Below are 112,630 nucleotides of genomic sequence, written 5' to 3'. Positions count from 1 at the left end.
CGCAGACCTCGAGCGCGGTGCCGAGTGCCCGGATCTCCGCGGAGCGCGAGAGGCGCCCGTGGGCGGCGCGGCGCGGGTCGGCGCCGGCGCTCACCCGGGCGGCGAGCTGGGAGAGGTCGCCGGGCGGCAGCGAGTCGGCGACGATCCTCCATGCGCCGCGCACGGGCGACCCGCTGCCGAGCACCACCGCGAGCCGCTCGACCATGCGGGCTACGTCCAGCGTGCTCGCGTGCTGCGGGCGGCGAGCGAGGCGCAGAGGTCGTCGGCCCGGTGCCGCGACGGCCGGTCCCCTGCTCCAGACCACGAGGAGGACGAGAGGAGCGGCGAGCAGAAGAGGGAGGATGCTCATCGGACCGCCTCCGGTCGCGCCGCCCCGCCGTCCGCGCGGGCGCTGTGGCGGCCTCTGGCGCGGTCCGCGCCTCCGGGTCCCGCCGTCGGCGGCACGTTCAGGCCGAGGCGGCGGGCGAGCCGGGCCCATCCGGGACCGGTGACGACCACGTCCTCGCGGAGGTCCAGCGCGGGCACCGCGCGCAGCGCGCCGTCGCCTCCGCGCTCGAGCACCGCGAGCTCGACGATCCGACGCCGCCCGTGCGGGCGGCCGAGGTGCACGACCACCTCGAGGGCGCTCGCGGCCTGTGCGGCGAGCGCCTGCCGGTCCAGCCCGCCCAGCGCGCCGAGCGCCTCCAGGCGGGCGGGGACGTCCAGGGCGGTGTTGGCATGCAGGGTCCCGCAGCCGCCCTCGTGCCCCGTGTTCAGCGCCTGGAGGAGCTCGCGCACCTCGGCGCCGCGGCATTCGCCCAGCACCAGGCGATCCGGACGCATGCGCAGGCTCTGGCGGACCAGGTCGGCCAGGTCCACCGCGCCCGTGCCCTCGCTGTTGGCGTGCCGCGACTGCAGGTGGACGGCATGGGAATGGTCGATGCGCAGCTCCTGCGCGTCCTCGATGACGACGATGCGCTCGCTCTCGGGGACGAGGGCGAGCAGCGCCCCGAGCAGGGTCGTCTTCCCCGTCCCGGTGCCTCCGGTGACAACGAACGCCGCGCGTGCGGCGACGAGCGCCCGCATCACCTCGGGCAGCGGGTCCGGAAGAGCACCTGCGGCCTCGAGATCCGCGAGGCTCATCGTGCGCCGGGAGGGCAGGCGCAGGGAGATCAGGGCGCCCGTGGGCGAGAGGGGCGAGAGCACCCCGTGGAAGCGGATGCCGCCGGGCAGTCGCGCGTCCGCGCAGGGCACGGCGTCGTCGAGGCGTCTGCCGCCCAGGGTCGCCAGGCGCACGGCGAGCGAGCGCGCCTGCTCGGGGGCGACGTGCACAGGGCTGCGGTGCAGTCCCTCGGCGCCGTCGACCCACACGCTGCCGTCGCCGTTGACGAGCACGTCAGTGACTCCCGGCCCCACGAGGTCCTGGAGCGGCCCGAGCCCGGAGACGTGGTCGCGCACCCGGCTCGTGATCTCGAGCATCGCAGCGGCGCCGAGCACACGGCCCTCCCGGCGCAGCGCCCGGGAGACCCGGGGGACGTCGACGGGGCCTGGCTCCGCGGCGAGGTCCTCGCGCACGCGGTCGATCACCGCGTCGAAAGCGCCCTCCGGGGCGTCGACGGCGCTCATCGACCGTCGTCCCAGCTCGCCGCGAGGCGACGGGCGAGGCCGTCCGCTCCTCGGCGGCGCACGTCCAGCAGCGGCACGGTCCCGCGCGAGGAGTCCGCGAAGCGCCCGGCGACGCCCAGGTGCAGCGCCTCCCGGACATCCGCGGAGGACACGGGTCCGCGACCGCGGAGCACGGCCTCGGCGCCCCCTGGCGGCAGGTGCCAGGCGGCGAGGCGCCGGGCGGTGGCGCGCAGGGCGTGGTCGGTCGCCGGCAGCACCACGTACAGGCGGTCGAGGTGCGCGATCGCCGGGCCCACCAGATCGGGGGCGAGGTCGACCACGACCTGCGCGGTGAGGGAGTTGAGCGCGGCCAGCACGTGGTCGAGCTGCATGCCGCTGGGAGCGGGATCCTCCCGTGCCACCAGCAGGCGCACGTCGTCGACCTCGGGGAGCCCTGCGACCAGCGCCTCGCCGTCGGCCGCATCGATCCCGGAGAGGTCCTCCCAGCAGGCGCCGCGCAGCTCCGGGGCCTCGACGAGGGCATCGAGGCCGCCGCCCATCGGGTCGGCGTCGATCAGCACGCTCGAGCGACCGGCACGGGCGGCCGCTCCCGCGAGCCGCGCCGCGAGGCTCGAGGCGCCCGCCCCGCCGCATCCGCCGACCACCCCGATGATGCGGGCGCTCTGGCGCGGTCGCAGCGCGTCCCCCAGCAGCGAGAGCAGGCGCGTCGAGTCCTCCGGGAGGCGCAGCACGGCCGCTGCCTCGAGTTCGAGCGCACGCCGCCACACGGGTTCGGAGACCGGGCGATCGGTGACCACGAGCAGCCTGGAGCGGGCGGTGCGCGGAGGATCGGCGAGCAGCGCGGCGGGCGTGCACAGGTGCAGCGCCTCGCGCGCCTCGGCCGCTCCCGCGGACCCGGCAGGACCGGCCGATCCGGCAGGTCCGGAAGGCCCCGGTGCGGCGAGCGCGCGAGCGTCCCGCAGCACAGCGCCGGCGGCACCGGCATGGTCCGCGACCAGCGCCCGCAGGCTCCCCGCGGCATCGTCCTCCGCGGCGACGTCGTGCCAGACGACGACGGTCGGCGCACCGCCCACGGTCCCGGACGCCGGCCCGCGCCCTCGAAGGACCGGCGTGCGCTCCCGCCGGCCCTCGGCGCTCGGTGGGGAGGAGGCGGCCGGGAATCGGGAGGGCGTGCGGAGGGCGGGGCGGTCCAGGAGGCTGGTCATGCCCCCAGCGTCGGCGCGAGCGGCCTCCCCGTCAGCCCCGAAACCCGGATGGGGGATAAACGGACATTGTGGAGGATCCGCGGAGCGGGGTCAGAGCTCCAGGTCGAGCACCACGGGCGCGTGGTCGGAGGCGCCCTTGCCCTTGCGCTCCTCGCGGTCGATGAAGGAGGCGCGGTAGGCGGTCTGCACGGCGGGGGAGCCGAGCGCGAAGTCGATGCGCATGCCCTCCTTCTTCGGGAAGCGCAGCTGCTGGTAGTCCCAGTACGTGTACACACCGGGGCCCGGGTGGTCGGGGCGCACCAGGTCCAGGTAGCCCTCGTCGACCACGGCCCGGAAGGCCGAGCGCTCGGGCTCGGTGACGTGCGTCTTCCCCTCGAAGAACTCCATCGACCAGACGTCGTCGTCCTCGGGGGCGACGTTGAAGTCGCCGGTCAGCAGCACACGGGCATCGGCGTCGGCCGCGAGCTCGCGGGCTCCCTCGGCGCGGAGCGCCTCGAGCCAGCGCAGCTTGTAGCCGTAGTGCGGGTGGTCGATCTCGCGGCCGTTGGGCACGTACAGGGACCACAGGCGCAGGCCGCCGGAGCCGTCCTCGGCGCCGCCGACGACGGCGCCGAGCGCGCGCGCCTCGACCACGCCGTCCTCGTCGTCGGGCCAGGCGGGGACCGCCGGCAGCTCGGTGCGCACATCGGCGAGGCCGACGCGCGAGGCGACCGCGACGCCGTTCCACTGGTTCAGGCCGTGCGCGGCGACCTCGTACCCGGCGGCCTCGAGACCGCTGAGGTCCAGCTGCTGGGGCTTCGCCTTGATCTCCTGCAGGGCGATCACGTCGATCTCCTGGCGCTCGAGCAGCGCGAGCAGCCGATCCATCCGGGCGCGCAGGGAGTTGATGTTCCAGGTGGCGATCCGCATGGGACGAGTCTATGCGGGCGGGCCGACGCGCCCGTCCCCTCGATCGGCACAGCCCCTCCGGCCCGCCGGACCCGCCGCGTCCGATCCCCCTGCACACCGGCCGACCGAGGATGCACAGTAGGGGCATGGACATCGCGATCGAGCAGAGCCTGACATCGATGGGGGACTGGCAGGAGGACCTCTACAAGGACGTCCACCGCCACCCCGAGCTGAGCATGCAGGAGGAGCGGACGGCCGGGAGGATCGAGAGCGAGCTCGCGCAGCTGGGCCTGGAGACGCGCCGGTTCGGCGGGACGGGCGTGGTCGCTGTGATCGAGAACGGGCAGGGGCCGACGGTCCTCGCCCGCGCCGACATCGACGCCCTGCCCGTCACCGAGGACGAGATCGTCGACTACCGCTCCGAGACCGAGGGGGTCATGCACGCCTGCGGCCACGACTTCCATCTTTCCGCGCTGCTGGGCGCGGTGCGCGCCCTGGTCGAGAACCGCGAGGACTGGAGTGGCACCTACGTCGCCGTGTTCCAGCCCGGCGAGGAGGAGGCCGACGGCGCCCTCTCGATGCTCCGCGACGGCTTCGCGGAGGCCGTGCCGCGGCCCGACGTGGCGCTCGGCCAGCACGTCATGCCCGGGATCGCCGGCCAGGTCGCGATCACCGACGGTCCCGTCCTCTCCCAGGGCGACTCCGTGCACGTCACCCTGCACGGCAGGGGCGCCCACGGCTCCATGCCGCATCTCGCCGTCGACCCTGTGGTCCTCGCCTCGAGCATCGTGCTGCGGCTGCAGCAGATCGTGTCCCGCGAGATCCCGCCGGGCGCGTTCTCCGTGGTGACCGTCGGCGCACTCAACGCCGGGACCAAGTCCAACGTCATCCCCGCGACGGCCGAGCTGCGCCTGAACCTGCGCCACTACGACCCGGACGTGCGCGACGAGGTGATCGCCGCCCTCGAGCGCATCGTGCGCGCCGAGTGCGCGGCCTCCGGCTGCACCCGGGAACCGGATGTCGAGTACTACGACCAGTACCCGCTGACCAGCAACGATCCGGAGCAGGAGCAGATCGTGCGGGCCGCCTTCGAGGAGGCGTTCGACGACGGCCAGGTGATCACGATGGCCCCGGCGACCGCGAGCGAGGACTTCTCGCATCTTCCCGACGCCTTCGGTGCCCCGTACGTGTACTGGACCGTCGGCGGCACCGATCCCGACCTGTACCGCCGTGCCCAGGCCGACGGCACGGTCGCGAGCGCGGTCCCCGCGAACCACCAGAGCGCCTTCGTGCCCGAGCTGCATCCGACCCTCGAGGCGATGACCCGCGCCCAGGTCGCCGCCGCCCTCGCGTACCTGGGCGACGCCGCCTCGGAGCATCCGGACTCCGGCACCCCGGAGCAGTCCTCCTCCGACACCTCGGACAGGGCCGCCGGCGCGGCCGCGCGCGACTAGCATCAGGACATGGCACGCGCATTGGTCACCGGCTCGACCGCCGGACTGGGCCTCGAGTTCGCCTGGCAGCTCGCCGGGACGGGGCACGACCTGCTGCTCGTCGCCCGGGACGAGGGGCGCCTGCGCGCGGTCGCCGAGCAGATCCGCCACGTGCACAAGGTCGAGGTGGACGTGCTCGCGGCCGACCTCTCCGTGCGCCGCGAGCTGGATCGTGTGGCCACCGCCGTCACCGATCCCGTCGCCCCGGTCTCGCTGCTCGTGAACAACGCGGGGTACGGGCTGCGCGGACGCTTCCTCGAGGTCGGCGTCGAGGAGCACGAGAAGCAGATGGACACGCTGATCCGGGCCGTCCTCGTCCTCTCCCACGCGGCAGCGCGGGTGATGGTCCAGCGTCGCTGCGGGGCGATCATCAACGTCAGCTCCCTGGCGGGGTACACCGCGGCCGGCCCCTATGCGGCCTCCAAGAGCTGGGTCACCGTGTTCACCGAGTCCCTGGCGACCGAGCTCGAGGGGACGGGCGTCACGGCGACCGCGCTGCTGCCCGGCTTCGTCGCCACGGAGTTCCACGAGCGCGCCTCGATCAGCGTCGAGGGCCTGCCGCGCGTGACCTGGCTGAAGGCCCCGTTCGTGGTGGAGCAGGCCCTGCGCGACGCCGCCAAGGGACAGGTGCTCTCGATCCCCTCGGTGAAGTACCGGGCCGCGGGCGAGGTCTCCCGCCTCGCGCCCCGTCGCCTGGTGCGCCTGCTCGCCTCCCCCCGCTGGGAGGCCGCGGCCGGACGACGGGCCCTCGGCCGCGCACGCCGCCGCGCGTCCCGGCGCCGGCTGAAGGCCCCCTGGCAGCGCGAGGACGGCTGAGCGAGGGCGCCGGGAGCCGGAGCTCCGCGCGCCGGCGGACTGAACGAGCGACGCGGCGGGACGCACGCTGCGTCTACCCTGGTGCCATGCCCGACATCTCGACCGCCGACGCGCGCGCCCGCCTGCTCCAGCTCATCGACGACCTCGCCGTGGTGCGCGGGAAGGTGACGCTCTCCTCCGGCGCCGAGGCCGACTACTACATCGACCTGCGCCGCATCACCCTGCACCACGAGGCGGCCCCGCTCGTGGGCCGCGTCATGCTCGACCTGCTCGCCTCCGAGGGCCTGCTCCACGGGTCCGACGCCGCGACCGCCGTGGGCGGCCTGACGCTCGGCGCGGATCCGGTCGCGACCTCGATCCTCCACACCGCCGCGCACGATGCCTCCGCCGCGGGCGCCCATCCCTGGTCGAACTTCGCGGCGGAGGAGGGCGCCTCCGCCCTGCCCTCGCCGCGCCTGGACGCGTTCGTCGTGCGCAAGGCGAACAAGGCCCACGGCCTGCAGCGCCGCATCGAGGGCCCCGATATCGCCGGCCGCGACGTGATCGCCGTCGAGGACACCTCCACCACCGGGGGCAGCGTGCTCACCGCGTGCGAGGCGATCGAGGAGGCCGGCGCGCGGATCCGGGCCGTCGCGGTGATCATGGACCGCGGCACCGGCGCCCGCGAGAAGATCGAGGCGGCCGGCTGCCGGTACCTCTCCGCGTACTCGGTCGACGAGCTCACCATCTGAGCGGACCCGTCACAGGTCCGAGGCGGAGAAGGTGTCGCAGGACGCCGGATCGCCGGACTCGTAGCCGGTGGAGAACCACTTCTGGCGCTGCGCGGACGAGCCGTGCGTCCAGGTCTCGGGGTTCACGTCGCCGCCCGAGACCTCGCCCTGGATGTGGTCGTCGCCCACGGCGCTCGCCGCCGAGAGCGCGTCGGAGATGTTCTCGTCGGTGAGCGGCTCGAGGAACGCCTGGCCCTCCTGGTCCTTCGAGGACGAGGCATGGTCCGCCCACACGCCCGCATAGCAGTCGGCCTGCAGCTCGAGGCGCACGCCGTCGCTCCTCGGGCCCGTCTGCGCATGGTCGATGCGGTCCATCGTGCCCTGCAGGTTCTGGATGTGGTGCCCGTACTCGTGGGCGACCACGTACTCCTTCGCGAAGGCGCCGGCGGAGGCCCCGTACGTCGAGCTGAGCTCGTCGTAGAAGCTCGTGTCGATGTAGATCGTACTGTCGGCCGGGCAGTAGAAGGGGCCGACGTCCCGTGAGGCGGCGCCGCAGCCCGTGTTCGTCTGCCCGGAGAACAGCTTCCCGCGCGGCTCGCTGAAGGAGACGCCCATCTGCGGGGCGAGGTCCCGCCAGGTGGCGTCGGCCGATTCGACGGTGCCCTGCACGAGGCAGTCGTCCGAGGCGTTCGCATCAGCGCCCGACGAGCATCCGGTGTCCCCGCCCGTGCCCTGGTCCTGGGACTGCGAACTGCCCGAGTCCGAGCCCTGCAGCAGATCCAGCGGGTTCCCGCCCATGATCGCGTAGACCACCACGATCACCAGCAGCAGGCACCCGCCGCCCCCGCCGCCGATGGCGATGCCGCGGCCGCGACCGCCTCCGCCGCCGCGGGAGACGTTGTCCGAGCGGATGTCGGCGTTCGGGTTGAAGGTCATGGGGCACACAGTAGAAGGTCAGGTCCGTGCCAGGAAGCTGATCGGCGCGACCTCTACGATGGAGCTGCCCGTCCACGAGCGAGAGGCCCCCATGACCTGCGCCCCCGCATCCGTCCCGCGAGCCGGGGCGTCCCGATGAACGTCGTCGACTGGGCCGTGGACACGATGGACGCCCTGGGCGGCCTCGGCGTCGCCCTCCTCATCTTCCTCGAGAACGTGTTCCCGCCGATCCCCTCCGAGGTGATCCTGCCGCTCGCGGGCGTGGCCGCCGCGAAGGAGGGCCACTCCTTCCTCGAGATGCTGCTGTTCTCGCTGGCCGGGTCGGTCGCCGGTGCCTGGGTCCTCTACGGACTGGGTCGGGCGCTCGGCCCCGCGCGGCTGCGCTCCCTGTTCCTGCGGCTGCCGCTGCTGCACGTCGAGGACTTCGACCGGACGGTCGACTGGATGCGCCGGCACGGCACCAAGGGCGTGTTCTTCGGACGCATGGTCCCCGGGATCAGGTCGCTCGTCTCCATCCCCGCGGGCCTGTTCGCGATGCCGTTCTGGCGCTTCACCCTGCTCACCCTCGCGGGCAGCGCGATCTGGAACGCCCTGTTCATCACCCTGGGCTTCACGCTCGGCGTGAACTGGCACGTCATCGAGCCGTTCACCGAGGTCATCTCGAACATCGTGTACGCGGTGATCGCGCTGCTCCTCGTGATCTGGGTGGTGCGGCTCGTGCGGCGCGAGCGGCGCCGCCGCGCCCAGGGCCTGCCGGACCCGGACCTCCGGGTCCGCGCGCAGGAGCACGACGACGACGGGATGGACCGGGACGACAGGACGACGAGCCATGACTGACCCGGGCGAGCCCACTGACCCCGTCGAGCCCATCGGCCCCGTCGAGCACTCCGGCCCCGAGCGGGAGATCGGCGTCGGCCCGCACCCCGAGCCATGGCCCGAGGATCCACGACTGGACCCCGATCTGCTCGCGGTCGGGGACCGCCGCAACGTCGTGGACCGCTACCGCTACTGGCGGCGCGAGGCGATCATCGCCGACCTCGACGCCCACCGCACCGAGCTGCACGTCGCGATCGAGAACCTCGAGCACGACGCGAACATCGGCTCGATCGTGCGCACCGCGAACGCCTTCGCCGTGGGCGCCTTCCACATCGTCGGCCGCCGACGCTGGAACCGCCGCGGCGCCATGGTCACCGACCGCTACCAGCACGAGATCCACCACCCCGACGCCGCGGACCTCGCCGCCTGGGCGCACGAGCGGGGCAGACCGCTGATCGCGATCGACATCCTCCCCGGCGCGAGGCCCCTCGAGCACGCCCGGCTGCCCGAGCGCGCGGTCCTCGTCTTCGGCCAGGAGGGACCGGGGATCAGCCCGGAGCTGCTGGCGGTCTGCGACGACGTCCTCGAGATCACCCAGCTCGGCTCGACCCGCTCGCTCAACGTCGCGGCGGCGGCAGCGATCGCCATGCACACCTGGATGCGCCAGCACGCGCTCGGCGGAGAGGGGAGCGGGAGTGCGGGCGCGATGTGATCGCGCCCCGACGCCCCCGGTCGGGACCCCGCACGGCAGCGCCGGCGGGCCCGTGTCCATGGGCGCGGACCGGAGGTTCCCTTCGGACGCGGGCGTGAGAGAATCAACAGCACTGCGCGCCTTCGCGGCGCGCGTTCCGATGCCGTTACTCGCACTCGCGTGAGGAGCACACATGCCCATCGCATCCCCTGACAAGTACGCCGAGATGATCGACCGCGCCAAGAAGGGCGCGTTCGCCTACCCCGCCGTGAACGTCTCGAGCTCGCAGACGGCCATCGCCGCCCTGCAGGGCTTCACCGAGGCGAACACCGACGGCATCATCCAGGTGTCCTTCGGCGGTGCGGAGTACCTGTCCGGCTCGACGGTCAAGGACCGCGTCGCCGGTTCGATCGCACTCGCGCAGTTCGTCCACGCCGTCGCGGACAACTACCCGATCAACGTCGCGCTCCACACCGACCACTGCGCCAAGGAGGTCCTGCCCACCTGGGTCGAGCCCCTCATCGAGTGGGACCTCGAGAACCGCGTGAAGAAGGGCCTCGACCCGCTGTTCCAGTCGCACATGTGGGACGGCTCCGCGGTCCCGGTCGACGAGAACCTCGAGATCGCCGAGCGTCTGCTCGCGAAGTCCGCCGAGGCCAAGAAGATCCTCGAGATCGAGGTCGGCGTGGTCGGCGGCGAGGAGGACGGCGTCCAGGCGGACGTCTCCAACGACAAGCTCTTCTCCACCCCGGAGGACGGCCTGAAGACCGCCAAGAAGCTGGGCCTGGGCGAGAACGGCCGCTACCTCACCGCGCTCACCTTCGGCAACGTGCACGGTGTCTACAAGCCGGGCAACGTCAAGCTGCGCCCCTCCGTCCTCAAGGACATCCAGGACGCGGTGGGCAAGGAGTACGGCCAGGACAAGCCGTTCGACCTGGTCATGCACGGCGGCTCCGGCTCCTCGCTCGAGGAGATCCAGGAGGCGGTGGACAACGGCGTCATCAAGATGAACATCGACACCGACACCCAGTACGCCTTCACGCGCCCGGCCGCCGGCCACATGTTCGACAACTACGAGGGCGTCCTCAAGGTCGACGGCGACGTCGGCAACAAGAAGGCCTACGACCCCCGCGCCTGGGGCAAGAAGGCCGAGGCCGGCATGGCCGCCCGCATCGTCGAGGCCTCGCAGAACCTGCGCAGCGCGGGCTCCCACGAGGCCTGATCCGATCGGTCGGGCCGACGGGCCCGACGTCAGCCAGGACGGGGCATCCACCTTCGCGGTGGGTGCCCCGTTCCGCGTCTCCGGGCACGCGGCGGGCGCCGGAGTCGCGGTCCGGGCCGAGGGCCGGGGGTCAGTACCTGTTGTTGCGCGAGCGCTCCATGACCGAGCGCAGGGCCGGCAGGACGTCGGCCAGGAAGACGCCGGAGATCACGATCCCGATCACCATCAGCAGCATCGAGGAGCCGCCGCGGCCCACCGGGTAGGGGAGGGAGAGGAAGCCGAGCAGCAGGGCGAGGCCCGTGAGCAGGCCCCAGAACAGCTTCGTGCGCTTGCCCGCCGCGGTGTAGGCGTCGGGGCGGAAGCGCAGAGCGTTGACCAGCGCCCAGATCTCGACGGCGAAGAGCACCACCGCGATCACGGCGAAGATCCAGTACTGGGCGACTGCGAGCCAGAGCATGCGGCCAGGATAACGGCACAGCTCGGGCGCGGGATGGGAGGCGCCCCGGGGCAGCGGGGCGCGGGCCGCGGGGCCGGCGTGCCGAGCGTCTATCCCCGCCGGCGGTCGGGGTCGGAGCGGTCGGTGATCAGCAGCTCGAGCGCCTCGGTGGTGGCGGGCGGCTCGACGGCCGACATCTCGCGGGTGAGGGGACGCGGCCCGATGGTGTCGCCGTCGGCCGCGATGAGCAGGCTGGGCAGGAAGCGCTGCGCGTCCCTGTGGTCCAGACCGGTGGCCTCGAGCAGGTCGATCGCGAGCGAGCGCAGCTGGATCACGAGCGCGACGCCCTCGAAGTGGTCGACCCGGCCCAGGCGCGTGCCGTCGTCGCTGCGCAGCATCGTCTCGGGCGTGAGGTAGGAGCAGAAGATGCGCAGCGCCCGGCGCGCATCGGTGAAGTCGCCGTCCGAGTCGACGGCCTCGCGCAGGGCGACGGCGGCGTCATGGGCGGCGAGCAGGGCGTCGGCCAGACGCGCGTGGGAGCTGCGGCCCTTGACCGACTCGAGGAAGGCGACCTCGTGCCGGGCGATCACCCGTACGTTGCGCACGGCGCGATCGGAGCCGATGAGCAGATGCTGCAGGCGCCCTACGTCATTCGCGCGGCGCAGGTGGGTGGGGGAGAAGGTGGCGATCTCCTCGGCCGCGTTGTTCGCGATGCGCCACTCGTCCACGAGCTCCTGGGAGGTGGTGCGGATCTGCGAGAGGGCGGCGCTCGCGATTTTCACGTCGCCCGTGCGGGCGGCGAGGGACATCTGCGTGAGCGCGTCCTCCAGGGCGCGGTACAGCGAGTGCGCGGCCGACTGCTGCCCTCGACGGGGATCGCCCGAGGTCAGCAGGTGGACGAGGATGCCCACGACCACGCCCGTGAGGGCGTCGAGGATGCGGCCGCCCGGACTCATCGACGGGGTGAGCGGCATGACCGTGACCAGCAGCGACTGGATCGACATCTGCATCGTGAAGACGATCCCGGAGTCGATGAGCCGCGCGAGCAGCCCGGCCGTGACCACGACGACCGCGATCTGCCACGTGCCCGAGCCGATCGTCGCGCGCGCGAGCTCGCCGAGCAGCACGCCGCACATCACACCCGTGGACATCTCGAGGACCTTGCGGACCTTCTTCTCCGTGCTGGAGACCCCGATGATCACGAAGGCGGCGATGGCCGCGAAGAAGGGGAACTGGTGACCCCACACGAAGTGGGCGAAGAGGTAGGCGACCGCGGTCGCGACGCCCGCACGGCCGATGCTGCCCAGGCCCTTGCGATCGCGTTCGAGGCCCTCGCCGATGCGGCTGGAGATCGCCGCGCGCACGCGGTCGCTGAGCGGCGGCTTGGGGGTGTCGATGCCCGTGGTGGTGGCCTTCGGCTCGGTCCCGCTCATGCGACCACCGGGTCCTTCACTCGCGTCTCGAGCAGCTCCCTGAGGTCGAAGGTCTCGCCGTCGCGCCCGCCGCGGCCCACGACCAGTGGGGCGTCGACGGGTTCGATCTCCGCGCCGCGCAGTCTCGTGAGCAGTCCGCCGTCGGCCCGCAGGATGAAATAGCGGGCCTCGGTGTCGATGCCGATCGTGCGGTCGTGCTTGAGGTACCAGCCGTGCAGCGGTGTGCGGATGGTCCCGGAGCCCTTGTAGGGGAGCGCCCGCAGCGGACGCGGGGCGATGCCCGCGGTCTCGAAGCGCTCGACGTACTCCCGCAGGATCGCGGTGGCCTTCTCGTGCTCGGTCCGACGGGCATGCTCGAGCGCCTGCTCCTGCGCGGCGATCACCTCTGCGCGCTGCTGCGACCAGGACAGCGACTCGCTCGGGGGTCCTCCCGGGTCCTCGCCCTGGGACACATCGTGCCGCTCACCCTGCGCGCTCATGCCCATGGCCCCATTGTGTCAGGCCCCGCGGCGCACGGCGCGCGGTCCGGGCAGGTGCGGGCGGGAACACGGCGGTGGCCCAGCACCCTGGGCCCGCGGCACCTCGGGGCCACGGAACTCCGGCGCCGCGCGCGGTATCCAGGGGATGCGGTACCCAGGAGCTGCGCAGGCCGGGGCCGTAACACTCAGGGGTCGCGCGGGCTGGGGGTCGCGCGGCCCGGTGGTGTCGCGGACGGGCGAATACGGGACCTCTCTGCCATATATGGCAGAGAGGTCCCGTACACGCCGTTCCATGACACGAAGCGGTCTCCGGAGGTGGGTGGATCGGGACGACCACCCGGATCTCAATCTCGGCCGCTCCGTGACTCGCCGGACGCGGGCGGGCGGGCGGGCGACGGCGGGCCCCGGCGCCTCAGAGTCGCGCGGTGCGGGGCCTCTCGCCGTGCTCGCGGGTGATCACGATGGGCTCCTGCGTCGCATCGAGCCAGGTGATCTCGACGTCCTCGGGCACCGTCTCGGAACCTTCGGACGCGTCGGCCCTGTCGGCCCCGTCGCCGTCTCCCCACGGGCCCGCGCTGATCCGGGATCCGATGACGAGCGGCGCATCGAGCGGGGCGGCGCGCTTGAGGACGGCCAGGGCGATCGGGCCGAGGTCCGCGTGGGTGGCGGTGGAGGTCACGGTCCCCACGAGCTTGCCCTCGCTCCCGCCCAGGCGCACGGGATCGCCGTGCCGGGGCATGACGTTCTGCGAGCCGTCGACCAGGAGCATCGTGAGCCGGCGCGGGGGCTGGCCCAGGTTCAGCACCTTGGCGACGGTCTCCTGGCCGCGGTAGCAGCCCTTGGCCGTGTGGACGGCGGTGCGCAGCAGGTCGAGCTCGTGGGGGATGCTGCGCTCGTCGACCTCGGTGACCTGGCGCGCGCGGTGGGAGGCGATGCGCAGGGCCTCGGCCGCCTCCCTGCCGGCGAGGTGCTCGACGCGCCAGGGGAGCGTTGCGAGGGCGTCGGCGTCGAAGGCGGTGAGCACCCAGTCGGTGCCGTCCTCGGGGTCGGGCCCGTAGGCGACGTGGCCGGGGGCGACCGCGGGGTGCGGGTCGGTCCACACGAAGGCGGGCTCGGGGAGGTCGAGGCCCGTCGCCCCGAGCGCCGCGGCGCCGAGGATGTTCCCGGCGGGCGCGAGGCCGCCCAGCAGGCGCAGATCGTCCCGGTCGGTGATCTCGACGCGCGCGGCGAAGCGCATCATCTCGAGGTAGCGGCGCAGACCTGCTCGGGCGCCGGGATCGGTGACCAGCAGGATCGTCTCCTCGCCGGTGACGGCGGCGGAGGCCAGGTGCTCGACGCGCCCCTGCGGGCTCAGCACCGCGAGGGAGCGCGAGGCGCCCACGGGGGCGTCGGTGAGCGCCTGCGAGGTGACCGTGGTGAGCCAGCTGCGGGCGTCGGCCCCGTGCAGCTCGAGGATCTCGTGGCCGCCGAGGTCGACGACGGCGCGGCGCGCGAGCAGACGGCGCTGCTCCCGCAGCGGGGCCCCGTAGTGGGCGGGCATGCCGCGGTCAGGACCGTCCTCGGCGAGCACGGCCCCGGATCCCGCCAGCAGGGGCGGGTGGATCGGCTGCGGCGGGGGAGCGGGCTGCTCGGTCATGTCGGCCATGTCAGCCACGGTCGAGCTCGACGGAGAGGTAGGGGGAGAGCTCGTGGGGTGCGGCGGGATCGGTCGCGCGCTCCCACAGCCACATGAGGCGGCCGCCGACGAGCCCGAACATGCGGGTCGCGGCGATCGAGCCGTCCGCCGCGCGGGCCGTGGGGGAGGTGCGCAGGCCCAGCTGGATGCGCGGTCCGCGCACCTCGCCGGCCCAGATCTCCTCGCCGTCCTCGCGGACGATCACGAGCTCGACGCCGTACGAGACGACGCCCGCGGGGTCGCCGGGCTTGGCGGCGCGGGCGGCCTCGATGTCCTGGCCGGGCAGAGGATCGCCGACGCGCCAGAAGCCCTTCTCGCGCACCAGCAGGCTGCGCTCGCCCGTGCCGGGATCCTGCTCGGGGGCCTTCTCCGGGTCGACGAACGCGCTCGTGGGCGGCAGCGGGGCAGGGGCGTCGACGAGGTCGGTCGACATCACCCAGGCCAGGGTGCCGTCCTCGTTCGCGGAGGTCACGAGCTTCTGCTCGATGCGGCGACCGATCAGCTCGCCGTCCTCGTCGGGGAGCTGGGCGGCGCCGTCACCGTTCCAGGAGCCGACGAGCCAGGCCAGCGGGAAGAGGCTCTCGGGGAGCGAGGGATCCAGGACGATCGGCATCGGATCAGCGGCCGAACAGGCGGGTGACCACGAGGACGGCGAATCCGGCGGTGCCGAGCCCGACGACGCCGACGAGAGCGGTGAACACGAGGGACAGAACTGACATGCCCTCACTGTACCGGCCGGGCCCCTCGAGCGGGCCGACGGGACGGCCGCGCCCCGGGCGGGTCCGTGCATGCCGGCGGGCATGAGGGCGGCCGTGGCGGCGGGCGACGTCCGGGGAGCCCGCGGTGCGCCTCTCAGCCCAGCAGGCGCTGGGTGAGCAGTGCCACGACGCCGATCGTGGCGACGGGCCCGGCGGCGACGGCGAGGGAGGGCAGGGGCTCGCGCGCGGCCAGCACCGAACCCAGCAGCAGGTGCACCCCGCTCGCGCCGATCGCGAGCACCGCGCCCACGAGCAGCGCGATCGGCCAGGCGATCGCGGACATCTCGTGCATCATCAGCGCAGTGGTGCCCGCGCCCAGCACGATCGCGAGGATCAGCCGGGGAGTGCGCGGCAGGCCGAGCGCCGTCACCAGCAGCGTCACGGCGAGACCCGCGCCGGAGGCGGCGAGCAGGCCCACCTCGGCCGGTGTCGCGGCGTCGGCCTGGGCGACCACCCAGGTCGCGGAGATCCCGGTGAGCATCACACCGCCCACGGTGCCGGTCAGGGAGGCGGAGAGCTCCTCGCGGCCGCGGCGCAGCATCTGGTGGACGAAGGCGCCGAAGATGCCGAGCGCGCAGGCGACCACGACGCTCCACAGCGGCTCCCCGGTCTCCGCGGTGCGCACGCTGAGCAGGGCGGCGAGCATGCCCGTGGCGACGATCACGATGCGCGAGCCGAGCGCGCTGGGCAGCTCGAGCAGGTCCGGCCAGCCGATGCCCACGAGCAGGGCGAGCACGCACAGCAGCGCCGCCATCAGCGGGACCGAGGCGCCGCCGGTGAGCGTCACCAGGCTCAGCAGGACCGCCAGGACGGCTCCCAGAGGGGCCCGTTCCGATGCGGTCATCCGCCCACCTCGCACTCGTCTCGCTGTCGTCGTCCGCGTAAGTCCTGCCCTGGTGCGGACCCGTGGTCCGAGGCCGGCTCGTCGCCGGTCGTCCGCGGGTCCGCGCGCCCTCCGGGACATCCGGTGCGACGCCCGTTCCCGCGCCGCGGGAGGGCGTCCCGGGACCGCTCGGGGGAACGCTACAGTGGCAGTCTACGAGCCGCCGACGGCGGAGCCCTGCCACGGACCATAAGGACACCCCCGCATGATCGTCACGGACGAGCTGCGCCCTGCGCAGCGCCCGGCGGTCGACCTCCTCCTCGAGCGGACCCGCGCCCACGACGGCGTCGCCGCACTGGACGAGGCCGCGCTGTTCGCCCTGCACGCCGAGCGTGCCGACGGGACGCTGCACCTGCTGCTCTCCGACCCCTCGTCGGACTCACCCGACTCACCGGGCTCACCCGACTCAGCGGGCCCATCGGACCCGTCGGCGCTGCCGCGCGTCCTCGCCTACGCCTCCGTGCTGCCGGACGGCACCGCCCAGGGCGCCGTCGAACCCGGGGCCCGGCGCCGCGGCCTGGGCTCGCAGCTGCTGGACGCGGTCCTCGAGCGTCGCCCGGACTCCGGGATCTGGGCACACGGGGCGCTCGACGCCTCGGTCGCCTTCCTGCGCGAGCGCGGTCTCGAGCCCGTGCGCGAGCTGCTCACGATGCGCCGCGTGCTGGAACAGGGGGCCGACGCCGCCGCGGAGATCCCGGCGCGCGAGCCCCGGGACGCGGCGATCGAGCTGGACGCCTTCGACCCGGCGCGCGACGCCGACGCCTGGGTGCGTGTGAACGCGCGCGCCTTCGCCGACCATCCCGAGCAGGGCCGCCTGACCCGTGCGGACCTCGACGAGCGCATGGCCCAGCCCTGGTTCCGGGCCGAGGACCTCCACGTGGCCCGCCGCGGCGACGAGCTGCTGGGCTTCGTGTGGGTCAAGCGCGAGGAGCCCGAGGACCCCCGGAGCGCGCCCGACGCCGAGATCTACGCCGTCGGCACCGACCCCGAGGCCGCCGGCCAGGGCGTGGCCGGAGCCCTGCTCAGCCGCGCCCTGCGCGCTCTCGCCGCCGACGGCGTCGGCGCCGCGACCCTCTACGTCGAAGGGGACAACACTCCTGCGCTCGGCCTCTACGAGCACCTGGGCTTCGACGTCTCCGGCCGTGATCTCCAGTTCCGCCGCGCCCGCGAGGTCGGCCCGTCGGGCCCGGCCGAGGCGTCGGACCCCGCGGCCCCGAGCTCCGCGCCGTCGGACGCGACGAACGCATGAGCACGATGGCGGTCCCCGGCGCCCAGCCCGCCGTGCTCGCGGCGGGCGCGCTGATCTGGCGCGAGAAGCACGGCACGGTGCAGGTGCTGCTCGTGCACCGCCCCCGCTACGACGACTGGTCGATCCCCAAGGGGAAGCTCGAGGCGAAGGAGACGTTCCCCGCCGCGGCCGTCCGCGAGGTGGGGGAGGAGACCGGGTACCGCGTGCGGCTGCACCGTCCGCTGCCCGCCTCCGTCTATCTGCTGCCCGACGGCCGCTCGAAGATCGTCCAGTACTGGACCGCGGCCGTGCGCTCGCGCATCGGACCCGGCCCGAAGAATCCCAAGGAGATCGACGAGACCCGCTGGGTGCAGATCTCCGAGGCCGAGCAGCTGCTCACCCGGCAGACCGACCGCGTGACCCTCACCGCGCTCTCCGAGCAGCTCGCCGAGGACACCGCGCGCACCCGGCCGATCATCATCCAGCGCCATGCCGCGGCCGTCTCCCGCTCGAAGTGGCGCGACGGCGAGAAGAGCCGACCCCTGAACTCGAAGGGGAAGAAGCAGGCCAAGGCCCTGCCGCCGATGATCGATGCCTTCGCGCCGGACTCCGTGGTCTCCAGCCCCTGGAAGCGCTGCCGGGCGACGGTCCAGCCGTACGCGCGGCTCTCCGGTCTGGACATCGCCACCAAGGAATCGCTCACCGAGGCCGGGCACGCCTCCGAGCCCTCGCGCACCGCCGCGGTCGTCGAGCGCGTGCTGCGCGAGGCGCGGCCGACGATCCTGTGCACCCACCGGCCCGTGCTCCCCACCGTCATCGCCACCGTGCGCGAGTTCGCGAGCCGCGAGGCCGCCCTCGAGCTGCCGCGCTCGGACCCGTATCTCTCGGCCGGCGAGGCGCTCATCGTGCACGCCGTCCCCGGAGGGCGCATCGTCGCCGTCGAGCGCCATCAGCCGCGCATCGAATGACCCGACGGCCGATGAGGCCGGGGGCGATGCTCAGGACGGCCCGCCCGGCGGATTCCCGCGAGGCGGACTCCCGACCGGCAGAATGACGCACGTGGGGCGGCGAGCCCCGACGAGACCATGCAGGAGAACACGATCCGATGAGTGACAACAGCGGCTACGGCGGCTTCAGCGCCCCCGGACCCCAGGACCTTCAGGGCTCCGCACCGTCGCCCTACAGCGCGGGCGAGTCCACCGGTGCCGGCGATTCCTACGACTCGAGCGACCCGTACGGCGCGCGTTCCCCCTATGGCTCGGCCAACTCCTACGGCTCGGCCAACTCGTACGGTTCGGGCGACTCGTACGGCTCCCACGATCCCTACGGATCGGGCAGCGGATACGGCCCGACGGATCCCTACGCCACCGGCTCCTCGGCCCCTTCGGGAGGGCCCTTCGGGTCGCCGGAGCAGGCGCCCCGGCCCGACGGGGCGCCGAGTCACCAGCCGTCCTACCAGCCCGCCTCCCAGCCGTCGTACCAGGCCTCGACGGCCTACCCCGGCGGGATGCACGGCGCCGGGTACGCGCCTCGGCCGACGTCGGGGATGGCGATCGCCGGCTTCGTCCTGGGCCTCGTGGGCCTCGTGGTGGCCTGCGGCGCCCTCTCGCCGCTCGGCGTCATCTTCTCCGTCATCGGCATGCAGGCGACGGGGGAGAACAGCACCCACGGCGGGCGCGGCTTCGCGATCGCGGGTCTGATCATCTCGATCGTCGGCACCCTCCTCCTGCTCCTCGTCGTCGGCGGGTTCGTGCTCGGCTCCCTGGCGGAGTCCACGTCCGGGACCTACTGACCCGGTCCCGGACCTGCCGACCCGATCCGCGGCCTCCTGAGCCGCTGCCGCGGCCCGAGCTGTGACCGGACCGTGACCTCGGTGTGATGCACCTGTATATGCACTCTGACCGGCACTTCCGATGACCCTGCGCGGGCGTGCGCCGCCCGTTCATCTGACGTTCACACGGCGGCGGGCGAGCGGACACCTCGGCTCCCTAGCGTCGCGCATGTCGCCCCCGCCGGGTATCCCGCCCGGTCACCCTGAGGCGCGCTCCTCGTACTCGTGGGCCCTGCCCCGGAAGGAATCGCAGTGATCGTTCGCAAGACCACGCTCGCCCCTCTCGCCGCGCTCGGACTCACCGCCGCGCTCGCCCTGTCCGCCTGTGGCGGCTCCGACGGCGGCACCCCCGCTTCGGACGGGGGCGGCGCGGCCGCATCCGGCAGCGTCTCCGGCAAGCTCGCCGGCGCCGGCGCCTCCTCGGCCGAGTCGGCCGAGAGCGCCTGGACCCAGAGCTTCCAGGCCGTGAACCCCGATGCTCAGGTGACCTACGACTCCGTCGGCTCCGGAGCGGGCCGCGAGCAGTTCCTGAACTCCGGCGTCCAGTTCGCCGGCACGGACGCCGCCCTCACGAAGGACGAGATCAAGCAGTCGGCCGACGCCTGCCAGGGCGGCAAGGCCTTCGACGTGCCGATCTACATCTCGCCGATCGCCGTCGTCTTCAACCTCAAGGGCGTCGACGACCTGCAGCTCTCCCCGGAGACCATCGCCGGGATCTTCGCCGGCGACATCACCACCTGGGACGACGACGCGATCAAGAAGGACAACCCGGACGTCGACCTGCCGTCGACCAAGATCACCCCGGTGCACCGCTCGGACTCCTCCGGCACCACCGAGAACTTCACCCAGTACCTCGAGAAGACCGCGCCCAAGGCGTGGAAGCACGGCGAGGTCGAGGACTGGCCCGTCAAGGGCGGCCAGTCCGGCGACGGCACCTCCGGCCTGATCTCCGTGGTCGAGGGCGGCGACGGCACCATCGGCTACGCCGACGCCTCGAAGGCCGGGAACCTCGGCATCGCCAAGATCAAGGTGGGCGACGAGTACGTCGAGTACTCGCCCGAGGCCGCCGCCAAGGCCGTCGAGGACTCCCCGCGCGAGAAGGACCGCGAGGACGGAGACATCGTCGTCCAGCTGGACCGCACCCTGGACGATCCCTCGACCTACCCGCTGGTCCTCGTCTCCTACATGGCCCTGTGCGACACCTACAAGGACCAGGAGACCGCGGACCTCGTGAAGTCCTACGCTTCCTACGTGGTCTCCTCGGACGGCCAGAAGGCCGCGGGCGAGGTCGCCGGCAACGCGCCGCTGTCCGACACGCTCTCCAAGGACGCCACCGCCTCGATCGAGAAGATCAAGGCGAAGGGCTGAGTCCCGACCGATCGATGAGCGCACGGCCGACGGGCGCTCGGGTGCGCCGCACGGGGAACGACTCCCGCGTGCGGCGCACCCGGCCGTCGGCCCCCTCACCGGCCCGCCCACAGGAAGGCGCCCCATGAGCACCCCCGCCGCCGCAGACCCCGCGTCCACGGCACCGGAGCAGGACCCCGCGCAGAGCCCCGAGCCCGGCGGATCCAAGGCCGTGGCCGGCCGCCGCTCCAAGCGCCGACCCGGCGACGTGATCTTCACCGGCCTGAGCGTCGGCTCCGGTCTGCTCATCTTCGTCACGCTCGCGCTGGTCGCGATCTTCCTGACGGTCCGCTCGATCCCCGCGATCCGCGACAGCAAAGAGCTGGGCGGCGGGCCCGACGCGATCTCGCTGTGGTCCTTCGCCGCGCCGCTCGTGTTCGGCACGGTCTTCGCCGCGCTGCTCGCACTCATCATGGCCGTGCCCGTCTCCATCGGGATCGCCCTGTTCATCTCCCACTTCGCGCCGCGTCGACTGGCCACCCCGCTGGGCTTCATGATCGACCTGCTGGCCGCCGTGCCCTCGGTCGTGTTCGGCCTCTGGGGCGGCGTGTGGCTGGTGCCGAAGATGCAGCCGCTCTACGAGCTGCTCAACAAGTACCTGGGCTGGTTCCCGCTGTTCGGCGGCGAGCCGAGCACCCCGATGCGCAACCTCGCGACCGCCTCGATCGTGCTCGCCGTGATGATCCTGCCGATCATCACCGCCGTCTCCCGCGAGGTCTTCCTGCAGACCCCGCGGCTGCAGGAGGAGGCGGCCCTCGCGCTCGGCGCGACCCGCTGGGAGACGATCCGCGCCGTCGTGCTGCCCTTCGGCCGCTCGGGCGTCGTCTCCGCCTCGATGCTGGGCCTCGGACGCGCGCTCGGCGAGACCATGGCCGTGCTCATGGTGCTCTCCCCGGGATCCACGTTCTCCCTGCACATCCTCGAGGTCGGCAAGCACAACACGATCGCCGCGAACATCGCCTCGCAGAGCGCCGAGGCCACGCCCGACGTCATGGCCCGGTTGATCTTCACCGGCCTGGTCCTGTTCATCATCACCTTCGTCATCAACGCCCTCGCCCGCGCGATCGTCGCGCGCTCGGCGAAGGCGTGAGGGGCCGGGAGGGAACACCATGAGCGCCACCCCCGCACGCACCGCATCCTCCGGGCTGATCACCGGCTCGGGAGCATCCGAGCGCCGCCTGCCCTGGTACCACCTGCTGCTCACCGCGGCGATCGCGATCGTGCTCGCCGCGATCGTGCTGGTGCTGTTCAACAGCTTCTCGATCGGCGGGCTCGTGGTGCTCGGCTACGTCCTGCACCTGATAATCGGGTACGGCTACTCGCGGATCCGCGAGGGCCGGCGCTGGGCGAACGACCGCTTCGCGACCCTGCTCGTCTTCGGCGCCTTCGCCGTCGCCATGATCCCGCTGGTCTCCCTGCTGTGGGAGGTCCTGCACCGCGGCCTCGGCAAGCTCATCAGCCCGTACCCCGGGTACTTCTGGAGCGCCGACATGGCGGGCGTCGTCGGCGGCATGGTCTCCGGCGGCATCGCCCACGCGATCGTCGGCACCCTGCTGATCACGCTCGGCGCGAGCATCATCTCGGTCCCCATCGGCCTGCTCACCGCGATCTTCCTGGTCGAGTACGCCCGCTACGGCGCCCTCCGGGTCCTGGGACGCGGCATCACCTTCCTGGTCGACGTGATGACGGGCATCCCCTCGATCGTCGCGGGCCTGTTCGGCCTGGCCCTGTTCATCACCATCACGAACGACCCCGGCATCCGCATCGGCCTGATGGGCTCGGTCGCGCTCAGCGTGCTCATGATCCCGACCGTGGTGCGCTCGAGCGAGGAGATGCTGCGCCTGGTGCCCCTCGAACTGCGCGAGGCCGCCTACGGACTCGGCGTACCCAAGTGGCTCACGATCATGAAGGTCGTGCTGCGCACCTCGATCGCGGGCCTCACCACGGGCGTCACCCTCGCCATCGCCCGCGTGATCGGCGAGACCGCGCCCCTGCTGCTGACCGTCGGCGCGCTGCCCATGATGAACGGCAACCTGTTCAGCGGACGCATGCAGACCCTGCCGACCTTCATCAACAGCCAGTACCGTTCGGGCAACGCCGTCTGCAACTCGGACGCCATCACCAACCCGATCACGCACATGCAGTACGCGTGCTCGACGACGATCAACTACGACCGCGCCTGGGCGGCCGCCCTCACACTCATCCTCATGGTGATGATCCTGAACATCGTCGCCCGCCTCGTCAGCCGCCTCTTCGCCCCCAAGCTCGGCCGCTGAGCCGGCGGCGCAGCCCCGCACCGAAAGGACACCCCATGGCCCAGGCCATCAACGTGGAGGACCTCAACATCTACTACGGCGACTTCCTCGCCGTGGAGGACGTGACCGTCACCCTCCAGCCCCGCTCGGTCACGGCCCTCATCGGCCCGTCGGGCTGCGGGAAGTCGACGTTCCTGCGCACGCTGAACCGGATGCACGAGGTCATCCCCGGCGCCTACGCGAAGGGCCGCGTCGAGATCGAGGGCTCGGACATCTACGGCCCGGGCGTCGATCCCGTGAACGTCCGCCGCCGCGTGGGCATGGTCTTCCAGAAGCCCAACCCGTTCCCCACCATGTCCATCAAGGACAACGTGCTGGCCGGGGTCAAGCTCAACAACAAGCGCATCTCCCGCTCCGCGTCCGAGGAGCTCGTGGAGACCTCGCTGAAGGGCGCGAACCTCTGGGAGGAGGTCAAGGACCGCCTCGACAAGCCGGGCCTGGGTCTCTCCGGCGGGCAGCAGCAGCGTCTGTGCATCGCCCGCGCGATCGCCGTGAAGCCCGAGGTGATCCTCATGGACGAGCCCTGCTCGGCGCTCGACCCGATCTCCACGCTCGCGATCGAGGACCTCATCCACGAGATGAAGCAGGACTTCACGATCGTCATCGTCACGCACAACATGCAGCAGGCCTCGCGCGTCTCCGACCGCACCGGCTTCTTCAACATCGCGGGGACCGGCAAGCCCGGGCACCTCATCGAGATCGACGAGACCGAGAAGATGTTCACCAACCCCTCCAACACGCAGACGGAGGACTACATCTCCGGTCGCTTCGGCTGAGCGCCGGAGTCAGACCACGGTCCGACATCGGCCCCGGGAATCCGTTCCCGGGGCCGATGCGCGTCCGGGGGCGCGCGGCGGAGGGTGGAGCCATGACCTCGACACCTCTGCCCTCACAGCCCGCACCCCAGTCCTCGCCCCAGCCCGCCGTCCCGGGCCCCTCCGGGCCCGCCCCGGTGCTCCAGGCCCGCGCCCTGCGCCACTCCTACGGGGAGAAGGCCGGTGCGACCCTCGCGCTGGACGGCGTGGACCTCGACATCCGCGCCGGGGAGTCGGTCGCGGTGATGGGCCCCTCCGGCTGCGGCAAGACGACCCTCCTGCACGTGCTCGCCGGCATCCTGCCGCCCACCTCCGGGAGCGTCGTCCACGCCGGCTCCTCACTGGACTCCCTCTCCGACGCCGCGCGCACCCGCCTGCGCCGCACGAGCTTCGGATTCGTCTTCCAGGACGGCCAGCTCCTTCCCGAGCTGACCGCCCTGGAGAACGTGGTGCTGCCGCGCATGCTCGGCGGCGCCTCCCGGCGCGCCGCGAGCGCCGAGGCGTCGGCCTGGCTCGATCGCCTGGGCCTCGCGGGCATGCACGAGCGGCGGCCGGGTCAGCTCTCCGGCGGCCAGGCCCAGCGCGTGGCGATCGCCCGCGCCCTCGCCGGCCGGCCGTCGGTGGTCTTCGCCGACGAGCCCACCGGCGCACTCGACCAGACCACCGGCCACAGCGTGCTCCAGGTGCTCGCCGAGGCCTGCCAGGACGCGGGCGCGGCGCTCGTGATGGTCACCCACGACCCCTCGGTCGCCGCGACCTGCGAGCGGACCATCGCCATGCGCGACGGCCGCATCGCCCAGCAGTTCCACCGCGAGGGAGGCGCGCGATGAGCCTCCTGCACACCGCCCCGCTCGTCCTGCGGCGCCGCGGCGGGATCGCCACCGCCCTCCCCATCATCGGCTTCACGGCCTCCACCGGCATTCTCGCGACCGTCCTCGGCGGGCTCGGCGCCTTCGCCTCCCGCGCCGCCGCCTCGCCCGTCGGCGACGGCCCGCCCACGGCCGAGGCCTCCAACGCCTCCTTCCTCATGACCTGCGCGATCGTCGCGACCGTCCTTCTCGTGCCCAGCGCCATGGGGCTGGGAAGCGCCGCCGCGAAGCTCAGCCTGTCCCGCCGCGAGCGGGACCTCGCCGCGGTGCGCCTGGTGGGCGGCACCACCGCCCAAGTCGGCGCGCTCGCCGTGGCCGACGTCCTCGCCCAGGCCCTCGTCGGCTCCCTGCTCGGCCTGCTCGCGCACCTCGCCGTCACCCCGGCGCTCACGGCCCTCGACTTCGGGATGACGCCCTTCACCTTCGGCGAGCTGCTGATGCCGCTCTGGGCATATCCGGTCCTGGTGATCGCGGCGACGCTGCTCGCGGGCATCTCCGCCGGGATCGGGCTCGCGGGCGTCGCGATCTCACCGCTCGGGGTCGCCCGGGACTCGCGGATCGTGCGCATGTCCGTCGTGCGACTGATCGTCTGGGCGGCGCTGATCGTGCTGTTCATCGCCGCCTTCCAGATCCTGCCGCAGGTCGTGGGCGGGATCCCGAACGGGATCGGCGTGCTGATCGCCGTGCTCGCGATCCTCATGGCGCTCGTGCTCGGCAGCGTGAACATCGTCGGCCCGTTCGTGGTGTGGGTGGTCGCGCGGATCATCGCCGCCATCGCGCCCGGACCCGCCCTGCTGGTGGGAGCGCGCCGCCTCGCGGCCGACCCCCGCGCCGGATGGCGTGCCGTCTCCGGCATCACCTTCGGCCTCGTCATCGCGGGATTCCTGACTCTGACCAGCATGTTCGGGAACATGGACGAGACTCCCGCCGAGCGGGCGCTCAGCACCGCGCTGCACACCGGCGGACTGCTCACCCTGGGCATCGCCGCCGTGCTCGCCGCCGTCTCGACCGGGGTCACGCAGACCGCCCGGGTGCTCGACCAGGCGCGCGTCTACCGCTCGCAGCACGTGGCGGGCGCGACCGTGAGCGCCCTCCAGCGCGCACGCATCGCCGAGATCGCGATCCCCCTCGCACTCGCCGCGATCGTCGCGGGCATGAGTGCCGCGGGGCTCCTCGCCCCCGTGATGAGCGGCGGCTTCGCCGTGGGCGCGGTCGTGCAGTACATCGGCTCCGCGCTCGGCGCGCTCGGCCTGGTCGCCCTCAGCGTCGTGGTCAGCGCGCCCCTCGTGGGACGGGTCGCCCGGTCCGACGCGTGAGCGGGACGCGTCGACCGATCCGACGCGCGAGCGGCACGGTCGGACCGGGGCGACGCGCGAGCAGCACGGGCCGGCCGTCGGCTCGTAGGCTGGGGGCCATGGACATCGAATCCGTGGCCCCCACCGAGATCCCCGAGGGCGCGCACCTCATCGACGTGCGCGAGGACGACGAATGGAAGGCCGGCCACGCCCCGCGCGCGCAGCACGTGCCGGCGAGCTCTTTCATGGAGCACCTGGGCGAGCTGCCCGAGGACGACGACACGCTCTTCATCGTGTGCCGCTCCGGCGGTCGCAGCTTCCAGGTCACCCAGTGGCTGAACCAGAACGGCTTCGAGGCGGTCAACGTCGCCGGAGGCATGGACATCTGGTTCGAGTCCTCGCTGCCGATGGTCAGCGAGACCGACGCCGAGCCCTACGTGCTCTGAGACGCCTCCGAACCCGACCCGCCGCTCGCGCTCGTGCTGCCGCACAACGCCCGCGAGAGGTGAGTTGATGCGGCATCACCCTCGCGAGAGGTGAGTTGATGTCGTCATTCGTGCGCTTAGGGGACCACAACTCACTTCTCGGCGAGGTGCCGCCGAGAGGGTCCCCGTCTCCGGGGCAGGCCAGCCCCGCCCAGCCCCAGCCCCGCTCAGCCCGCCAGCGCGGCTCAGCCCAGCAGCGCGCGCAGGTGGTCGTTGAGGAAAAGGCCGTGCGGGTCCAGCTCCGCGCGCACCTCGTCGAAAACGCCCAGCTGCGGGTAGAGCTCCTCCGCCCGGCCGCGGTCGAGCAGGTGCAGCTTGCCCCAGTGGGGGCGCGCGCCGAGCTCCTCGCCGATCGCGTCGGCCGCGGTGAGCAGCGGCCAGTAGTCCGAGCTGGTCTTCGCCGTCAGCGCGATCGTCACCCGCGGCCCGCCCTGCGCGATCGAGAGCGGGGCGTCGTCCCCCGCGACCCATCGCAGCTCGATGGGGTACTGGTGCTCGGGGAAGTCCTTCAGGTTCAGCGAGGTCAGGCGCGAGAAGGCCACTTGGGCCCGATCCGCGGGGAACGCGAGCTCCATCTCGTGGAACGGCTTCGTGGAGCGGCCCGTGAACACCTGGTAGGCGGGCGCGGCGCCCTCCTCGCCCGCCTCGGCGACATCGAGGCGTCGCACGAGCGCCTTCCCGGCGGCACTCGCACCCTCCTCGACGTCCAGCTGCAGCAGCGCGGGGGAGGCGTCGGAGGGGAACCAGTGCACCTGCACGTGGCGGGCGCTGTCGCCGAGCGCGGCCAGATCCGCGGTCGCGGGGTCGAGATCCATCAGCTCGCGACGATCTCGCAGGTGGTAGGCGGGGACCGTCTGCAGCTCGATCTCGAGGATCACGCCGAGCGCACCCAGGGACACGCGTGCCGCGCGCAGGCGATCCACCTCGTCCTCGCCGATTTCCACGATCTCGCCGCGTCCGTCGACGAGCCGCAGCCCCGTGACCGCCTCGCTCATGATCTGCGAGTCGACGCCGGACCCGTGGGTGCCGGTCGCGAGCGCACCCGCGATCGACTGGGCGTCGTGATCGCCCTGCACGGGCAGCGAGAGGCCCTTCGCCCACAGCTCCTCGAACAGCTGGGAGAGGGGAGTGCCCGCGTGCGCACGCACTCGGCCGCTCGCGGTGTCCACACCGGTCAGACCGCTCATCGCGCCGAGCTTCACGAGCACGCCGCCGGTGGGGATCAGCGGGGAGAACGAGTGCCCGGCGCCCATCGTGCGCACGGGTAGGCGGCGCCCGATCGCCCAGCGCACGGCCTCGACGACCTCGCCCTCGGTCTCCGGCTGGACCACCGCCTGCGGGGTGAAGCGGTGGTTGCCGCCCCAGTTGTTGGAGCGCTGCTCGATCGTGGCGTGCGGGGGCAGGGAGAAGACCATGCGCCCAGGCTATCGGCACCAGGTGGCGAGGGGCATGGGGCTGGGGGCGCCCCGGCCCGAGCGCACGTCCACGCCCTTGCGCTACAGCCCCAGCACGTCCTTCAGCAGCGCGTATCCCACGAACGCCACCACATCCAGCAGCGTGTGGGCGATGACCAGAGGGCCCACGCGGCGGGTGCGCCGGAAGCACTCGGTGAAGACCAGGCCCATCGCGATATTCGCGATGCCGGGGCCGATGCCCTGGTAGAGGTGGTAGCTGCCGCGCAGCACCGCCGTGATCGCGAGGATCCCCGCCGTGCCCACGCCCAGGCGCTCGAGCCTCTGCACGAGGTAGCCGGAGACGATCACCTCTTCGAGCACGGCGTTCTTCGCCGCCTGCAGGATCAGTACGGGGACCGTCCACCAGTGCGTGTCGAGCGCCGCGGGGATCACCTCGAGGGTCGCGCCGATCGCCCGGCCCGCGTAGTAGACGGCGAGGCCCGGGACGCCGATGCACGCGGCGATCACGATGCCGCGCACCGTGTCGCCGAGCGGCCGCGCGGGCGTGAGGCCGAGGCCGACGAGGGCGCCCCGCAGACTGCCCGCGCTCACGCTCAGCAGCAGGATCACCAGGGCGACCGGCGCGAGGGTGAAGGCGATCCCGAGCAGCTGCTGCAGCAGGTCGAACCAGGGGTTCGTGTCCTGCGAGCTGTTCAGCGTCGCCTGCTGGCCGCTCAGCGGGCCGGCGGCGAGCGACCTCGCGAGGGAGACGATCGAGTACACGCCCGAGCGCCCCAGCGAGAGCGCCAGCACGATCACGATCTCCGCCACCAGGAACGCCGACGGCAGGTCGACGGCCCGGGGCGTCCGCGGGTCAGGTGCGCTCTCGTCCACGGACACATGGTGCCACCGCCGGGTGCGCGCGTTCCGGGATGATGCCCGGCCCCGCGGGAATGCCGAGCCTCCCGGACCCGTTGCTCCCTGTCGTGACCGAGAACGTGCAGAGACCCGACCGACCCGACCATGAGAACCCCTGGGCGATGCAGCTCGTGGTGCACCGCGTGAGGGCGGACCCCGCGCACCATGAGGACGTCGTCGAGGCCGCGGCACAGGCCGTCGTCCAGCTCCTGGACGACGAGCGCTCCCGCACGGGCGAGTGGGCCGACCGGGTCGAGCACTGGCGCGCGGGCTGGATCCGCAAGGTCGTGCGACGGGCCGACGGCGCCCGCTGGGACGCGGTGCAGTCCCTGCCCGGCATCACCGTCGCCCACGGCACCGCGCAGGTGCGCGCCTTCGTCCCCGGGCCGCTGCACCCGCTGCCCAAGGAGCTCGCGAAGCTGCAGGTGGGCGGCACCGAGTTCCCTCGTAGCGATCGCGAGGATGCCCCCGCACCCGCCGCAGCCCGCGCGGCCCCCGCGGCCCCCGCGCCCCTCGTCGACATCGAGATCACCCCGCTCGAGGACATCTCCACCGGCAAGACCGCTGCGCAGGCGGGCCATGCCGCGCAGCTGCTGTACGAGCGGATGGGGGAGGAGGAGCGCACGGACTGGCGGGCCGACGATTTCCGCGTCCACCTGCTCCCGGCCGACGAGGCCGCCTGGGAGGACCCGGGCGATGCGGTCCGCGTGATCGACGCGGGGCTCACCGAGGTCGACGGGCCGACGGAGACCGCCCGGGCGCACCGTCACCGCGACCTGGGAGAATGACCGCATGAGCATTCCCGAGACCTCTCCCGCAGCCGCCCGTCGGCCCGCCGTCCTCATCACGGGCGCCTCCCGCGGCATCGGCCGCGCCGTCGCCGACGAGCTCGCCGGCGATCACCGCCTGATCCTCGGCGGCCGCGACGCCGCGGCGCTCGCCGAGCTGGCCGCGTCCTACCCCGAGGCCGAGCCCTTCGCCGTGGACGTCACCGACTTCCCGGCCGTGGGCGACGCGGTCGCGGCGCTCGACCTGCCGGACGGCCTCTCCGCCGTCGTGCACAGCGCCGGCGTGCTGGTGGGAGGCACCACCGAGGAGATGGCGGTCTCCGAGTGGAACCGCTCGATGGAGGTCAACGTGACCGCCGTCGTCGAGCTCACGCGGCTGCTGCTGCCCGCGCTGCGGAAGGCGCGCGGCACCGTGGTCGCCCTGAACTCCGGCAGCGGCTTCAACTCCATCGGCGGACGCGGCGCCTACTGCGCCTCGAAGTTCGCCCTGCGGGCCTTCACCGACGCCCTGCGCCTCGAGGAGCGGAAGCACGGGGTGCGGGTCAGCTCCGTGCACGCGGGCCGCGTCGACACCGACATGCAGCACGAGCTGCGCGGCATGGAGGACGGCCCCTACGAGATCGAGAAGTACCTCGAGCCGACGTCGGTCGCCTCCGCGGTCGCCCTCGCGATCCGCGCGACCGACGAGGCGAGCATGGACGTCATCTCCGTGCGCCCGCGGATGGGGTGAGGCGGCGCCCGGGCCCCACCTCCACGGTCGCCCTCACGGCTGCGGCGTGAACCCCTCCTCGAGGAGCGTCGCGCGCCCGCACTCGAGGCGCGCGACGGGCACCCGGAACGGGGAGCACGAGACGTAGTCCAGGCCGAGCGAATGGAAGAAGTGGATGGAGGCGGGGTCACCGCCGTGCTCCCCGCACACGCCGAGCGTGAGGTCCGGGTTGGTGGCCCGTCCGCGCTCGGCGGCGATCCGCACCAGCTCGCCCACTCCGTACTGGTCGAGGGACTCGAAGGGGCTGTCGGAGAGGATGCCGCGCTCCTTGTAGGTGAAGAAGAACCCGGCCTCGACGTCGTCGCGGGAGAAGCCCCATGTGGTCTGCGTGAGGTCGTTCGTGCCGAAGCTGAAGAACTCGGCGGCTTCGGCGATCTCCCCGGCGCGCAGGGCGGCGCGCGGCAGCTCGATCATCGTGCCGATGCGAGTGGTGAGCTCCTCCCCGGCCCCGGCCCCGGCCCCGGCCCCGGCCCCGGCCCCGGCGCCGCCGCCCGCACGGGCCTCGGCCGCGACCTCCTCGGTGACGTCGTCGATCTCCCGGCGGATCGCCCGGAGCTCGCGCACGGACCCCACCAGCGGGATCATGATCTCGACGTGCGGGTCCCCGCCGTCGGCCCTGACCTCGAGCTCGGCCTCGAGGATCGCGCGCACCTGCATGCCGAACAGCCCGGGGATCGTCAGGCCCAGTCGCACGCCGCGCAGCCCCAGCATCGGGTTCTGCTCGTGCAGCCGCTCCACGGCGGCGAGGACCTTCCGCTCGTGCGGCTCGATCCTCCTCCCGGACTCCTCGGCGCGGGCGATGCGCACCGAGAGGTCGGTGAGGTCAGGAAGGAACTCGTGCAGGGGCGGGTCCAGCAGCCGGATGGTCACCGGCAGGTCGCCCATCGCCCGCAGCAGGCCCGCGAAGTCCTCCCGCTGGGCGGGCAGCAGCTCGGCGAGGGCCTCCTCGCGCTCGGCGGGGTCGCCCGCGAGGATCAGCTTCTCGACCTGGGCGCGGCGCTCGCCGAGGAACATGTGCTCGGTGCGTGCGAGGCCGATGCCCTGCGCCCCCATCTGCCGGGCCCGCTCGGCGTCGGCCGCGGTGTCAGCATTCGCGCGCACCTGCATGCGCCGGACCTCGTCGGCCACTCGCATGAGCCGGTCCACCGAGCGGACCAGGGCCGACGCCCCGGGGTCGTCGGCGGCCAGATCCCCTTCGAGGTACTGGGCGACCTCGCTGGGCTCGACGGGGATGCGGCCGGCGAAGACCTCGCCGGTCGCGCCGTCGATCGAGAGCACGTCGCCCTCCCGGGCGACGACCTCCCCGCCCATGCGGATCTCCCGCGCCTTCGGGTCGACGTCGAGGGACTCGGCCCCGCACACGCAGGTCTTGCCGAGCCCGCGGGCGACAACGGCCGCATGGGAGGTCTTGCCGCCGCGGGAGGTCAGCACGCCCTCGGCGGCGAGCATGCCGCCGAGGTCGTCGGGGTTGGTCTCGCGCCGCACCAGCAGGCAGTCGTGCCCTTCCTGGGCGCGGGCGATCACGGTCTCCGAGTCGAAGACGACCTCGCCGACGGCGGCGCCGGGGGAGGCGCCCATCCCGCGGGCGAGCGCTTTGCGCTCGCCGCTCGCGAAGCGGGGGAACATGAGCCGGGTGAGCTGCGCGCCGCTCACGCGGGTGAGGGCCTCGCGCTCGTCGATCGCGCCCTCGTCCACGAGGGTCGTGGCGATGAGGAAGGCCGCGGCGGCGGTGCGCTTGCCCACGCGGGTCTGCAGCATCCACAGCTTCCCCGACTCGATCGTGAACTCGATGTCGCACAGGTCCCGGTAGTGCTCCTCGAGCACGTCCATGGTGCGCAGCAGCTCCTGGTACGCATCGGGCAGCACCTCGCCGAGCTCCTCGAGGGACCGGGTGTTGCGGATGCCCGCGACGACGTCCTCGCCCTGCGCACCCACCAGGAAGTCGCCGTAGACGCCGTGCTCGCCGGTCGAGGGGTCGCGGGTGAAGGCGACGCCGGTCGCGGAGCGGTCGTCGAGGTTCCCGAAGACCATCGCGACCACGTTCACGGCGGTGCCCAGCTCGTGGTCGATGTGCTCGGCGTTGCGGTAGATGACGGCGCGCGGTGCGTTCCACGACTCGAAGACCGCGCTGATCGAGCCGCGCAGCTGCTCGCGCGGATCCTGCGGGAAGGGGCTCCCGGTCTCGCGCTCGATGATCTGCTGGTACCGGCCGACGATCTCCCTCAGAGCGTCCGCGTCCAGTCCTGCGTCGTCGGCGGCTCCGCGGTCCTCGCGGACGGCCTCGAGCGCGTCCTCGAACATGGTCGCCCCGATGCCGAGCACGGTCGCCCCGTACATCTGCAGCAGACGCCGGTAGGAGTCCTGGGCGAAGCGCTCGGAGCCGGACTGCGCGGCGAGCCCCTGCACGGTCTCGTCGTTCAGGCCCACGTTCAGCACCGTCTCCATCATCCCGGGCATCGAGATCGCCGCGCCCGAGCGCACGGAGACCAGCAGCGGGTCCTCGCGGTCGCCGAAGCGCCGGCCGATCTGCTGCTCGACGTCCTCGAGCGCGGCGGTCACCTGCTCGGCGAGCTCGGGCGGGTTCTGGCCGTGGTGCATGACGTAGCGGCAGGCGTCGGTCGTGATCGTGAAGCCCGGCGGGACGGGCAGGCCCAGCCGGGTCATCTCGGCGAGGTTCGCCCCCTTGCCGCCCAGCAGGTCCTTCTGGTCCTTGGAGCCCTCGCGGAACGGGTGGACGAACGTGCTCATCCCCATCACCTCTCGACCTCTCCCCGCGGCGGGGAGTGAGGCGGCGGCCCGGGACGGCCGGACCGTCCGGTGCGTCCTTGCACCTGCGTTCACTGTAGGTTCACCAGGGGTTCAGGGGAAGAGGCGGTGCCGCTCTCCCGTTGCTACTCTCGCGCCGTGACGTCCACTCCGCCCCCGCCGCAGCTCGACATCGCGGCCATCGTCCCCTGCTACAACGAGGAGGCGACCGTCGCGAAGGTCGTGTCGGACCTGCGCAGGACGTTCGACGGCATCACGGTGTACGTCTACGACAACAACTCGAAGGACGCCACCCGGGAGCGGGCCCGCGAGGCCGGAGCGATCGTGCGCACCGAGACCCTCCAGGGCAAGGGCAACGTGGTGCGCCGCGCCTTCGCCGACGTCGATGCGGACGTCTACCTGCTCATCGACGGCGACGACACCTACGACGTCGCCTCCGCGCCCGCGATGGTCGAGACCCTGCTCGAGGGCCCCTACGACCACGTGCTGGGCTGCCGCGTCGACGACCCGGACAACTCGGCGTACCGCAAGGGCCACGCCTGGGGTAACCGCTTCTTCAACCGCGTGGTCTCGAGGCTCTTCGGCGAGCCCGTCACCGACATGCTCTCCGGGTTCCGCGTGTTCTCCCGACGCTTCGTGAAGTCCTTCCCGGCGCTCTCGCAGCGCTTCGAGATCGAGACGGAGCTGACGGTCCACTCGCTGGCCACCCGCGTGCCCCAGATCGAGAAGCCGGTCGGCTTCGGCGAGCGGCCCGACGGCAGCGAGTCCAAGCTCAGCACCTTCTCCGACGGCCGACGCATCATCCTCACGATCGCCAAGCTCTTCGCCTTCGAGAAGCCGTTCGTGTTCTGGGGCGCCGCGAGCATCGTCGCCTTCCTGGCCGGCCTGATCAGCGGCATCCCCGTCATCTCGGAGTACGCGCGCACGGGTCTCGTGGAGCGCTTCCCGACCGCCTTCCTCGCGGCGATCTTCATGGTGATCGCCTGCCTGATGGTGACCGCCGGCGTGATCCTCACCGGCACCACGAGGAACCGGCACGAGGCGGCGCGGCTCGCCTACCTGGGGCTCGCGCCGGTGACCACCCCGGGCCTCGCGCCGCGGCCCTCGTCCGCGCCCGAGGAGCTGCGCGCGCCGCAGGACCAGCGCGCTCCGCAGGGACAGCGCGCCGCCGAGCCGATCGTGCCCGAGAGCGCGCCGGTGGTGCGAGGGGATGTCGACCGCCTTCAGCGTCGTGAGGGGCAGAGCCTCGGTGGCCGCTGAGCGCGCGACGTCCCTGCGCGCCCTGGTCGGGCGCTTCCTGGTCTCGGGCGGCGCCATGGCGCTGCTGGACCTGTGCCTGTACTCGGGCGGGACGCTCCTGGTGCACTGGCCGCCGATCGCCGCGCACGTCGTCTCCACCCTGATCACGATCTGCGTGAGCTTCGCGGTGAACCGCGCCTTCGTCTTCCGGGCCCACGGCACGGGTGTCCGGGCGTTCGTGCCGTTCCTGGCCGTCACCCTGGTGACCGCGCTCGTGATCCAGACCCTGATCATCACCGGGGTGGTGCACGCGTGCGGCGTGCTGTTCCCGCAGGCCCCCGAGGGCGTCGTGGCGATCGCCGCGAAGATCATCGCCGTCGGCGTCGCCGCGGTGTGCAACTTCGTGAGCTACCGCGTGATCTTCTCCCGCACCGGGAGCGCCCGGGTCTGACGGCGGGTCGCGCTCGAGCCGGATCCCGAGTGTGATGGGATGCCCGTGTGGCGCTCGAGCTCCTGCGCGGCGGCGCACGCAAGGTGGTGTTCGCGCTCGCGCCCGCCCTTCTCCTCGCTCTGGTCGACGCCCTCGCCGTCCCCGTCCAGCAGATGCCGTGGAGCGGCGGGAGGGTCGGCCGGCACCTCGTGGTCGCGGCGGTGATCGCCGCGGGGATGTGGATCCTGCTCAGCGCCGTGGACGCGCGCGGGAGGACCGAGCGGTGCGCCGCGGAGGGGGCCGGCGCACCGAGGGCCGACGCGGACCCACCGGGCGGCCCGGCTGCGCGCGGAGCGGCGGGCGGCCCCGCCTCGTGGCGGTCGTGCCTGGGCATGGCAGGGATCAGCGCGGTGCTCTGGCTGCTGATGTGGGCGGCGGTGGGGCCGCTGGACGCGATGAACGACACCTATTGGAGCATCCGCAATCCGCTCGGCGTCGCCCCGCAGCAGCCGCTCGTCTACTCGATGATCATCAGCGGGGTCGTGCACGGCCTGCGCCTCGTCACCGGCAGCATGCTCCCGGGGATCATCGCCCTCGTGCTGCTGCAGGTGATCCTGTACGGCCTCGGCCTGTCCTGGACGCTGCAGGTGCTCTCGAGGACGGGGGTCCCGCGTGCGGTGCTCCTCGTCCTCGCGGTGGTGCTCGGGTTCCTGCCGATCACGGCGAACTTCACGTTCGCCCTGGTCAAGGATGCCGCGTTCACGGGCTTCACGCTGCTGCTGGTGCCCGTGCTGCTGAGCATCCAGCAGACGGGCGGGCGGTGCCTGCGCAGTCGGGGCTTCCTCTGCGCGATGGTGGTGTCGGCGCTCGGCTTCGCCCTCACCCGGAACAACGCTCTGGTGATCCTCGTGCTGGTCGGCGTGCTCATCGTCGTGCTGGCGCGGAGGGCGCGGCGCACGGCGTGCGTGTGGGTCGCGGGCATCGTCGTGGTCGCGCTGCTCCCGCAGCAGATCCTGACCCTCGCCGCGGGCCCGCAGAAGAGCGTCGAGAGCCTGGGCGTGCCCCTGCAGATGGTGGGCAGCACCCTCGTCCACGAGCCGCAGTGCATCGCGCCCGAGGACGCCCGCACCCTGGAGAGGATCATGCCGGCGCAGACGTGGCGCGACGTCTTCCGCCCGCAGAGCGTGGACCCCGTGAAGTACGACCCCGCCTTCTCCGAGGACGCCCTCCAGGGCTCCCGGGGCGAGTTCCTGGCGGTCTTCGCCCGCACGCTGGGCCGCTGCCCGGGGCCGATGCTCGCCGGATACCGCGATCAGACCTCGCAGCTGTGGCGATGGGACGCCATCGGAGTCGGCGGCACCTCGCAGTCGTTCTTCCTCGAGCCGATCTCGAACGCGCCCGGGGACCGTGACGAGATCCTGGCGGACCTCGCGGGCCATGGCGTCGTGAAGCGGCCTCTGCTGGGGGAGGTCGTCGGGACCCGGATGGAGTCCGTGTACCGCGGAGGGCTGGAGGCCACACCGGGTGCAGGGACCTGGGTGTGGGCGCTCGCGCTCGTCATGGCGGCCGCCTGGTACGGCCGACGGGGCGAGGTCCTCGTCGTCGCCTTCCCGGCCCTGCTGCTGTGGGCGACCCTGATGGCGGCCGCTCCCATCGCCGAGCCCTTCCGCTACGTGGCCTACCTGCCGTGGATCCTGGCGATCTCGGCGGTCGTCCTGCTCTGGGGGCGCGGGCGGGCGATCAGTCGTCCAGGTGCCCCACGAGCCGCGGCGCGTAGCCGACGTACGACGCCGGGGTGAGGGCCAGCAGACGATCCCGCTCGGCATCGGGCAGGCCCAGATCCCCGATGAAGGCTCGCATGTCCTCGCCGGTCACGCGGTGTCCGCGGGTGAGCTCCTTGAGCCGCTCGTAGGGGTTGTCCAGGCCTTCGTGGCCCTGGACGCCCAGGGTGCGCATGACGGACTGGACGGCCTCGCCGAGCACCTCCCAGTTGCCCTCGAGGTCGGCGGCCATCGCCTCGGCGTCCACGTCGAGCCCCGCGAGGCCCTTGGCGATGTTCTGGATCGCCAGCAGCGAGTGCCCGATCGCCGGGGCCACGTTGCGCTGCGTCGTGGAGTCGGTGAGGTCGCGCTGCATGCGCGAGGTGACGAGGGTCTGGCTGAGCACGTCGAGCAGCGCGCCGGAGATCTCGAGGTTCGCCTCGGCGTTCTCGAAGCGGATCGGGTTCACCTTGTGCGGCATCGTCGAGGAGCCCGTGCCGCCCTGCGCGGAGAGGCGCTGACGGAAGTAGCCCAGCGAGATGTACGTCCACACGTCGGTCGCGACGTTGTGGAGGATGCGGCCCGCGCGGGCCATGTCCGCGTACAGCTCCGCCTGCCAGTCGTGGGACTCGATCTGGGTGGTCAGCGGGTTCCAGGTGAGGTCGAGGTGCTCCACGAAGCTGCGGGAGATCTGCTCCCAGTCGGTGTCCGGCACGGAGATCGCGTGCGCCGCGTACGTGCCGGTCGCGCCGTTGATCTTCCCGAGGGTCTGGTTGGCGGGGATCCGCCGCGCCTGCCGCTGCAGACGGTGCGCGAACACCGCGAGCTCCTTGCCCAGCGTGGTGGGCGTCGCCGGCTGGCCGTGGGTGCGCGCGAGCATCGGGACGTCGGCTGTCTCGCGGGCGAGGTCGGCGATCTGGGCGACCACGCCCTCGAAGGCGGGGAGCCACACGTCGTGGACGGCGCCCTTGATCATGAGCGCGTAGGCGAGGTTGTTGACGTCCTCGCTCGTGCAGTAGATGTGCACGATCTCGGCGAGCGGCTCGAGGGAGGTGCCGTGCAGGCGGCGCTTGATGTAGTACTCGACGGCCTTGACGTCGTGCACGGTCTCGCGCTCGATCTCCTTGTGCTCGGCGATGCCCTCGGCGCCGAAGTCCTCGGGGATCGCGCGCAGCAGGGCGCGCTCGCCCTCCGTGAGGGTGCGCAGGCCCGGGATCGCCTCGTTGTCCAGGAGGTGGATGACCCACTCGGTCTCCACGATCAGCCGGGAACGGTTCAAGGCGGCCTCGGAGAGGTGGTCGACCAGCGGCGCGACCTGGTCGCGGTAGCGGCCGTCCAGCGGCGTGAGGGCGATCGGGGGCGTCAGGTCGGCGAAGCTCTGCGGCATGGCCCCATTGTTCCAGAGCGGCGCGCGGGCACGCGCCATCGGCCGGATGGCGAGGCAGGGCGAGGCGGGGCAGCGGGCCGACGCGCGGGACATCCCCTGGCCGCTCACGGGCGGCTCTGGAAGACTCCACCCATGTTCAGGTTCATCGGGCACCTCATCATCGTGGGCGTCGCACTCTGGCTCACCTCCCTCCTGCTGCCGGGCATGCACCTGGGAGAGGGCGACGGCACGATCCTCGGCCAGGTCCTCACGGTCGCCGGCATCGCGCTGATCTTCGCGATCGTCGACGCGATCGTGAAGCCGATCCTCTCGTTCTTCGCCCTGCCGCTGACCTGTCTCACGCTGGGGCTGTTCATGCTGGTCATCAACGCGCTCATGCTGCTGCTCACGGCGTGGGTCGCGGGCCTGTTCGGCCTGCCGCTGGAGTTCGACAGCTTCTGGTGGGCCCTGCTCGCCGGCGTGATCGTGGGCATCCTGTCCTCGATCTTCGAGGCGATCCTCGGCGTGGACGGCGACCGGGACCGCGAGCGGGCCTGACGAACCGGGGCCGCGAGCGGGCCCGACGGGCAGGCGCGGCCGGGCCGTCCCGGTCCGCCCGGTCCGGCCCGGATCCTGGGGCGCGCGGCGCGGGCCGCGCCCGTCGGCCTAGCCTGGGGGCATGCCCGCCACCCCCGCCGAGAACATCCGCCTGCGCTCCGCCCTCGATGCGCTGCCCGCCTACGTGCCCGGGAAGCCCGCGGCCGACGACGGCGTGCGCCGCTTCAAGGTCTCCTCGAACGAGTCGCCGTTCGAGCCGCTGCCGCAGGTGATCGAGGCCGTCAACCGTGCCACGCTGCACGCCAACCTCTACCCGGACATGGGCGCCCTCGACCTTCGCGAGGCGATCGCCGACCACCACAGCACGTCGCGGCGCGCCGTCGGCCCCGAGAACATCGCCCTGTCCACCGGGTCCGTCGCCGTCTCCGGCGACCTGGTGCGGGCGCTCGTGGATCCGGGCGACGAGGTGGTCTTCGCCTGGCGGTCCTTCGAGGCCTACCCGATCCTGGTGCGCAGCCACGGCGGCGTCGACGTCCAGGTCCCGCTCACCCCCGCCTTCGAGCACGACCTGCCGGCGATGGCGGAGGCGATCACCGAGCGCACCCGTCTGGTCATCCTGTGCACCCCGAACAACCCCACCGGGCCCGCGCTGACCACAGCGCAGATCGAGGACTTCCTCGCGCGCGTGCCCGACCACGTGGTCGTCGCCCTCGACGAGGCCTACCGCGAGTTCGTCGACCCCGTGCGCCTCGCCGACACCGCCCGCCTCTTCGCGGAGCACGGCAACGTGGTGCTGCTGCGCACCTTCTCCAAGATGCAGGGCATCGCCGGGCTGCGCGTGGGGTACGCGGTCGCGCACCCGCGCCTGGCGGCGGCGCTCGGCCAGGTCACGGTGCCCTTCGGTGCGAGCTCGATCGCGCAGGCCGCGGCACTGGCGACCTTCGAGCCCGACGCCGCGGCCGAGCTCGAGCACCGTGCCGCCTGGATCCGCGAGCAGCGGGGGCGCCTCGAGCAGGTCCTCGCCGCCCAGGGCTGGGAGCTGCCCGTCTCGCAGGGGAACTTCGTGTACTTCCCGCTCGGGGAGCGCAGCGCCGAGTTCGCCGCCTTCGCCGACGCCCGCGGCCTCGTGGTCCGCGCCTACGGGACCGACGGCGTGCGCGTCACCGTGGGGGAGCGCGAGGCGAACGACCTCCTCCTCTCGATCGCCCAGGAATGGCGGGAGGCGCAGGAGGGCTGACCGCGCTCGCCGACCGTGCCCGGTGCACGGCGCTCGGTGCTCAGCGGGGGCGGCGAGCGGGTCGCGATCCGTGCGCGTCCTCTCCGATCCCACCGATCAGGCGGCTGGTCTCGGCCGGGTCCAGCACGACGGCCGGATGCGGGCCGCCCGCGAGCCAGCGCTCGCGCAGGCGCACGGGATCCGTGCCGCGTGAGCGCTCCAGCCCGGGCCCCGCGGCCAGCACCAGGTTCCCCTCGTCGAGCGAGCGCACCACCTGCTCGTCCGCCAGGGTCCACACGCCGGCGAGACCCGCCGCCTCGGTCGCGGCATCGAGAGCCCGGGCCTGCGCCGCGAAGAAGCGCAGGCCCGCGTCGTCGCCCACGTTCACCGCCATCACCCCGCGCTCGGACAGGCGCTCCAGGGCGTCGGCGAAGAATCCCTCGCGGGTGAGGTGCGCCGGCGTGCTCTGCCCGCTGAACACGTCGACGACGATCACGTCGAACCCGCCCCTGCCGCCCGATCCGACCGGCCCGCCCGGACCACCCGACCCGACCACCACGGTCGACCCGTCCGACCCCATCGCCGCGAGCTCCTCGGCAGCATCGCCGATCCGGACCTCGAGGTCCGTGCCGCGCGGCAGGGGCAGCGCGGAGGTCACGAGGTCCGGGAGCTCCCGCTCGATCTCGACCACCACCTGCGGGGAGCCGGGACGCGTGGCCTGCACGTACCGCGCCAGCGTGAGCGCGCCCGCCCCGAGGTGCAGCACGCGCACGGGCGACCCGGGCTCCGCGGCGGTGTCGACCACGTGGGCGATGCGCCGGAGGTACTCGTGGCGGATCACCCTCGGGTCCTCGAGGTCCACGTGCGACTGCTCGATGCCCCCGACGTCGAGCGCGAAGCCGTGCTCGCTGTAGCCGTCGGGCCGGATCCGGGCGAGGAGGTCCGAGTGCGCCAGACGCGCGCTCCTGGCGGCTGGTCGCGGCGCGCGGTGGGTCACGCGTTCAGCCTAGACTCAGGGGACGAGTGCCGCGGATCACGAAAGCGGCAGAGGGGAAGACCATGACCGGACCGATGCCCGAGGGCCCGCAGAACGGCCAGCCGCACCAGGACGGACAGGGGGAGGCCTCGCCCTGGCGGCAGCAGTACCCCGATCCCGCGCAGGGGCAGGGGAGTGCGCAGAGCCAGGACTTCTCGCAGAACCAGGGCGGCTCGCCGCAGTCCTCCGCCTCGTGGCCGTCGGGCCCGAGCTCCCCGGCGCCGCAGTACCCGGGCGCGCAGGGCGCCGCCGGGGCGAGCGGCGCGGGCGCCCCGTACGGCGGGTCGGGTCCCGAAGGGCCGACCGGCCCCGGAGGGCCAGGTCAGCCGACCGGCCCCGGAGGGCCAGGTCAGCCGGGCGGATTCGGCGGCCCCGGCGACCCGAACCAGCCGCCCCGGAAGAGCCGCACGGGGCTGATCATCGGGCTGGTCATCGCCGCCGTCGCCTTCCTCCTCGTGATCGTGCTCGTGGTGGTGATCGCGGTCGTCGTCGGCCTGGGCAAGCGCGACGACGGGGGAGGCGGGGGCGCCGCAAAGACCGCCTCGCCCGAGGAGCAGGTGAGCGCGCTCGGCAAGGAGTACATGGACTCCCTGGTCGACGGGGATCCCCAGCCCGCGCTCGAGGTGATCCAGGCCCAGGACCACTCGAACCAGGAGACCCTCGAGGAGGACGCCTACGCGAAGGCGCTCAAGGAGGCGCAGGTCGCCGACGTGACCATCGGCGAGCCGCAGATGTCGTCGCTCTCGGGGAAGGTGACGGTCGACTACACGGTGGGCGGCAAGCCCGCGAGCGGCGAGATCTCGATGCAGGACTACGACGACGACGGCACCTACGAGGTGGTCACCGGTCTCGAGACGTACATGGACGTGCCGGAGGGCTTCTCCGGCCTGGGCCTCACGGTCAACGACGCCGAGGTGAAGCCCGGCACGGAGTACTCCGCGCTGCCGGGCTCGTACACGGTGGGCATGGACGAGAAGCTCTTCGGCCTCGACGGGGAGGCGACCCTGGTCTACGGGCTGGGCGACGACTACCCGGACTGGCCCAAGGCGAAGCTCACGGACGACGGCCAGAAGGCCTTCCGCGAGGCCGTCAAGAAGTCGGTCGACACGTGCGTGGAGCAGAACACGCTCAAGGCCGGCTGCGGCCTCCAGAAGATCCAGGGCACGTCCTCCGACGGCTGGAAGGCCAAGGACAAGACGGTCAAGCGCTCCCTTCCAGGGTCCACCGAGCGCAAGCTCGACAAGCTCACGGCCGAGCCCGGGTACGACGAGGTCACCTACGTGACCGCGAAGGACTCCCTCGGCGGCGTGGACACCACGATGGAGTGCAGCAAGGGCGGTCAGAAGGGCACCTGCGACCTGCTCTACGGCGGCAGCCTGGGCAGGCCCTCCGTCGACCTCGCCGATGACAAGCGCCCGGTGACCTGGGACTGACGCGACCGGCCGCCCGGCTGGCGACCCGCTCACGGCGATTCCGTTGGAACTTACGGCTCCGTAGGTTAACCTCGTCCCCGTGAGCGTCTTCCGCACGACAATTCCCGAGCACGCCGACGACGAGCCCCTGATCCAGCTCGTCGCGCCGGACGGCACCCGCACACCTCACGAGGAGCTCGACGCCGCCGTCGCCCACCTCACGGGCGAGGACCTGCGCCGCTACTACCGCGACATGGTGATGATCCGCGCCGCGGACCTCGAGGCCACCTCCCTGCAGCGCCAGGGGCAGCTGGGCCTGTGGGCGAGCGCCCTCGGGCAGGAGGCCGCGCAGATCGGTGCCGGCCATGCGGCCCGCACCCAGGACTACCTGGTGCCCACGTACCGCGAGCACGGCATCGCCTGGGCGCGCGGCATCGAGCCCTGGCGCCTGCTGGACGTCTGGCGCGGCATCGCCCACGGCAGCTACGACCCTTACGAGCTGCGCACCCATCCCTACATGCTCGTGCTCGGCGCGCAGGTCCCGCAGGCCGTCGGCTACGCGATGGGCCTGCAGCGCGACGGCCTCGTGGGCACCGGCGACCTCGAGTCCGACACCGCGGTGCTCACCCTGTTCGGCGACGGCAGCTCCTCGGAGGGCGAGGTCAGCGAGGGCTTCACCTTCGCCGCCTCCTTCCAGGCGCCGACGGTCTTCTTCACCCAGAACAACCAGTGGGCGATCTCCGTGCCCGCCACCGTCCAGTCCCGGGTCCCGCTCGCCCAGCGCTCGCGCGGCTGGGGCATCCCCAGCGTCCGCATCGACGGCAACGACGTGCTGGCCGTCTACGGCGCCGTGCGCCTCGCGCTCGACGCCGCCCGCGAGGGCGAGGGTCCGAGCTACATCGAGGCCGTCACCTACCGGATGGCCGCGCACACCACGAGCGACGACCCCACGCGCTACCGCGCCCGCGCCGAGGAGGAGGAGTGGGCGGCGAAGGACCCGATCGACCGCCTGCGCCGCTACCTCGAGGCCCAGGACGAGGTCGACGAGGAGTTCGTCCGCCGCTGCGAGGAGGAGGGCCACGACCTGGCGATGGCCCTGCACCACGAGATCCACGCGATGGCCGATCCCGACCCGATCGAGATCTTCAGCCACGTCTACGCAGATCCGCACCCGCTGGTCGAGGCCGAGCGCGCGGAGTTCGAGCGCTACCGCTCCCAGTTCGAGGACGCCGGCGACCAGGCCGCCTCCGAGTCCGCCGAGGAGGGCCGTCGATGAGCACCGTGAAGCTTCCGATCGCGAAGGCGATCACCGCGGGCCTGCGCGACGCCATGCGGGCCGACGAGAAGGTCATGCTGATGGGCGAGGACATCGGTCTGCTCGGCGGCGTCTTCCGCGTCACCGACGGGCTGCACGCCGAGTTCGGCGGCGAACGCGTCGTGGACACCCCGCTGGGCGAGGCGGGCATCGTGGGCACGGGCATCGGCCTGTGCTACCGCGGCTACCGGCCCGTCGTCGAGATCCAGTTCGACGGCTTCGTCTTCCCCGCCTTCAACCAGATCACCACGCAGCTGGCGAAGATGCACTACCGCACCCGCGGGCAGGTGCGGGTGCCGATGGTCATCCGCATCCCCTACGGCGGCGGCATCGGCGCGGTCGAGCACCACTCGGAGAGCCCCGAGGCGCTGTTCGCCCACACCGCGGGCCTGCGCATCGTCACCCCCTCGAACGCGCAGGACGGCTACTGGATGACCCGCGAGGCCATCGAGTCCGACGACCCGGTGATCGTCTTCGAGCCCAAGAAGCAGTATTGGATCAAGGGCGACGTCGACACCGACGTGCGGCCCGCGACCGGCATGCACAGCGCGAAGATCGTGCGCCCCGGGAGCGACGCGACGCTGCTGGCCTGGGGTCCCTCGGTCTCCGTGGCCCGTGAGGCCGCCGAGGCCGCGACCGAGGACGGCCTGGACCTCGAGGTGATCGACGCCCGCTCGATCTCGCCCTTCGACGTCCCCACGGTCGTCGAGTCGGTGAAGCGCACCGGCCGTCTGGTGATCGTCCACGAGGCCCCCGTCTTCGGGGCGATCGGCGGCGAGGTCGCCGCCCGCGTCTCCGAGCAGTGCTTCTTCCATCTCGAGGCGCCCGTGCTGCGCGTCGGCGGCTATCACACGCCCTATCCGCCGGCGCGGATGGAGGAGGCCTACCTGCCCGACCTCGACCGCGTGCTCGACGCCGTCGACCGTTCCCTCGCATACTGACGGCGCCCCACCGCCTCCGCCTCCCTGCGATGTCCCCTTCGCCCACTGACCAGCGCCCCGACAGCGGCGTGAACGGAAGGACCCGACGATGAGCACCCTCGTCATGATCACCCTCACCGACCCCGGCGAAGGACTCACCGAGGCCGAGATCCTCGACATCAAGGTGAGCGTGGGCGACACGGTCGCCATCAACGATCCCGTCATCGAGGTCGAGACCGCGAAGTCCGCCGTCGAGCTGCCCAGCCACATCGCCGGCCGCGTCACCCGCGTGCTCGTCGCCGTGGGCGACGAGGTGCAGGTGGGCGCCCCGCTCATCGAGGTCGACACCGATGCCGACGGCAGCGGCCCCGCGCCCGCCGGATCGGCCGACGACGCCGGCCCCGCGGCCGATGACGCCAGCCCCGCGCCCGACGGCGCCGCCACCGAGCCGGACCCATCGGCCGGGGAGCTCGCGGCCCAGGCCCAGGAGGCGACCGGCGAGACCTCCGAGCCCCTCGACGACACCGTGCCCGCCACTGCCACCGCTGCCGCCCCCGCCCCCGCCGCCGAGGACGAGCAGCCCAAGAATCTCGTGGGCTACGGCGCGCGCCCGAGCAGCGCCCGCCGTCGCCGCCGCGCCGCCGCGCAGGAGGGCGAGGACCCGCAGGTGCCGATCGACCGCATCCTCGCCAAGCCACCCGTGCGCAAGCTCGCCCGCGACCTCGGCATCGCCCTCGCCGACGTCTTCGCCACCGGCCCCGGCGGGACCGTCACCCGCGAGGACGTGCTCGCGGCCCAGCAGCGCGCGATCGGCGACGAGATGCCCGGCGACGGCGACTACTTCCCGGACGAGTCCCCGCAGGCGCCCGCCTCGCTGCACGGCACCATGAAGTCGGCGACCAGCCAGCCCATGAACCAGCAGTCGTTCTCGGGTGTGACCAGCGACGACCGGACCACGCGGGTGCCGATCCGCTCGGTGCGCAAGCGCACCGCCGAGGCGATGGTCTCGAGCGCCTTCACCGCCCCGCACGTGACCGTGTTCAACGAGGTCGACATGACCGCGACCATGGACCTCGTGCGCTCGCTGCGCGCGTCCCGCGAATGGGCCGACGTCAAGATCTCCCCGCTCGCGATCGTCGCGAAGGCCCTGCTCGTCGCGATCCGCCGGAACCCGGAGGTCAACGCCTCGTGGGACGAGGCGGCGCAGGAGATCGTCTACAAGCACTTCGTGAACCTGGGCATCGCCGCGGCCACCCCGCGCGGACTCATCGTGCCCAACATCAAGGACGCCCACCTGCTCACCCTCAAGGAGCTCGCCGAGGGCATCAACGACCTCGCCAAGACCGCGCGCTCCGGGTCGACGCCGCTGTCGGCGACGCGCAACGGCACCATCACGGTCACGAACTTCGGCGTCTTCGGCATCGACTCGGGCACCCCGATCCTGAACCCGGGCGAGTCCGTGATCCTGGGCATGGGGGCGGTCAAGCAGAAGCCCTGGGCGGTCGACGGGAAGATCGAGATCCGCGAGGTGACCCAGCTCGCCCTGAGCTTCGACCACCGCCTCATCGACGGTGCGCTCGGCTCGGAGCTGCTGCGCGACATCTCCGCTGTGCTCGAGCAGCCCCAGCTGGGCCTCGTGTGGGGCTGAGCCCCCGCGACGCCGCCGTGGTGACCGTCCGCGGCGCGCGCAGGTCCGCCCGGCTCCTCCTCGGTACCCTGGTGCGGTGACCACGCCTCCCGCACCGCGCCGCCGCGACGATCCGCGCATGCGCACTGTCGAGATGGAGGCCGTCAGCGTCACCGCCGAGGAGGAGGACTCCGAGACCCTCAGCTCGGGCCCCGGACTGCCTCCGCTGTCCTGGCAGCGCACGATGCTGCTCGTGGCCTGCGGCGGCGTCGCGGGCGGAGTGCTTCGCGAACTGTTCACACTGCTCATGCCCACGATCCAGACGCCCACCCTCATCGAGGTGCCGCGCTCGACGCTGCTCGTGAACGTGCTGGGCTGCGTGGGCCTCGGGATCCTCACGGGCCTGCTCGAGCGCCAGCCCGACGCGCCCCGCTGGATGCGCCCGCTGCTGGGCATCGGCTTCCTCGAGGGCTTCACCATCTACTCCGGGGTGGTGCTCGAGGGCTCCGCGATGATCGGCGCCGACTTCCCGGCGCTCGCGTTCATGTACGGAGCGATCACGGTGTTCGGTGCGATCGGCGGGGTGCTGCTCGGGCTGGGTCTCGCCGCACTGCTGCACCGTCGCGGGATCCGGCTCGGTGGGAGGCCCTTCGGAGGCGCCCGCGCCGCGCACGCCCCGGCCCCCTCCCGTTCGCGCCGCTTCTCCCGCGTGGGCGCCGCCGCCACCGCCTCCACCACCGCCAGCGGAGCCGCCTCGGGGGCCGGAGCAGGGGCCGACGCGGACCCCGGGAGCGGGAGCGCCGAGGCCCTGACGCCCGAGTCCGACGCGTCCGACGCCCCGGCGCCCGTGCCCTCCCTCGACGCCCCGGGCGACGCCGAGGTGCACACGACGCTCTCCTCCGCGACGCCCGCCGCCCCGAGTCCGCGGTCGCCCTCGCGCCCGAGCCCGCGGTCGGCCGCGCCGGCGCCCCGCCGCCCGAGCGAGGGGGAGGGACGATGACGATCCTGCTGGGCATCCTCTCCGTGCTCGTCGTCGGCGCCGGATGCGGCATCGGCGCGGCCGCGCGCTGGGCCGTGCGCGAGAGCTTCTCGCGCGCCATCGATCGGCGTGAGAGCCCCTCGATCCTCCTCGAGGTCGTGCCGTGGCCGACGATGATCGCGAACGTCGTCGCATGCTTCCTGCTGGGCATCGTCGTCACCCGGATCGGCGCGGAGCCCACGGGTGCCGTGCGCTACCTGTTCCTGCTGCTCGGGGCGGGCGTCTGCGGCGGGCTGTCGACCCTCGCGGGCGCCGCCCTCGACGTCGTCCAGCTCGCACGGCGCGGCACTCCGGTGATCTCCGTCGGCTACCTGCTGGTGACCGCGGCGCTCGGCATGGCCGCGCTCTGGCTCGGCGTGCTCGTCACCCAGGGCATGGGCTCGGCCGGCGCGTGAGCACGCTCCCTGTCCTCCTGGGGGTGATCGAGGACCTCGCCGCGGCCGGCGCGCTCGGCGCCTCCCTGCTCGCCTGCCTGGTGCTGGTCGCGCCCGCGGACCGTGCCCGCGCGATGACCCCGATCGCGGTGCTCGGCGGCGTCTGGACCCTCACCCAGCTGCTGGCCCTCGCGCCCGCACCGCGTCTGGTGCCCGCTCTCGTCGCCGCCCTCGCCGCCCTCATCACGCTGCTCGCGGCGGGCCTCGGCACGAGTGCCCGTGCCCGGATCGTCGGCCTGCTCACGGGAGTGCTCGCGGTCCTCGGCATCACGATCCGGGTGCTCGGCGACCAGGGGTTCCTGCTCCCTCAAGCGGGGGCGGCGGTGCCGGTGCTGGTGCACGTCCTCGCGATGTCGGTGTGGCTGGGCGGGCTCGGCGCGATCCTGCTGCTGCGCGCCCGCGGCCCGCTCACGGACGCGCGGGCCGTCATCGCCCGCTTCTCCCATCTGGCGCTGCTCGCGTGGTGCGTGCTCGCGCTCAGCGGGCTGTGGGCGCTGCTGACCCGCCTCGGCTCGCCGCTGGACCTGGTGACCACGGCCTTCGGCCTCGTGGGTCTCGCGAAGATCGTGCTCCTGCTCGCGCTCGGCGTCCTCGGCGCGCTCCAGCGGAGGCACCTGGCGACAGGGATGAGGGCCGACGGGCCGAGGCGTCCCTTCGTCCGACTCGCCGGCATCGAGCTCGTGCTGATGGTGGTCGCCGTGGCCCTCGGCGGGATCCTCGCGCTCCTGCCGGCCCCCGGCCTCCTCGGCGGCGCGACGGCAGGCCCGGCGGCGGAGCTCACCGGTCACGCCATGCCGTCCGCCCCGAGCGCGGCCGCGCTGCTGACGTCCTGGCGGCCCGACGCCCTGGTGATCGCCCTCGCCCTCGGCCTCGTGTTCGCGCTCCGCTTCCCGCGCACGGGACCCCGCTCGGCGCGACATGCGCGCTCGACCGAGGCGCGCCTCGTCGTCGGGGCCGTGCTCCTCGTGCTCGTCGTCTGCGGACCTCTCGGTGTCTACGGCCCGGTGCTGAGCTCGGCGCACCTGCTGCAGCAGGGCCTCCTGCTCGTGGTCGTCGGGCCTCTCCTCGCGAGTGCCGTGCCCACGCCCGGCGGGCTCGCCCGTCTGCTGCACCGCGACCCGTGGCTCGTCCCGCTGCTCGCGCTCGGGCCGACGGGCCTGCTCGTCCTCGTGCATGCCACGCCGTCGCTGCTGGGGCCGGCGCTCGCGACGATCCCCGGGCACGAGCTGCTGCTCCTGGCCCCGGTGGTCCTGGGCGCGCTCACCTGGTGGACCGTGGATCCGGGCGCGGGTCCCCTGCGGGAGGGAGTCGAGGGCGCAGGTTCGAGGGAGCCCACCGGTCGCCTCCGCGCGTGGCGCATCGTCCTCGCCGCCCTGCCCGTCGCGGGGCTCGCGGCGAGCGGCCTGGCCGTCGCGCTCGGCAGCACGCTGCTGGCCTCCGACCGCTTCGGCGCGACGGGGCGCACCTGGCGGGCCGACGCCCTCGCGGATCAGCAGACGGGCGGCTGGATCCTCGTGGGCCTCGCCGTGCTCGCCGGGACCGCACTCGCAGCTCGGGGCGTCGCGTCCCGGACGTCGCGCCTCTCCGCCCGCACGGGCGGGTGACCGGACCGTCCGACGATCCGGCTCGTCGGCCGAGCGCCGGGCCGCCCGGCGGCCCGACCGATCAGTCGGCCCGACCGATCAGTCGAAGAGCGCGCGCACGGACCGCAGGCGGGCGAGCAGCAGGTCGCGATCCACGAAGGGGACGAGGGCGCGGTCGTCGGCCGCCGCGGAGCCCCATGCGCCGGAGCCCGACGCACCCGTTCCCGCGCTGCGACGGTCCTCCCGGCGCGGCGGCAGCAGCGCGCCGAGGCGGCCGCGCAGACCTGACTCGCCGGGCAGCGGCACCTGGGCGTCCGAGCCCTCGCGCAGACGCTGGAACTGCGCGGCCTGCGGGGTGCCCTCGCGCTCGGCGTGCAGGGCGTAGGCGGCGACGTCGGCCTGCTCGACGAGCAGCGGCAGCACGCCGCCGTTCACGCGCTGCTGGCCCAGCAGCACGAGGTCGCCGCGGCCGCGCGGGAAGGCGCCGAGGAACAGGTCGAGCTCACCGCTCGCGGTGCGGGGCACCACGTCGTCGGGGAGGTAGTCGGCGCCCTGCTCGTAGCCCGTCGCGAAGACGATGACGTCGGGCGCGAAGTCCGCGTGGGCGCGGTTCCCGCCGGTGAAGGACACCGTGCCGTCCTCGTCGATCGCCTCGACGTCGCCCGTGGGGGTGACGCGGCCGTCGCGGATGCGCGGGGCGATCTCGTCGGAGACGATCACGGCGTCCTCGAGCAGGGGAGCGGCGGGCCTGGGCAGGCCCAGCGACTCCGGGGCGCCGACGGCGCGGCGCACGACCTGCTCGGCGATCTTCTCGTTCAGCCCGCCCAGCACGGAGGGCTCGCGGGACGCGGCGACGTCGCCCGGCTGCCCGCCGATCGTGCGCGGGACGATCCAGTGGCCGGTGCGCACCGACCAGCGCACCTCGAGCGCGCGGCGGGCGGCGTCCACGGCGATGTCGGCCGCGGACTGGCCGGAGCCGACCACGAGCACGCGCCGGCCCTCGAGGCCGTCGCTGCCCTCCCAGTCCGACGAGTGCAGGGTTCGGATGCCCTCGGGCACGTCACCGGCCCATTCCGGCAGGTGCGGGCGTGAGGAGACGCCATGGGCGGCGACGATCGCGCGGTAGATCGTGACGCGGCCGTCGGAGAACTCGACCTGCCACACGCCCTCCTCGAAGGGCTTCGCGGTGCGCACCACGAGGCGCGGCAGGAAATGGTCGGTGAGGTCGTAGCGGGCGGCGTAGGCGCGCAGGTACTTCGACATCTGCGCGGGGCGCAGGAAGGGCGGGAAGGAGACCGGCTGGATCATGTCCTCGTACTGCGTGAACTGCGTCGAGGAGATCATCTCCATCGCCGGCCAGACGGGGGAGTCCTCGCGAGAGGTGCTCCAGATGCCGCCGACGTCCTTGCCCGCGTCCACCAGGTCGAAGGGCACGCGGAGCGCCTTCAGCGCGGCCGCCGCGGCGAGGCCCGCGGGGCCCGCGCCGACGACCAGGACCTTCTCGCGGCTGGGGACGTCGACGCCGGCGTCCTCGGCGGAGGTCTGCTGCGTGGCGGAGGCGTGGGACATCGCGGAGGGCCTTCCGATCGGGGCTTGCGGATCATGGCCCCCGGCGACCGGTCCCGTCGGACGCGAGGTCCGGTCGGGGCGCCGACGCCGTGGGGCGCGGCCATCCTATCCGCGACCCCGTCCGCAGGGTCTCAGCGGGCGGCGATCATCCTGCAGCGATCACAGGACCGTGATCACGACGGAGATCCCGAGCGCGACGACCACCGAGGTCATCACGTGCCCGAGCAGCGCCTGCAGCCGCACCAGGCGGCGGGCTCCGCTCGTGATCGGCACGTTCTCGTTCGCCGAGCCCGAGACCTGCACGATCATGGACACGTAGAGGTACTCGTCGAAGCCGCGCCGCGCGGCGGCCAGCTCGAAGGCGTCGCCATGGCCGTCCGCCGCGGCGTACTCGACGGCGAGGGTGACGGCCGTCGAGTACCAGGTGCACACGATCGCGGCGATCGTCGTCACCAGGAGCACCACGCGGTAGGGGCCGGTCTCGCTGAGCAGGAGCAGCACGATCGCGAGCACCGCGAGCATGACGAGCCCCAGCGCTTCGGAGCTGACGGATCCGCGCCCCGAGACCCATCGCAGCCAGGCGGAGGCGCGCCGTGCCCGTGCCAGGCGCGCGGCGATCACGACGTCGCGTCGGGGGAGGCGGTGGAAGGTCCAGTGCGTGAGCAGCGCGAAGCTCGCGGCGTACAGGGTGATCGCGATGACGGCGAAGGCGCCCGGGAGGGAGATCGCCTCGCGCTCCCGCTCGCTCGGGAACAGCGAGCTCAGCGCGAAGGTGGCGGCCAGGGACAGGACGACGGTGACGGTGAGGGCGACCGTGTTGCGGCGGTTCTCCGAGCGCAGACGGAGCGCGAGGTCCGCCTCGCGTCCGGCTCGCCGGGCACGGCGCTCCCGCGCGCGGCCCAGACGCTCGCCGCGGCGGCGCGCCGAGGCCGCCGCGGCCTCCCTCGCGCGTGAGCGGTCGTCTGCACGGGGGTCATCGGGTGCCGAGTCCTCCGCTGGCGCGCTCATCGGATCGGGCCGGCGGCGCCGTCCGGCCCGCCCGCCGCCTCGCGCGCCAGGCGGAGCGCCCCGGCGAGCCCGTCCTGGACGGGGGCCACGGTGCGCCCCGCCGCTTCGAGCCAGGTCACGAGGTCTTCGTGGATGGGGCCGGGGGTCGTGAGCACGCCGCCGGCGAGCACCACGGGCAGCGCCGCCTCGGGGTCCAGGCGCTGCACGGTGCGGGAGAAGTGCCGGCCCGCGCCGTCGAGGATCCCGCGGGCGACCTCGTCGAACTGGTCCTCGCACAGGGAACCGGGCAGCGGCGCGAAGCGGCCCAGGTCGGCGAGGGAGAGCGGGTCGATCGCGGCGACCAGGTCCTGTCGCGGATCGCCGGTGGGGGAGAGCGGGACGAGCCCGTCGCGAAGATCGAGCTCCAGCACGTCGCCGAGGGACTCGGTGAGGCGGGTGCGCGGTCCGCGGCCGTCGATGTCGGCGGCGACCGCCTGCAGCACGGCGCGCCCCAGCCAGACCGCGGAGCCCACGTCCCCGAGCAGCCATCCCATCCCGTCGCAGCGCTCCGCGGGACGTCGGCCCTCGAAGCGCACGCACACCGAGCCGGTGCCGGCGAGCAGCAGCAGGCCGTCGTCGCCCACGCCCGCGCTGAGGAAGGCGGTGAGGTGGTCGTCGGTCGCCGTGAGGCGGGCCGGCTCGATGCCGAGCGGCGCGAGCGCCTCGGCCACCGCTGCGGTGATCTCCCGTCGGCGGGCCGCGCCGTTGCCCGCGAGGCCGAGCACCGCGGCGCCCACGCGCTCCCGCGCGGCCGCGGGTCCGTCGATGCCGGCCGTCTCGAGAGCCCGACGGGCCGGCTCGGCGAGCGCCGCGAGCGCTCCGGGGCCGCTCGAGCGCAGGTTCGCACCGGGTCCCAAGACGGGCTCGGCCATCAGCGGCGGATCGTCCGGATCGACCGGCGCGACGAGGAATCTGCTGCGGGTGCCGCCGACGTCCGCCACCAGCACGACGGGCGACGTCACAGCTCGGTCACGGTCCTGGGGAGCCTGCACGGGACCTCCTTCATCGTGGTAACTTCAGCATAGAAGATCGGCGAGGGAAGTTTTCTTGACGTTCGGCTCCGGGAGTGATCCCGGAGGGTGCCATCCCGGGTCCCCGGATCCTCGATGACGCTGCTTCTCGACGCGGTTCCCGCATCGCTCGACGACGAGACGATATCCACAGTGCCGCCCGGCACGTGCCGACCCGACAGCTGTGAGGAGTTCCGATGATCTCACGACGAGGTGTTCTCTCCGCCGGGGCCGCCGGCTCCGCCGCGCTCGGCCTTGCCGCCTGCTCGGGCGGCTCGGGCGGCAGCGACCCGACCGACACCGAGGCCAACGCCGACAAGACCATCACCCTGTGGATCATGCAGGGCACCAACGCGAAGACCGACGAGTACGTCGACGAGATCACCAAGGCGTTCAAGGACAAGACCGGCGCGACCCTCAAGGTCGAGGTGCAGCCCTGGGACGGCGCGCACGACAAGTTCGTGACCGCCATGAGCGGCGGCACCGGCCCGGACGTGGCCGAGGTCGGCACCACCTGGGTCCCCGAGTTCGCCGACGCGGGCGGCCTCGACCCGCTCACCAAGGACGTCGACGAGGCGGGCATCGGGGACGGCCTCGTGCAGGGCCTCGTGGACGCCGGCACCCTGGACGACGAGCTCTACGGTATGCCCTGGTACGCGGGCGTCCGCTCGATCCTGGCGGACAGGAAGATCCTCGAGGACGCGGGCGTGACCGAGCAGCCCGCCAGCTGGGACGACCTGCTCAGCATGATCGAGACGCTCAAGAAGAAGAACCCCGACATCATCCCGTTCCCCGTCGCGGGCGGCTCGATCTTCGCCGGCATGCCCTTCGTGTGGGGCGCGGGCGGCGACATCGCCGCCGAGTCCGGCGGGAAGTGGAAGGCCACGATCAACTCCACCGAGTCGGTCGAGGGCATCACCTGGTACACGGATCTCGCGCTCGAGCACGACGCGTCGACCGCGGCCGCCTCGAGCTGGCTCGAGACGGATTCCCTGGCCGCCTTCCAGCAGGGCAAGGTCGCCATGTTCATCACCGGCTCGTGGGTCCCCGCGACCATCAAGGCCGACGACGAGGACCTCTACAAGCGCCTGGTCGCCTTCACGATCCCCGCGAAGGACAAGGCCGTCGCGCCCTCCTTCCTGGGCGGGTCGCTGCTGTGCCGCTTCACCGAGACCGAGGAGCCCGAGCTCGCCTTCGAGCTCATCAAGCTCATGTCCACCGGCGAGCTCGCGACCAAGTGGGCGAAGGAGACGAACTACTTCCCCGGCGAGCAGAAGGCCCTGGACCAGGTCGTGTCCGACGGCGACGACCTCACCAAGGTCTTCGCCCAGCAGATGACCGAGGGCGGCACCACCGTCCCCGTCACCCCGGCCTGGGGACAGATCGAGGGCAAGAAGACCCTGTCGACCCTGTTCAGCGACGTCCTCGGCGGCACGAAGCCGCAGCAGGCCGCCGACGCCGCCGCCACCGAGATGGACAAGATCTTCGGCGGATGAGCGCGGCCACCTCCACTCCGAAGAACGCCGCGAACGCCACCGGGACCCTCGAGCGCCGACGGGTCCCGGTGCGCCGCCGCCTCCAGCGCGGCTCCGCGCCCTGGCTCCTGCTCGCCCCGGGACTGATGACCCTCGCGGTCCTGCTGCTGTGGCCGCTGGTGCGCGTGCTGAACCTGTCCGTACAGGACTACCGGCTGCGCAACCTCATCCGCGGGGATTCGAACTACACGGGCCTGACGAACTACCGGGAGATCCTCTCCGACCCGTTCCTGTGGGGCACGGTGCTGCCCAACACGGTGGGCTTCGCGGTCGTGTGCGTGGTGCTCACGATGGTCGTCGGGATCGTGGTCGCCCTGTTCCTGAACAGCCTGGGCACCTGGTGGCGCAGCATCTGCACCACCGCGATCATGGTCGCCTGGGCGGTGCCCGCGATCACTGGCACGTACGTGTTCGTGTGGCTCTTCGATCCCCTGAACGGCCTGGTCGCGAGCACCCTGGACCAGCTGGGGATCATGGAGGCCGGCTCCTGGAACTGGTTCGCCAACCGCTGGGCGTTCTACGCCATCGCGACCGCGAACGTCGTCTACCACGGGTTCCCGTTCATCGCGGTCACGGTGCTCGCGGGCCTCGGCACCGTCCCCAAGGAGCTCTACGAGGCCGCGTCGCTCGACGGCGCGGGCCCACTGTCCCGCTTCCGCAGCGTGACCATCCCGGGCATCCGCCCGATCCTCGCGGTCTGCATCATCCTGTCGACCATCTGGGACTTCAAGGTCTTCACGCAGATCTACCTGATGCCCGGCGGCAACGGCACCAACCGCGACGTGATGAACCTGGGCGTGTGGTCGTACTCGGAGTCCTTCGCCCAGGGGCTGTACGGACGCGGATCGGCGATCGCCGTGCTGCTGACGCTCCTGCTGCTGGTGATCTCCGTGATCTACATGCGCTCGCTCATGAAGGAGGACGAGCTGTGAGCACTGCCCCCGCCGACCGCACCGCCCCCGTGGACCCCGCCGACCGCACCGCCCCCGTGGACCCCGCCGGCCCCGCGGCCCCCGTCGGCCCCGCGCCCACCGCCGCCGAGCGCACCGCCCAGCGCGCGGCGATCCGTCGTCGCAGTCCGCGGCGCATCGCGACCGTCGTCGGCAAGGTCGTCGGCATCGTGCTGGTGCTCGTGTTCTCGCTGTTCCCCTTCTACTGGATGCTCTCCACGGCCGTGGATCCCAATCCGCTGGGGCGCGGCGCGAGCTGGCTGCCCACCGGATTCACGCTCAAGAACTTCCGGTTCGTGCTCGTGGACGCCGGATTCCTGGACTACGTGAAGAACTCGGCGGTCGTCGCCCTGGGCACCGTGCTGGTCTCCGGCGCCATCGCGCTGCTGGCCGCCGTGGCGGTGGCCCGCTTCCGCTTCCGCCTGCGCACCCAGGTGCTGATCCTCGTGCTGCTCGTGCAGATGGTGCCGCTCGAGGCGCTCGTGATCCCCCTGTTCCTGCAGGCCCGCAACCTGCACCTGCTGAACTCGATGCTGGGCCTGATCATCGTCTACCTGGCGTTCTCGCTGCCCTTCGCGATCTGGAACCTGCGGGGCTTCGTGGCCGCCGTTCCGAAGGAGCTCGAGGAGGCCGCCTACGTGGACGGCGCGAGCTGGCCGCGGATGTTCCGCTCGATCCTGTTCCCGCTGGTCGCTCCGGGCCTCGTCGCGACCAGCGTGTTCAGCTTCATCACCGCCTGGAACGAGTTCATCTTCGCGCTGACCTTCATGCAGGACAGCTCGAAGTACACCGTGGGCGTGGGGCTGCGCAGCTTCTTCACCCAGAACACGGCGAACTGGGGTGCCGTGATGGCAGCCTCGACGATCATCGCCCTGCCCGTGGTGATCTTCTTCGTCCTGGTCCAGCGCAACCTCGCGAGCGGCCTCACCCAGGGCGCGGTGAAGGGATGAGCGGGACGCCCGCCTGGGACCGCGACGTCCTCACCCTGCTCATGGCCCCGCTCGAGGGCACGACGCTCCCTGACTGGGCGGGCGATGCGCTCGACGCCGGCCTCGGCTCGATCATCCTGTTCGGCTACAACACGCCGGATCCGGGGACGGCGGCCGCGCTCGCTGCCTCGATCCACGAGCGCTGCGACGAGGTGCTCGTGGCGATCGACGAGGAGGGCGGGGACGTCTCCCGCCTGCAGGCGGCGACCGGTTCCTCCCTGCCCAGCGCCTGGGCCTTCGGGCAGATCGACGAGGTCGCGCTCACGGCCCGTGCGGGCGAGGCCCTCGGCGAGCTCCTCGCCGCCTGCGACATGGACCTCGTGCTCTCCCCGGTGCTCGACGTCTCGACCGACCCGGCGAACCCCGTGATCGGCACCCGCTCGTACGGCGACGACCCCGACCGCGTCTCGCGCCACGGCCGCGCCATGGCCAGCGGCCTGCGCAGCGCGGGACTCGGCGTGACCGGAAAGCACTTCCCGGGGCACGGCGCCACGTCCGTCGACTCCCACACCGCCCTGCCCCGCATCGACCTCGACGCGCGCGACATGCGCCGCGAGCATCTCGCGCCCTTCCAGATCGCCCCGTGGCTCGACGCGGTGATGACCGCGCACATCCTCGTGCCCTCCCTCGGCGAGGGCCCCGCCTCGCTCTCGCGCTGGTCGACGACGCTGCTCGACGAGGTCTCCGGGAACGGCTTCCACGGGCTCGTGATCACCGACGCCCTGGACATGGCCGCCGTCGCCGCCGATCCCGGATTCGGGGAGGCCGCCGTGCGCGCGCTCGAGGCGGGCGCCCACCTGCTGTGCCTGGGCACCTCGCTGCGCCGCGACGCCGCGCAGATGGTCCGCGAGGCGCACGACGCGATCCTCGCCGCGCTCGAGAGCGGGCGCCTGGACCGTGAGGAGATCGGCCGACGGGCCGCGCAGACCCGCGCCGCCATCCGCTCGCTGCGGATCCGCCGCGGCGTCGAGCCGCGCCGGAGCATCCCGGAGACCCTGCGCGACCTCGAGGAGATAGGGGCCGACGCCGCGCGCCGCGCGGTCACCGCCCGCCATGCCGCCCTCAGCGGGGGACCGGTGGTGGTCGCGGACGCCCGCGTGCGCGCCGACCACGCCTCCGGCTCCCGCAGCCCGCACCTGGTCGGCGCCCTCCGGGAGCGCGGGATCGACGTCACCGAGGCCCAGTACCCCGGCGATCTCTCCGGCGCCGCCGAGGTCCTCGTGGTCACCCGGCTCCCGCGCTCCGACGCCGCAGAGGCCGAGCGCGTCGCCGAGGCGCTGCGCGTGCGGCCCGACGCGATCCTCGTCCACACCGGCGTCCCGGACGCAGCCCTCGAGCACCGGGAGAGCGTGAGCACCCTCGGCAGCTCGCTGACGATGATGCGCGCCGCCGTCGACCTGCTGCTGCGCGCCGGGCGGGAGCCGCGATGAGCGAGCCCAGCACGCTGAGCGAGCCCGTCACGATGCGCGTCCTGGGCATGATGTCCGGCACCTCGGTCGACGCCGTCGACACCGTCCTCGTCGACCTCGCGCGCGACCCGTCGGACCCCGACGTGCTCACGGCGCGCCTGCTGGACGTCGACGAGCATCCCTGGCCCGGCCCTCTGCGCGAGGCGATCCTCGACGTGCTCCCTCCCGCGAGCAGCGACGTCGCCACCTGGGACATGCTGCACGCGCAGATCGGCGCCCACCTCGGCGAGGTCGCCGCGCGGGTGCTCGGGCGCGCGGGCGGCGCCGACCTCGTCGTCTCCCACGGCCAGACCCTCCACCACTGGGCCGCCGCGGACGGCCGCGTGCTGGGCACCCTCCAGATCGGGGACGCCGCGCGGATCGCCGAGGCGACGCACGCGAGCGTCCTGCACGACCTGCGCAGCGCGGACGTCGCCCGCGGAGGCCAGGGCGCGCCCTTCGCCCCGGCCCTCGACGTGCTGCTGATGGGGGAGGAGGGCGGAGCCGTGCTCAACCTCGGCGGGATCGCGAACGTGACGCTCGTCGAGGCCGCGGAGCCCGCCGATTCCGTCGGCTCCACCGACTCTGACGACACCTCCGAATCCACTGCGTCCGACGGTGCATCCGGCGCCTCGGGGCAGAGTATGACGGTGCGCGCCGGAGACGTCGGCCCCGCCAACGCCCTCCTCGACTCCGCCGTGCGCCGGGCGACGGCCGGACGCATGCACTGCGACGAGGACGGCCGCCTCGCCGCCTCCGGCACGGTCGACCAGCGCGCGCTCGCCGAGCTGCTCGCGGACCCCTTCTTCGCGCTCCCGCTGCCGCGCTCGACGGGCCGCGAGCACTTCGACGCCGCGTACGTCGAGCGCATGAGCCCCCGCGCCGCCCGGCTCGACCTGCCGGACCTGCTGGCGACGCTCACCGAGCTCACCGCCCGCACCGTCGCCGACCTCGTGCGCGAGGCCGGCGCCCCCGTCGTGCACGGCTCCGGAGGCGGCATGCGCAACCCCGTGCTGCGCGCGCGCCTCGCCGACCTGCTCGACCCGGTGCCGCTGCGCTCGAGCGCCGACCTCGGCGTCCCCTCCGACGCCAAGGAGGCGCTGCTCATGGCCGTCGTCGGCTGGCTCTCGGTCCACGGCATCCCCGCCCTGCCCGCCGGCCCCGACGGAGGGCCCGTCACCGGCGCCCGCAGCGCCGCCGTGCTGGGCTCCCTCACCCCGCCGGTGCCCGTCGCCGGCCTCGATCCGTGCTGCGCCGCCCCGCGCGGCACGTCCGACCCGTCCGACGCTCCCGCCGCGCGCCCGCGCCCCCGGCGCCTGCGGCTGCTCGGACCCGACCACCGCACCCCGGGAGGTGCCCGTTGACCGAGCAGACCGAGCCCGACGCCCCCACCGAGCCGGCCGCACACGCAGAGCCGGCCGTCCGTGCTGAGCCCGCCGAGCGCTGGCAGGACCTCATCGCGCTCGCCTCGCCCACGGAGGAGCGGAACCCGCGCACGCACGAGCTCGACACCCTGGACGCCCCCGAGCTCGTCGACACGATCCTCGCGGAGGACGCCCGCGTGGCCGGCGCCGTGCAGGCCGTCTCCGCGCCCATCGCACGTCTCGTCGACCTGTGCGTCGAGGCCGTCGCCGCCGGCAGCACCGTGCACTACGTGGGCGCGGGCACCTCGGGTCGCCTGGGCGTGCTCGACGCCGTCGAGCTCCTCCCCACGTACAGCGCGACCGAGCAGATGGTCACCGCGCACCTCGCGGGCGGCATCGCCGCGATGACCCGTGCCGTCGAGGGCGCGGAGGACGACGCCGACGCGGGCGCCGCCCTGGTCGCCGACCAGTGCGGCGAGGGGGACGTGGTGATCGGCCTGGCCGCGAGCGGTCGCACGCCGTTCGTGCGCGGATCCCTCGCCGCGGCCCGCGAGCGGGGCCTGTCCACGGGCCTGGTCGCGGCCAATCCGCAGGCGCCCCTCGCGCGCCTCGCGGACGTCGCGGTGCTCGTGGACGTCGGCCCCGAGGCCGTCACCGGCTCGACCCGCATGAAGGCCGCGACCGCGCAGAAGCTCGTGCTCAACGCCCTGTCGACGGCGACCATGGTGCGGCTCGGCACCACCTTCCAGAACCTCATGATCGATGTGCGGCCGACGAATGCGAAGCTCGTCGCGCGTACCGTGCGGATGCTCGTCCAGGCCACCGGCGAGTCGCCCGAGCGGGCCGCCGAGGTGCTGGAGGAGGCGGGCGGCCGCGTGCGCGTCGCCCTGGTGGCGCTCCTCGCGCACGCGGATGTCACGGATGCGGAGGTCGCCGCAGTACGCTTCGGGAAGGACCCCGGGAGACGGGGCGACCCGGCGGGGATCCGCAGCGCGGTCGCGAGCCTCACGACGAAGGAGTCACCATGAGCATGCAGCCGGACGCTCCGTCCACGGACCGGCGATGAGCACGCCGCCGCTCCTGCTGAGGCTGCGCAGCCTGCGCGGCGACCTCAAGCCGGCCCTCGCCCGCATCGCCGACCTCATCCTCTCCGATCCGGCGGGCGTCGCCTCGATGACCATCGGCGACCTGGCCCGGGAGGCCGACTGCTCGGAGGCGAGCGTCGTGCGCTTCGCGCGCCAGCTCGGCTTCCGCGGCTACCGTGACCTGCGCTTCCGCCTCCACGAGGAGGCCGTCGCCGCGGCCACCGCCGGGGAGGACCACAGCAGCGACGGCGACATCGACCCCTCGGACGACATCGCGACGATGACCGGGAAGATCGCGGCGGCGGACTCCCGCGCGGTGCACGACACCGTGCGCGGGCTCGACCTCGAGGCGCTCACCCGGGTGGCCGACGCCGTCGCCCCCGCGCGCCGCATCGTCCTCTTCGGCGTCGGCGCCTCGGGGCTCGCGGCCACGGACGAGCAGCAGAAGCTCGCCCGGCTCGGCCTGCCGGCCGTCGTGCACACGGAGGCCCACAACGGTCTGCCCGCTGTCGCCCTGCTCGACTCGGACGACGTGCTCATCGCCTTCTCCCACTCGGGCCGCACCGCGGAGCTGCTGGACGCGACGCGCATCGCCCGCGATGCGGGCGTCCGGGTGGTCGCCGTCACCGGCGCCGCGGGCTCCCCGCTCGCCAAGGCCGCCGACGACGTCCTGCTCACCGCCGCCGTCGAGTCGGAGCTGCGCTCGGGGGCGACGGCCTCGAGGATCGCCCAGCTCACGGTCGTGGACTGCATCTTCGTGGCCGTCGCGACCCGCGTGCCGGATCTGGGCCGGGAGGCCCTGCGCCGCACCCGCGCCGCCGTCGACGACCGCCGCGTGCACTGAGCTGAGCACGGCGGGGAGGCCGGCCGGCCCGGCCCGCAGCAGGCCCCGTCGGCCCAGCCGGGCCCCGTTGGCCCAGCCGGGCCCCGTTGGCCCAGCCGGGCCCAGCCGGGCCCCGTCCGCGCGGCCGCCGACACCCGCTGATGAGGTGGCCGACGTCGAGGAACGGCCGTGAGCGGACATCTCTGCCATATATGGCAGAGATGTCCCGTATATGCCGGTCGGTGACATGACCGTGAACCGCAGGCTCCCGTCACAGCCCGAGGCTGCGCTGGACCTCCCGCAGGGCATCGGCCGAGGCGAGCAGTCGCGCCCGCTCGTCCTCGGCCATCGGCACCTCGAGCGTCCGCTCGACGCCGCCCCGGCCGACGATCGAGGGCACGCTCATCGCGACCCCCGAGATCCCGTGGTACCCGGTGAGCGGGCTCGAGACCGGCAGCACCGCGCGCTCGTCGCGCAGCACGGCCTCGACGATGCGGGCGGCGGCGACGCCGATCGCGAGGTTCGTCGCCCCCTTGCCCTGGATCACCTCATAGGCGGCGCCCGCGACCTCGCGGCCGAGGCGGTCGAGCTCCTCGCGCGAGAGGGCGAGGGAGTCCGCGGCGCCCGCCCCGTCGGTCCAGTCCCGCAGCGGCACCTGGCCGATGTGCGCCGAGGACCACAGGGGGAACTCGCTGTCGCCGTGCTCGCCGATGATCGTGGCGTGGATGCTGCGCGGGGCCACGCCGAGCCGCTCCGCGAGCCGCCAGCGCAGGCGCGAGGTGTCGAGTACGGTCCCCGAGGCGAAGACGCGCCCGCGGGGGAGGCCCGCGAGCGCGTCGGCGGCGACGGTCAGCACGTCGCAGGGGTTCGTGACCAGGATGAACACGGCATCGGGGGCCTGCGCGAGCAGCTGCGGCATGAGGCTCTCGAGGATCTTCACGTTGGTGCCGGCGAGGTCGAGACGGGTCTGCCCGGGAGCCTGCGCGGCGCCCGCCGTGATGACGACGACGTCGGCCCCCGCGATGCACGCGACGTCGTCGCCGCCCGTGATCTCCGCGCCGCCCGCGAGAGGGGAGCCGTGCGCGAGGTCGAGCACCTCGGCGCGCACCTTCTCGGCGCGGATGTCGTACAGCGCGATGCTGCGGGCGCTGCCGCGCAGCATCGCGGCGTAGGCGACCGAGGAGCCCACGGCCCCGGCGCCGACGACGGCGAGGCGCCCGCCGGTGGGCGGCGCAGCGGCGCTCGCGTGGTCGGAGGCGGACGACGGACGGGGATCCGGGGCGTGCGATGCGCTCATGGCCCCATCCTCACGCTCTCGGACCCGGCCCACCAGGGTCGGAGGTCCCGATCCGGCGCAAGTTGTCCGTCGCCCGCGGCCCTCACAGCCCGACCATGCGCATCCCGTTCTCGTCGTAGCGGTCGCCGGCGACGCCCACCTGCGCGGCCAGGGCGTCGAGCGCGGCGACGTCGTCGGCCGAGAGGCGCACCTGCGTCGAGCCCGCGTTCTCGACGAGCCGCTCGCGACGGCGGGTGCCCGGGATCGGGACGATCGACGGGGACTGCGCCAGCAGCCAGGCCAGCGCGATCTGCGCGGGGGAGGCCTCGCGCTCGTCCGCGAGCGCGCCCACCGCATCGAGGAGCGCCTGGTTGCGGCGCAGGTTCTCGGCCTCGAAGCGCGGGACGCGGGCGCGGATCTCGCCGTCGCCGAAGTCCTGGTCCGGGGTGACGGTGCCGGTGAAGAAGCCCTTGCCGAGCGGGCTGAAGGGCACGAAGCCGATGCCGAGCTCGTGGCAGGCGGGCAGCACCTCCGGCTCGGGGTCGCGGGTCCACAGCGAGTACTCGCTCTGCACAGCGGTCACGGGCTGGACCGCGTGGGCGCGGCGGATCGTCTCCGCGCCGGCCTCGGAGAGGCCGAAGTGGGCGACCTTCCCCTCGGCGATCAGCTCGCCGACGGTCCCCGCGACCTCCTCGATGGGCACGTCGGGGTCGACGCGGTGCTGGTAGAACAGGTCGATCCGCTCGATGCCGAGCCGCTCCAGGGACTCCTCGGCGACCTTCCGGATCTGCTGCGGACGCGAATCGGTGCCCTGCATCGTCCCGTCCACGATGTTCCAGCCGAACTTGGTGGCGACCACGACCTGGTCGCGGATCGGGGCGATGGCCTCTCCCACCAGGCGCTCGTTGTCGTACGGCCCGTAGACCTCGGCGGTGTCGATGAAGGTGACGCCGTGCTCGACGGCGAACCGCAGCACCCCGATCATGTCCTCGCGGCTGCCGGGGTTCGGGCCGTAGGACTGCGACATCCCCATCGCCCCCAGTCCGATCGCGGAGACCTCGAGCCCCTGTCCCAGTGTCCTCGTGTGCATCTGATCCTCCTCGTGCCGGTGGCCGACGCCCGGGCGGCTGCCGCGGACGGTCGTGGGATCCATGCTCCGCCCGGCCGCCGGGCGGTGGCAGTCCCTGACAGTGCCCCCGCGCCGCGAACCCTGCGACTGCGGACCGTGGCACAGGCGATGACCTGCAGGGATCATTCCCCACCCGGTGCGCACCGGATGCGCACGGGTGCGCCGTCGGGCCGACGCCGACCGAAAATCCCTGTCGCCGCGGGACCGGCACGGGCTAGCGTGAGGTCCATGAGCATCTGATCGGCATCCCCGTCCGCGTCCCGACGACATCTCGGAGCCGATCCATGACCTCACCCGCCCCGCGCACCGCCGCATCCTCCAGGACCGCTCCCGGTGCCGAGCCCTCGAGCCTCTCCTCCTCCCGCGCCGATTCCGCACTCCACCTGCGGGCCGACGGGATCTCCCACCGCTACGGCGCCCGCCGCGTGCTCACCGACGTCTCCCTCACCGTCCCGGCCGGCACGCCCACGGGGCTGCTGGGGGAGAACGGCTCGGGCAAGTCGACGCTGCTGCGGATCCTCGCAGGGGCCGAGGAGCCCGAGTCCGGCGAGGTGCAGGCGCCCGGCCCCGTGGGCCTCCTGCACCAGGAGCTCCCGCACGACCCCTCCACGACCACGGTGGCCCAGGTCGTCGAGGAGGCGCTCACCCATGCGCGGCGACTCGAGGAGTCCCTCACCGAGGCGGGCGCGGAGCTCGCGGTCGACGACTCGCCGCGCGCCGCGGCGCGCTACGACGCGCTGCTCGCCCGCGCGACCCTGGCCGACGTGTGGAACGCCGAGACCCGCGCCGCCGAGGTCCTCGCCGGTCTGGGGCTCGCCGACGTCCCCTCGGGCCGTCTCCTCTCGGAGGTCTCCGGCGGACAGCGCGGACGCCTCGCCCTCGCGCACCTGCTCATCACCCGGCCGACGACCCTGCTGCTCGACGAGCCGACCAACCACCTCGACGACGCGGGCGCCCGCTTCCTCGCGGGCCTGCTCGCCGACCATCCCGGCCCCGTGCTGGTGGCGAGCCACGACCGTGCCTTCCTCGACGAGGCCACGCACGCCCAGCTCGATCTCGACCCGTCGCCCACGCCCCTGGGGGAGGAGGTCGGCGGCCTCACGGCGTACACCGGCACGTTCACCGACTACCTGCACGCGCGCCTGGACGCGCGCGAGCGCTGGGAGAGACGGTTCCGCGACGAGCAGGAGGAGCTGGACCGCCTGCGGGAGAGCGTGAAGGCCGGCCACAGCGTGGGCCACGAGGGACGCGCCCCGCGCACCGAGGCGAAGGCCGCCAAGAAGTTCTACGCGGACCGCCACGCGAGCGTCGTCTCCCGGCGCGTGCGCGACGCCGAGCGACGCCTCGCCGAGCTCGAGGAGTCCCAGATCCGCAAGCCCCCGGCCGAGCTCCACTTCACCGGCATGCCTCACGGCGACAGGCGTCGCAGCGCCGGGGAGGTGCTCGTCTCCGTCGCCGACGCCGGCCTCGCCCGCCGTCTCGCGCCGACGTCGCTGAGCGTCTCGGCGGGGGAGAAGCTGCTGATCACCGGACCCAACGGCTCGGGGAAGTCGACGCTGCTGTCCCTGCTCGCGGGACTGCTCGATCCCGATCGGGGAACGGTCTCGGTGACGCGCGACCGCGCACTGCTCGCCCAGGACGAGGAGATCGACGAGCGCTCGAGCGTACGTCGGATGCTCGGCGGCAGCCCGGAGGACGAGGGCGTGCCGGACCTCATGGGCCTCGTCCACCCGCGCGACCTGGACCGGCCTCTCGGCGAGCTCTCCCGCGGTCAGCAGCGCCGTGCGGCGCTCGCCGCACTGCTCACCTCCCCGCCGTCGCTGCTGCTCCTGGACGAGCCCACCAACCATCTGAGCCTCGACCTCGCCACCCGGCTCGAGCGCGCGATCGGGCAGTGGGAGGGCACCGTGGTCATCGCGTCCCACGACCGCTGGCTGCGCCGGCGCTGGACCGGCCGGGTGCTCGAGCTCGACGGGCCGGGAGCCACGCCTCGATCTCGGAGCTGATCACGTCCACCGGGGCATGGCCGGGCATCCCCGTGCGTCACACCCGTTCACGTTCGCGCGCGATCCTTGCGCTCGCGCACGGTGCTCGCCGACGGTGTCCCCATGCCCGACAACGACACCGCCCCCGCCCCGCACTTCGAGACCCTCGCGATCCACGCCGGCCAGGCCCCGGACTCCGACACCGGCGCCCGCGCGCTGCCGATCTACCAGACCACGAGCTTCGTCTTCCCGAGCGCGCAGTCGGCCGCCGACCGCTTCGGCCTGGCCGAGCTCGGCCCCATCTACACCCGCCTGACGAATCCCACCCAGGAGGCGGTCGAGAATCGCATCGCCGCGCTCGAGGGCGGCGTCGCGGGTCTCCTCGTCGCCTCCGGCCAGAGCGCGATCACGCTGTCGATCCTCAACGTGGCACAGGCCGGCGACAGCATCGTCGCCTCCCCGAGCCTCTACGGCGGCGCCTACTCGCTGCTCAAGCACACCCTGAGCAAGCTCGGCATCGAGACGGTCTTCGTCGAGGACCCCGACGACCTCGACTCCTGGCGCGCCGCCGTCCGCCCGAACACCAAGGCCTTCTTCGCCGAGTCCATCCCGAACCCCCGCCAGGACATCCTGGACATCGAGAACGTCTCCGCGATCGCGCACGAGGCCGGCGTCCCCCTGATCGTCGACAACACGATCGCGACCCCTTACCTGCTGCGCCCGCTCGCGCACGGGGCCGACGTGGTCGTGCACTCCGCGACCAAGTTCCTGGGCGGCCACGGCACCGCGATCGCCGGTGTGATCGTGGACGGCGGCAGCTTCGACTTCTCCGCCGATCCCGAGAGGTTCCCCCTGTTCAACGAGCCCGATCCGGCCTACCACGGCCTGGTGTACAGCTCGATCGCGCCCGACCTGCCCCCGTACGCGATCCGCGCCCGCGTGGCGCTGCTGCGCGATCTCGGCCCCGCGGTCTCGCCGCACAGCGCCTTCCTCATCGCACAGGGCGTCGAGACCCTGCCCCTGCGCATCGAACGTCACGTGGAGAACGCCCAGAAGGTCGCGGACCACCTCACCACCAGGCCCGGCGTCGTCTCGGTCGCCTACGCGGGCCTCCCTGACTCGCCGTACCACGAGCGCGCGCAGAAGTACCTCCCGAAGGGCGCGGGCTCGGTGCTGGGCTTCGTCCTCGAGGGTGGTCGCGAGGCGGGTGTGGCCTTCGTCGACGCCCTCGAGCTGCACTCGCACGTGGCGAACATCGGCGACGTGCGCAGCCTCGTCATCCACCCGGCATCGACCACCCACTCGCAGCTCACGGAGGAGGAGCAGCGCGCCGCGGGCGTCGAGCCCGGCTTCGTGCGGCTCTCGGTGGGCCTCGAGCACATCGACGACATCCTCGCCGACCTCGAGAAGGGCTTCGCGGCGGTCGCCGAGCTCTGAGACGGAGGCGGGCCCGAACGGGGCGGGCCGGGCTCGGTCCGGCCCGCCCCGCCCGCTCCTGACGTCCAGGTGAACGGGGCACGGAACAACGCGTGAACATCCGGTTCCCTCCCTGGTCACGACCTGCTCGCACGTCCCGCGGTCGCCGGGTTCACATCGTCCGTGCGGCGAGCGACGTGAGAGCCTTGAGGGGTGACTTCCGCCCCCTCCGCTCCTGACCCCGGCCCGCTGGCGACCTGGCCGCCGCGCTGGAGCCCGCGCGCCGTCGTCTTCGACTGCGACGGGCTGCTCGTGGACACCGAGTCCGAGTGGCTCGCGACGCAGGCCCGCTACCTCGCAGGCCACGGAGCGACGATCGACGAGGAGACGCGCAGGTCGCTCACCGGACGCAGCGTCGAGACCGTCGTGCGCAGGCTCTCCGCCGAGACCGGCCAGGACCCCTATGCCGCGGCCGACGAGCTCATGGCCCTGCACAAGGAGGCGCTGACGGATGCCGTGGGGATCCTGCCCGGCGCCGTCGAGACCGTGCGCGCGGTCGCCGCCCGCGTCCCGGTCGCGATCGCCTCGAACTCCCCGCGCGACCTCCTGGACGATGCCCTCGAGGGCCTCGGGATCGGGGACGTCGTCCTCACCTCCGTGAGCGTCGACGACGTCGCCGAGGGCAAGCCCGCGCCCGACATCTACGTCGAGGCCGCCCGGCGCCTGGGCGCCGACGTCGCCGACACCCTCGCCTTCGAGGACTCCGAGACCGGGGCGACGGCCGCCCTCGCGGCCGGTCTGCCCCTCATCGCCGTCCCCTCGATCCCCGGGCAGCAGCCCGTCGCCGACCGCACCCTGGCGAGCCTCGAGGACACCGACCTGCACGCCTGGATCCGCACCTGGGAGAGAGCCCGATGAACACCCCCGCCCCGACGCCCGGTCCCGCCCCCGCGCCCGCTGCGCCGTCCCCCGCGTCGGCCAGCTCCGCCGCGGCCGCCCCCGGCGCGGGCGGCGACCGCTTCCGCGAGGCCTTCGGCGACTGGACGCCGCGCGCCGTCGTCTTCGACTGCGACGGGATGCTGCTGGACACGGAGACCGCGTGGAGCCACCGCACCCAGCCCGCGATCCTCGCCCGCTACGGCGTGGACCCGGCCGCCGCCGAGGGCGCCCTGCCGCTGGGCCTCACCGTCGAGGACGCCTCGCGGGTGATCGCCGACCTCGCCGGCGCCCCCTACGAGGACGTCCTCCACGCGACCCGCGAGCGCTTCCGCAGCGACGTCGCGGGCGACCTCGACGTCCTCCCGGGTGTGCACGAGGTCCTCGCCGCGACGAGCGCGCGGGTCCCGATCGCGTGCGCCTCGAACTCCTGGCACGAGATGCTCGAGGACAAGCTGGGCCGCGCCGGTCTGCGCGACTACTTCCGGGTGCTCGAGTCGGCCGACACCGTGGAGCGCGGCAAGCCGTTCCCCGACATGTACGAGGCGGGAGCCCGCGCCCTCGGCGCTCAGCCCGCCCAGGCCCTCGCCTTCGAGGACTCCCACACGGGCGCGCAGGCCGCGCGCTCGGCGGGGCTGCGTCTGATCACGATCCCGCAGGACGGCGAGGCCCCGCCCGCGGACCTCTCCCTGCGCACCCTCGCCGACCCCGGCCTGCTGAGCTGGATCGAGAGCTGGTGAACGGGCCCGTCGGCCCGCCCGTCACATGGCGACGTACGCCCAGGTCGGCGCGCTCAGGGTGTGACCGACCCGTCGGCATGGCGGGCTTGACTGGCACGCGCGCTGCGGCTCGGTGTTGACTTGACCCCATGACTTCATCAGGCGAAGCGACCGACGGACCTGCCAGCAGCGACGGATCTGCCTCCGCTCCGCCCGCGGGCGGTCCCTCGTCCGGCCCCGCCGGCGGCGCCGCGCGCGACGTTCGCGTGCACGGGAGCGCCCTGCGCGGCCGCGGCTGGCTGAACACCGGCGGCGTCGAGCTGGACCTCGAGGACCTGCGCGGCAAGGTCGTCGTCCTGGACTTCTGGGCCTTCTGCTGCGTGAACTGCCTGCACGTCCTCGACGAGCTGCGGCCGATCGAGGAGAAGTGGGCCGACGAGCTCGTCGTCGTCGGCGTGCACTCCCCGAAGTTCGAGTTCGAGAAGGACGCCGACGCCCTCGCCGCGAACATCGAGCGCTACGAGATCACCCACCCGGTGCTCGACGACCCCGAGCTCAGCACCTGGAGCGAGTACGGGGCGCGCGCTTGGCCCACCCTCATCGTGCTGGACACCCACGGCCGCATCGCTGCGAACCTCTCGGGCGAGGGCCATGCGGACACCATCGACTCGCTCGCCGCGCAGCTCGTGACCGAGGGCGAGGCCGACGGCTCCCTGCGCCGCGGCCCCGCGCCGACGGTGATCGCCGACCGCGTCCCCCAGACCCTGCGCTACCCCTCGAAGGTCGCGACCCTCGACGACGGCCGCCTCATCGTCTCCGACGCCGGCCAGCACCGCCTCGTGGTCTTCGAGCCCGACGGCTCGACGGTCTCCGAGATCATCGGGGAGGGCCGACGGGGCCGCGCCGACGGTGACGCGCCCGACGTCCTGTTCGCCGAGCCCAACGGCGTGCTCGTCCTCCCGCCGGAGGTCGCCGACGAGGCCGGCTACGAGGTCCTGGTCGCCGACAGCGCCAACCATCTGCTGCGCTCGGTGGAGCTCGGCCGCAGCCGCCTGCTGCGCTCGCGCACCACGAGCATCGTGAGCACCGTCGCGGGCGACGGCGCCCAGTGGATGCAGGGCCAGGCCCTGCCCACGGGGGAGGGCGACCCGCTCGGCTTCGCGCTCTCCACGCCATGGGACCTCATCTGGTCCCACGCCCTGGACCGCGTCGTGATCACCATGGCCGGCATCCACCAGATCTGGACGTTCGATCCGCGCACCGGCTCGCTCGCCGTGCTCGCGGGCACCACCCAGGAGGGCCTCGTCGACGGCGCCCTCGTCTCCTCCTGGTGGGCGCAGCCCTCCGGGATCGACGAGATGGACGACGGGACCCTCGCGATCGCCGACTCCGAGTCCTCCGCGATCCGCCTGCTGGACCCGCAGACCCTCACCGTGCGCACCGTCGTGGGCAAGGGCCTGTTCGACTTCGGGCACGTCGACGGCGCCACCGACCACGCCCGCCTGCAGCACCCGCTGGGCGTGACCGCGCTGCCCGACGGCCGCCTCGCCGTCTGCGACACCTACAACGGTGCGATCCGCCTCATCGACCTCACGGGCGACGAGGGCAGGGGCACCGTGGTGACCGTCGCGACCGATCTCGCCGAGCCCTCGGGCGCGGTGATCGGCGCGCCGATCGACGGCATCGGCCAGCTCATCGTCGTCGAGTCCGGCGCGCACCGCCTCACCTGGGTGCCCGTGGCCCGCGCCGCCGAGCGCGTGCTCGACGAGGGCGCGCAGCGCACCTCGCGCCCGGTCACCGAGGTGGGCCCCGGCGCCCTCACGGTGCGCGTGCTGTTCACCCCGCCGCCCGGGCACAAGCTCGACGACTCGCTGGGCCCCTCGACCCAGGTGTCGATCTCGACGACGCCCACCTCGATGCTCACCTCCGGATCGGGCACCTCGACCGCTCTCGAGCGCACGGTCGTGCTGGACCCGGCGTACTCGGACGGCGTGCTGCACGTCAACGCGCGCGCCGCCTCGTGCGACGCGGATCCGTCGGTCGAGTTCCCGGCCTGCCACATGCACCAGCAGGACTGGGGCGTCCCGATCCGTGTCGTCGACGGCGCCCCGGACGTCCTGGACCTCTCGCTGCTGGGCTGATGGACTGACCCGGCCCAGCCGACCCGGCCCAGCCCCTCCCCAGCCTCCCCAGGCACGATCCGTCAGGAACAATCCGACGGGCCCGTCCTCTCGGCCCGTCCCACCAGGCAGGAGACCCCGTGGAGTTCATCACCGATTTCGCTCTCGGAGAGGACAACGCCGTCCTGCTCCTGGTGCTCGGCGTCCTCGCCGTCGCCGCGATCGTGCTCGGCGCGATCATCCCGCCGCGCCTCGCCCATCACGGCGCGGCCGTGGCCCGGCGCCGCGCGGAGTCCCGCGCGAGCAGGAAGGGGTCGGCCCGCGCGTCGGACGCAGCGAGCACCGAGAGCGCCGAGGACTTCGCGGCGCACGAGGCCGAGGAGGGCATCGCCCCGGCCGACGAGGACGACCCGGACCTGCTCACCGAGGAGGACTCGGACACGGGCGACCCCGCGGTCGACCGAAATCTGGGGCGCCGACTGGGCTCGCTCGTCACCACGGCGACCGTCGTCGCCGGCTGGGTCGGGGTGCCCGCGGGACTCCTGCTGCTGCTCGTCCCCGGCTCGTCCGACGTGCGCATCCTGCGCATCGGCTTCTTCCTCATCGGCCTGATGGCCGGCGCGCTCGCCGCCTGGCGCGCGAGCGGGATGATGATGAGCGCCTTCGGGATCGCCCCGAGCGACCGTCCGCGCGCGATCTCCCGCTTCGGCGGCCTGTTCGTCGCGACGGCCCTGGGCATCGGCGCACTCCCCGTCGCGCTGTCCGTGTACTTCATGCGCGAGGACGCCGCCTCGCCGATCATCGCCTACGCCGCGGGCGCCGCCGTCTACGCGCTCGCCCTGCACGCGATCGCCTCCCTCGCCCATGGCACGGGTCATGCCGCGACGATGCTCGTCGGCTCCGACGAGAACGAGATCCACGCCGAGGACGAGACCAACCCGGGCGGTCCCCACCTGCGCCTCGCGCAGCTGCTGCGCCGTGGCCCCGCCCGCGCGGCCACGCTGGTCGCGCTCACGGCGGCCCTCGCGGCCGCGGGCATCCGCGTCTCCGTGCCCGTCTTCGCGACGCACGGCCTGGGCATCACGATCCTCGCGCTCACGGTGGCCGTCGCGGTCGCCCTCGTCGTCGCCCTGTTCCCGCACACCGGCCGGGAGGGCCGCGAGCGCACGGCCCTGCGCGCCGGGCAGCTCGTGCCGGCCCTGCTGGGCGTCGGCGGGATGATCGCGGGCGTCGCGCTGTGGCTGCCCTCGAGCTACCAGAACCTGCGCTTCACCGCCGTGGGCATGGGCAGCTTCACCGACAAGGCGCTCACGGGCTCCGACTCGCCGGTGCCCCGCAGCGACCTGCAGAGCCAGATCACCTCGGCGATCTCCGACATGTCGCAGTGGATCACCGCGACCGACGAGTCGCACTACGCGAACACCTTCCTGGACACCCTCACCCTCTACGGCACGCACCCCAATGCGCTCGCCGCACTGGGCCTGGCCCTGGGCGCCGTGATCACGCTGCTCGCCCAGCTCCTCGCCGCGCGCGTGCTGGACCCGCACCAGTCCGCCTCGCTGCGGGCCGCGCGCAGCAGCCGCACGGGCGGGGCCCTCGGCGCGATGACGGTGCTGGGCACCGCGGCCCTCGCGGCCGCGGGCGTCCTCGCGCTCGGCGCGCTCGTGCTGGCGGTGCTCGTGGTGCTCGCCGAGGGCGTCCCGGCCCTCGCGCTCTCGCTCGTGGCCTTCGCGGGCCTCGGCGGACTCGTGGTGATCGCCGCGAGCGCCGCCCTGCACACCTCGGGCGCCTTCGCGGACCGTCCCGGCACGGCCGAGCCGTGGCGCGACGCGAGCCGCACCGGCGGCGCCGAGACCGCCGTCGGCGTCCAGCTGGTCGCGGCCCTCGCCGCGCTGCCCTTCCTCGCCACGATCGTCGCCGCCGTCGCCGGCGCCTCTCGCGCGAAGAGCGTCTGGGAGGACCGCGCCCTGCACGCGATGACGCCCGACTCGGTCGCGGTGCTCGGCGGGATCGCCCTGGGCGTGGTGACGATCGCCCTGATCGCCTCCTCGCTGCTGCACGGTCTGCGCCGCCTGGGCGTCGCCGCCGTCGTCGAGACCCGCGCCGCGATCCTCGACGGCCGCGACACGATGGACTTCGACGACCTCCCGCTCACCTCGCGCCGCGCTGGCCTCGCGCCGGTCGCGATCGCCGCGCTGATGCCGGTGGTCGCGGGCTTCGGCCTGGGCCCGTCGGCCCTCCCGGCCTTCGTCGGGACCCTAGTGCTCGCGGCCCTCGCGACCGCCGTGGCCTCGACGCTCGCCGCGGGCCTGGGCACCTCCTCGGTGCGCGTCATCGAGAGCGGCCGCTACGGCGGCCCGGGCTCGTGGGGCCACTCGGGCGCGCTCGGCACCACGGTGCTCATGGGCGGGCTGCGGAACGCCCTGGGCACCTTCATCTCGATGGCGGCGCTCGTCGGCTCCCTGATCGGCGTGCTCTCGGTGGCCTCGATGATCAACGCGATGATCGACGGCACCAACGAGTTCCTGCGCTGGGGCGTGGCGCTCATGGCGCTGCTCACGCTCGGCGCCTGCTGGCTCTACGAGATCACCGCCCCGCAGACGGACCTCGAGGACGACTTCGGGGAGGCCTCCAAGCCCCTCTTCTCCCGGGCCGAGGACGACGGGGAGGACGCCGCCGAGTCGACGAACCCCCTGCTCATGGACTGGGCGGACGACGACGAGGAGACCGACGGGGCCGATGCGTCCGACGGGACCGACGGGACCGATGCGTCCGCGCGAGCGGGCGCAGCGGCGGCCTCGGGCTCGTCACGTCGGAAGAAGAAGGGACGCGGCGCGAAGAAGAAGCGCTGACCGCGGTGCCCTGACCGCGGTGCCCTGACCCGAGCTCGCCTCAGACGCTCGCGCCGAGCGCCCTCTGGATGAAGCGCACGAGCGCGGTCTCGTCGGTCCCCGGAGGCAGGGTGCGGCCGATGAGCATCGCGTTGATGATGCGCAGGCTCGCGTCCACGTCCAGGTCGGCGCTGAAGTCGCCGGAGGCGACGCCGTCGTCCAGGATCGAGTGGAGCACCTTCTCGATGAGCACGACGTGCTCGCGCATCTTCCGGGCGATGTCCGGGTCGAGGTTCACGCGCCCGCGCGTGCTCGAGACGTGGAAGGACGTGCTCAGGCCCAGCTGGGTGCGCACGTAGAGCTCGATCGCCTCGATGGGCGTGGAGGCGCCCTCGATGCCCTCGCGCAGCTGGTCGAGGTAGTCGCTGGTCTCGTGCATCGTGTACTCGACCAGGAGCGTGTCCTTGTCGGGGAAGTGGTTGTACATCGCGGTGCGCCCCACACCGGCGACGGTCGCGATGCGGGAGAACGTGATGTCCTCGAAGGGCTCGGTCTCCATGAGCTCGCCGAGCGCGGAGAAGATCTTCTCGCGCGTCCGCTCGCGATGCTCCTCCAGGGAGCCTCCGATGATCTTGGGCATGGACATATTCTTGCACCGTGTCAGCTCGATCCCGGGTTGATCGGCCGGGACGCGGGCGGTGAGCGCCCCGTGAGCGCCCGGGGAGAGTCCGGCGAGGGGGCGGGGAGGCGCGCGCACGGCGGCCGTCGAACGTCGCATCGACCGGCCATCGCCGGCTCCGCGCGGCTAGACTCGCAGCGTGATCGATGTTGACATCGCCCGACGACTGCGAGACCTCGGCCTCCCCTGGGAGCCCGCCGAGGGGGACCGCTTCACCATCGACGTGCCCGATCTGCGCGAGCAGACCTTCATGCTCTCCTCGATGGTCGTCGAGCCCGGTCGCGGCCGACGCGGCGAGCCCCTCTTCACCTTCAACGGCACGACCGAGTGGGCCCTGGACTCCATCGAGGAGGACGAGGCGATCTGGATCCCGCGCGAGGACCAGCTGCGCGAGGCCCTCGGCACGCACTTCGCCCAGCTGCGCTGCGAGCGCTCCGCCTCCGGACACCTGGTGCACGTGGTGACGCTGTCCGGCCCCGAGGAGTCGCGCGAGATCCGCGCCCGGAAGGTCGAGGACGCCTACGCGGGCGCGCTGCTCGTCCAGCTCGAGGAGCGGGCGCACGGCATGTCCTGACAAAAGATTCCTTCTGAGGTAGTGTCGTGCCGTCTCGAAGGACGACGACGCTGTCGGAAGGACGAAACATGTCGGGTCATGGATCCCGGAGGGACCTCACCTCGGGCAAGCTCCCCGGTCGCATGCGGACGATCGCGACCATCGCGACGTTCGGCGGACTGCTCTTCGGTTACGACACCGGCGTCATCAACGGCGCCCTGCCGTCGATCCGCAGCGACCTGCAGCTGACCAGTCTCACCGAGGGGCTCGTGGCCTCGATCCTGCCGTTCGGCGCGGCCTGGGGAGCGGTGTTCGGCGGCCGGATCGCGGACCGCTTCGGCAGGCGCCCCTCGATCGTCGGCCTCGCGGTGGTCTTCGCCTTCGCGACCATCGGCTGCTCCCTCGCGCCGAGCGCGGCCGTCCTCGCGCTCTTCCGCTTCGTCCTCGGCCTCGCGGTCGGTGGTGCGTCGGCGATCGTCCCCGTCTTCCTGGCGGAGATGGCGCCGACCCATCTGCGGGGGCGCGTCGTCGCGCAGAACGAGTTCATGATCGTCACCGGGCAGGCTCTCGCGTTCATGATGAACGCCCTGCTGGCGACGCTCATGCCGGAGACCGGTCATGTCTGGCGCTACATGCTGTCGCTCGCGACGCTCCCGGCGATCGCGCTGTGGATCGGCATGCACGCGGTCCCCGAGTCGCCCCGGTGGCTCGCGCGCGCGGGACTCTACGACCGCGTTCAGGAGGTGCTGCGGGACATCCGCGGCGACGCCTACAGCTCCGACGAGCTGAGCGAGGTGCGCGAGCTCGCGCGGGAGGACTACCAGGCCGCATCGGGGACGCTGCGCGACATCCTCGTCAGCCCCTGGATGCGCAGGATCCTGGGCATCGGCCTCGGGATGGCGGTGATCAACCAGATCTCGGGCATCAACGCGATCCAGTACTACGGGGTCAGCGTCCTCGAGAGCGCCGGCTTCGGCGGCAACGGCGCCTTCTACGCGAACATCATCCCCGGTCTGGTGGGCGTCGGCGCGGTGGGCCTGGCGATGGTGCTGCTGCGCACCGCGCGCCGCAAGCGGATGCTCCTGACCGGGCTCGGCGGCACGATCTGCTCCCTCACGTGCTTCGCCCTGGCCTTCCAGCTGATCCCCGAGGGCAGCCCTGCGCGCCCCTTCGCGATCCTCGCGTGCATCGTGATCTTCGTGGGCTTCATGCAGTGCTGCATCGGCACGGTCACCTGGCTCTACCTCTCGGAGATCTTCCCGCTGCGCGTGCGCGGAGCCGGGATGGGCCTGTGCACGTGGGTGCTGTGGATGTTCACGTTCCTGGTGGGCCTCACCTTTCCGGTGCTCGCCGAGGCGATCGGCGCCGGTGCCACGGTGCTCATCTTCGTCGCGCTGCAGGTGGTCGCATTCATCTGGGTGTGGCGGGTGGCTCCGGAGACCAAGGACCGCACGCTCGAGGACATCGAGCAGGACTTCCGGCGCAGGCACGAGGACCGGCGCGAGTCCGCGACGGCGTCCTGACGCGCGGCCGCGGGCTCGCCCGTGCGGTGCCCATGCTGCGGCGGGTGCTGCGGCCGGAGCGGCTGACGGCCGCCACGACGAAGGCCCCGGTGATCACTCACCGGGGCCTTCTCATCACATGGAGCGGGTGACGGGAATCGAACCCGCGCTGTCAGCTTGGGAAGCTGAAGTTCTACCATTGAACTACACCCGCGCATCCTCCTCGACCTGCGGGAACGTGCCCGTCGGCGAGTCGAACGGGATCCAGCATAGCGTGCGATCCGCGCCTGTGCGAAACCGTCCGCGGACGCTGCCGTGCACGTCACGCTCGCCCGATAGGGTTGCCCCGTGCTGCTCAGCGACAACGACATCCGCGCCCAGATCGACAGCGGTCGGGTGCGACTGGACCCGTTCGACGCCTCGATGGTCCAGCCCGCGTCCGTGGACGTGCGCATCGACCGCTTCTTCCGGCTCTTCGACAACCACAAGTACCCGATGATCGACCCGGCGGTCGAGCAGCCGGCGCTGACCCGAGAGGTCGCCGTCGACCCCGAGGAGCCCTACGTGCTGCACCCGGGGGAGTTCGTGCTCGCCTCGACGTACGAGCAGGTCACGCTCCCGGATGACATCGCCGCGCGCCTCGAGGGCAAGAGCTCCCTGGGGCGCCTGGGACTGCTCACCCATTCGACGGCGGGATTCATCGACCCGGGCTTCACCGGGCACATCACCCTCGAGCTGTCGAACATGGCGACGCTGCCGGTGGCGCTGTGGCCGGGCATGAAGATCGGGCAGCTGTGCTTCTTCCGGCTCTCGTCGGCCTCGCAGAACCCCTACGGCAGCGAGGGCAACCTCAACCGCTACAGCGGGCAGCGCGGGCCGACCGCGTCCCGCTCGCACATGAACTTCCACCGCACGCTGATCCCGGTCGACCCGGAGAATCCGGTGGGCACGGTGGACACGGTGGGGCCCGACGATGGCGAGTGAGCCCGGCGCGGGCGCGACGGGCGCCCGCGCGATGACCTCGCACCGGCTCCAGCTGCCCCACGGCACGCCCGCCGACGCGGTCCTGACGATGATCCGCAACGTCCTGCCGGATGCCCGGCTCGAGGACGGGGGCATCGACATCGGCGGCGGCGCGGTCCTCGTCGAGGACGAGCGACGACCGAGCCGCTGGACGCTGCGCACCCCGCGCGTGCGCGACAGCGAGCCCGCCGAGGACCTCCCCGACTCCCACGGCTACGGCCGCGCCTTCGCGGACGGCATGCCCTTCGGCGACGAGCGCGAGGCCCTCGATCTCGCCTGGTCGCTCGCGCGGCGGCTCGACGGCGCCGTGGTCACCGATGCGCACGCACGGCTCGAGCCGCATCCCTGTCATGTGCGGGACCTCTTCGTGACCAGCCCGAACGCACTGCTCGCGGCGGACCTTCTCGCGCTCGTGCAGTCGGTGGAGCCGGCTGCGGAGCTCGTCACCCCTCCGCCGGAGGCCGACACCACCGGGTACATGCTGCGCATCCCGATCGGCGACGCGGGCGATGCTTCCGGGATCGCCACGGCGGGCGCCGGCGCGGTGCTCCTGGTTCCGTCGGCCGATGATCCGCAGGACGAGATCCTGCTGCGCGTGGGCCCGACGTCCCGGCCGACGGCGCTCGAGGCGCTGCCCTGGCTCGAGGGCGCGGTCGACTACGAGATCGTGCACGAGATGCTCGACGAGCTCGATGCCGAGATCGACGCCCCCGACGACGCGACCGCCGCCCGCTGGACCGAGATCTATCGCAGGATCGGCCTGCTCGCTGGCCTGATCGTCGAGACCGTCGGCGGGTACATCGTGGACCTCGAGGGCTTCCTCGTCGATCCGGCCGACCTGGTCTGATCCGAGGGCGCCGGGCGCCGGGGGTCGGGCGACGGGTACCGAGCGTGCCTGGTTTCGCCCGCTCCCTGGCAAGTGATGCAGCTCACATTGGCGGGAGTCCACAGCGGCCCTTCGTTTGTCGGTCCCCCCGAGAAGCATGGGCGCCATGGACGACGAAGACCTCGGCGCGCACGGCGCGACCGCACCTGGGACGGACGCCATCGCCGCCCGCCCAGCCGCGGTGCCCGCGCGGCCGGGAGCGTCGGATGCGTCCTCTCCGATCAGCATTTCGGCCGACGGGGCGGTGCTGCTCCGTTCCGCGTCGGACGACCGCACGGACGACGCACGCGCGATCGACACGGGCATGATCGACGCGCGCACCATCGACCTGCGCGAGACGACCTCGGCGATCGCCGACGCGGCGCTCATCGGCCCGGCGGCCCTCGAAGCCGCCGACCTCTCGCGCGTGCTCGTGGGCATCGACGAGCTGCGCTCGGCCCTCGCCGCGCTCGAGATGCGCACCATGACGGCGCTCGACGATGCGATCCGCGCGCAGGACGTGCGCGAGGGTCTGCCCGTGAGGGACCAGGGCCGGCGCACCACCGGCGAGATCCAGATGGCCTCGCGCATCTCACCGGCCACGGCCTCGAGGAGACTGCGGGCCGGGCAGCGGATGACCCGCGAGATGCCCCGCATGTTCGAGGCCCTCGCGCGGGGAACGATGCAGGCAGACGCCGGATACGCCGTCGGCCGCTCCGTCGGGCCCGTCGCGCCCGAGCTGCGCGGCCACGTCGACGACGTCCTCGCCGAGCACCTGCCCGATCTCGACGGCTCGACCCCCGCGCGCTGGTCGCAGGAGGTCGGTGCGCTCGCCCAGAAGCTCGACCCGCGCGGCGGACCGGAGCGCCACAGGCGTGCCGCGACGCAGCGCGGCGTCACCGTCACCGCCGGTGCACACGGCATGGGCACCGTCACCGCGGTGCTCCCCGGCCCCGACTGCGCCGCGATCCGCCGCAAGCTCGCCCTCGCCGCCGAATCCCTGCAGGTCCAGGGCGACGAGCGCACGCACGGCCAGCTCATGGCCGATCTCTTCGCCGACACCCTGCTGGGCCGCGACGAGACGATGGACCCGGTGCACTTCGCGATCAACGTGGTGATCTCCGAGCGCTCCCTGTTCACGCCCACACACGGGGAGCCCGCCGTCGTCGAGGGGTACGGCCTGGTCGAGGCCACGCAGGTGCGCGACCACGTGCTCGACCAGCGCTTCCCGGAACGGCGCACCGCCTCCGGCCGGCCCCTCGCCGGCTCGGTCCATGAACAGGGAGCCGCATCGGGGCCCGAGCATGTGCACGGAGCCGGCGCAGCAGACGGAAGCACGGGCCTCGGTGCTGGTCACGATCGGCAGAGCCCGTCGGCGCCCCTGCGCCGTCAGTCCCTCGACATCATCGACATCATGCGCCGGGACCGTGGTGCGCCACCGCTCCTCACCGGTGAGATCACCGCGAGTCTCCCGCCGCCGCGCCCCGCCCCGATGCCCCTGAACCCGCCCTCTCCGGCAGAGGCTCGGAGCACGCCCTCGCGCGAGCAGATCGAGCACGACCTCGCGCGCTTCGAGCAGCAGATGGGCGATTCCCTGCGCCGCGTCTTCACGCACCCGACCACGGGCGAGCTGATCGCGATGGACTCCCGCTCGCGCGCTTTCCCCGAGGGCCTCAAGCTGTACATGCGGCTGCGCGATGTCAGCTGCGTGGGCCCGTACTGCGGCGCGCCGATCCGCCACGCCGACCACATCCGGCCGGTCGCCGAGGGCGGGCCGACGAGCGTCGCGAACGGCCAGGGCCTGTGTGCGCACTGCAACCTCACGAAGGAGGCGCTCGGCCGCGTCGAGCACGTGCCGTCGGCCGACGGCAGCCACCACGTGACCTGGACCAGTCGCCTCGGCGCCACGGCGACCGTCACCCCGCCGTCGCTCACCGGCCTGGCCCACGATCCCGCGAAGATCCTCGGTTCAGCGAGTGCCAGGGCCGGCGGGGGAGCGGTCGGTGACGCCGATCCGGCGGCCTGCCCCGACGCAGCGAACCCCGTGCGCAGCCGCCGCCACCTGCGAATGCTCGTCGAAGGGGAGGACCTGCCCGCGCGCGATCCCTACGCGGAGCTCTCCCCGCAGGACGAGGACCGGATGACGGCCGCCGCCATCACGAGCTTCGGACCCGACGACGAGGTCTTCGAGGAGTGCGGGCCCGAGGGACGACGCTTCGTCGACGAGTGCGAGATCCTCGAGGAGCTCGACCGGCTCGACGCGCTCGGCCGGCCCGACGAGGACCTCGGTGCACTCAGGGACTCCGCCTGAATCCGAGCCCGGAACTCCACGTCCACCTCCGCCGTCACCTGCACTCGTGCGCAGTCCGGCGAGATCACGCGCCCCAGGTGGTCCCCTCGACCTGCGGCACCTCGACCCAGCTGCGCGAGGCAGCTGAGCGCACGATCGCCTCGGTGACCTCCGCCGCGGAGAGCCCGTCGGCCGTGTTCGGAGCGGCACCGGAGCCGCTGCCGGGCCTGGCGGCGCCGCTGGCCCCGCCGACCTCGCCGACCACATCGGTCAGGAACTCCGCGCACTCGATCGCCTTGAGGTCGTCGAAGCTCATCGGGATGCCGGGACCCGGCTGGAAGCGCCCGTAGTCGCCGTGCCCCGCGCCCGCGAGGACCGTCGTAAACCCGTGCTCGAGGCCGCCGTCGCCGATCATCACCTCGAACTCGTTCATCCGGGTGAAGGACCAGCGCGCCGATCCCTCGGTCCCGTACACCTCGAGGGCGTAGTCGCTGCGATGCCCGCGCGCCACGCGCGAGGACTCGAGGGTCGCCCGGGTGCCGTCCGCGAGGGTCGCGAGCGCCGCCACCCAGTCCTCGTTGCCGACCTCGCCGCGCTCGGTCCCCACCTCGACGGCGCCGTGCCCCACGCCGGCCGACGTCGGGATCGGACGCTCGCGCAGGAACACGTCGGTCGCAGCGCTCACCTCGGAGATGCCCTGCCCGGTCACGTACTGGACGAGGTCCGTGCCGTGGCTCAGCAGATCGCCGATCACCCCCGCTCCTGCCAGGGAGCGGTCGTAGCGCCAGGTCAGCGGGCCGTCCGGCGAAGAGGCGTAGTCGGCGTAGAGCCAGCAGCGCACGTTCGTGATCCGCCCCAGCCTCCCGGCGGCGACCAGGGAGCGCAGGTGCTCGACGGCCGGAGCGTGCCGATAGTTGAAGCCGACCGCGGTCGCGACGCCCGCCGCGCGCGCCGCCTCGTGGATCTCGCGGCTCTGCGCCGCATCCACACCCATCGGCTTCTCGATCCAGAAGGGCTTGCCGGCGCGGGCGACCGCGAGGGCGACGTCCCGGTGCAGGCAGTTCGGCGTCGCGATCGAGACCACGTCGACCTCCGGGTCGGCGAGCATCTCCTCGACGTCGTCCACCGCGCGCTCGAAGCCGAACTGCGCGCGCGCCGCGCGCTGGTTCTCGGGCAGCGGGTCCGCCGCGCACACCAGGCGCGGGGCGAGCCCCAGCTCCGGATAGCGCGCCGCCAGGTTCCGGTACGAGCTCGCATGCAGTCGGCCCATCCAGCCCAGGCCCACGACGCCCACCCCGAGGGAGCGCGGGCTGTTCTCCGCGTTCGTCGTTCCCACCGCCATCACTCCCCTCCGAGCTCGGCGAGGATCCGCTCGCGCATGCGGCGGTTGATGGCGTCGGCGTCCTCCTCCCAGCCGAACACGCACACGGACACCGATCCGTCGTAGTCGCGCTCGCGCAGGGCGGAGAAGGCATCGTCCCAGTCGATCTCGCCGTTGCCGATCTCGTTGTGCTGGTGCACGCGGGCGTCGACGCCGGGAGGGTTCACGATGTAGCGGTTGCCCACGTTCGCCGTGTGGTCGAAGACGTCGGCGATGTGCAGGTGGCGCAGGCGGTCCCCGGCGTAGTCGAGCATGTCGCGCACGCTCGCGCCGGGCGCCCCCGGTGCTCCGCCGCCCAGGTGGAAGGCGTGGGGGAAGCAGAACTCGTAGTTGAACCAGTCGCGGTCCACGCCGCGCACGATCTGCACGGCCCGCTCGTTCGTCTCGGCGAAGTCGTAGGGGTGGGCCTCGACCGTGCACTCGATGCCGAAGCGCTCGAAGTCGGGGATGAGCTCCTCGATCGAGCGGTAGAACTGGGACTCGCTGCGCCGCGGCTGGTTCGGGTCGCCCGAGAGCTCGGTCGCGATCATCGGCACCTCGAGGGCGTCGGCGATCTCGAGCAGCCTGCGCCAGTTGCGCACCTGCGCCTGGCGCTCCTGCTCGTCGGGGCTGGACCAGTCGAAGACGGGGTTGAACGTCCAGATCCGCACGCCGGTGTCCTTCATCGCCTGCTTGACGTCGGCGATCTGGTGGCGGTCCACCTTGGGGTAGTGGTGCCACTCGTGGAAGTCGGCGCGCGGGGACAGCTCGATGTATCGGAAGCCGAGCTCGGCCGCCTTGTGCACCTCCTGCGCGACGGACAGGTGCGGGTGGTACATGCTCGGATCCAGCAGGACCTTCACCATGGGTTCTCTCCCTCGTTCCAGGACGTCAGGCGCTCTTCAGCCCCAGGCCGCACTCGGCCAGGAACTCGCGGGTCTTCACGGCATTGGGCAGCGGCAGCGACGGATCGCACGGGTAGAGGTCCTGCTCGCAGATCACGTAGAGGTCCTTGTCGAGCGTCGCGAGCTTCGCGACCAGGTCCTTCATGTCGGGAAGCCCGGCCGGCGGACGCACCGAGGCCCCCTTCGCCACGGCCTGCCCGAAGGGCCAGTCCTTCTCGTGCGCCTCGCGCGTGATGTCCGCGTCGAAGGCCTTGATGTGGACGTAGCCGATGCGGTCGGGGTACTCGTCGATCATCGAGATCGGGTCGCCGCCGCCGTAGACCACGTGGCCCGTGTCCAGGCAGAAGGAGACGAGCTCCGGGTCGGTGGCCTCGAAGACCCGCGCGATCTCCTCGGGGGTCTCGATGTGGCTGTCGCCGTGCGGGTGCAGCACCATCGTCAGCCCGTAGTCCTCCTTGAGGATCCGGCCCAGCTCGTTGGCGTTGGTGACGTAGCGCTTCCACGCCTCGCCGGTCAGCTGGCGGTCGTCGGTGAACTCCCAGGTCTTGTCATCGCGGTACAGCGGCGGCAGGTGCACCATGTACTCCGCGCCGACGGCCGCGTGGGTCTCGGCGATCGCCCGGAAAGTGCGCTCGGTCTCCGGCCAGGCCTCCTCCTTGTGGAGGATGCCCCAGCCGGTGCCGGCGACCACGCGGAAGCCGTTCTCGTCCATGACGTGCTTGAGGTCCGCGGCGTCCTGCGGGAAGTAGCCCCAGGGGCCCGTCTCCATGACGGAGAAGCCGGCCTCTGCCATCTCCGCGAGCGCCGTGCGCCAGGGGATCTGCTTCTCGTCCTGGGGGAACCACACGCCCCATTGGTCCGGGCACACGCCGATCGTGAGGCGGTCGAACGGCGCCTCGGGGTTGCGCGAGAGGTCGGTGCGCGCACTGGTGAACGCAGAGGTCACGGGGTCATCTCCTTCGATGGGGGTGCTGGTGGGGCGACGGGGCGGGGCCCGGTCCGACAGGCCGGCGCCCGGCTCGGCGCGTCGGGCCCGGTCCGACGGGCCGACGGGGCGGGCGCCCTCCCGGTGGAGGACGCCCGCCCCGCGGCGAGGACGGCGATCAGTCGTGCGTCGGGAAGCTCATGGACGCCTCGAGGTGCTCGTCCTGGCGGGGCCAGCGCGAGGTGACGGCCTTCTGCCTCGTGTAGAACTCGAGGCCCTCGGGACCGTGCGCGTGGTGCTCGCCGAACAGCGAGTCCTTCCAGCCGCCGAAGGAGTAGTAGCCCACCGGGGTCGGGATCGGCACGTTGATGCCGACCATGCCCACCTGGACCTCCTCCTGGTAGCGGCGCGCGTAGTGGCCGGAGCCGGTGAAGATCGCGGTGCCGTTGCCGAAGCGCGAGGAGTTCACCAGGTCGATGGCCTCGTCGAAGTTGTTCACGTGCATGACCACCAGCAGCGGCCCGAAGACCTCCTCGGTGTACGTGGGGTGGTCGGCGGCCAGGTCGGTGACCACCGTCGGCCCCACGAAGTTGCCGTTCTCGAAGCCCTCGACGACCAGTCCGCGGCCGTCCACGACGATGCGGCCGCCGGCCTGCTCGGCCTCGTCGGCCATGCGGATGACGCGCTCGCGGGCGTCCTTCGTGATCACCGGCGGCATGTCGGTCGACGGATCGGAGCCGGGGCCGACGGTCAGCTTCGCGGCCTCGGCGGCGATCGCCTCGAGGAAGGGCTCGTGGGCGTCGCCGACGGTCACGGCGACCGGGACGGCCATGCAGCGCTCGCCCGCGGAGCCGAAGGCGCCCGAGGCGACCTGCGCGGCTGCGAACTCGACGTTCGCGTCCGGCATCACCACGGCGTGGTTGTTCGCGCCGCCGAGGGCCTGCACGCGCTTGCCCGCGGCCGACGCGGTGGCGTGCACGTGCTTGGCGATCGGCGTCGAGCCGACGAAGGAGACCGCGGCGATCTGCTCGTGGGTGCACAGGGCGTCGACCGTGTCCTTGCCGCCGTGGACGACCTGGAAGACGCCGTCGGGCAGCCCGGCCTCCTGGTAGAGGCGCGCCACGATGTTCGAGGCGGAGGGGTCGCGCTCCGAGGGCTTGAGGATGAAGGCGTTGCCGGTCGCGATCGCGATCGGGTGCATCCAGAAGGGCACCATCGCCGGGAAGTTGAAGGGGGTGATGCCGGCGACGACGCCGAGCGGCTGACGGAACGTGTACCCGTCCACGCCGGTCGAGACGTTCTCGGAGAATCCGCCCTTGAGGTCCTGGGTGATCGAGGTGGCGAACTCGAGGGTCTCCTGGCCGCGGGCGATCTCGCCTCGGGCGTCGGCCACGGTCTTGCCGTGCTCGCGGGAGATGACCTCGGCGATCTCGTCGGTCGCATCGATGAGCAGCTGGCGCATCCGGTACATGATCTGGGTGCGCTTGGCGAGCGAGACCTTCGCCCACTCGCGCTGGGCGGCGACGGCGACCTGCACGGCCTGGTCGACGGTGCCCGCGTCGCCCAGGTGCAGGGTCGCGATCTCCTCGTTCGTGGCCGGGTTCAGGATGGGCTGGGTGGAGCCCGTGCCCTCGGCCTCGCGGCCGTCGATCCAGTGCTTGACGTCGGTCATGGTTCCTCCGTGGTGATGTCGGGGATGAGTCGGGTGACGGGGTCGGATGGGGGAGCGGCGCTCCGGGGGAGCCGCGCTCCGGGGGAGCCGCGCTCACAGGTAGTGGCGCTGCGGCGCCTTCTCCTCCTCGTAGCGCGCGGAGGCCTCCTGGGTGGAGGCCAGGCGCGAGACCTGGGAGACGGGCACGTCCCACCAGCCGATGCCGGGCGGGTTGGGCCCGTACAGGTCGGTGTTCACGACGATCGCGGTGGCGTGCTCGGAGTCCTCGGCGCGGCGGTAGGCGGAGCGGAAGTCGTCCGTCGAGGAGACCTCCTGCACCTCGATGCCGTACGAGCGGATGTTCGCGGCGATGTCCATCGGCAGCTTCCCGCCGTCCAGCAGCCCGGTCTTCTCGTTGCGCATGCGGTACTTGGTGCCGAAGCGCTGCGAGCCGTGGGACTCCGAGAGCGCGCCGATCGAGGACCAGCCGTGGTTCTGCAGGATCACGAGGATGACCTTCACGTCCTCGGCGACGATGGTCGCGATCTCCTGCGGCGCCATCTGGAAGGTGCCGTCGCCGATGATCGCGACGACCTCGCTGTCCGGCGCGGCCATCTTCGCGCCGAGCGAGGCGGGCAGCTCGTAGCCCATGCACGAGTAGCCGTACTCGAGGTGGTACTGCAGGGGAGTGCGCGCCCGCCACAGCGCCTGCAGGTCGCCGGGCATGGAGCCCGCGGCGTTGATGACGATGTCGTCCTCGCCCATGAGCTCGTTGAGCGCGCCGAAGATCTCGGTCTGCGCGGGCAGCTCCTGGTCGTGCTGGGCGAAGCAGGGGGCGCTGCGCTCCTCCCAGGCTGCGACGAGCTCGCGGGCCCGGTCCTGGTGCTCCTGCGGTGCGCGGTAGGCGCCGGTGTCCTCTGCGAGCGCCGCGGTGAGCGCCTCGAGGCCGGTACGGGCGTCGGCCACGAGCATCTCCGCGGAGTGCTTGGCGGCGTCGAAGGCCTTCACGTTGAGGTTCACGAAGCGCACGTCGGGGTCGCGGAAGGCGGTGTGGGAAGCGGTGGTGAAGTCGGTGTACCGGGTGCCCACGCCGATCACGACGTCAGCCTCGGCGGCGAGCGTGTTCGCCGCGTCGTTGCCGGTCGCGCCGACGCCGCCCACGCTCGCGGGGTGGTCGGCGCTGATCGCGCCCTTGCCCGCCTGGGTGTCGGCCACGGGGATGCCGGTGGCGTCGGCGAAGGCGGTCAGCGCCGCGCTCGCCTCGGAGTAGACCGCGCCGCCGCCGGCGACCACGAGCGGGCGCCGCGCCGAGCGGATGACCTCGAGCGCGCGGTCGAGGGCGGCGGGCTCGGGGACCGGGCGGCCGACGTGCCAGGTGCGCTCGCGGAAGAACTCGAGCGGCCAGTCGTGGGCCTCAGCCTGGACGTCCTGGGGGAGGGCGAGGGTCACGGCGCCGGTCTCGGCCGGGTCGGTGAGCACGCGCATCGCCGCCAGGGCGCTCGGGATGAGCTGCTCGGGGCGCCAGATGCGGTCGAAGAAGCGCGAGACGGGGCGGAAGGCGTCGTTGACGGTGACGTCCATGGCGCGCTCGTCCTCGAGCTGCTGGAGCACGGGGTCCACGGCGCGGCCCGCGAAGACGTCGCTGGGCAGGATCAGCACCGGGATGCGGTCGATCGTCGCGAGCGCGGCGCCGGTGACCATGTTCGTCGAGCCCGGGCCGATGGAGGCCGTGCAGGCGAGGGTCTGCAGGCGGTTCTTCGTGCGCGCATAGGCGACCGCGGCGTGCACCATGTTCTGCTCGTTGCGGGCCTGGTAGTAGGGCATCTCGGCCTCGCCCTCGGCGGGGTCGACCGCATTCTGCAGGAGGGCCTGGCCCACGCCCGCGACGTTGCCGTGGCCGAAGATGCCGAACGTGCCCGCGATCAGGCGCTGCCGCTCGCCGTCGCGCTCCGTGTACTGGGCGGCGAGGAACCGGACGAGGGCCTGGCCGACGGTCAGGCGGATCGTCGAGGGCGCGGACGCGCCCGCCGGGGCGCCGCTCGCGCTGCCGCTGTGCTCACTCATGCTGCCTCCGTGGACGGGACGGCCGGCCGCTCTGGGCGGTCCGGGAATCGTGCGACCGCCGGGACCTGACGACTCGGCGGTGGGTCGTGGGAACAGCATGCCGACAACCGGACCTGCATGTCAATCTTTTGTATTGACAAGCGAGACTACGGGGTGAGGCCGAGTGGTGTGCGCACACCTGCGAGGCAGGGGCCGCTCCGCCTCCGCGGCCTCGCGAACAGGCCTTCCCTGGTTGGCGACAGCGTGCTACGGCCCTCGGCTATCGGCTGTAGTGGCCACTTTGACCGGACAAGGATGACCCGGCAGAGTGGATCCGCGCACCGTGGCATCACGATTCCCGCCGGCCCGCCGCTCGGTCCTCCTGCACCCCGCCGGCCGGTCGACGACGCCGAACCCTCCGCACCCACCGGAAGGACCACCCATGACCTCAGCACACCTCTCCGTCGCCGTGATCGGGGCCGGCATGGCCGGCCGCACCCACGCCAACGCCTGGCGCCAGGCCGGCACCGTCTTCGACCTGGGCCTGCCGCCCGTGCGCCTGGCGACGATCGCCGACGCCCACCTGCCCTTCGCCGAGGACGCTGCCGCCCACTACGGGTACGAGAAGGCCGTGGGCGACTGGCGCGAGGTCGCCGACGACCCGTCGATCGACGTCGTCTCCATCGTCGTCGGCAACGCCCTGCACCGCGAGATCGCCGAGGCCATGATCGCCGCGGGCAAGCACGTGCTGTGCGAGAAGCCGCTCGCGGGCACCCTCGAGGACGCCGCAGCCATGGCCGAGCTCGAGGCCGCCCACCCCGACCTGGTGCTCGCCACCGGCTTCACCTTCCGCCGCAACCCCGCGGTCGCCCAGCTCGCGCAGCTCGTGGCCGACGGCGCGCTCGGCACCGTGAACCACCTCGACGCCCGCTACTGGTGCGACTACGGCGCGGACCCGCTGGTCCCGATCGCCTGGCGGTACAAGGGCCCGATGGGCACCGGCGCCCTCGGCGACATCGGCAGCCACCTCGTGGACACGGCCGAGCTCATCGGTGGCCCCATCGCCTCGGTCTCGGGCGCGGTGCTCACCACCTCGATCACCGAGCGCCCCGTCGCCGGCGGCGCGGTCGCGGGCGGCCGTGGCGTCACCGCGAGCGCCGACGACCCGACCGAGGCCGTCGAGAACGACGACGTCGCGACCTTCACCGCGCACTTCGCGAGCGGCGCCGCCGGCACCTTCTCGTGCTCCCGCGTGGCCTTCGGCCGCCCCAACCAGATGATGGTCGACGTCTCCGGCAGCCACGGCTCGGCGAGCTGGGACCTCGCCCGCACCGGCGAGATCCGCGTGGCCGACGGCTCAAGCCCCGCGGGGCTCGGCGGGTTCCGCCAGGTGCTCGCGAACCCCGGCTTCCCCTACTTCGGGAACGGGTCCTCGATGGCCTTCGCGGGCGTCGGGCTCAACCAGATCGAGCAGTTCACCTACCAGGCCCACGCCTTCCTCCAGCAGGTCGCCGGAATCGACGACGGGGCGCTGCCGCCGTGCGCGAGCTTCGCCGACGGCTACCGCGAGATGCGGATCCTGGACGCCGTGGCCCGCTCCGCCGCGTCCGGCGGCACGAGCGTCGAGATCGCCTGACCGGCTGCGCCGCTGCAGCCGCCCACGCACGAGAGGACACCCCATGGCATTCACCTACGGCGCCTACACCGCCTGCCTCCAGGACCGCACGCTCGAGGAGGCCCTCGACGTGCTCGCGGGCCTCGGGCTGAAGGGCGCGGAGGTCAACACCGGAGGGTTCATCCCCTCCCCGCACGCCCCCGTCGACCTGCTGCTCGCGAGCGAGCGGGCCCGGCGCGAGTACCGCGCGATCTTCGCGGACCGCGGCATGGCCCTGACCGGGCTCACGGTCTCGGGCAACCCGCTCTCGCCGCTGCCCAGCGAGGGCATCGGCCACGCCGAGGACCTGCGGCGCACGATCGAGCTCGCCGCCGCCCTCGAGGTGCCAGAGGTCGTGGCCATGTCCGGCACGCCCGGCACGGACGCGGGCGCCCGCTACCCGGCGTGGATCGTGAACCCCTGGAACGGCATCGACCTCGAGATCCTCGAGTACCAGTGGTCGGTCGCGGTGCCCTTCTGGAAGCAGATCGACGCGCTGGCCCGCGAGCGCGACGTGAAGGTCGCCCTCGAGCTGCACCCGCGCAACATCGCCTTCAGCCCGCCCAGCTTCGAGGAGTTCGTCGAGCGCGTCGAGCCCACCCACATCGGCGTGAACCTCGACCCCTCCCACCTGTTCTGGCAGCAGATGGAGCCGATCGACTGCATCGAGCGCCTGGGCTCGCACATCCTCCACGTGCACGCGAAGGACACGGCCGTGCTCCCGGGCGCCGCCACCCGCGGCGTGCTCGACACCGACTTCGGTCCGGTCCCCGAGGACCCCGCCGCGCGCACCCCCACCGGCATCGGCCACTGGTGCTCGAGCTGGCCCCAGGACCCCGCCTGGCGCTTCGTCGCGCTCGGCGAGGGCCACGACGTCGACTACTGGACCCGCTTCCTGCAGGCCCTCGCGGCCGTCGACGCGGATCTCAGCATCAACATCGAGCACGAGGACGCCGCCTTCGGCCGTATCGAGGGCATCGAGCGCGGTGCCCGCACCCTGCTCGCGGCCGCCGAGGCCTCCGGCGCCTGAGTCATCAGGCTCCTGAGGCGCCGGGCACCAGGCATCGGGCACCAGGCAGCAGGCGCCGGACGCACGGCGCCGTACCGATTCCGGGCCCGGGCCTGACCACCGAGAACGAGGAGAGTCCCATGCCGCTCGTGCGGATGACCATGCAGGAGGGGCGCACGCCCCAGCAGAAGCGGCGTCTGGCCGACGTCGTCCAGGACGTGATGCTCGAGCACTTCTCGGCCCCGCCCGGGGACCGCTACCAGATCCTCGAGGAGCTGCCCGTGGGCAGCATCATCGCCGAGGACACGGGACTGGGCATCGAGCGCAGCGACGGCGTCACCATCATCCAGATCCTCCAGCAGGGGCGCTCGCAGGAGCAGAAGCAGGCGATCTTCGCCGAGCTCGCCCGGCGGCTGGGGGAGGAGGGGCTCGTGCGGACCGAGGACCTCATCGTCTCCGTCGCGGAGAACGGCCGGGAGGACTGGTCCTTCGGCCACGGCCGCGCGCAGTTCCTCACCGGGGAGCTCTGACCCGCGCGGTGCCGGGTCGCGGCGGGGTCGGGCACCGCGGGGGCCCTGCGTCCGCCCCTGGCCCGCCCGCGGGATCCGTCCCGCGGCACCATCCCCATCGTTTGTATGGACATGACGCCCCATCCGTGGGAACATAGTTCCATGAGCCGCGCGGCGGACGCGTGGGAACGGCCCCACGACCCGCACCCGCCGGCGTCCAGCTCCGCCGCACGATCGCAGAGAGGCATCAGTTCCATGGCAGCAGCAGATCTCGACATCATCACCTTCGGCCGCAGCGGGGTCGACCTGTACCCGCTCGCCGTCGGCACCGGGCTCGAGGACGTGTACAGCTTCGGCAAGTTCCTGGGCGGCAGCCCCGCGAACGTGGCCGTCGCCGCGGCCCGCCTGGGCCACCGTCCCGCGGTGATCACGGGCGTGGGGGACGACCCCTTCGGGCGCTACGTGAAGCAGGAGCTCGGGCGCCTCGGGGTGGACGACGGCTTCGTCATCACCGCCGAGGACCTCAACACCCCGGTCACCTTCTGCGAGATCTACCCGCCCGACGACTTCCCGCTGTACTTCTACCGCAGGCCCAGCGCACCGGACCTGCAGGTCCGGCCCGAGGACCTCGACCTCGCGGCGATCCGCGAGGTCCCGCTGTTCTGGTTCTCCGGCACCGGCCTCTCCGAGGAGCCCAGCCGCTCCGCGCACCACACGGCCCTCGAGGCCCGCGGCCGCACCCGCCACACGGTCTTCGACCTCGACTACCGGCCGATGTTCTGGTCCTCGGTCGAGGAGGCCCGCGAGGAGTACCGCCGCGCCCTCCAGCACGCGACGGTCGCCGTGGGCAACCGCGAGGAGTGCGAGGTCGCCGTCGGCGAGACCGAGCCCGAGCGCGCGGCCGACGCCCTCCTCGAGGCGGGCGTCGAGATCGCCATCGTCAAGCAGGGTCCCAAGGGCGTGCTCGGCAAGACCCGCGACGAGCGCGTCGAGGTCGCCCCGAACCTCATCCAGGTGATCAACGGCCTCGGCGCCGGCGACAGCTTCGGCGGCTCCCTGTGCCACGGCCTGCTCAGCGGCCAGTCGCTCACCGAGACCCTCACCCGCTGCAACGCGGCCGGCGCGATCGTCACCAGCCGCCTCGAGTGCTCGACCGCCATGCCGACGAACGAGGAGATCGACCTGCTGCTGGACGGCGGGGATCCCAACCACGGCCAGACCATCGACCAGATGCTCGCGGGGATCCGCTCCCGCGGCCTCGGGGAGGACGCGCAGCGATGAGCGCACAGACCACAGGCGACGCCTTCGTCGACACCTACGAGGACGTCACCCGCGTCCGCATCGAGGACCCGGGCCGGATCGGCCGGCTGCTCGCGCGCCGTGCGCGCCGCACGGTCGCCGACACCGACGGCTCGATGCTCATCGTCGCCGCCGACCACCCCGCCCGCGGGGCCCTCGGCGTGGGCGACCGCAGCGAGGCGATGGCCAGCCGCACGGACATGCTCGACCGCATGCGCGCGGCGCTCGCCGTGCCCGGCGTGGACGGCGTGCTCGGGACGGCCGACGTGCTCGAGGACCTCCTGCTGATGGGGGCGCTCGAGGACAAGGTCGTGTTCGCCTCCATGAACCGCGGCGGCCTGCAGGGCGGCTCCTGGGAGATCGAGGACCGCTTCACCTCCTACGACGCCGAGTCCATCGCGCGCGCCGGCTTCGCGGGCGGCAAGATGCTCACTCGCATCGACCTCGGCGACGACCGCACCTCGAAGACCCTGAAGTGGAGCGCCGAGGCGATCGACGAGCTCGCCGCGCGCGAGCTCATCGCCATGGTCGAGCCCTTCTGGTCCTCCCGGCAGGGCGGGAGGGTCGTCAACGACCTCAGCCCCGAGGCCGTCATCCGTTCCATCCACGTCGCCCAGGGCCTCGGCGCCACCAGCGCATATACCTGGCTGAAGCTCCCTGCCGTCCCGGACATGGCCCGCGTCATGGACGCGACCACGCTGCCCGCGCTGATCCTCGGCGGCGACCCCGGAGCGACCGACCCGGAGGCGGTCTTCGCGACCTGGCGCGAGGCGCTCGCGCGGCCCAACGTGCGCGGCCTCGTCGTCGGCCGCAGCCTGCTGTATCCGGCCGACGACGACGTGCGCGGGGCCGTGAGCACCGCCGCGAGCATGATCCGCTGACGTCCCGTCGTCCGCGGCACCGACATCACACCACCCACCCCCGACGAAAGGGCGAGAGCATGAGCGAGCTGCACATCCCCGCGGGGACCTCGGCGCAGGCCCCCTACGACACCGTCATCGATCCCGGAGAGCGCGAGGACTGGGTCCACACCGGCCTGCGCGTCCTCGCGCTCGAGCCCGGCGGCTCCGCGCGCCTGGGCACCGGCCGCACCGAGATCATGGTTGTGCCCCTCAGCGGAGCCTGCTCCGTGCAGGTCTCCGACCGCGACGGCGACCACGACTTCGACCTCGCCGGGCGCAGCGACGTCTTCGCCTCGGCGACCGACGTGGCCTATGCGGGCATCGAGTCCAGCCTCGTCGTGCGCAGCGAGCAGGGCGGCCGCTTCGCCCTCGCGATCGCGGTCGCGACCTCGTTCCACCCGGCCGCGCGCGTGGCCGCCGAGGACGTGCCCGTCGAGGTCCGCGGCGGCGGGAACATGACGCGCCAGGTGCGCAACTTCGGCACCGTCGGCTCCTTCGACGACTGCGACTCGATCATCGCCTGCGAGGTCATCACCCCCGGCGGCAACTGGTCGAGCTACCCCGCCCACAAGCACGACGCGACGATCGAGGACCCCGATCACCCGGAGTCCGAGCTCGAGGAGATCTACTACTACGAGATCCAGGACGCGCCCGACGGCGGTCCCGGCTTCGGGTACCACCAGACCACCTCCACCGACCCGGAGCGCCCGATCGACGTGCTCGCCGAGGTCCGCAGCGGCGACGTCGTGCTCGTGCCCCACGGCTGGCACGGCCCCTGCGCCGCGGCCCCCGGCCACGCCATGTACTACCTCAACGTGATGGCCGGCCCCGGCGCCGAGCGCGCCTGGAACATCACCGACCGCCCCGACCAGACCTGGGTGCGCGGCACCTGGGACGAGCTCGGCCCCGACCCCCGCCTGGTCGAGGGCGCCGACGGGGCCTGACGGCCCGTCCGCGCCTCCCGTCTGCGCGGCGCGCGCCCGCCGCCGTACCGCGCCTCCCGCATCCACCCGCCTCGAAGGAGAGACCCCATGAGCACCACCCCCAGCACCGCACCCGCCCTCCCCGCCGACGTCCGCGTCGGCGTCATCGGCGTCGGCCAGATGGGCGCCGACCACGTCGTGCGCATCCGCGAGCGCATCAAGGGCGCCCGCGTGAGCGTCGTGACCGACTTCTTCCGCGACAAGGCCCAGGAGATCGCCGACACCATCCCCGGCGCCCGTGTCGTGGACACCCCCGAGGAGCTCATCGCCGCCGACGACGTCGACGCCGTGCTCATCGCGAGCCCCGGGAAGTTCCACCGCGACCAGGCCATCGCCTGCATCGATGCCGGCAAGCCCGTGCTCTGCGAGAAGCCGCTCGCGATGAACCCCGAGGACGCCTACCAGGTCGTCGAGGCCGAGAAGGCCTCGGGCGGCCAGTACCTGTCGCTGGGCTTCATGCGCCGCTTCGACCGCGGCTACGCCGAGCTGCACGACGCGATCGCCTCCGGCGAGCTCGGCGAGATCAGCATCGTGAACTGCAAGCACCGCAACGCCACCACGCTGCCCGGCTTCGTCGACTCGATGATGGTCTACGACTCGGCCGTCCACGAGGTCGACGCCATCCACTACTTCCTCGACGAGCCGATCACCGGCGTGCAGGCCGTGCTGCCGGTCCCCGGCCCGCGCGCCGACGAGGGCCAGCACGACCCGATGCTGCTGCTGTTCCGCACGGCCTCGGGCCGCATCGTCACCGACGAGCTCTACGTCAACACCGCCTCGGGCTACGAGGTGCGCACCGAGGTGCTGGGCTCGAAGGGCATCGCTACGATCGGCCAGGAGTCCGGCCGCGTCACCACCCACCTCGAGGGCTCCCGCTGGGGCGGCGAGATCCCCGGGGACTTCCGCCCCCGCTTCATCGACGCCTACGACGCCGAGGTCCAGGCCTGGATCGCCGCCGTCGCCGACGGCACCAACGTCGCCGAGCGCTCGGCCCGCGCCTGGGACGGCTACCTCGCCGCCGCCGCGTGCGAGGCCGCCGAGAAGGCGCTCACCGCCGACGGGTTCGTCCCGGTCGACACGCGCGAGCGTCCCTGAGCCCCTCCCCGCCCCGACCCTGTCCCAGGAGGACGACGATGTCTTCACCCCGCTCCGAGCTGCCCGACGGGCACGTCCCGAGAACCGGCGAGATCCCGACCCTGGTCTCGCGGATCTCCGCCTCCGGCAAGCACCGCGGCCCGCTCGTGATCGCCGCCATCGCGACCATGGGCTCCCTGCTGTTCGGCTACGACACCGGCGTCATCGCGGGCGCCCTGCCCTACATGCACCTGCCCAGCGCCGCCGGCGGCCTGGGCCTGAGCGCCGCGGAGGAGGGCCTGGTCACCTCGCTGCTCGCCTTCGGCGCCGCCGCGGGCGCCCTGCTCGGCGGCCAGCTCAACGACCGCATCGGCCGGCGCCGCGCGATCATGCTGCTGGCGATCCTGTTCATCATCGGCACGCTCGGCTGCACGTTCGCGCCGAACGTGGCCGTCATCGCGCCCTTCCGCTTCATCCTGGGCATGGCCGTCGGCGGAGCCTCCTCGACCGTCCCGCTGTACCTCGCGGAGGCCGCGCCCAAGCGGATCCGCGGGCCGCTGGTCGCGGTCGACCAGTTCATGATCGTCTTCGGCCAGTTCGTCGCCTACTCGCTGAACGCCGTCATCGCCCACATGCACTCGGCCCCGCAGGCCGTCGTCGAGGATGATCCCTCGGGCAGGCACCAGGCAGGGGAGACCGTGTCCTGGGACGTGCTCCAGCACATCCAGGGGATCGTCGTCTCCGACGGCAACGGCGAGGCCTGGCGCTGGATGCTCGTGCTCGCCACGATCCCCGCGATCGTGCTCTGGGTGGGCATGCGCGTGATGCCGGAGTCGCCCCGCTGGTTCGCCGCGAACAAGCGGTACTACGAGGTCATCGGGACCCTGAAGGCCCTGCGCGATCCCGCCAAGGACGATGTCGCCGACAAGGTCGTCGAGATGGTCGAGCTCGAGGAGAAGCAGTCGACGCAGGTCGAGTGGACGCTGCGGCAGGGCTTCCGGCGGCGCTGGGCGCGCCGGCTCATCCTCATCGGCATCATGCTGGGGATCTTCGACCAGCTCACGGGCATCAACACCGCCATGTGGTACATGCCCACGATCCTCGGCGCGGCCGGATTCTCCACGGCCGATGCGATCACCCTGAACGTCGTCACGGGCGCCGTCTCCGCCGTCGGCTCGGCGGTCGGGCTGTACGTCGTCTACCGCTTCGCCCGCCGGCACGTGGGCATGGCCCAGGAGTTGGGCGTCGCGATCGCCCTGTTCGTCCTCGCGGCGCTCTTCCACTTCGGGGTCGAGCCCCACATGAGCGCCGACGGGTCGATCGCGGACACCATCCCGACCCTCGTGCCGTGGCTGATCCTGGTGGTGGTCTCCCTGTTCGTCTTCGCCAAGCAGGCCGGCACCGTCACCTGGGTGCTGCTCGCGGAGATCTTCCCCGCGAAGATCCGCGGCGGCGCGCAGGGCATCTCCGTGGGCATGCTGTGGCTGTTCAACGGCATCGTCGCGGCGGTGTTCCCCTCGATGATGGCCGGGCTCGGCGGCGCGAAGACGTACCTCGTCTTCGCGATCATCAACGTCATCGCCTTCCTGTTCTACTGGCGCGTCGTCCCCGAGACCCGCGGCGTCTCGCTCGAGGAGTTCGAGGAGCGCTACCAGGCCGCCCACGGGGAATGACCCGCGGGCACGCGGAGGCCGCGGCGGGGGCCGGGACCCGGACGACCCCGGCCCCGCCGCGGCGCCGCACACCCTGTGTACATTTGTCCGGACACGCGGCGCCGCAGCCGCGCACGAGGAGGAGACGTCCATGACCGCGGATCCCGCGCGCCCCACCGAGCTGAGCATCCTGATCGAGCGCGGCTCCTCCACCCCGCTCTATCTGCAGCTCTCCGCGGCGATCGAGGGCGCGATCCGCGAGGGCACCCTGGTGCCGGGCTCGCGCATCGAGAACGAGCTGCAGCTCGCCGGCCGCCTCGGCCTCTCGCGCCCCACGGTCCGCCAGGGCATCCAGGAGCTCGTGGACAAGGGGCTGCTCGTGCGCAAGCGCGGGGTGGGCACCCAGGTCGTCGAGTCCCAGGTCAACCGTCCGGTGGCGCTCACCTCCCTGTACGACGACCTCGCGCGCGAGGGCAAGCATCCGCGCACCGAGGTGCTCGAGTACCGGATCGGACGGCCCACGGCCGAGGCGGCGGGACGCCTGCTGCTGGACTCCGGGGAGCTCGTCCTGGACCTCATGCGCGTGCGCTATGCGGACGACGAGCCGCTGGCCGTCATGCGCAACACCCTGCCCGAGCGCATCGCCCCCAGCCGCGAGGACCTGCTCGAGAAGGGCCTGTACGCGGCGCTCCGGGAGCGCGGGATCGCCACGGCCGTCGGCCATCAGAGGATCGGCGCGATCACGGCCGACGAGGAGAACGCGGCCCTGCTGGGGGAGACCGTGGGCGCGGCGCTGCTGACCATGGACCGCAAGTCCTTCGCGAACGACGGCGCCGTCATCGAGTACGGCCACCACGTCTACCGCGCCTCGCGCTACTCCTTCGAGGTCACGCTCGTCGACGGCTGAGCGGCCGGCCCGAGGTCGCCCGCGCGCCCCGCCGCACCGAGGCGGATCGGCACGAACGCGAGCAGCCCCAGCGCGATCACGACGATGATCCCGAGGATGCCCATGCGCGTGTCGTGGAACAGCCACACGGTGAGCGAGAACGCCGCGGTGCCGAGGAAGCCGAGCGCGCGTCCTGTGGTCGCGTAGAGGCCGAAGTTCTCCGTCTCGTGCCCGGGCTCCGAGAGCCGCGTGAGCAGGTTCCGCGATGACGACTGCACGGGCCCGACGAACAGGCAGATCGCGAGCCCCGCGACCCAGAACACGATCTGCGCGTCGATCGCGAAGACCACCAGGCCCAGCACCACGATCGCCGCGCAGCCCGCGATGATCACGGCCCGCGAGCCCACGCGGTCGTCGATCCGACCGCCCACGAACACGCCGATCCCGGCGACGAGGTTCGCGGCGATCCCGAAGACGATCACCTGTACGGTCGAGAAGCCGTAGGCGTTGGCCGCGAGGACGCCGGCCACGGAGAACACCGCGCCGAGGCCGTCGCGGTAGATCGCGGAGGCGACGAGGTAGGCGAGGGTCACGGGCTCTTCGCGGAAGGCCCGGATCACGCGGCGCACGATGGTCGCGTAGCCCTGCCACGGCGTCCAGCGGACGCGGGGGCCGCCGGCGCCGGGGGTCCCGTCGGCCGGGATCCGTCCCTCGAGCCCGGTCGTGCCGCGATGCCGCGGCGCCCACAGCATGAGGGGGAGGGTGCCCAGCAGGATCCAGACGGCGACGAACAGCGGGATCGCCCGCAGGTTCCAGCCGTCGTCCCCCGTGATGCCGAGGACCCCCGTCCCCGGCATCACGAAGAGCACGAGGACCAGGCCCAGGCACACGATCGATCCCCAGTAGCCGACCGCCCACGCGGTGCCGGAGACGCGGCCGCGGTCGGCGGGCGTCGAGATCTCCGGCAGCACGGAGTTCACGAACACGCCGGCGAGCTCGGAGAAGACCACGCCCAGCGCGATCAGCGCCGCGCCCAGGGTGAGGAAGGCGGGGTCCCTGGCGATCAGCGGCATCAGCGCCACGGTCACCACGGTCGCGAGCGTCGTGACGCGCAGCAGGGTGTTGCGCGCCCCGCCGGAGTCGGCGAGGTTCCCCAGCAGCGGGGCGAGCAGGGCGATCGCGACCGCGCCGGCCGCCTGCCAGGAGGTGAGGACCTGGGAGCCGTGGTCCTGGGCGGCCTTGAGGGCCTCCTCGCCCACGGCGCCCTGGGTCGCGACCGCGTTCGTCACGTAGGTCGCGAACACGAAGGTGAGGATCACGGAGCTGAAGGCGGACATGCCCCCGTCCCAGAGGGCGAAGGAGACCTTCGCCCTGCGTCCCCCGCGCGCGGGGGACGAGTGGGCGGAGGAGGAGGCGGGCCCGGACGGGCCGGGAGCGACGGACCCAGCGGTGGGGGAGGCCATGGGAGCACTCTAGGGGGCGCGCCGCGCCGTATTCCCGATCCGTCTGCGGATCGGTGCGGGATGCCCGACATCCCAAGGCCCAGCGGCGCCCCAGGGCGAACAGATAAAATGTTCATGATCCCCCGCCCCCACCACGGACGGAGAGCGTGTGCTCCTTGTGCTCGTCGCCCACCTCGCAGCCGCCCTCCTGGGCCCGGTTGCGGTGCGCGCGATCGGGCGCAACGCGTTCTATCCGCTCGCCGTGGTCCCCGCGCTCAGCGCGGTCTGGCTCGCGAGCATGTCCCCGGCGCAGCTCGCCGAGGAGCCCCGCGTCGAGTCGGTCCCCTGGATCCCGCAGCTCGGGATCTCCCTGACCTTCCGGCTCGACACGCTCAGCTGGGTGATGGCGCTGCTGGCCACCGGGGTCGGCACCCTCGTGCTGCTCTACTGCGCCCGCTACTTCAAGGACACCGAGCCGGGGCTGGGGCGCTTCGCGGGCGTGCTCACCGCCTTCGCCGGGGCGATGGTGGGGCTGGTCCTGGCCGACGACGTCATGGTGATGTTCGTCTTCTGGGAGCTCACCACGATCTTCTCCTACCTGCTCATCGGCCACTACGCCGAGAAGCAGGCCTCGCGCCGCGCCGCGATCAACGCGCTGATCTCGACGACCGCCGGCGGGCTCGCGATGTTCGTCGGCCTGCTGATGCTCGGCGAGCGCGCGGGCACCCTGAGCCTCGCGGGGATCGTCGAGGACCCCATGTGGCGCGCTCCCGATGCCTTCCTCGTGACCGCCCTGCTGCTGATCACCGCGGGCGCCGCGAGCAAGTCCGCGCTGCTCCCCACGCACTTCTGGCTGCCCGGGGCGATGGCGGCCCCCACGCCCGTCTCCGCCTATCTGCACGCGGCGGCGATGGTGAAGGCGGGCGTCTACATGGTGCTGCGGCTGGACCCCGCGATCGCGCACGTCCCCTCCGTGGGGACGGTGATCGCGGTGCTCGGCGCGGCGACGATGCTGCTGGGCGGATGGCGCGCCCTGCGCCAGACCGACATCAAGCTGCTGCTGGCCTACGGGACCGTCTCCCAGCTCGGCTTCCTGATGGCCGTCGCCGGCATCGCCACCCCCGATGCTGCCCTCGCCGCGACCGCGATGCTCGTCGCCCACGCCGCCTTCAAGGCCCCGCTGTTCATGGTCGTCGGCATCATCGACAAGAAGTTCGGCACCCGCGACCTCCGCATGCTCTCGGGGGTGTGGCGGGTCGCGCCCGTGGTCGCGGCGATCGGCGTGCTCTCCGCCGCCTCCATGGCGGCGGTCCCGCCGCTGCTGGGCTTCGTCGCCAAGGAGGCCATCTTCACCGCGCTCTGGGAGGGCGGGACGGGGCAGCGCGTGCTGCTGATCGCCCTGGTCGTCGGGTCGATCCTCACCGTCGCCTACTCGTGGCGCTTCGTCGTCGGCGCCTTCGGCCGCGCCGGCGGCGCGCCGCCCGTGCGGGCCGTGCGGATCCCCTGGGGGTTCTGGGCGCCGCCGGCGGTCATCGTCGCCGCGAGCCTCGCTCTGCCGTTCGCGAGCCACCCGTTCGAGGAGGTCCTGCGCGGCTTCTCCGAGACGGTCCCCGCGCTGGGGGAGCGCGCGGAGCACGGGGCAGTGCACCTCACGATGCTCCCGCACCTGGGCGTGCCGCTCGCGCTCAGCGGTCTCGCCCTCGGGCTGGGCGCCGTGCTCGCCGTGCTCGCCCGCCCGCTCGAGCGCCTCCAGCGCGCGGTGTCCCCGCAGCGCTGGACCGACGGCCGGGTCGGGGTGCTGCTCGATGCCGAGCGCGGCTTCCGCGCGATCATGCGCGCGGTCGACGGCCTCGCCATCCTCGTCACCCCGCTCTACCAGAGGGGCTCGCTCCCGTTCACCCTGGGCACGATGCTCGTGGTGACCATCGCCCTCGCCGCGCCGATCCTGATCTGGCAGAACCCGCTGCCGGACAACCTCGTGCCCTTCGTGACGCCCGTCGAGGTGCTGCTGCTCGTGGTCGCGGCCGTCGCCGCGATCGGCGCGGCCAGGGCCCGCCGGCGCCTGCGCGCGGTCTTCCTCATCACCGTCACCGGTTACGTGGTGGCCCTGTACTTCCTGCTCGCCGGCGCCCCGGACGTCGCGATGACCCAGGTGCTCGTGGAGACGATGATGACGGTCGTGCTCGTGCTCGCGCTGCGCCGGCTGCCCGTGTACTTCTCGCGCCGGCCGCTGGACCTGGACCGCTGGGTGCGCTGGGCGATCGCGATCGGCACCGCCGCCGCCATGTGCGGCGTCGCGGTCTACGCGGCGGCCGCGCGCACGCAGTCGCCGCTGGGCAAGGACCTCATCGAGGCCGCGTACACCATCGGGGGCGGCCACAACGTCGTCAACGTGACCCTCGTGGACGCCCGCGTGTGGGACACCTTCGGCGAGATCTCCGTGCTGCTCGTGGTCGCCACCGGCGTCGCCTCCCTGATCTTCGTGACCCGCCGCGAGCAGGCGATCTCCCGGGTGAGCAGCCTGCGCACCGGCCGCACCATCTGGAACCGGCGGATCGACGGCGAGCTGCCGCGCAACCTCCTGGAGTTCGACGCCCGGCCCGAGGACGTGGCCGGCAACCGCTGGCGCACGTGGCTCTCGGCAGGGCGCACCCTGGCCCCGCAGCGGCGCATGGTGGTCCTCGAGGTCGTGACCCGGCTGTCGTTCCCGCTGATGATGATGTTCTCGGTGTACCTGCTGATGGCCGGCCACAACCATCCCGGCGGCGGCTTCGCGGGCGGGCTGGTCGCGGGCATCGCGCTGACCCTCCGCTACATCGCGGGCGGCCGCTACGAGCTCTCCGAGGCGGCGCCCGTCCAGGCGGGCCTCGTGCTGGGCGTCGGCATGGCGACGGCCGTGCTCGCCGGGGTCGTGCCCGTCGCCTTCGGCGGCAGCGTGTTCTCCACCGCGACGCCCGTGCTCCACGTGCCCGTGCTCGGCGAGGTGCACCTGCCCACGGCGCTGCTGTTCGACATCGGGGTGTACCTCGTGGTGATCGGGGTGGTCCTCGACATCCTGCGCAGCCTGGGCTCCCAGATCGATCTCCATCAGGAGGCCGAGGACGGATGACCGTGAGCCTCGCCCTCGTCCTCACCGCCGGTGTCCTCATCGCCTGCGGCGTCTATCTCGTGCTCGAGCGCACCCTGACCCGCATCATCCTGGGCTTCGTGCTGCTCGGCAACGGGGTGAACCTCCTGTTCATCCTCGCCGCGGGGCCGTGGGGCTCGCCGCCCTTCGAGGGGTCCGACGACCCGGAGCGGATGACCGATCCGCTGCCCTTCGCGATGGTGCTCACGGCGATCGTCATCACCCTGGGGGTGACCGCGTTCGTGATGGCGCTGGCCTACCGGGCCTGGCAGCTGTTCGGCCACGACGAGGTGCCCGACGACGTCGAGGACCGCCGCGTGCTGCGCCGCTCCCGCGCCCGCACCGGGCAGGGCATCGAGGTGGGCTGGGCCGACGCCCTCGACGAGGACGCCCGGCGCGGCGCCCTCCAGGCGTCCCAGGGGCTGCGCGCCCCCGAGGAGGAGGAGAACCCGCTGGGAGAGGACCTCACGGGCGATCAGGACGTGCCGCAGGACTACACGGAGGCCGACGAGGCCGAGGACCAGCCCGAAGACCAGCCCGAGGACCCGCCCCAGCACCCGACCGAGGATCAGGAGGACCGCGCATGAGCGTCGCCCTGCTCCTCGCCCTGCCCGTGGTGCTGCCGCTCGGCGGCGCCGCGTTCACCCTGATCCTGCGCCACCACGCCGTGCTGCAGCGCGCGGTCTCCACGACGACCCTGGTCGCGATCCTCGCGGTCGCCCTCGCCATCGGCTACCGCGTCACCGTCGACGGCACGCTCGTGCTGCAGATCGCGAGCTGGACCCCGCGCCTGGGGATCGTGCTGGTCGCCGACCGGCTGACGGCCCTCATGCTCGTGGTCTCGAGCATCGTCACCCTCGCCGTGCTCGTGTACTCGAGCGCGCAGTCCGTCAGCGAGAACACCGAGCGCACCCCTGTCGCGATCTACCATCCGACCTACCTGGTGCTGGTCGCCGGCGTCTCCAACGCGTTCCTCGCGGGGGACCTGTTCAACCTCTACGTGAGCTTCGAGATCCTGCTGGCCGCGAGCTACGTGCTGCTCACCCTGGGCGGGTCCGCGAGCCGCATCCGCGCCGCGACCACCTACGTGATCGTCTCGCTGCTGAGCTCGGTGATCTTCCTGGCCGGCATCGCCGCGGTGTACGCGGCGGTGGGCACGGTGAACCTGGCCGAGCTGGCCGTGCGCCTGGACCAGCTGCCGGACTCCACGCGCATGGGGCTCGAGCTGATGCTGCTGGTCGCCTTCGCGATCAAGGCCGCGATCTTCCCGCTGAGCGCGTGGTTGCCCGACTCGTACCCGACGGCGCCCGCACCGGTCACGGCCGTGTTCGCGGGACTGCTCACGAAGGTCGGCATCTACGCGATCATCCGCCTGGAGACCCTGCTGTTCCCGGCCTCGCAGCTGGAGACCCTGCTGCTCGCGGCCGCCGGGGCGAGCCTCGTGATCGGGATCCTGGGCGCGGTCGCGCAGACAGACCTCAAGCGCGTGCTGTCCTTCACCCTGGTCTCGCACATGGGCTTCATGCTCTTCGGCATCGGCGTCACCACCCGCCTCGCGATCGCCTCGACCATCTACTACGTCGCCCACCACATCACCGTGCAGTCGACGCTGTTCCTGGCCGCCGGGCTCATCGAGCACCGCGCCGGCACCACGAACCTGGGGCGCCTGGGAGGTCTTGCGAAGGCCGCACCGCTGCTCGCGATCATCTTCTTCGTGCCCGCGATGAACCTCTCGGGCATCCCGCCCTTCTCCGGCTTCCTGGGCAAGGTGGGTCTCGTGGAGGCAGGCATCGCGCGCGGCAACACGGCCTCGTGGATCCTGGTCGTGATCAGCGTGGTGACGAGCCTGCTCACGCTGTACGCGATCGCGAAGATCTGGAACCGCGCGTTCTGGCAGAAGGCGCCGCAGGGCGCGGACATCGAGCGGGACGGCGAGAGTGTGCCCGCCCTCATGTACGGCGCGACCGGGGCCCTTGTCGTGGTCTCGCTGCTGCTGACCGTGCTCGCCGGACCGCTCATGCACTTCGCCGACGAGGCGGCCCGCTCGGTGCTGGACCGCAGCCCCTACGTGAGCGCGGTGCTCGGCGACGACGCGGCCGACCAGCTCGCCTGGCGCATCGGCGACGACGGCACGCGGGTGGAGGAGCGATGAGGGGGATGCTGCGCGAGCTGCCGAGCCGCTGGCTGGGCCTGCTGGTCGCGACCGTGTTCTGGTGCCTGCTGTGGGGCGGCTTCTCGGCGTCCGACGTGCTGGGCGGCCTGGTCGTCGCGGTGCTCGTCTACGTGCTCTTCCCGCTGCCGTCGATGGCGCGCGAGGTGACGGTGCGCCCGCTCGCCTTCGTGTGGCTGGTGGCGCGGTTCCTGTGGGACATGACCGTCTCGGCGGTGCAGATCGCCTGGTGGGCGGTGCGGCCCGGCCCGGAGCCGCCCACCGCCGTGATCGCCGTGGAGCTCGCCTCCCGCTCCGACCTGTTCCTCACCTTCACCGCGGCGCTGTCCACGCTGATCCCCGGGTCCGTCGTCGTCGAGGCGCAGCGCGCCACGGGGACCCTGTTCCTGCACGTCATCGGCGTGGGGGACGAGGAGGGCGCAGAGCAGGCGCGCGAGCGGGCCCGGCGCCAGGAGCTGCGTCTGCTGCGGGCGCTCGCCCGGGGCGAGGTGCTCGAGGGGGCGGGGCTGCGATGATCGCCGGGAACGCGGACGCGCTCGATGTGGTGCTGATGGTGATCGCGGGGGTCCTCGCGCTCGCCGCCCTGCCGGCCGTGCATCGGATGATCGTCGGCCCGACGATCCTGGACCGGGCCGTCGCCTCGGACATGCTCATCGTCCTGGTGGTCGCGGGGATGGCCCTGTACACGGCGGCGACGGGGACGAGCTACGGGGTGGCGCCGATGCTCGGGCTCACCGCGCTCGCCTTCGTCGGCACGCTCGCGGTCGCCCGCTTCGTCTCCCGCGACCGGGTCAGGTCGGGTGTGGCCAGTCCGCCGGAGGATCCCGACGCGCTGCAGTCGGACACGCTCTCCTCGGACCCGCCCAGCGCGGAGGCCGCTGACGCTGAGGGCACGGACGCCGAGGGCGCCGTCGAGGAGGCGGTCGACGCCGCGGGTGCCGGGGCGCAGCCGGAAGCCGCGGAGCGCGTCGCGGCGGAGCCCGGTGCGGACGCGGGCGGCGAGGAGGCCGACGAGGCCCCGGTGGCCCGTGCTCCGTTCACCGACGACGGCCCGGGTCCGCGCTCTGCCGCGCATCCCGTCGGCCCTCACGCCGTCGCGGGAGGCGCGGCGCCGCGGCTGCCGGGCCCGGCCGCCGGGTCCCACTCCTCCGGCCTCGACGTGCACGAGGCCGACGACGACGCCGAGGAGCCCGGGCCGGGGGCCCAGGGAGCCGACGGCAGCGGCGCCTCCGGGGGTGAGGAGCGATGAGCGCGATGGACGTGATCGGACTGGTGCTCATCGCGCACGGCGCGCTGTTCGCCCTGGTCGCCTCGATCGGCCTCGAGCGCTTCAGCGACGTGCTGCGACGCATGCACGCTGTCTCCAAGCCCCAGACCGTCGGCCTGCTGCTCGTCCTCGCCGGGACGGCTCTGATCGCCGGGAGCTGGACGATCGCCGGTTCGATGCTGCTGGTGATGCTCGCGCAGATGGCCACCGTGACGGTCTCGAGCACGATGGTGGGGCGGGCCGCGTTCCGCCGCGGCTTCGTCTCCGGCAGCGCCTACACGATCGACGAGCTCACCCCGCGCCTCGCGGCGACGTTCGACGAGGACGACGACGAGGACGGCTTCGTCGACGAGACCCAGGGCCCACACCTGGGGGAGGAGGAGCACCCCGAGCGCTTCCCCGAGAACGTGGTGGGCGGCGCCCACGAGCACGCGGACCTCTCGAACCTCTCGAACTGGGACGAGCCCGAGGACGAGAGCGGCCCCACCTCGCTGGACCTCGACATCGACCTCGAGGACGAGACCGAGAAGGAGCTCGAGGACGTCGTCGAGCGGCGCGGACGCGACGAGGACGGCATCTGAGGGCAGGGGCCGTCCGGGCGCCCGCTCAGTCCGGCCGGCGCATGTCGAACCGCTGCGCACGATCGATGCCGAAGTACGCCGTGGGCCCGCCGCCGCGCAGCACCGGGTCGGCCGCGACCGTGTCGAAGACGCCGTCCATCAGGACGGACTCCTCCAGATGCACGCCCACGACCTCGCCCACGGTGAACCACGAGCCCGAGGGGCCGCCGGCCGAGGTCCGCAGGTCGATGATCTGCGTGACCCTGCACTCGAAGCTCACGGGTGAGGCGGCAACTCGTGGGGCACCGACCTCGATCGAGGGGGCGGTGACGATGCCCGCGACGTCGAACTCGTCGACCTCGGCGGTGGTCGACGTGGCGTTCATCTGCTCGGCCTGCGCACGCGAGATCAGGTTCCAGGTGAACTCCCCGGTCGCCTCGCAGTTGGCCACGGTGTCCTTCCAGCCGTTGCTGGAGAAGCCGACCAGCGGAGGCCGGTAGTTCAGGGCGTTGAAGAACGAGTACGGCGCGAGGTTCCTCCCGCCGTGCGCGTCGACGGTGGCGATCCACCCGATGGGCCGCGGCGCCACGATGGCGTTGAACGGGTCATGGGGAAGCCTGTGCCCCTCGGACGGGCGGTAGAAATGGGTCACCCGGCCATTCCAGCACGCGCGCGAGGCGTCGAGCTGCGCCGGCGGGAGCGCATGAGAAGAGGCCCTCACGCGTGCGCGTGAGGGCCTCTGGTGGTGGCTCCGACCGGCGTCGATCCGGTGACCTTTCGAGTAAGAGTGCGCCCCTCCACGCTCCTTCAGCGGGTACTGCTGGCTTCGCGCCCAGCAGGTCAGGGGCACAATCGCCTACCAACGTCTTCGGGTGGCAACCGCTGAATGTGGTGGGTAGATGATGGGTCCGAGAGGCCATGCCGTGGGCCGGGCTCGGTGGTCAGCACCGCCGACGGCCCGAAGGGCGAGCCTATGCCCTCCGCGGCCCGCACAGGGCCGCTGAGACGATCGCGTCGGCCACCTGGGCCACCAGGTCGTCGGCGTCGAGTTCGCCCGCCAGGCAGGCCCTGACGGCCCCGTCGTCCACCGCGACCTCGCGGCCGCAGACCTCGACGTAGACCCGGTAGAAGCCGTGCGGGTCGTGGCTGCCCACCGGCAGCGGCGTCATCGGGTCGTCGAGACGGGGCCCGGCGGCGCGGACGGCGGCCCTGGCCACGTTGACGGGGGAGATGGTGAAGAGCTCGCCGACCATGGGGCCATCATCGCAGCCGACGTCGGCGCGGGTCAGGAATACCGGCGGCTTCTCCGGGCCTCCTCCTGGACGTCGAGGGCCCTACGCTGTCCCCGTGGAAGAGAACGGGGCCGCCGACCGCGAGGGCGACTGGGACGCCAGGGCGGCGGGGCTCCGCCGCAGGGCCGCCGAGCTCCACGATGCCGGTGCCACGGTGGACGAGGTCTCCGACGCCCTCGGGATCCTGCCCGAGGACGTCCGCGTGCTCCTGGGCCTGCCGCCCGTGGAAAGGGACGGCGTCGACGGCTGGGTCCTGGAGTTCAGGTCCGACGAACCGTAGCCGCGCCAGGAACCGGTGAGCCCCGACCGTCCTGCGCGGGGCCGGCCCCTCAGAGCGCCCTCCACGGCCTCCCGCCGGGATCCACCGCTCCGACCTCCAGCTCCCAGACCGCGGACCCGTCGGCCTGGCCCTCGGGCGAGGAGAGCGCCCCGTCCGCCGAGGCGAACACCGCCTGGACGTCCGGGTCGTCGCCGGGGTCCTCGCAGGAGGAGGTCACGACCGCCCAGACCCTCTCCGGCGCGCTCCCGCCCGCGGCCCCGCGCACGGGGAACGTCTCCCAGGACACGCCGAGGCCGGGATTGGCCGCCTCGGCAGCAGCGGCCTCGTCCTCCGTGGCCACGACGCCGATCAGCGGGCGGAGGGGGCCGAAGACCGTCGGGGAGGCCGAGGGGACCTCCTTGAAGAGCAGATGGACGGACGGGGATGATGAACGACTCATAGCGGCCTGAGCCTATCGGAGGGGCTTCTGAGGGGACTGCAGGAAGACTTGGTGCAGGTTCGTTAGTCCCGGAGGATCTGCTGAACACGGCTACGACTGAGCCCGAACACCTCCATGATGTCGACGACGGAGACGCCGGTGCGCTTCAATGCGCGGCACGTCTCCCCACGTCGCTCGAGGAGGTCAGAGTGCTCGCGCTCGTTCCTCTGGAGCTGGTCCGCGAGCATCTCGGCGTTCTGGAGCGCGGACAGCTTTCTCTCAGTGCGCTCGGTGGCTCTCATACTGCAAGCGTACAACGACTTGGTGAGTTATGTGTAATCCACTACCTATTCAAGTGCACCTACCTGTACACTGTGACCATGCGATCCATCCCAGCTCGACGCGCCCCGGCCCTTTTGTCAGACAGGGGCAATACGGTGGGCGGCGTGACCAGGACCGTCTCCAGCCCCGTGCAGCATCCCCGACCGGGCACGTCCGAGCGCATCGGCTCCACGGAACTCGCCTGCGGCTCGGCGACCGACTTCTACAAGGGGTGGCCGACACCGACCGCCATCCACGTGGACGGCCCGTACGGCGTCTCGGGATTCCCCGGCGACGCCGCGACGGTCGACGGGCTGGCCGAGTGGTACGCCCCGCACGCCGCGGCGTGGGCGGAAGCCTCCACGCCCGAGACGACGCTCTGGTTCTGGGGCACGGAGATCGGGTGGGCCACGGTGCACCCGGCCCTTGAGCTCGCGGGATGGGACTACGAGGGCCTGCAGATCTGGGACAAGGGCATCTCCCACGTCGCCGGCAACGTCAACTCCCGCACGATCCGCGGCTTCCCCGTCGTCACCGAGGTCTGCGCGCGCTACAGCCGCCGCGCCACGTTCGAAGGGGAAGACGGCACCGTGCTGAGGATGAAGGAGTGGCTCCGCGCCGAGTGGCTCCGGTCCGGGCTCCCGCTCTACAAGACCAATGAGGCGTGCGGCGTGAAGAACGCGGCCACCCGCAAGTACTTCACGCAGGACCACCTGTGGTACTTCCCGCCGGCGGACATGATGGAGAAGCTCGCGCAGTATGCCCGCGCCCACGGCCGGCTGACCAAGCGCCCCTATTTCTCGCTCGACGGCGCGACTCCGCTGACGGCTGAGCAGTGGTCAAAGATGCGTACGAAGTGGAACCACCGGCATGCGGTCACGAACGTGTGGTCGACCCCGGCCATCAGGGGTGCCGAGCGGATCAAGCACAACGGCAAGATCGTCCACACGAACCAGAAGCCGCTCTCGATCACCGAGCTCCTGCTCGAAGTCAGCAGTGATCCCGGCGATGTGGTGTGGGACCCCTTCGCTGGTCTGGCCACCACGGGGGTCGCCGCGAACCGACTCGGACGCGAGTGCTACACGGCTGAGATCATGCCTGCAGTGGCCGCCGCCGCCGCCGAACGGTTGCGCTCAGAGCTGGCCGAGCCCACGGATCTGACCCAGACGGCGTAAACGGTCGGTAAGGTGCCGATCATGACGAACACTTCAGCTCCACCCGAACCCACGCGGCTCGACCCGTCGACCTTCCCTCTCGAGAAGAAGGCCCTGAACGAGGGCGTCGAAGCCGCTCTGATGGCCCTGCCGGCGTACTTCGAGTTCGACAACAGTATGGGCGGAATAGACGCTACCGACTTGCATAACCTCAATACGTTGCTCGGGGCAGCCATCGAGGGACAGGTCGTAGAGGCGCTCAACGGGTTGCGCACCGTATGGGACCCTCACCGCGAGTGGACAGACTATGCATTTGTGCGTTCATCACAGGCGTTCCCAGACGTCCGTCTTCAACGTCGGACGCCGACGGGCACAGAGGTCGCCATAGGTATTGAGCTGAAAGGATGGTTCCTTCTGGCGAAAGAGGGCGAGCCGTCGCTTCGGTACAAAGTGGCCCCGGCGGCATGCGAACCGTGGGACCTGGTCTGTGTCGTTCCGTGGTACCTCAACAATGCTGTGGCCGGAACGGCCCAAGTGATCACGCCATGGGTGGAGCAGGCGCGCTATGCGGCCGAATGGCGCGATCATTGGTGGGAGTTCGTGCGCAAGCCGAAGAACCCTGACGAGCCCCGAGGTGTGACGTCTCCAGCGAGTGCAGTCACCTATCCGAGCAAGGCCGACGAGGTCTCGGCCTCCCCGGACAATCATGAGACCGGGGACAACTTCGGTCGGCTGCCGCGGTGCCATCCATTGATGGACGGGTTCATCGACGAGGCGCTCACACACTCCATCCTCGGTATCCCCGCCAAGGATTGGATGACCTTCCTGAAGGCCCACAAGGACGGAGACAAGGCGGATCCTGAAGTCGTTATCAAGACGATCTTGGGCATGAACAAGAAGACCAAGGCGCAAAAGAAATCACTGCTCGATGCAGATGTTGAGAACCTCCTCGGGTTGCTGCAGAAGATCAGCAGCTACGACTTCAGTTTGAGATCGTAATCCAGGACATGAAGCCGCATCGGTAGCGGATCACTGAGAGCTTGCCCTGCACCCGATCATCCGCAGCTCCCAGCACGTGGAGCACTGCCACGTCCTGTGACCTCCGGAGAGCGGCCCACCGCCGCACAGGCACGTGTGCCAGCCGACCTGAACCTTAGTGCCGCCGCACGATGGGCACGGCGTCGGCAGCGGTTCTGCCCAGCCGACGTCTCGTCGGGTGAGCCACGGGTCGGGAGCTTCGATCACGATGGTCATGAGCCCATCGTGAAGATCGGGACGGACATCCAAGCGCCGGTGCCGGTCTTGAACGACTGGTGGCCGGCCTCATGCTCGGTCGCCCTTCGGCTCCGGGTCCCGTCCGGTGGCCTCCTTGAATCCCTTCTCGGTGCTGCACTTGGAGACGAGGTACTTCACGAACTTCTCGGTGTACCGGTAGCTCCCGGTGGGCTGGTCGTACTCGCAGAAGTCGGGGTTGGTCCTGAACGGGTCGGCGGCCCCGTTCGGCGGGCGGACCCTCTTCCTCTGCCACGCGGCCGTGAAGTGGTTCTGGTTGAAGACGAACGGGACGGCCCTGGCCACGGCCTCCATGGCTGGCTGTGGCATGAGCCTGCCCAGGCCGGAGACCGGCTGCAAGCGGTTCTTCTCGATGACCTGGCCCTGCCGGCCCATCTCCTCGACCGCGGCCTTCTGGTCGTCCGTCAGCTCGTCGAACCGGGTGAACTGGATGGCCACCGCCTCGGGGTCCTTCTTGGCCAGCTCAATGGTGGCCCGCAGCCTGAACTCGTACCTCGGATCGTCGACCACCTCATCAGAAAGCCCCGACTCGTAGTCGGTCACGAAACCCCGGAGGTTCGTGGGCAGCCTCTTGCGGAACCGCCGGAGGGCCTGTTCCCCCTCGGTGGTGAACGTTCCGACGAAGAGCGGGATCCTCAGCCGGAGCGCCAGTGAGCGGTCGTCCCCGAACTGGGAGGTCAGCTCGGTCTCGTAGTTGACCAGCAGCGCGTGGGCGTGCCCTGAGAGCGTCAGCATCAGCGCTTGGTCCGCGTTGGCGTGGCGGTGCTCCAACCGGTTGCGGAGCTTGATGAACAGCTCGAGGTTCGCCCGCACGGGGTCGGTCGTGGAGGGCCACCGCTCCTTCACCGACCTCTCGAGCTCCCAGAGCTTGGGCTCCCCGTCGACCTTCTGAAGTCGGGGCGGGTGCTTCGTCTCCCAATAGCGGTAGTCGACCCCGTCGCGCATGAACTCGGCGTGGAGCAGGTACAGCCAGGCGAGGTGCATGTGAATGACGAAGCTCTCGAAGGCCCGGGTCTCGGCCGGGTCGTTGTAGAGGCGCACCGCGAGGCACGCCTCGTCGACGCTGGCTTCCAGGGTCGCCTGCCACTTCGGAGGTCTCGGCACGATGTGAGCCTATCGACCCTGTCCTGCAACCGGTCGGAAGTCGGTACACCCCGCGTCGCGCCGTCGGCCCGCGCGCCCGCTGGGCTCTCGACGCCCGATTGTGTCCTGTAACTATGTCCGGTAATCTTCCTTCTGAAGGGTTCGAGATATAGGACGGTGCCGGCATGGACGTCGGGTACGCGAGGGTCAGCAGCGAGAAGCAGGACCTGCGCCGGCAGGTCGACGAGCTGACGGCCGCCGGGTGCGACCGCGTGGTCGAGGAGAAGGCCTCGGGCAAGCACGGGGCGAAGCGCCCGAAGTGGGAGGAGCTCATCTCGGCCGACGGCGGCCAGCTGCGCCCGGGCGACCGCCTGTCCGTCGTGGAGCTGTCCCGCCTCGGGAGGTCGACCAGCCAGCTCTCGGCCCTGCTGCAGGACCTCGAGGACCGCGGCGTCGGCCTGCGCATCCTGAACCTCGGCATCGACACCTCGACCCCGGCCGGCAAGCTGATCTTCACCGTCGTGGCCGGCGTGGCACAGATGGAGCGCGACCTCATCGCCGAGAGGACCAAGTCCGCCCTGGACGCCAAGCGCCGCCGCGGCGAGCGGGTCGGCGGGCGCAAGCCGACCCACACCCCCGAGCAGGTCGCCCGGGCCATGCGCCTGTTCGACACGACCGAGCTGACCGGCCAGGAGATCGCCAACGCGGTCGGCATGAGCCGGTCGAGGATGTACGCGCTGATCGCCCGGGAGAAAGTCGCCCAGGAGGCCTAGTGACTCTCTGCAAGCTTTCGGAACTCGTTCGGTAGAACAGACGACCAGGACCACGCGAGACCGCGTGGTCCTGGTCGTCTGTTCAGCCGGTCACGCGCGCTCGGCGATGGCGCAGCCGCGCCGGAACTCGCGGGGCACCTCGTGGAGCGCGGGCTCGAGCGGGATGGCCTCTCCGAACGCGAACGCGATGCGCGGCCGTTCTCCTCCCGGCGTCGTGTACGTGCTGTCGGTCCGGAAGGCATCGAGCACCGACCACGCGCCGACAGCGCACTTCTTCTTCACGGCCACGACGACCTCGACCTCCTGAGCGGACGAGAGCGTTCGTGGCCAGTCTCCGTACGCGGCCCAGACGAGGTCGGCCATGGAGCCACCCTCGTCATAGGAATCGTTCACCGACACGTACATCACCTTGCGAGACATGGGTGTCTTCCCTTCCGACGCATTGGCGTGTGCAAGACCCCACCTATCGGTGCGTGAGTCTCGACTGCCGCTGCTGTCGATCACGGCGCTCGCCCTGTGCAAGCGCTCGGCGAGACGATAACACACCCATTAGGTTTCCCTTCCGGTGCGTGTACATGTAGCAGGGCCCCGGC

The 112,630-nt window shown here is 72.5% G+C and carries 101 protein-coding genes and 1 tRNA gene (1 of these 102 cut by a window edge); 67 read left to right on the top strand and 35 right to left on the bottom strand.

From position 1 onward, the window contains the following. From ACFQ53_RS02305 to ACFQ53_RS02290, 4 genes are all read right to left on the bottom strand, one after another. Positions 1–349: the beginning of a type II secretion system F family protein gene (locus tag ACFQ53_RS02305; protein ID WP_377854778.1), read on the bottom strand. It extends 767 nt beyond the left edge of the window; only the first 349 of its 1,116 coding nucleotides appear in the window; it begins with the start codon at positions 347–349; its stop codon lies off the left edge, out of view. Continuing rightward, positions 346–1,605, bottom strand: coding sequence for a TadA family conjugal transfer-associated ATPase (locus ACFQ53_RS02300; protein ID WP_377854775.1), 1,260 nt, complete (start codon positions 1,603–1,605; stop codon positions 346–348). The genes ACFQ53_RS02305 and ACFQ53_RS02300 overlap by 4 nt, the downstream gene beginning before the upstream one ends. Then, a complete protein-coding gene (locus ACFQ53_RS02295; RefSeq protein ID WP_377854772.1) occupies positions 1,602–2,810 on the bottom strand; it encodes a hypothetical protein in 1,209 nt (402 codons plus the stop codon). Before ACFQ53_RS02295 ends, ACFQ53_RS02300 begins: the two co-directional genes overlap by 4 nt. A 90-nt stretch (positions 2,811–2,900) precedes the next feature. Next, on the bottom strand, positions 2,901–3,719 hold the full coding sequence (locus tag ACFQ53_RS02290) for an exodeoxyribonuclease III (protein ID WP_377854769.1): 819 nt from the start codon (positions 3,717–3,719) through the stop codon (positions 2,901–2,903). 125 nt (positions 3,720–3,844) lie between these two features. Here ACFQ53_RS02290 and ACFQ53_RS02285 point away from each other — a divergent pair, with 125 nt between their 5' ends. The 3 genes from ACFQ53_RS02285 (at position 3,845) to ACFQ53_RS02275 (ending at position 6,738) form a co-directional block, all read left to right on the top strand. Then, entirely contained in the window at positions 3,845–5,152 is a 1,308-nt protein-coding gene (locus tag ACFQ53_RS02285) for an amidohydrolase (protein ID WP_377854765.1), read from the top strand. A gap of 9 nt (positions 5,153–5,161) precedes the next feature. Beyond that, on the top strand, positions 5,162–6,007 hold the full coding sequence (locus ACFQ53_RS02280) for an SDR family oxidoreductase (protein WP_249476955.1): 846 nt from the start codon (positions 5,162–5,164) through the stop codon (positions 6,005–6,007). An 86-nt stretch (positions 6,008–6,093) separates the two neighbouring features. Then, the gene (locus ACFQ53_RS02275) at positions 6,094–6,738 is read left to right on the top strand and encodes an orotate phosphoribosyltransferase (RefSeq protein ID WP_377854762.1); all 645 of its coding nucleotides are present in this window, start codon (positions 6,094–6,096) and stop codon (positions 6,736–6,738) included. Between the two features lie 9 nt (positions 6,739–6,747). Here ACFQ53_RS02275 and ACFQ53_RS02270 read toward each other — a convergent pair whose 3' ends face one another. Beyond that, positions 6,748–7,653, bottom strand: coding sequence for a neutral zinc metallopeptidase (locus tag ACFQ53_RS02270; protein WP_377854759.1), 906 nt, complete (start codon positions 7,651–7,653; stop codon positions 6,748–6,750). 135 nt (positions 7,654–7,788) lie between these two features. Between ACFQ53_RS02270 and ACFQ53_RS02265 the strand changes: the two genes are divergently transcribed. The 3 genes from ACFQ53_RS02265 (at position 7,789) to fbaA (ending at position 10,382) form a co-directional block, all read left to right on the top strand. Beyond that, positions 7,789–8,490, top strand: coding sequence for a DedA family protein (locus ACFQ53_RS02265; RefSeq protein WP_377854756.1), 702 nt, complete (start codon positions 7,789–7,791; stop codon positions 8,488–8,490). After that, positions 8,483–9,181: a TrmH family RNA methyltransferase gene (locus ACFQ53_RS02260; RefSeq protein WP_377854753.1), complete on the top strand. Its 699-nt coding sequence runs from the start codon at positions 8,483–8,485 to the stop codon at positions 9,179–9,181. The genes ACFQ53_RS02265 and ACFQ53_RS02260 overlap by 8 nt, the downstream gene beginning before the upstream one ends. Positions 9,182–9,353: 172 nt before the next feature. Continuing rightward, a complete protein-coding gene (gene fbaA / locus ACFQ53_RS02255) occupies positions 9,354–10,382 on the top strand; it encodes a class II fructose-bisphosphate aldolase (RefSeq protein WP_377854748.1) in 1,029 nt (342 codons plus the stop codon). Between the two features lie 130 nt (positions 10,383–10,512). Here the strand turns inward: fbaA and ACFQ53_RS02250 are convergent, their stop codons facing one another. From ACFQ53_RS02250 to ACFQ53_RS02225, 6 genes are all read right to left on the bottom strand, one after another. Continuing rightward, positions 10,513–10,839, bottom strand: coding sequence for a DUF2516 family protein (locus ACFQ53_RS02250; protein ID WP_377854745.1), 327 nt, complete (start codon positions 10,837–10,839; stop codon positions 10,513–10,515). An 89-nt stretch (positions 10,840–10,928) separates the two neighbouring features. Next, positions 10,929–12,251 carry an aromatic acid exporter family protein gene (locus ACFQ53_RS02245; protein ID WP_377854742.1) on the bottom strand — a complete coding sequence of 441 codons (1,323 nt, stop codon included), beginning with the start codon at positions 12,249–12,251 and terminating at the stop codon, positions 10,929–10,931. Next, a complete protein-coding gene (locus tag ACFQ53_RS02240; RefSeq protein ID WP_377854739.1) occupies positions 12,248–12,736 on the bottom strand; it encodes a hypothetical protein in 489 nt (162 codons plus the stop codon). Before ACFQ53_RS02240 ends, ACFQ53_RS02245 begins: the two co-directional genes overlap by 4 nt. A gap of 406 nt (positions 12,737–13,142) precedes the next feature. Further along, entirely contained in the window at positions 13,143–14,375 is a 1,233-nt protein-coding gene (locus tag ACFQ53_RS02235) for a YgfZ/GcvT domain-containing protein (RefSeq protein ID WP_377854736.1), read from the bottom strand. A 1-nt stretch (position 14,376) separates the two neighbouring features. Beyond that, entirely contained in the window at positions 14,377–15,018 is a 642-nt protein-coding gene (locus tag ACFQ53_RS02230) for an FABP family protein (RefSeq protein ID WP_377854733.1), read from the bottom strand. Positions 15,019–15,257: 239 nt separating this feature from the next. Then, positions 15,258–16,007: a hypothetical protein gene (locus tag ACFQ53_RS02225; RefSeq protein WP_377854730.1), complete on the bottom strand. Its 750-nt coding sequence runs from the start codon at positions 16,005–16,007 to the stop codon at positions 15,258–15,260. Between the two features lie 244 nt (positions 16,008–16,251). Between ACFQ53_RS02225 and mshD the strand changes: the two genes are divergently transcribed. The 10 genes from mshD to ACFQ53_RS02175 all read left to right on the top strand — a co-directional run bounded on the left by mshD (position 16,252) and on the right by ACFQ53_RS02175 (position 26,252). Next, positions 16,252–17,295 (top strand): mycothiol synthase, encoded by a 1,044-nt coding sequence (gene mshD, locus ACFQ53_RS02220; protein WP_377854727.1) that lies wholly within the window; start codon positions 16,252–16,254, stop codon positions 17,293–17,295. Further along, positions 17,292–18,242 (top strand): NUDIX hydrolase, encoded by a 951-nt coding sequence (locus tag ACFQ53_RS02215; RefSeq protein WP_227488043.1) that lies wholly within the window; start codon positions 17,292–17,294, stop codon positions 18,240–18,242. The genes mshD and ACFQ53_RS02215 overlap by 4 nt, the downstream gene beginning before the upstream one ends. A gap of 137 nt (positions 18,243–18,379) precedes the next feature. After that, complete coding sequence (locus ACFQ53_RS02210) at positions 18,380–19,066, top strand: DUF4190 domain-containing protein (protein WP_377854723.1); 687 nt, start codon at positions 18,380–18,382, stop codon at positions 19,064–19,066. 291 nt (positions 19,067–19,357) lie between these two features. Then, positions 19,358–20,473 carry a phosphate ABC transporter substrate-binding protein PstS gene (pstS, locus tag ACFQ53_RS02205; RefSeq protein ID WP_377854720.1) on the top strand — a complete coding sequence of 372 codons (1,116 nt, stop codon included), beginning with the start codon at positions 19,358–19,360 and terminating at the stop codon, positions 20,471–20,473. Positions 20,474–20,597: 124 nt separating this feature from the next. Continuing rightward, positions 20,598–21,602 carry a phosphate ABC transporter permease subunit PstC gene (gene pstC / locus ACFQ53_RS02200; protein WP_377854717.1) on the top strand — a complete coding sequence of 335 codons (1,005 nt, stop codon included), beginning with the start codon at positions 20,598–20,600 and terminating at the stop codon, positions 21,600–21,602. Positions 21,603–21,621: 19 nt separating this feature from the next. Further along, the gene (pstA, locus tag ACFQ53_RS02195) at positions 21,622–22,788 is read left to right on the top strand and encodes a phosphate ABC transporter permease PstA (RefSeq protein ID WP_377854714.1); all 1,167 of its coding nucleotides are present in this window, start codon (positions 21,622–21,624) and stop codon (positions 22,786–22,788) included. Positions 22,789–22,823: 35 nt separating this feature from the next. After that, on the top strand, positions 22,824–23,603 hold the full coding sequence (pstB, locus tag ACFQ53_RS02190; RefSeq protein WP_249481027.1) for a phosphate ABC transporter ATP-binding protein PstB: 780 nt from the start codon (positions 22,824–22,826) through the stop codon (positions 23,601–23,603). Between the two features lie 92 nt (positions 23,604–23,695). After that, the gene (locus tag ACFQ53_RS02185) at positions 23,696–24,472 is read left to right on the top strand and encodes an ABC transporter ATP-binding protein (protein ID WP_377854710.1); all 777 of its coding nucleotides are present in this window, start codon (positions 23,696–23,698) and stop codon (positions 24,470–24,472) included. Further along, positions 24,469–25,827: a permease gene (locus tag ACFQ53_RS02180; protein WP_377854707.1), complete on the top strand. Its 1,359-nt coding sequence runs from the start codon at positions 24,469–24,471 to the stop codon at positions 25,825–25,827. The genes ACFQ53_RS02185 and ACFQ53_RS02180 overlap by 4 nt, the downstream gene beginning before the upstream one ends. A gap of 98 nt (positions 25,828–25,925) precedes the next feature. Further along, positions 25,926–26,252: a rhodanese-like domain-containing protein gene (locus tag ACFQ53_RS02175; protein ID WP_377854705.1), complete on the top strand. Its 327-nt coding sequence runs from the start codon at positions 25,926–25,928 to the stop codon at positions 26,250–26,252. A gap of 224 nt (positions 26,253–26,476) precedes the next feature. Here ACFQ53_RS02175 and ACFQ53_RS02170 read toward each other — a convergent pair whose 3' ends face one another. Both ACFQ53_RS02170 and ACFQ53_RS02165 read right to left on the bottom strand, forming a co-directional pair. Continuing rightward, on the bottom strand, positions 26,477–27,706 hold the full coding sequence (locus tag ACFQ53_RS02170; RefSeq protein ID WP_377854702.1) for a D-arabinono-1,4-lactone oxidase: 1,230 nt from the start codon (positions 27,704–27,706) through the stop codon (positions 26,477–26,479). 81 nt (positions 27,707–27,787) lie between these two features. Continuing rightward, positions 27,788–28,579 (bottom strand): CPBP family intramembrane glutamic endopeptidase, encoded by a 792-nt coding sequence (locus ACFQ53_RS02165; RefSeq protein WP_377854699.1) that lies wholly within the window; start codon positions 28,577–28,579, stop codon positions 27,788–27,790. 92 nt (positions 28,580–28,671) lie between these two features. Here ACFQ53_RS02165 and ACFQ53_RS02160 point away from each other — a divergent pair, with 92 nt between their 5' ends. After that, positions 28,672–29,391, top strand: a complete 720-nt coding sequence (locus tag ACFQ53_RS02160) for a peptidyl-tRNA hydrolase (RefSeq protein WP_377854696.1) — start codon at positions 28,672–28,674, stop codon at positions 29,389–29,391. Between the two features lie 4 nt (positions 29,392–29,395). Next, positions 29,396–30,121, top strand: a complete 726-nt coding sequence (locus ACFQ53_RS02155) for an SDR family oxidoreductase (RefSeq protein ID WP_377854693.1) — start codon at positions 29,396–29,398, stop codon at positions 30,119–30,121. Positions 30,122–30,154: 33 nt separating this feature from the next. Here ACFQ53_RS02155 and ppdK read toward each other — a convergent pair whose 3' ends face one another. Next, positions 30,155–32,908 carry a pyruvate, phosphate dikinase gene (gene ppdK / locus ACFQ53_RS02150; protein WP_377854690.1) on the bottom strand — a complete coding sequence of 918 codons (2,754 nt, stop codon included), beginning with the start codon at positions 32,906–32,908 and terminating at the stop codon, positions 30,155–30,157. 156 nt (positions 32,909–33,064) lie between these two features. On the opposite strand from ppdK, the gene ACFQ53_RS02145 reads away from it, so the two are divergent. The 3 genes from ACFQ53_RS02145 to ACFQ53_RS02135 are packed head-to-tail and all read left to right on the top strand — an operon-like array spanning position 33,065 to position 36,394. Continuing rightward, positions 33,065–34,186 carry a glycosyltransferase gene (locus tag ACFQ53_RS02145; RefSeq protein WP_377854687.1) on the top strand — a complete coding sequence of 374 codons (1,122 nt, stop codon included), beginning with the start codon at positions 33,065–33,067 and terminating at the stop codon, positions 34,184–34,186. Next, the gene (locus tag ACFQ53_RS02140) at positions 34,176–34,616 is read left to right on the top strand and encodes a GtrA family protein (RefSeq protein ID WP_377854684.1); all 441 of its coding nucleotides are present in this window, start codon (positions 34,176–34,178) and stop codon (positions 34,614–34,616) included. The genes ACFQ53_RS02145 and ACFQ53_RS02140 overlap by 11 nt, the downstream gene beginning before the upstream one ends. Before the next feature lie 47 nt (positions 34,617–34,663). Continuing rightward, complete coding sequence (locus tag ACFQ53_RS02135; protein WP_377854681.1) at positions 34,664–36,394, top strand: DUF6020 family protein; 1,731 nt, start codon at positions 34,664–34,666, stop codon at positions 36,392–36,394. Here the strand turns inward: ACFQ53_RS02135 and purB are convergent. Further along, positions 36,336–37,742, bottom strand: coding sequence for an adenylosuccinate lyase (gene purB / locus ACFQ53_RS02130; RefSeq protein ID WP_377854678.1), 1,407 nt, complete (start codon positions 37,740–37,742; stop codon positions 36,336–36,338). The two genes, ACFQ53_RS02135 and purB, sit on opposite strands and share 59 nt — an antisense overlap. A 132-nt stretch (positions 37,743–37,874) precedes the next feature. Between purB and ACFQ53_RS02125 the strand changes: the two genes are divergently transcribed. Together ACFQ53_RS02125 and ACFQ53_RS02120 are read left to right on the top strand one after the other, a co-directional pair. Beyond that, a complete protein-coding gene (locus tag ACFQ53_RS02125; protein ID WP_200502851.1) occupies positions 37,875–38,279 on the top strand; it encodes a phage holin family protein in 405 nt (134 codons plus the stop codon). A gap of 121 nt (positions 38,280–38,400) precedes the next feature. After that, positions 38,401–39,516 (top strand): histidinol-phosphate transaminase, encoded by a 1,116-nt coding sequence (locus ACFQ53_RS02120; protein ID WP_377854674.1) that lies wholly within the window; start codon positions 38,401–38,403, stop codon positions 39,514–39,516. Positions 39,517–39,556: 40 nt separating this feature from the next. On the opposite strand, the gene ACFQ53_RS02115 is transcribed toward ACFQ53_RS02120, so the two are convergent. Beyond that, a complete protein-coding gene (locus tag ACFQ53_RS02115) occupies positions 39,557–40,492 on the bottom strand; it encodes a spermidine synthase (RefSeq protein ID WP_377854671.1) in 936 nt (311 codons plus the stop codon). Positions 40,493–40,554: 62 nt separating this feature from the next. Here ACFQ53_RS02115 and ACFQ53_RS02110 point away from each other — a divergent pair, with 62 nt between their 5' ends. The 7 genes from ACFQ53_RS02110 to ACFQ53_RS02080 all read left to right on the top strand — a co-directional run bounded on the left by ACFQ53_RS02110 (position 40,555) and on the right by ACFQ53_RS02080 (position 48,882). After that, entirely contained in the window at positions 40,555–41,964 is a 1,410-nt protein-coding gene (locus tag ACFQ53_RS02110; RefSeq protein WP_377854668.1) for a hypothetical protein, read from the top strand. A 79-nt stretch (positions 41,965–42,043) separates the two neighbouring features. After that, a complete protein-coding gene (locus tag ACFQ53_RS02105; protein WP_249480997.1) occupies positions 42,044–43,219 on the top strand; it encodes a thiamine pyrophosphate-dependent enzyme in 1,176 nt (391 codons plus the stop codon). Continuing rightward, positions 43,216–44,199 (top strand): alpha-ketoacid dehydrogenase subunit beta, encoded by a 984-nt coding sequence (locus ACFQ53_RS02100; protein ID WP_377854665.1) that lies wholly within the window; start codon positions 43,216–43,218, stop codon positions 44,197–44,199. The genes ACFQ53_RS02105 and ACFQ53_RS02100 overlap by 4 nt, the downstream gene beginning before the upstream one ends. Positions 44,200–44,287: 88 nt before the next feature. Continuing rightward, positions 44,288–45,826 carry a dihydrolipoamide acetyltransferase family protein gene (locus ACFQ53_RS02095; protein ID WP_377854662.1) on the top strand — a complete coding sequence of 513 codons (1,539 nt, stop codon included), beginning with the start codon at positions 44,288–44,290 and terminating at the stop codon, positions 45,824–45,826. A 76-nt stretch (positions 45,827–45,902) separates the two neighbouring features. Further along, positions 45,903–46,805: a fluoride efflux transporter FluC gene (locus ACFQ53_RS02090; RefSeq protein ID WP_377854659.1), complete on the top strand. Its 903-nt coding sequence runs from the start codon at positions 45,903–45,905 to the stop codon at positions 46,803–46,805. Then, on the top strand, positions 46,802–47,239 hold the full coding sequence (locus ACFQ53_RS02085; RefSeq protein ID WP_249480990.1) for a CrcB family protein: 438 nt from the start codon (positions 46,802–46,804) through the stop codon (positions 47,237–47,239). The genes ACFQ53_RS02090 and ACFQ53_RS02085 overlap by 4 nt, the downstream gene beginning before the upstream one ends. Beyond that, positions 47,236–48,882: a CopD family protein gene (locus tag ACFQ53_RS02080; RefSeq protein WP_377854655.1), complete on the top strand. Its 1,647-nt coding sequence runs from the start codon at positions 47,236–47,238 to the stop codon at positions 48,880–48,882. Before ACFQ53_RS02085 ends, ACFQ53_RS02080 begins: the two co-directional genes overlap by 4 nt. 78 nt (positions 48,883–48,960) lie before the next feature. On the opposite strand, the gene ACFQ53_RS02075 is transcribed toward ACFQ53_RS02080, so the two are convergent. The 3 genes from ACFQ53_RS02075 to ACFQ53_RS02065 form a co-directional block, all read right to left on the bottom strand. Then, positions 48,961–50,430: a flavin-containing monooxygenase gene (locus ACFQ53_RS02075; protein WP_377854652.1), complete on the bottom strand. Its 1,470-nt coding sequence runs from the start codon at positions 50,428–50,430 to the stop codon at positions 48,961–48,963. 159 nt (positions 50,431–50,589) lie between these two features. Next, the gene (locus ACFQ53_RS02070) at positions 50,590–51,438 is read right to left on the bottom strand and encodes a hypothetical protein (protein WP_377854649.1); all 849 of its coding nucleotides are present in this window, start codon (positions 51,436–51,438) and stop codon (positions 50,590–50,592) included. Further along, positions 51,435–52,469 (bottom strand): N-acetylglucosamine kinase, encoded by a 1,035-nt coding sequence (locus tag ACFQ53_RS02065; protein ID WP_377854646.1) that lies wholly within the window; start codon positions 52,467–52,469, stop codon positions 51,435–51,437. The genes ACFQ53_RS02070 and ACFQ53_RS02065 overlap by 4 nt, the downstream gene beginning before the upstream one ends. A gap of 215 nt (positions 52,470–52,684) precedes the next feature. Here ACFQ53_RS02065 and ACFQ53_RS02060 point away from each other — a divergent pair, with 215 nt between their 5' ends. From ACFQ53_RS02060 to ACFQ53_RS02030, 7 genes are all read left to right on the top strand, one after another. Then, on the top strand, positions 52,685–53,983 hold the full coding sequence (locus ACFQ53_RS02060) for a sugar ABC transporter substrate-binding protein (protein ID WP_377854643.1): 1,299 nt from the start codon (positions 52,685–52,687) through the stop codon (positions 53,981–53,983). Further along, complete coding sequence (locus ACFQ53_RS02055; protein WP_377854641.1) at positions 53,980–54,954, top strand: carbohydrate ABC transporter permease; 975 nt, start codon at positions 53,980–53,982, stop codon at positions 54,952–54,954. The genes ACFQ53_RS02060 and ACFQ53_RS02055 overlap by 4 nt, the downstream gene beginning before the upstream one ends. A gap of 131 nt (positions 54,955–55,085) precedes the next feature. Continuing rightward, positions 55,086–55,922 carry a carbohydrate ABC transporter permease gene (locus tag ACFQ53_RS02050; RefSeq protein ID WP_377855076.1) on the top strand — a complete coding sequence of 279 codons (837 nt, stop codon included), beginning with the start codon at positions 55,086–55,088 and terminating at the stop codon, positions 55,920–55,922. Further along, positions 55,919–57,391, top strand: a complete 1,473-nt coding sequence (locus ACFQ53_RS02045) for a glycoside hydrolase family 3 N-terminal domain-containing protein (RefSeq protein ID WP_377854638.1) — start codon at positions 55,919–55,921, stop codon at positions 57,389–57,391. The genes ACFQ53_RS02050 and ACFQ53_RS02045 overlap by 4 nt, the downstream gene beginning before the upstream one ends. Further along, entirely contained in the window at positions 57,388–58,773 is a 1,386-nt protein-coding gene (locus ACFQ53_RS02040; RefSeq protein ID WP_377854635.1) for an anhydro-N-acetylmuramic acid kinase, read from the top strand. The genes ACFQ53_RS02045 and ACFQ53_RS02040 overlap by 4 nt, the downstream gene beginning before the upstream one ends. Continuing rightward, on the top strand, positions 58,770–59,801 hold the full coding sequence (locus ACFQ53_RS02035) for an N-acetylmuramic acid 6-phosphate etherase (RefSeq protein ID WP_377854632.1): 1,032 nt from the start codon (positions 58,770–58,772) through the stop codon (positions 59,799–59,801). The genes ACFQ53_RS02040 and ACFQ53_RS02035 overlap by 4 nt, the downstream gene beginning before the upstream one ends. A gap of 34 nt (positions 59,802–59,835) precedes the next feature. After that, a complete protein-coding gene (locus tag ACFQ53_RS02030; RefSeq protein WP_377854629.1) occupies positions 59,836–60,702 on the top strand; it encodes a MurR/RpiR family transcriptional regulator in 867 nt (288 codons plus the stop codon). A 250-nt stretch (positions 60,703–60,952) separates the two neighbouring features. On the opposite strand, the gene ACFQ53_RS02025 is transcribed toward ACFQ53_RS02030, so the two are convergent. Then, positions 60,953–61,978, bottom strand: a complete 1,026-nt coding sequence (locus ACFQ53_RS02025; protein ID WP_377854626.1) for an L-lactate dehydrogenase — start codon at positions 61,976–61,978, stop codon at positions 60,953–60,955. 82 nt (positions 61,979–62,060) lie between these two features. Then, positions 62,061–63,047 (bottom strand): aldo/keto reductase, encoded by a 987-nt coding sequence (locus ACFQ53_RS02020; protein WP_377854623.1) that lies wholly within the window; start codon positions 63,045–63,047, stop codon positions 62,061–62,063. 323 nt (positions 63,048–63,370) lie between these two features. On the opposite strand from ACFQ53_RS02020, the gene ACFQ53_RS02015 reads away from it, so the two are divergent. From ACFQ53_RS02015 to ACFQ53_RS01990, 6 genes are all read left to right on the top strand, one after another. Next, positions 63,371–65,092 (top strand): ABC-F family ATP-binding cassette domain-containing protein, encoded by a 1,722-nt coding sequence (locus ACFQ53_RS02015; RefSeq protein WP_377854620.1) that lies wholly within the window; start codon positions 63,371–63,373, stop codon positions 65,090–65,092. A 102-nt stretch (positions 65,093–65,194) separates the two neighbouring features. Beyond that, positions 65,195–66,508, top strand: a complete 1,314-nt coding sequence (locus tag ACFQ53_RS02010; RefSeq protein WP_249480973.1) for a bifunctional o-acetylhomoserine/o-acetylserine sulfhydrylase — start codon at positions 65,195–65,197, stop codon at positions 66,506–66,508. Positions 66,509–66,700: 192 nt separating this feature from the next. Further along, positions 66,701–67,405, top strand: a complete 705-nt coding sequence (locus tag ACFQ53_RS02005) for an HAD family hydrolase (RefSeq protein ID WP_377854616.1) — start codon at positions 66,701–66,703, stop codon at positions 67,403–67,405. Next, complete coding sequence (locus ACFQ53_RS02000) at positions 67,402–68,163, top strand: HAD family hydrolase (protein WP_377854613.1); 762 nt, start codon at positions 67,402–67,404, stop codon at positions 68,161–68,163. Before ACFQ53_RS02005 ends, ACFQ53_RS02000 begins: the two co-directional genes overlap by 4 nt. A 128-nt stretch (positions 68,164–68,291) precedes the next feature. Beyond that, entirely contained in the window at positions 68,292–70,283 is a 1,992-nt protein-coding gene (locus tag ACFQ53_RS01995) for a thioredoxin-like domain-containing protein (protein WP_377854610.1), read from the top strand. A gap of 119 nt (positions 70,284–70,402) precedes the next feature. Beyond that, on the top strand, positions 70,403–73,114 hold the full coding sequence (locus tag ACFQ53_RS01990) for a pyrophosphatase (protein ID WP_377854607.1): 2,712 nt from the start codon (positions 70,403–70,405) through the stop codon (positions 73,112–73,114). Positions 73,115–73,154: 40 nt separating this feature from the next. Here ACFQ53_RS01990 and ACFQ53_RS01985 read toward each other — a convergent pair whose 3' ends face one another. Next, positions 73,155–73,733, bottom strand: coding sequence for a TetR/AcrR family transcriptional regulator (locus tag ACFQ53_RS01985; RefSeq protein ID WP_249480967.1), 579 nt, complete (start codon positions 73,731–73,733; stop codon positions 73,155–73,157). Between the two features lie 178 nt (positions 73,734–73,911). Between ACFQ53_RS01985 and ACFQ53_RS01980 the strand changes: the two genes are divergently transcribed. Both ACFQ53_RS01980 and ACFQ53_RS01975 read left to right on the top strand, forming a co-directional pair. Beyond that, entirely contained in the window at positions 73,912–74,346 is a 435-nt protein-coding gene (locus tag ACFQ53_RS01980) for a hypothetical protein (RefSeq protein WP_249480965.1), read from the top strand. 68 nt (positions 74,347–74,414) lie between these two features. Then, positions 74,415–75,848, top strand: coding sequence for a sugar porter family MFS transporter (locus ACFQ53_RS01975; protein ID WP_377854603.1), 1,434 nt, complete (start codon positions 74,415–74,417; stop codon positions 75,846–75,848). 119 nt (positions 75,849–75,967) lie between these two features. Here ACFQ53_RS01975 and ACFQ53_RS01970 read toward each other — a convergent pair. Continuing rightward, positions 75,968–76,041 (bottom strand) — tRNA-Gly (locus tag ACFQ53_RS01970). Between the two features lie 134 nt (positions 76,042–76,175). Between ACFQ53_RS01970 and dcd the strand changes: the two genes are divergently transcribed. From dcd to ACFQ53_RS01955, 3 genes are all read left to right on the top strand, one after another. Beyond that, positions 76,176–76,811: a dCTP deaminase gene (dcd, locus tag ACFQ53_RS01965; RefSeq protein WP_377854600.1), complete on the top strand. Its 636-nt coding sequence runs from the start codon at positions 76,176–76,178 to the stop codon at positions 76,809–76,811. Then, positions 76,801–77,697 (top strand): hypothetical protein, encoded by an 897-nt coding sequence (locus ACFQ53_RS01960; protein WP_377854597.1) that lies wholly within the window; start codon positions 76,801–76,803, stop codon positions 77,695–77,697. Before dcd ends, ACFQ53_RS01960 begins: the two co-directional genes overlap by 11 nt. A 145-nt stretch (positions 77,698–77,842) precedes the next feature. Continuing rightward, the gene (locus ACFQ53_RS01955) at positions 77,843–80,026 is read left to right on the top strand and encodes a DUF222 domain-containing protein (protein ID WP_377854594.1); all 2,184 of its coding nucleotides are present in this window, start codon (positions 77,843–77,845) and stop codon (positions 80,024–80,026) included. 64 nt (positions 80,027–80,090) lie between these two features. Here ACFQ53_RS01955 and ACFQ53_RS01950 read toward each other — a convergent pair whose 3' ends face one another. The 5 genes from ACFQ53_RS01950 to iolD form a co-directional block, all read right to left on the bottom strand. Continuing rightward, positions 80,091–81,341, bottom strand: coding sequence for a Gfo/Idh/MocA family protein (locus ACFQ53_RS01950; protein ID WP_377854589.1), 1,251 nt, complete (start codon positions 81,339–81,341; stop codon positions 80,091–80,093). 5 nt (positions 81,342–81,346) lie between these two features. Further along, complete coding sequence (locus ACFQ53_RS01945) at positions 81,347–82,231, bottom strand: sugar phosphate isomerase/epimerase family protein (protein ID WP_377854586.1); 885 nt, start codon at positions 82,229–82,231, stop codon at positions 81,347–81,349. A gap of 25 nt (positions 82,232–82,256) precedes the next feature. After that, the gene (locus tag ACFQ53_RS01940) at positions 82,257–83,216 is read right to left on the bottom strand and encodes a TIM barrel protein (protein ID WP_377854583.1); all 960 of its coding nucleotides are present in this window, start codon (positions 83,214–83,216) and stop codon (positions 82,257–82,259) included. Between the two features lie 157 nt (positions 83,217–83,373). Next, the gene (locus ACFQ53_RS01935; protein WP_377854580.1) at positions 83,374–84,867 is read right to left on the bottom strand and encodes a CoA-acylating methylmalonate-semialdehyde dehydrogenase; all 1,494 of its coding nucleotides are present in this window, start codon (positions 84,865–84,867) and stop codon (positions 83,374–83,376) included. A 93-nt stretch (positions 84,868–84,960) separates the two neighbouring features. Next, a complete protein-coding gene (gene iolD, locus ACFQ53_RS01930) occupies positions 84,961–86,910 on the bottom strand; it encodes a 3D-(3,5/4)-trihydroxycyclohexane-1,2-dione acylhydrolase (decyclizing) (RefSeq protein ID WP_377854577.1) in 1,950 nt (649 codons plus the stop codon). Between the two features lie 421 nt (positions 86,911–87,331). On the opposite strand from iolD, the gene ACFQ53_RS01925 reads away from it, so the two are divergent. From ACFQ53_RS01925 to ACFQ53_RS01885, 9 genes are all read left to right on the top strand, one after another. Further along, positions 87,332–88,525: a Gfo/Idh/MocA family protein gene (locus tag ACFQ53_RS01925; RefSeq protein WP_377854574.1), complete on the top strand. Its 1,194-nt coding sequence runs from the start codon at positions 87,332–87,334 to the stop codon at positions 88,523–88,525. A 43-nt stretch (positions 88,526–88,568) separates the two neighbouring features. Beyond that, on the top strand, positions 88,569–89,573 hold the full coding sequence (locus tag ACFQ53_RS01920) for a sugar phosphate isomerase/epimerase family protein (protein ID WP_377854571.1): 1,005 nt from the start codon (positions 88,569–88,571) through the stop codon (positions 89,571–89,573). Positions 89,574–89,692: 119 nt separating this feature from the next. Then, positions 89,693–90,082 (top strand): tautomerase family protein, encoded by a 390-nt coding sequence (locus tag ACFQ53_RS01915; protein ID WP_377854568.1) that lies wholly within the window; start codon positions 89,693–89,695, stop codon positions 90,080–90,082. Positions 90,083–90,316: 234 nt separating this feature from the next. Continuing rightward, complete coding sequence (gene iolC / locus ACFQ53_RS01910; protein WP_377854564.1) at positions 90,317–91,342, top strand: 5-dehydro-2-deoxygluconokinase; 1,026 nt, start codon at positions 90,317–90,319, stop codon at positions 91,340–91,342. Continuing rightward, entirely contained in the window at positions 91,339–92,241 is a 903-nt protein-coding gene (locus ACFQ53_RS01905; RefSeq protein WP_377854561.1) for a deoxyribose-phosphate aldolase, read from the top strand. Before iolC ends, ACFQ53_RS01905 begins: the two co-directional genes overlap by 4 nt. Before the next feature lie 59 nt (positions 92,242–92,300). Then, the gene (gene iolB, locus ACFQ53_RS01900; RefSeq protein ID WP_377854558.1) at positions 92,301–93,206 is read left to right on the top strand and encodes a 5-deoxy-glucuronate isomerase; all 906 of its coding nucleotides are present in this window, start codon (positions 92,301–92,303) and stop codon (positions 93,204–93,206) included. An 87-nt stretch (positions 93,207–93,293) separates the two neighbouring features. After that, on the top strand, positions 93,294–94,340 hold the full coding sequence (locus tag ACFQ53_RS01895) for a Gfo/Idh/MocA family protein (RefSeq protein WP_377854555.1): 1,047 nt from the start codon (positions 93,294–93,296) through the stop codon (positions 94,338–94,340). A gap of 38 nt (positions 94,341–94,378) precedes the next feature. Next, positions 94,379–95,992 (top strand): MFS transporter, encoded by a 1,614-nt coding sequence (locus tag ACFQ53_RS01890; protein ID WP_377854552.1) that lies wholly within the window; start codon positions 94,379–94,381, stop codon positions 95,990–95,992. Positions 95,993–96,122: 130 nt separating this feature from the next. Next, entirely contained in the window at positions 96,123–96,878 is a 756-nt protein-coding gene (locus tag ACFQ53_RS01885) for a GntR family transcriptional regulator (protein ID WP_377854549.1), read from the top strand. Here the strand turns inward: ACFQ53_RS01885 and ACFQ53_RS01880 are convergent. Further along, complete coding sequence (locus tag ACFQ53_RS01880; protein ID WP_377854546.1) at positions 96,845–98,320, bottom strand: MFS transporter; 1,476 nt, start codon at positions 98,318–98,320, stop codon at positions 96,845–96,847. The genes ACFQ53_RS01885 and ACFQ53_RS01880 overlap by 34 nt on opposite strands. A 148-nt stretch (positions 98,321–98,468) precedes the next feature. Here ACFQ53_RS01880 and ACFQ53_RS01875 point away from each other — a divergent pair, with 148 nt between their 5' ends. Genes ACFQ53_RS01875 through ACFQ53_RS01850 form a run of 6 tightly spaced genes read left to right on the top strand, consistent with a single transcriptional unit; the run spans position 98,469 to position 105,444 of the window. Further along, positions 98,469–101,408 (top strand): Na+/H+ antiporter subunit A, encoded by a 2,940-nt coding sequence (locus ACFQ53_RS01875; RefSeq protein ID WP_377854543.1) that lies wholly within the window; start codon positions 98,469–98,471, stop codon positions 101,406–101,408. Next, positions 101,405–102,013 (top strand): Na(+)/H(+) antiporter subunit C, encoded by a 609-nt coding sequence (locus ACFQ53_RS01870; protein WP_377854540.1) that lies wholly within the window; start codon positions 101,405–101,407, stop codon positions 102,011–102,013. The genes ACFQ53_RS01875 and ACFQ53_RS01870 overlap by 4 nt, the downstream gene beginning before the upstream one ends. Then, positions 102,010–103,578, top strand: a complete 1,569-nt coding sequence (locus ACFQ53_RS01865; protein ID WP_249480938.1) for a Na+/H+ antiporter subunit D — start codon at positions 102,010–102,012, stop codon at positions 103,576–103,578. Before ACFQ53_RS01870 ends, ACFQ53_RS01865 begins: the two co-directional genes overlap by 4 nt. After that, positions 103,575–104,111: a Na+/H+ antiporter subunit E gene (locus ACFQ53_RS01860; protein WP_249480937.1), complete on the top strand. Its 537-nt coding sequence runs from the start codon at positions 103,575–103,577 to the stop codon at positions 104,109–104,111. The genes ACFQ53_RS01865 and ACFQ53_RS01860 overlap by 4 nt, the downstream gene beginning before the upstream one ends. Next, entirely contained in the window at positions 104,108–104,845 is a 738-nt protein-coding gene (locus tag ACFQ53_RS01855; RefSeq protein ID WP_377854535.1) for a monovalent cation/H+ antiporter complex subunit F, read from the top strand. Before ACFQ53_RS01860 ends, ACFQ53_RS01855 begins: the two co-directional genes overlap by 4 nt. Then, positions 104,842–105,444 (top strand): cation:proton antiporter, encoded by a 603-nt coding sequence (locus ACFQ53_RS01850; protein WP_377854532.1) that lies wholly within the window; start codon positions 104,842–104,844, stop codon positions 105,442–105,444. Before ACFQ53_RS01855 ends, ACFQ53_RS01850 begins: the two co-directional genes overlap by 4 nt. Before the next feature lie 25 nt (positions 105,445–105,469). On the opposite strand, the gene ACFQ53_RS01845 is transcribed toward ACFQ53_RS01850, so the two are convergent. Next, positions 105,470–106,075 carry a flavin reductase family protein gene (locus ACFQ53_RS01845; protein ID WP_377854530.1) on the bottom strand — a complete coding sequence of 202 codons (606 nt, stop codon included), beginning with the start codon at positions 106,073–106,075 and terminating at the stop codon, positions 105,470–105,472. Between the two features lie 319 nt (positions 106,076–106,394). Further along, entirely contained in the window at positions 106,395–106,676 is a 282-nt protein-coding gene (locus ACFQ53_RS01840) for a hypothetical protein (RefSeq protein ID WP_377854527.1), read from the bottom strand. A gap of 94 nt (positions 106,677–106,770) precedes the next feature. Here ACFQ53_RS01840 and ACFQ53_RS01835 point away from each other — a divergent pair, with 94 nt between their 5' ends. Continuing rightward, positions 106,771–106,995: a hypothetical protein gene (locus tag ACFQ53_RS01835; protein WP_377854524.1), complete on the top strand. Its 225-nt coding sequence runs from the start codon at positions 106,771–106,773 to the stop codon at positions 106,993–106,995. A gap of 49 nt (positions 106,996–107,044) precedes the next feature. Here the strand turns inward: ACFQ53_RS01835 and ACFQ53_RS01830 are convergent, their stop codons facing one another. Together ACFQ53_RS01830 and ACFQ53_RS01825 are read right to left on the bottom strand one after the other, a co-directional pair. After that, the gene (locus ACFQ53_RS01830) at positions 107,045–107,434 is read right to left on the bottom strand and encodes a hypothetical protein (protein WP_377854521.1); all 390 of its coding nucleotides are present in this window, start codon (positions 107,432–107,434) and stop codon (positions 107,045–107,047) included. Positions 107,435–107,496: 62 nt separating this feature from the next. Continuing rightward, on the bottom strand, positions 107,497–107,715 hold the full coding sequence (locus ACFQ53_RS01825; protein ID WP_377854518.1) for a hypothetical protein: 219 nt from the start codon (positions 107,713–107,715) through the stop codon (positions 107,497–107,499). Positions 107,716–107,859: 144 nt separating this feature from the next. On the opposite strand from ACFQ53_RS01825, the gene ACFQ53_RS01820 reads away from it, so the two are divergent. Together ACFQ53_RS01820 and ACFQ53_RS01815 are read left to right on the top strand one after the other, a co-directional pair. Next, on the top strand, positions 107,860–108,909 hold the full coding sequence (locus ACFQ53_RS01820) for a DNA methyltransferase (protein WP_377854515.1): 1,050 nt from the start codon (positions 107,860–107,862) through the stop codon (positions 108,907–108,909). Positions 108,910–108,930: 21 nt separating this feature from the next. Further along, positions 108,931–109,887, top strand: a complete 957-nt coding sequence (locus ACFQ53_RS01815; protein ID WP_377854512.1) for a hypothetical protein — start codon at positions 108,931–108,933, stop codon at positions 109,885–109,887. 324 nt (positions 109,888–110,211) lie between these two features. Here ACFQ53_RS01815 and ACFQ53_RS01810 read toward each other — a convergent pair whose 3' ends face one another. Next, positions 110,212–111,285: a DUF3644 domain-containing protein gene (locus ACFQ53_RS01810; protein ID WP_377854509.1), complete on the bottom strand. Its 1,074-nt coding sequence runs from the start codon at positions 111,283–111,285 to the stop codon at positions 110,212–110,214. A 164-nt stretch (positions 111,286–111,449) separates the two neighbouring features. On the opposite strand from ACFQ53_RS01810, the gene ACFQ53_RS01805 reads away from it, so the two are divergent. Beyond that, positions 111,450–112,037, top strand: coding sequence for a recombinase family protein (locus ACFQ53_RS01805; protein WP_377854506.1), 588 nt, complete (start codon positions 111,450–111,452; stop codon positions 112,035–112,037). A 90-nt stretch (positions 112,038–112,127) separates the two neighbouring features. Here ACFQ53_RS01805 and ACFQ53_RS01800 read toward each other — a convergent pair whose 3' ends face one another. Further along, entirely contained in the window at positions 112,128–112,400 is a 273-nt protein-coding gene (locus ACFQ53_RS01800; RefSeq protein ID WP_377854503.1) for a hypothetical protein, read from the bottom strand. Positions 112,401–112,630 lie beyond the last annotated feature (230 nt).

It is taken from the genome of Brachybacterium sp. NPDC056505, assembly GCF_042794925.1.
Taxonomy (GTDB): domain Bacteria; phylum Actinomycetota; class Actinomycetes; order Actinomycetales; family Dermabacteraceae; genus Brachybacterium; species Brachybacterium kimchii.
The sequence above is the reverse complement of the archived record's forward strand: the minus strand, read 5'-3'. Positions and strand labels throughout refer to the sequence as shown.

Excerpts from the sequence above, each read along its gene's own strand:
- ACFQ53_RS02300 (WP_377854775.1), bottom strand. The coding sequence starts at position 1,605 with ATGAGCGCCGTCGACGCCCCGGAGGGCGCTTTCGACGCGGTGATCGAC.
- ACFQ53_RS02295 (WP_377854772.1), bottom strand. The coding sequence starts at position 2,810 with ATGACCAGCCTCCTGGACCGCCCCGCCCTCCGCACGCCCTCCCGATTC.
- ACFQ53_RS02290 (WP_377854769.1), bottom strand. The coding sequence starts at position 3,719 with ATGCGGATCGCCACCTGGAACATCAACTCCCTGCGCGCCCGGATGGAT.
- ACFQ53_RS02285 (WP_377854765.1), top strand. The coding sequence starts at position 3,845 with ATGGACATCGCGATCGAGCAGAGCCTGACATCGATGGGGGACTGGCAG.
- ACFQ53_RS02280 (WP_249476955.1), top strand. The coding sequence starts at position 5,162 with ATGGCACGCGCATTGGTCACCGGCTCGACCGCCGGACTGGGCCTCGAG.
- ACFQ53_RS02275 (WP_377854762.1), top strand. The coding sequence starts at position 6,094 with ATGCCCGACATCTCGACCGCCGACGCGCGCGCCCGCCTGCTCCAGCTC.
- ACFQ53_RS02270 (WP_377854759.1), bottom strand. The coding sequence starts at position 7,653 with ATGACCTTCAACCCGAACGCCGACATCCGCTCGGACAACGTCTCCCGC.
- ACFQ53_RS02265 (WP_377854756.1), top strand. The coding sequence starts at position 7,789 with ATGAACGTCGTCGACTGGGCCGTGGACACGATGGACGCCCTGGGCGGC.
- ACFQ53_RS02260 (WP_377854753.1), top strand. The coding sequence starts at position 8,483 with ATGACTGACCCGGGCGAGCCCACTGACCCCGTCGAGCCCATCGGCCCC.
- fbaA (WP_377854748.1), top strand. The coding sequence starts at position 9,354 with ATGCCCATCGCATCCCCTGACAAGTACGCCGAGATGATCGACCGCGCC.
- ACFQ53_RS02250 (WP_377854745.1), bottom strand. The coding sequence starts at position 10,839 with ATGCTCTGGCTCGCAGTCGCCCAGTACTGGATCTTCGCCGTGATCGCG.
- ACFQ53_RS02245 (WP_377854742.1), bottom strand. The coding sequence starts at position 12,251 with ATGAGCGGGACCGAGCCGAAGGCCACCACCACGGGCATCGACACCCCC.
- ACFQ53_RS02240 (WP_377854739.1), bottom strand. The coding sequence starts at position 12,736 with ATGGGCATGAGCGCGCAGGGTGAGCGGCACGATGTGTCCCAGGGCGAG.
- ACFQ53_RS02235 (WP_377854736.1), bottom strand. The coding sequence starts at position 14,375 with ATGGCCGACATGACCGAGCAGCCCGCTCCCCCGCCGCAGCCGATCCAC.
- ACFQ53_RS02230 (WP_377854733.1), bottom strand. The coding sequence starts at position 15,018 with ATGCCGATCGTCCTGGATCCCTCGCTCCCCGAGAGCCTCTTCCCGCTG.
- ACFQ53_RS02225 (WP_377854730.1), bottom strand. The coding sequence starts at position 16,007 with ATGACCGCATCGGAACGGGCCCCTCTGGGAGCCGTCCTGGCGGTCCTG.
- mshD (WP_377854727.1), top strand. The coding sequence starts at position 16,252 with ATGATCGTCACGGACGAGCTGCGCCCTGCGCAGCGCCCGGCGGTCGAC.
- ACFQ53_RS02215 (WP_227488043.1), top strand. The coding sequence starts at position 17,292 with ATGAGCACGATGGCGGTCCCCGGCGCCCAGCCCGCCGTGCTCGCGGCG.
- ACFQ53_RS02210 (WP_377854723.1), top strand. The coding sequence starts at position 18,380 with ATGAGTGACAACAGCGGCTACGGCGGCTTCAGCGCCCCCGGACCCCAG.
- pstC (WP_377854717.1), top strand. The coding sequence starts at position 20,598 with ATGAGCACCCCCGCCGCCGCAGACCCCGCGTCCACGGCACCGGAGCAG.
- pstA (WP_377854714.1), top strand. The coding sequence starts at position 21,622 with ATGAGCGCCACCCCCGCACGCACCGCATCCTCCGGGCTGATCACCGGC.
- pstB (WP_249481027.1), top strand. The coding sequence starts at position 22,824 with ATGGCCCAGGCCATCAACGTGGAGGACCTCAACATCTACTACGGCGAC.
- ACFQ53_RS02185 (WP_377854710.1), top strand. The coding sequence starts at position 23,696 with ATGACCTCGACACCTCTGCCCTCACAGCCCGCACCCCAGTCCTCGCCC.
- ACFQ53_RS02180 (WP_377854707.1), top strand. The coding sequence starts at position 24,469 with ATGAGCCTCCTGCACACCGCCCCGCTCGTCCTGCGGCGCCGCGGCGGG.
- ACFQ53_RS02175 (WP_377854705.1), top strand. The coding sequence starts at position 25,926 with ATGGACATCGAATCCGTGGCCCCCACCGAGATCCCCGAGGGCGCGCAC.
- ACFQ53_RS02170 (WP_377854702.1), bottom strand. The coding sequence starts at position 27,706 with ATGGTCTTCTCCCTGCCCCCGCACGCCACGATCGAGCAGCGCTCCAAC.
- ACFQ53_RS02155 (WP_377854693.1), top strand. The coding sequence starts at position 29,396 with ATGAGCATTCCCGAGACCTCTCCCGCAGCCGCCCGTCGGCCCGCCGTC.
- ppdK (WP_377854690.1), bottom strand. The coding sequence starts at position 32,908 with ATGAGCACGTTCGTCCACCCGTTCCGCGAGGGCTCCAAGGACCAGAAG.
- purB (WP_377854678.1), bottom strand. The coding sequence starts at position 37,742 with ATGCCGCAGAGCTTCGCCGACCTGACGCCCCCGATCGCCCTCACGCCG.
- ACFQ53_RS02125 (WP_200502851.1), top strand. The coding sequence starts at position 37,875 with ATGTTCAGGTTCATCGGGCACCTCATCATCGTGGGCGTCGCACTCTGG.
- ACFQ53_RS02120 (WP_377854674.1), top strand. The coding sequence starts at position 38,401 with ATGCCCGCCACCCCCGCCGAGAACATCCGCCTGCGCTCCGCCCTCGAT.
- ACFQ53_RS02110 (WP_377854668.1), top strand. The coding sequence starts at position 40,555 with ATGACCGGACCGATGCCCGAGGGCCCGCAGAACGGCCAGCCGCACCAG.
- ACFQ53_RS02100 (WP_377854665.1), top strand. The coding sequence starts at position 43,216 with ATGAGCACCGTGAAGCTTCCGATCGCGAAGGCGATCACCGCGGGCCTG.
- ACFQ53_RS02095 (WP_377854662.1), top strand. The coding sequence starts at position 44,288 with ATGAGCACCCTCGTCATGATCACCCTCACCGACCCCGGCGAAGGACTC.
- ACFQ53_RS02085 (WP_249480990.1), top strand. The coding sequence starts at position 46,802 with ATGACGATCCTGCTGGGCATCCTCTCCGTGCTCGTCGTCGGCGCCGGA.
- ACFQ53_RS02075 (WP_377854652.1), bottom strand. The coding sequence starts at position 50,430 with ATGTCCCACGCCTCCGCCACGCAGCAGACCTCCGCCGAGGACGCCGGC.
- ACFQ53_RS02070 (WP_377854649.1), bottom strand. The coding sequence starts at position 51,438 with ATGAGCGCGCCAGCGGAGGACTCGGCACCCGATGACCCCCGTGCAGAC.
- ACFQ53_RS02060 (WP_377854643.1), top strand. The coding sequence starts at position 52,685 with ATGATCTCACGACGAGGTGTTCTCTCCGCCGGGGCCGCCGGCTCCGCC.
- ACFQ53_RS02055 (WP_377854641.1), top strand. The coding sequence starts at position 53,980 with ATGAGCGCGGCCACCTCCACTCCGAAGAACGCCGCGAACGCCACCGGG.
- ACFQ53_RS02045 (WP_377854638.1), top strand. The coding sequence starts at position 55,919 with ATGAGCGGGACGCCCGCCTGGGACCGCGACGTCCTCACCCTGCTCATG.
- ACFQ53_RS02040 (WP_377854635.1), top strand. The coding sequence starts at position 57,388 with ATGAGCGAGCCCAGCACGCTGAGCGAGCCCGTCACGATGCGCGTCCTG.
- ACFQ53_RS02030 (WP_377854629.1), top strand. The coding sequence starts at position 59,836 with ATGAGCACGCCGCCGCTCCTGCTGAGGCTGCGCAGCCTGCGCGGCGAC.
- ACFQ53_RS02025 (WP_377854626.1), bottom strand. The coding sequence starts at position 61,978 with ATGAGCGCATCGCACGCCCCGGATCCCCGTCCGTCGTCCGCCTCCGAC.
- ACFQ53_RS02020 (WP_377854623.1), bottom strand. The coding sequence starts at position 63,047 with ATGCACACGAGGACACTGGGACAGGGGCTCGAGGTCTCCGCGATCGGA.
- ACFQ53_RS02015 (WP_377854620.1), top strand. The coding sequence starts at position 63,371 with ATGACCTCACCCGCCCCGCGCACCGCCGCATCCTCCAGGACCGCTCCC.
- ACFQ53_RS02010 (WP_249480973.1), top strand. The coding sequence starts at position 65,195 with ATGCCCGACAACGACACCGCCCCCGCCCCGCACTTCGAGACCCTCGCG.
- ACFQ53_RS02000 (WP_377854613.1), top strand. The coding sequence starts at position 67,402 with ATGAACACCCCCGCCCCGACGCCCGGTCCCGCCCCCGCGCCCGCTGCG.
- ACFQ53_RS01995 (WP_377854610.1), top strand. The coding sequence starts at position 68,292 with ATGACTTCATCAGGCGAAGCGACCGACGGACCTGCCAGCAGCGACGGA.
- ACFQ53_RS01985 (WP_249480967.1), bottom strand. The coding sequence starts at position 73,733 with ATGCCCAAGATCATCGGAGGCTCCCTGGAGGAGCATCGCGAGCGGACG.
- ACFQ53_RS01975 (WP_377854603.1), top strand. The coding sequence starts at position 74,415 with ATGTCGGGTCATGGATCCCGGAGGGACCTCACCTCGGGCAAGCTCCCC.
- ACFQ53_RS01960 (WP_377854597.1), top strand. The coding sequence starts at position 76,801 with ATGGCGAGTGAGCCCGGCGCGGGCGCGACGGGCGCCCGCGCGATGACC.
- ACFQ53_RS01955 (WP_377854594.1), top strand. The coding sequence starts at position 77,843 with ATGGACGACGAAGACCTCGGCGCGCACGGCGCGACCGCACCTGGGACG.
- ACFQ53_RS01945 (WP_377854586.1), bottom strand. The coding sequence starts at position 82,231 with ATGGTGAAGGTCCTGCTGGATCCGAGCATGTACCACCCGCACCTGTCC.
- ACFQ53_RS01935 (WP_377854580.1), bottom strand. The coding sequence starts at position 84,867 with ATGACCGACGTCAAGCACTGGATCGACGGCCGCGAGGCCGAGGGCACG.
- iolD (WP_377854577.1), bottom strand. The coding sequence starts at position 86,910 with ATGAGTGAGCACAGCGGCAGCGCGAGCGGCGCCCCGGCGGGCGCGTCC.
- ACFQ53_RS01925 (WP_377854574.1), top strand. The coding sequence starts at position 87,332 with ATGACCTCAGCACACCTCTCCGTCGCCGTGATCGGGGCCGGCATGGCC.
- ACFQ53_RS01920 (WP_377854571.1), top strand. The coding sequence starts at position 88,569 with ATGGCATTCACCTACGGCGCCTACACCGCCTGCCTCCAGGACCGCACG.
- ACFQ53_RS01915 (WP_377854568.1), top strand. The coding sequence starts at position 89,693 with ATGCCGCTCGTGCGGATGACCATGCAGGAGGGGCGCACGCCCCAGCAG.
- iolC (WP_377854564.1), top strand. The coding sequence starts at position 90,317 with ATGGCAGCAGCAGATCTCGACATCATCACCTTCGGCCGCAGCGGGGTC.
- ACFQ53_RS01905 (WP_377854561.1), top strand. The coding sequence starts at position 91,339 with ATGAGCGCACAGACCACAGGCGACGCCTTCGTCGACACCTACGAGGAC.
- iolB (WP_377854558.1), top strand. The coding sequence starts at position 92,301 with ATGAGCGAGCTGCACATCCCCGCGGGGACCTCGGCGCAGGCCCCCTAC.
- ACFQ53_RS01895 (WP_377854555.1), top strand. The coding sequence starts at position 93,294 with ATGAGCACCACCCCCAGCACCGCACCCGCCCTCCCCGCCGACGTCCGC.
- ACFQ53_RS01890 (WP_377854552.1), top strand. The coding sequence starts at position 94,379 with ATGTCTTCACCCCGCTCCGAGCTGCCCGACGGGCACGTCCCGAGAACC.
- ACFQ53_RS01885 (WP_377854549.1), top strand. The coding sequence starts at position 96,123 with ATGACCGCGGATCCCGCGCGCCCCACCGAGCTGAGCATCCTGATCGAG.
- ACFQ53_RS01880 (WP_377854546.1), bottom strand. The coding sequence starts at position 98,320 with ATGGCCTCCCCCACCGCTGGGTCCGTCGCTCCCGGCCCGTCCGGGCCC.
- ACFQ53_RS01870 (WP_377854540.1), top strand. The coding sequence starts at position 101,405 with ATGACCGTGAGCCTCGCCCTCGTCCTCACCGCCGGTGTCCTCATCGCC.
- ACFQ53_RS01865 (WP_249480938.1), top strand. The coding sequence starts at position 102,010 with ATGAGCGTCGCCCTGCTCCTCGCCCTGCCCGTGGTGCTGCCGCTCGGC.
- ACFQ53_RS01860 (WP_249480937.1), top strand. The coding sequence starts at position 103,575 with ATGAGGGGGATGCTGCGCGAGCTGCCGAGCCGCTGGCTGGGCCTGCTG.
- ACFQ53_RS01855 (WP_377854535.1), top strand. The coding sequence starts at position 104,108 with ATGATCGCCGGGAACGCGGACGCGCTCGATGTGGTGCTGATGGTGATC.
- ACFQ53_RS01850 (WP_377854532.1), top strand. The coding sequence starts at position 104,842 with ATGAGCGCGATGGACGTGATCGGACTGGTGCTCATCGCGCACGGCGCG.
- ACFQ53_RS01840 (WP_377854527.1), bottom strand. The coding sequence starts at position 106,676 with ATGGTCGGCGAGCTCTTCACCATCTCCCCCGTCAACGTGGCCAGGGCC.
- ACFQ53_RS01830 (WP_377854521.1), bottom strand. The coding sequence starts at position 107,434 with ATGAGTCGTTCATCATCCCCGTCCGTCCATCTGCTCTTCAAGGAGGTC.
- ACFQ53_RS01825 (WP_377854518.1), bottom strand. The coding sequence starts at position 107,715 with ATGAGAGCCACCGAGCGCACTGAGAGAAAGCTGTCCGCGCTCCAGAAC.
- ACFQ53_RS01815 (WP_377854512.1), top strand. The coding sequence starts at position 108,931 with ATGACGAACACTTCAGCTCCACCCGAACCCACGCGGCTCGACCCGTCG.
- ACFQ53_RS01805 (WP_377854506.1), top strand. The coding sequence starts at position 111,450 with ATGGACGTCGGGTACGCGAGGGTCAGCAGCGAGAAGCAGGACCTGCGC.
- ACFQ53_RS01800 (WP_377854503.1), bottom strand. The coding sequence starts at position 112,400 with ATGGCCGACCTCGTCTGGGCCGCGTACGGAGACTGGCCACGAACGCTC.